We start from the raw sequence: 115,343 nt of genomic DNA on the forward strand, positions 1-115,343 counted from the left end.
TACGAATATAACCATAATCGATATCAATGGGGCTTAAATAAAATGACCCCGGAAGAATTCCGGGGCCATTTAATAGCCGTATAGGCGCTTTTTTTAAACTGTCCGTAAACGGGGTTACAGTTCAATCATCAGATGATGGTCTTTTATTTTTTGGGTGTTGGAATATTAAATTTGGGCAAACCGCTATTGATGGTATATACCTTAACACGAAAAAGGATTTAGTAAAGGTCCTGGTAAGATAAAAGTATTTGATTTAAATGGCAATGAAGCGAATGTACAATAAGAGTGGAGAATAGGAGTTGAGTAATTGAAAATTAACGAAGCAGGTAGAAGCAGGCAGGCTAGTTCATATATTATGCAGTCTTTTAAAATAATGTTATTAGGAATTCTGTCATGATTTTGAGGCTATATTTGGAAGAAAACTCATATATTGTACCTGGCGATGGTGAATTTTTCATTATGGTTATAGGTGTGTTTAATAACTATTTTGGGATTTTTTAAAAAAGTTAAATCTGAGTAACTATTTTTTCCAAGAAATATGTTAAGGTTTTTATTGTGTGAATATTCTTTATTTTAATAAAACTGTCGTTAATTGGAGGGATGAAATTGAAAAGGTTAGATTTTTTAGGGGCTCTTTTTTTTATATCAGGCATACTATTATATGGGATTGTACATCTTGCCATAGCTAATTATGTTCCTAATATGGGGGGATGGAGCACCCCACCAGGTAAATTTGCTATTGCTCGTGATGACACCATGTTAAACGTGCCATACTTTTTAAGTATTATTCTTATTATAGTTGGTTCCATTATTCTTTTTCTAAAAGAATTAAAAGCTTTTATCAACAAGTTTGACAACTAACATGGGCCTTAGTACATATATGATAAACATTTGTAAAAAGCACCGCATAATGCGGTGCAATTAGAGAGAGTATTATATACGTGTATATGTGATGATTGCGCAACCTGTTAGCTTTATAGAATGTTTATCCTTGTTAATGAGTCTAAACAGAAGGGAATTGAAAATAACACTAGTTAACAATTGTATAGATACATCATTATTGTTGCTTAGGCATACCGGGAGGATAGTAATAAGGTGGTACTTTAGCCCATCCTCTTTCCCTCATTTTCTGTCTTAAAGAATTTCCAAACTTTATTTTTTCCATCATACAATGGGTAAACAATGCTCCCAGATCTGTTCTTATTGATTGACTAGCACCTGTTGCACAATGTATGACAGCTGTAACTGTCTTCATACTTAAACCATTCATAATCTCTTCGTCTGTAAGTTTTGCTCCTAATGGTACTTGATTTGGTTCAGATTCGGGACGATCTTCGCTTGTATTCGCTAAAGGGATTCCCTCAGACACCATAAGCTTTTTGAAGCGTTTGACCTGTGTATCGCACTGCTTCAAACTTTCATTTAAAAATTCTTTTACTTCATCATCACTTGTTGTGTTCAAACCAATTTGAATAAAGATTGTTGCCTCATCCATTAAAGTCAAAAACATCCAACAACTCATCACTTCTCCTACATGAAGTGGGTTTTTAGGTTCCGTATCTAAATTCATTTGTAAGTAATCCTTCATCGATTCGAATATATTTGTCATAATCAATCCTCCAAACACTATTTAACAGTTGTTTTTTCCAAATTTAAGGAAAAAATACATAAAAAGTTAGATAATAAAAGAAAGAGGTCATATAAACTCGACAAATTTTGCGTTTTCTATCTATACAGTTACCTGTCGATTATTGTATACTTAACCATATTCATACTTTCGTACTAGATAAAGGCAAACTTGCTGAAAAGTAAGGACGCAAAGCCATGGGTCTAAAGTCATGCTGACTAAGATTGCCAGGTTGCCAATGGAGTAAGAGCTAACCTCATATTGGCTATGAGGTTTTTTGTTTTTTTAAATACAATGCAAGAACGATCGAAAGTAGAAAAGTTTATCGACTAGGGGGAGTAACACATATGGCTAACATTCATGAAGGAGAAAATCAATTAAAAGCACAAGCAAACAAATCTTTAACTCTAGCAATTTTCTTTTTAGCATTTCCAGCTATTTATTTCTTAGTTTTTTCACAAGGTTTTCATTTTGACGGATTCTTTCATTTGGTACCGATATTACTTGGAGGAATTGGCGTTCATTTTTTACATAGATTTCAAGCGTTAAGATCTGGTATTAAAGGAGAATCTCGAACAGCTAATGTGTTAAGAGGGTTACCAGATGGATATGAAGTGTTTAGTTCTGTCAGCCTCTCGACAAAGGAAGGCACAGCTGAGTATGACCATATTATTGCAGGAGAAAACGGTCTTTTCGTTGTAGAAGTAAAAAACCATAACGGTACGATTAAAGGTTCAGAGGAAGAACATTCGTGGACCCAACATAAAGTAGGACAAAAGGGTGGACAGTATTCAAAACAAATGAGAAACCCTGTTAAGCAAGTGAGGAGGCAGGTATATATTTTGTCAAATCACTTGAAAGAAAATGGGGTAAATGTATGGATTGAGGGTGTGGTGTTTTTCTCCAACCCGAAAACCAAAGTCCATGTTCGGACAGAAAAGACTCCCGTATTTCACTCGCCTGAACAACTGAGTCATTATTTGAATACGTATGTACCGAAACGAAAAGCAGACAACGTAGTCTTGGAAAAAGTGAAAAGCCTTTTATTGAAATAAGGAATAGGTGCCTGGTGCTTTGGAGATTGTGTACCAGACACCTATTTATCATTTACTATCTAATTGCCTTCAGCGCATTGCTCCAAGATATCACTTGGTTAAATAAGGAGTCAACAGCATCTTTGTGGTGGTCTCCTGGTTTAAACTCACTAAAGTTTTCAAAATCAGTAAATAGAGAAAAACCGACTTGTGAACGAACATCCGCAAGCTGAAGTTCAGCTGCAATCATTCTTAAATTTTCAACAGCACGTGCTCCTCCCAAGCTACCATAGCCGACAAAACCACACGCTTTGTTATTCCACTCATTATATAAGTAATCAATAGCGTTTTTTAGCGCTCCGCTTGTCGCATGATTGTATTCTGGAGTTACAAATATATATCCATCAAAACTTGCAATTTTTTCAGACCATTTTTTCGTGTGCTCATGTTGATATTGACCCATGGATGGAGGGACCGGTTCATCTAATAGTGGTAAATTATAATCTGCAATATCGACTAGTTCAAAGTCAGAATCAGTTCTATTTTGTGCCGCCTCGTAAATCCATTTTGCAACAGCCTCCCCATTGCGACCAGGGCGTGTACTACCTAGAATAATTCCTATTTTAATCATTATTTTGCCTCCTAGCATTTATCTTCCTTACTATTCATTCCCTATATTTTTATTCTAAAACGATAGGAAAAAGCTTATTCTTTGACCCAGTAAGTCAAAAAACTTAACTCTTGACACTATGTACTGTAACCATTACTATTACATTTAATATTAACGGACGCGTAATATTAGGAGGAAAAAAATGACTAGTGACTTTACACTTGCTGTACACAGCTTAACTCTACTTTCACTACTACCTGATCGAATGTCAACTAGTGATGCGATAGCCGAAAGTGCTTGTGTTCATCCAGTTCGGATTAGAAGGGTGCTAAGTTTGTTAAGAAACAACGGTTTGATACAGACAAAAGAAGGAACTGGTGGTGGATTTATCTTTACAGCAGATCCTAAAGAAGTTACCTTGAGGGCTATATTTAAAATTACTTCTGAAGGTGCGATTCAACCAAAGTGTCCAAATCAAAATGATCAATGTGTTGTCGGTTCTAATATGAAAAATGTCTTATTTTCTATTTTTTCAGACGCTGAAAATCATTTAGGTCAATTTCTTCATCAGTACACGATTGAGGATGTTGCATCGTTAGTCCATATGAGACATGAAGCCCTTTAATTGACGGGGATATATGATGGATGTTATACAAGACACTATATAAAAGAAATGAGTTTGCTACTTTGTCACATAAATGTAAAGAAAAAAATTACAGTTGAAAGGAGAGATTCCCGTGGGAGCAATTTCCTTGAAGCATAAAAGGATGAATGAAAAAAAGAAAGAGGAAAAGCTAAACACTTTTGGAAATAAAACAAAAATAGACCAAAATGAAATTATTTTTAGTCCAGAGAAAAAAATGAATGAAGCTTTCTATTTATTAGATGGCTTTATCGAGGTCATTAATCGAGAAACATGTGTGTCACGACTTGTTGGTCCTGGAGAATTTTTTGGCGATCGATCTATTTTTGAATCAGATGTTATTTATGCGGAAGCATTAACACCTGTTCATCTGATTCGTATAGATGGGGAGAATTTTAACCGATTACTATATAGTGATGCAAACCTTGCAATGGATATTACAGCCAGTCTGTCGAAGCATCATTTATTTTTAACGAATAAACAAAATGTCCTATCACAAGTAAAAGAACTTTTCTCACATATGAAAAAGAGGTATCCCATTAAGTTTTTATTAAAGAGTCAAAAGAAAAAAGGGAGAAATGGTTCTGTGTGTTGTAGTAACTAAACGGAGTTAACGAATGTAAATTCCTATCTGGTATAAAAGGTGGTGACGTTCATGGAAAACATAAATCAAATTTTAAGAGAAGGCGATTGGGTAAAAGGCGTAGGTAAACACGGCGAACTCATACATGGATTTGTGGTGAAATTTGATATACACACTTCTAAGCTGACCATTAAAGTTGTTCAGAGTGACAATGAATTAATTATCGGGAAAGTAGTTCGGCTTGACCAAAGAGAAATTAAGAAAATCGAGCCTTTATGGAGTTATTCAGAGAAGGAGCTAGAAGCTTTAATTGATTTAGCACTATCTAGTAGGGACGAAGCTTGGTTTATTAAATTGACCGATCAATTAATGAAACAAAGAAGCAATGATCTGAATAGTAAAGGCAATCCAATGAAAAACAGTAGGTATCAAACAGCTAGAGAATAGTTTCTTCTAGTTAGAATTAGAGGTGAAATCATGTGTCTGATAAGCTTTGCGTATGGAATAGACTCAACTTATAAATTAATTGTTGGAGCAAATCGCGACGAATTTTTCACAAGACCGACAGCACCTGCTCATTATTGGGACGATGACAATAATATATTGGCAGGAAGAGACTTAGAAAAAATGGGCACATGGATGGGGGTCTCAAAGCAAGGGCGTTTTGCTGCTCTAACGAACTATAGAGACCCAAATGAAAATTCAATAAACAAGCGTTCTCGTGGGGAATTGGTGAGTAACTTCCTAATGAGTGAAGAGGAGCCTTTACATTACGTACAAACAGTCCAGGAACATCATGATCAGTACCCGGGATTTAACCTTCTCGCCGGTGATATACATTCCTTATTTTATTACTCCAATAAGGAAAACAAAATCCGACTACTCGAGCCTGGTATTTATGGCCTTAGTAATCATTTATTAGATACTCCTTGGCCCAAAGTTGACAAAGGGAAAGAAGGATTAACAAATTGTTTAAATGACGGTATTAATAGTATCGAACGTTTTAAGAGCTGTGTCTTTTCAAGTTTACAAAACGCAGAGCCAGCTAAAGATGAAGTGTTACCGAAGACAGATATTGGATTAGAATGGGAAAGAAAACTTTCACCTATGTTTATTCAAACCCCAGACTATGGGACAAGATCCTCTACAGTGTTATTGATGAATCAAGAAGAAGTTCATTTTGAAGAGCGAGTTTTTTCAAAAGAAGGCAATCATAATAACGTATTTACGTTCAAAATTTAGTTAGATTCTTAATAGGTCGTAGAGAAAGATATAAATAAACTGTAAGATCAATAGCATTTTATATACATCAAATGGTCTTCTAAATCCTCACTAATTAATAAATAATATAGGAAAGCTGCTGGAAAAAATTCAGTAGCTTTTTTTTCATTAACAAGATTATATCTTTGAGAAAAAGGACGAAAGATGTCGATGTTGTGTTAGGGTAACTGGAAGTTTCATGGTATAATTTATTATATTTTTACTAATTGTGGAAATATACTGAAAATGCTAGCTACCGTAACAGGTCAACACAGGGGTGATACAATGCATCGGAAAAGAGGATTAATTATAGCTTTTGTTGCCATAGCTCTCGTGTTTTTTATTGTTATTCAAAATAAAACATACGAAGATTCTATGAAACTGGTAGCTGATAATGGTGTGATAGATTTAGAGGATTGGTCCTTTACAGAACAAGGTTCCTTGAATTTATATGGAGAATGGGAATTTTATTGGGACAAAATACTATCACCAGACGAACTTAAGCAGATAGAAGAAAAACAATATTTTACTGTTCCGAATGAGTGGACATCTTATGAGGAAATGGGAGCTGAAAATAAAGGTGTTGCTACATACAGGCTAATACTTCAAAATGTACCTTCGACTCAAAACTTAGGGATAAAAGTTTCTAAAATACCATCTGCTTATACCATATATGTCAATGGTGAATTAGTGGGACAAGACGGTAAAATCGGATTTTCCAAAGATGAGGAAACACCTGTTTATGTTCCGAAACTACATACATTTTCCGTGCAAGAAGATCAAATAGAATTGGTGATTCATGCGTCTAATTTTCATTATCGTTCTGGTGCGATTCGAGGGGATATTAAGATAGGCGAAGTAAGTCAGCTTATTCAGGATAGAGAGCAGAAAATTGCTTTTCAAATGTTTATTTTCGGTGGCTTATTATTGCTAGGGTTATATCATATTGCCTTATTCATTTATCGCAAAAAAGATTATATTTCGTTAAACTTCGGCCTAATGTGTCTATTAATTGGATTGAGAACTAGTCTGCTAGGGGAAGTGTATTTTGCTGAACTTTTTCCTAACATTCCGTTAATTATCCAAACAAAACTTACATTCTTAGCTTATTACATGAGCATTCCATTTTTTGCATGGTTCCTTTTTTATCTATTTAGAGAAGAATCCTCAAAAATGATGACCTATGCTATAACCGTCATTTCGGGTGTTTTTAGTCTAATTGTTATCTTCACACCAATTACCATATTTACATCAACCATAACCTTATTTTATCCATATACAGTTGCACTAGCTTTTTACGTTTTATTTATCTTTTTGAAGGCTTATTTTAAAGAGAAACCAGGATCCTTTACGCTTACCCTTTGCGCAATGTTTTTAGCAAGCACTGCTTTTTACGATTTATACTTGTATCGTTTAGATTTAAACACAGGTGACTATGTTTCATTTGGGTTGTTTGTTTTTGTTATTGGTCTTGGGTTAGTAAACTCACAATTACTTGCAAATTCGTATATGAAAATAGAATCGATGCATTCGTTTTTGCAGCAATGGAACAATGAATTAGAAAAAACGATTGAAGAACGAACGGAAGAGCTAAAAAATGCGAATAAAAGATTAGAGCAGCTGTCCTTTAAGGACGGATTAACAGACATTCCAAATCGCCGTTATTTTGATGAAGTTTTACACAAAGAGTGGGAAAAAGGAATTAAAAGTAATCAAGCATTGTCACTATTATTAATCGATATTGACTTCTTTAAGCTATTCAACGATAACTACGGTCATTTGACAGGGGATGAATGCTTAAAGCTTGTTGCAAAAATGCTAGATGAATCAATGACTGAGAGAGCGACTGTTGCTAGATACGGTGGGGAAGAATTTGCTGTAATCTTACAGGACACAGAATACGAGGATGCAATAGTAGTCGCAGAAAAACTAAGAAAATCTGTATTTGACAAAAGATTAGAACATGATCAGTCACCTTACCTTTATATCACGTTAAGTATTGGGGTTGCGACAATCTACCCTTCGGGTGATGTGGAAGTCAATACGATTATTGCATGTGCAGATGATGCACTTTATGAAGCAAAAGAGAAAGGCAAAAATAGAGTAGAGGGTTTTTTCTCCAAAGGAAAAGGAATGAATACCCATCAATCGATAACTAAACATTAATATGCTGACTGTACATCCCAGAAAACACCTACCTTTAACTTAATTGTTACAATTGTGTAACAAAAGTGTGAGCTTACCGTCTAATCTAAAAAGAGCTTAAAGAAACGGGGTGTTAGAAACATGAAAAAAGCCTTATGGTTGCTGTGTATAATGAGCATTATTGGGATTACAGTCATAAGCACTAACTTAGTTTCTGACGATGTGGAGGCGAAAATACCTTCTGCTTCTAGCTACGCACCAACCTTTAAAGACTGGTCTATTTATTTTTCAGAATCTATGAATCCTGATACGTTTACAAATGATACGGTGGCAGTGTTAGATAAACACCAAAATGCTGTTGCTGTTACTTTTGAGTGGAACGAGGATAATACGATCCTTACAGTAAAGTCCCCTGAAAATGGATACATCCTTGGAGGTAACTATCAAATAACACTATCGGATAAAGTGGAAACTATGGATGGGAAAAACTTATCTACGTATTACACGCATTCCTTTCAAGCAGTAGAAGAATTGCCAAAAATTAAGAATAAAGAGCAATTACTGGCATTATTAAAGGAACGAATGGAATTGCGTCCACAGCAGCTTTATAGTGTGGATGAAACCGCTGAGGCTGCTGATAGCGGAGAGGAGAAACCTGCGAGCAACGATAGCTCCACCTCCGAAACCAATGTCCAAGTTGCTGGAATTGACGAAGGGGATTCGGTTAAAACAGATGGCAATTACCTTTATTTTGCTAGAGACAATGACATTGTGATTGCTTCAACCAACGGAAACGACAGTAAAGTGATTAGCACGATTCACGAAGAAGCTTACCACATGCCAGAATTATTTCTTCATGAAAACTTATTAATTAGTATAGGTAGAACGCACGAACCGATAAGGGAGTTACATGAAACAGCAAGTGCGAATGAAAAAATGACAGACTCTTTTATGCCATATTCTTCTCAAACGTCGGTTTACATTTATGATGTTTCTGACAAAGCGAACCCTAAACGAATTCGAGAATTTACAATGGAAGGTTCCTTGACTTCATCAAGAAAGATGGATGGTTTCTTATATTTCGTCGTTAATAATCACCCACCCTATCATTATTTCCGAGAAGAAGGGGATTTAGAGGATGTAGATATCCGACCTTTCGTGAAGGATACTGCTGTTAGTAACCAGGGGCAACCAGTTGATTTCGATAGTATGTATTTCTTTCCGGAAAGTACAGAAGATCAATTTATGTTACTCAGTTCCATTGATCTAAACAATATGGAAAAAGAAGCAAATGTGGAAACGTATTTAGGTGCTTCTAATCAATTATATATGTCTGAAAATCACCTCTATACAGCTGTTAACAAGTATGTAACATCAGGCACAGATGATAAGAAAGACATAATGATTGCACAGCCAGCGGATACTGAAATCGTACAGTTTAAGATTGATAATGGTTTGATTAAGTACAATGCTTCCACTGTTGTGAATGGAACGTTAATCAACCAATTTGCGATGGATGAGCGCAATGATACATTCCGAGTAGCAACTACTAAAGGTGATATGTGGAGAGAAGAGGCTCCATCTACGAATAATTTATATACGTTTGATATTCACTTAAACCCACTTGGAAAAGTAGAAGGGCTTGCAGAAGGAGAACGTATTTATAGTGTTCGATTTATGGAGAATGTAGCATACATGGTTACATTCAAACAAGTTGATCCATTGTTCGTGATTGATCTGCAAGATGCTGCAAACCCGAAAGTGCTAGGGGAATTAAAAATCCCTGGTTTCAGTAATTATTTACATCCATTAGATGATGATCATGTTATTGGATTTGGTCAACATACGGAATTAGTAGATGTAGAATGGAGTAAAGAACCTCAAGTTCGGCAACGAGGTTTGAAAATTTCTGTATTTGATGTCACTGATCCAGCAAACCCAAAAGAAAAGTTTACCGAAATTCTTGGAGAAGAAGGCTATTCTGAAGTGAACCATAATCACCGGGCATTGTATAAACACCCAGACAAAAATTTGTTTGGTTTTCCTGCTCAATTATTTGAACTGAAAACCGTTCAAAAGGGTGATGCGGTATACGAGGAACATTCTTTTGTTTATGAAGGTGCCTTTTTATACAATATTTCTCCAGAAACAGGCCTAACATTAAAAGATACTATTACTCATCAGACCCAAACAGAAGATATGCGACACCCCGAATGGGAAAGTCAAATGAAACGAATGGTATCAGTAGGAGAGACACTCTATACCTTGTCCTTTGATCAAATGAAGGTTTATGACATGAATGAAGAACGAATTGTTAAAACCATACCATTTCCTCAAAACGAGAAAAGTTACTACAGATAATGTAAAAGGGTAGCAAAAGCTGTATAAGAGCTTTTGCTACCCTTTTTATTTTGAAAATACTTATCCTAGTAAACAGTTACAATGTTTAATTGTGTATCTACATCATAAATATAATCGTCTTTATCGGTAATTTCATAACCGATGATTTTGTAAGACTCTAAAGGAGAGGCTGGTTCTGGGTATACAGTAGCATTAGATTCTCCTACGGAATCCCCATTCATTAGTGTATCATATACGGAAATGTCCTCCACTAAGGTTACACCATTTTCAAATGTCATTTTAACATCAAAGCTAATTTGTTTTGCTGGAATTGGAGAATTGTTTTCAATGTTGTATGAATACTCCACTCCACCTGCACTATCGATGTTCCCATTTGGCGTAATTTCTAACGTGAAATCTTCAATATTAAACGCAACGTCGTCTATTACATTTTCAAAACCGTACTCATAAATATCGGCAGTTTCTAATTGTAGATCCACTTCATAATAAGTGCCCTCTGCATCTAAAACGTTGTAAGCGATGACTTCATAAGATTTAATGAGTGAAGCAGGTTCTGGATACACTGTATTATTAGAATCCCCAATTGATTCCCCAGCTAAAATAGTTGTATACATATCGATATCTTCTGTCATTGTTTGTCCATCTTCAAATTCTAATTTAACTGTTGCAGAAAACTCTTGCACTGGAATGTCAGAATTGTTTTGAATGTTGTAAGAATATTCGACACCACCAGCACTATCAATATTTCCATTCGGAATAATTTCTACTACAAAATCATCAGCGTAAAACGGAACTTCTGATTGTTGCTCTTCGGTAGGTTTCTCCATTTGCTCTTGTTCCTCTACTTCATTTTCAGGTGCGCTTTCCGTAACACCTTCTTCATTATTTTCATCTTGCTCAGTCTGTTCAGGAGATTCTCCACAACCTCCAATAAACAGGATAAAAACAAAAGATAAGAGAACGATGCTGACTTTTTTCATAATGTATCATCTCCTTAAAAAAATTATATTACTATATTTAATACACCAGTGTAATTAAAACATATAAGAACAGTGCCTGTCACTACCCGATAAATATTGTTTCACAAAATGTTTCACGGCTATTTTAGTATTTCCTTAACTGAATATCTTATAAAAAAGTGGGAATTTTTATTATTCGGAAGCGTTCTTTTTTGTTATATGAGTATTAATCAGTTAGGATATTAATATGAATTCATACATACATAGCAAAAACCCTATAAAATTACTGTGGGAGGATTATATATGGAGATAGGAATAAGCACTTTTGTCGAAACGACACCAGATACAAAAACGGGTAAAGTTATTAGTCATTCGGAACGATTACGAAATGTAGTAGAAGAAATAGTTCTAGCAGATGAGGTTGGACTGGATGTTTTTGGGGTAGGGGAACATCATCGTGAGGATTTCGCAGCATCATCTCCGGCTGTTGTTTTAGCGGCAGCAGCATCTCGTACGAAACGGATTCGTTTAACAAGTGCAGTTACCGTACTTTCCTCTGATGATCCAGTACGAGTTTTTCAAGACTTTGCAACAGTTGATGCCATTTCAAATGGAAGAGCTGAAATTATGGCTGGACGAGGTTCTTTTATCGAATCGTTTCCGTTGTTTGGTTATGATTTAAAGGACTACAATGAGTTGTTTGAAGAAAAGTTAGAATTGTTGTTAAAAATCCGCGAGTCTGAAAAAGTAACTTGGAAAGGCGGACACCGCCCTGCCATTAACAATTTAGGGGTGTATCCAAGACCAGTCCAAGATCCGTTGCCAGTATGGATTGGTAGTGGGGGTAATCAAGAATCTGTCGTACGTGCTGGTTTACTTGGACTTCCATTGGTGTTAGCAATTATTGGTGGACGACCGCTTCAGTTTGAACCACTCGTTCAACTTTATAAAAAGGCACTTGCACATGCTGGATATGACCCAGCTAAATTCCCTGTCGCCTCTCACTCTCATGGATTCGTTGCAGATAGCATGGATGAGGCAGCAGATAAATTTTTCCCTTCTACACAACACGTGATGAATAAATTAGGACGTGAACGTGGGTGGGGGCCTTATGATAGAACAAGCTTTGACGCTGCTAGAAGTTTTGAAGGAGCACTTTATGTAGGTGATACTGAATATGTAGCAGAAAAAATCATTCATCTTCGGAAAAACGTTGGCATCACACGTTTCATGCTTCATACACCGGTAGGATCTATGCCACATGATGAAGTGATGAGATCGATTGAACTGTTGGGGAAAGAAGTTGCACCGAGAGTTCGTGAAGAAATTGCAAAATGGGAAGCGGAAAAAGAAAGGTAATACGTAAAAGTATGTAGAAGTTTAAATGATAAAAACTGTTTAATTGCGTTTCCCTAAAGAGGTGAATGAATGGTCATACAATCAAATATGTCTCCAAAAGCAATTGTAGGTGTTTGGAGAGAAACAGAAATAATACTCAACCAACATAAGGTTCCCCTTATTGATTTAGCATTGAGAGAACTGGTTGAAAACGAACTTCTACCTTCCCTACTTCAACACCTAAATGAAGTAGTTGGAAGTTCTTCCGAAACCTGCATAGAAGGTGGCTGACAAGTGCCAACTAAAAAGGAGTAGGTTACTTCTTATTATAAAGCTTTATATTGAAATAGAAAGAAAAGAACCTATGCTGGACAAATGAGATTGAGGTTTTCATCTGTCCAGTATTTTTGTTACTCACTAAATTTTATTTGCATACGATCTTAGTAAGCGCTTCCCCTTTTTAGTTAAATATACATTTTTATCTGTTAATAGTTTCCTGGCCAGACTAGGAGTCATTTCGTAACTTTTGTTTTTGGCCATATTGATTCCCTCCTTCCTATTAACACTATTAGTATATTCAACTTTAGTAGAAAGGAGTGGACAAGAAACTCAACACATTAACATAATTTTATAGGACTAGTGATAGTGATCTAACCCAGATTCTCATTCTGCATGTGTATTGCTTTTCTAGCTAATTGATCAGCGTTTTTATTGTTTTTCTCTGGAATCCATTTAATAAAAAAATGGGGGAAAGAAGCCGATAATTCTCGTATTTTGTCTAGGTAAGGAAGAAAGCTCTTATTTTTCGTGTAATCATTATCTACCACATTTACAACTATTTGAGAGTCGGAACGTAAGGAAAGTATTTCTTCAGGAAAGGATTCCTTGCAGACTTCCAGCGCTTTTATTACTGCCATAAATTCTGCCTCGTGATTCGAAAGGGTTCCTAATGGAAAGATGTGCTCAAAATTTTCTTCTTTAGCTTTTATATAAACGCCAGCTCCACTTGTACCTGGATTTCCTTTTGATGCTCCATCGGTATAGACTTCTATCAACCTATATTCTCTCCTTCTTTGTTTTGGAAATTTGTATTTCGATTATAACAGTATGATCCAGCTATTTCATCTTAAGAAAATAAGTAGAGGTGTATATAGTGGTTTTGCTTCGTTTTAAACACAAAAAGATATCTGACTAATAATGATAAAATAAAAAAGGTTTGTGAAATGGTTACTTCAAATAAAAACTTATTTTTGTTTCATAAAGTAATGAATATAAATATTTAATAAAGGGGTTCTTCAAATGAAAACAGAGAAAGAAAAAATGTTAGCGGGAGAAATGTACAATCCATCTGATTCAGTATTAATAAAGGAACGGGAGGAGGCAAGGCGAAAAGTTAGAATCTATAATCAAACTTTAGAAGCTGAAGGAGAAGAACGATTAAAAATATTACTGGAATTACTTGGTTCAACTGGAGAAAACGTTTATATGGAGCCGAATATTCGTTTTGATTATGGTTATAACACACACGTTGGAAAAAACTTTTTTGCAAATTTCGACTGTACTATTTTAGATGTTTGTGAAGTGCGATTTGGGGACAATTGTATGCTAGGACCTGGCGTACAAGTCTATACGGCTACACATCCACTAAATCCAACTGAACGCAATTCCGGTAAAGAATTCGCAAAGCCGATTACTATCGGAAATAATGTATGGATTGGTGGACGTGCAATAATAAACCCAGGTATAAATATAGGAAATAACGTTGTAATCGCATCAGGTGCAGTAGTAACTAAAGATGTTAGCGATAATTTAGTAGTTGGTGGTAATCCTGCCAAAGTAATTAAACAGATTGAACTTGAACTCTAAGTCAATTTCTCATTTATAAGAGTGAATCAACTCATGTGTGGTAAGCGAATAATTTCTATTACTAAAATTCTACATATTAGGATTTGAGCACAAAGTTCATATTAAGAACACTATTGGTGTAGCTATTTGAATATAAAATTAATTCTACCTAGGGTTCGTTTTTTAGATAATTATCTCTCTAGAATAACTTTCTTTCTTTTTTTATTTTGTTTAACGGCTTTGAAAATTTTGTAATGTTGATTCTTTCCGAAGGTGATTTCTATTCATAAAAACCTCTAAATGAAATATAAAGGATATATTCAAATAGTATTGTTAAAAATGAAAAGGATACTAGGTCACAAAAAAATGGATGGATGAATAGTCAAAATGGACATTAAGATAAAAAACGCGCTTCATTCAAGGGAATTACAAGATATACTTAGTCGAACAGACATTCAATATTGGTTAAAATATGAGCTGCTTTCTTGGAATTGGTGGATTCTTGTTTTATTTGCCATATTGCCTTGGGTAATTTGGATTAGAATTTTTGACAGAAAACGAACGATGGAATTAATTCTATTTGGTGCATTAGTTGTCATTCCTACTACATATTTAGATGCTATAGGAAATGATTTGCGATTTTGGATGTACCCAACAGAACTTATACCAGTAACACCTAGGGCTATTGCATTTGATATGTCTTTAGTCGTTGTACCTTATATGTTAATTTACCAATATTTTAGTTTTTGGAAATCTTTCATTATTGCCTTGGTCTCTATGGCTTTCATTTTTGCATTTATTGGTGAACCTATAAGCCATTTATTACATTTGGTATATTATTTTAAATGGAAATATATTTATTCTTTTGTGTATTACATAGTTCTTGGGTTGGTAGGTAAAGCAATTTTAGAAAAGGTAAAAAAGATGTATTCTTTAAATAACTTGGGAAAAAGATAAACAGGATAATCAATGAATTAGTCATTATGCATGCGGGTATTATATAGTAAAATGAAGGGGTCTCAGTTCTGTGTATGATACTTTATCCATCTAAGGTAAGAACTTAAAGGTTGTTTGGGATTTTTAGCTTTCCATTTAATCATCAGTGTATGAAATTATATTTTCATACCTTAAAAACTTCTAGTAAAGCTTATTCCTGTTGAACTAATGCATAGTAGTTAAATAGAAAAAAAGTAGAAGTAATAAAGCAAAAACAATTATCAAATATAATATTTAAAGGAGAATAACAATGGATTTTAAAAAAATTATGGTTGCTGGTAGTGGTGTCTTAGGTTCCCAAATCGCCTTTCAATCTGCCTTTTTTGGCTATAATGTAAGCGTTTATGATATTAATGACGATGCAATTCAAGCAGGAAAAGAGCGTATTACAAAATTAAAAACTGTTTATGCCAACTTTTTTAAAAATGAAGAAAAAGCTGAGGTTGCATTAGGACGTTTGTCATTCAGTTCGGATATAGCTGTTGCATCGAATGACGTTGATTTAGTAATTGAAGCTGTACCTGAACGTGTAGATATTAAACAAGACTTTTACCAAAAGCTTGCAGCTGTTGCATCTGAGCAAACAGTATTTGTTTCAAATTCTTCCACTATGTTACCAAGTCAATTTGCAGAGTTTACCGGCCGCCCAGAGAAATTCTTGGCGCTACACTTTGCGAATTCTATCTGGCAAAATAATACTGCTGAGATTATGGGTCATCCTGGTACTGATAGCAAATATGTGGAAAAAGTAACAGATTTCGCACGTTCAATCGGAATGGTTCCATTTGTACTGAAAAAAGAACAACCAGGTTACATCTTAAACACATTATTAGTACCGTTCTTAAATGCAGGATTAACTTTATGGGCAAATGACATTGCAGAGCCACATACCATTGATAAAAACTGGATGATTTCAACTGGTTCTCCCAGAGGTCCATTTGCTATCTTAGATGTCATAGGTATGGAAACGCCATACAACTTGAACAGAGCACGTGCTGAATTAGACCCAGCTTACGGTGAAATTGCAGATAAACTGAAGTCAGAAATGATTGATAAAGGAAAAATGGGAATAGCTACTGGGGAAGGCTTTTACAAATATCCAAATCCCGAATACGCTGATCCAAATTTTTTAAAACAAAACTAAACTATAAATAGATTGTATTATCAAACACCCCTTTTATTTTTAAAGAGGTGTTTGTCTGTTTTGAAGTCATATTTTTTATTTGTTTTATACGCGATATATATTTTGTTTTTATAAGAAAGAAACTTGTGCTGATAAAGCATTTGGTTTAATAAGGGAATATGATATACTATCGATTAGTACCTGGTATTAAATTTAGATAAACATATTAAACTTAGGAGGACCAAATGGAAGATTTACTTAAACTAAAGGGTAAGAATATTGTAATTATGGGAGTTGCAAATGAACGTAGCCTTGCTTGGGGTGTAGCTAATTCACTTTATAAAGCGGGCGCTAATCTTATTTTTACCTATCGATTAGAGCGTTCACTAAAAAAGATAAATAAGTTATTAATGGAATATAATCATTCTGATCAATTAATCGTTCAATGCGATGTGAACGATGATGACAGTATTAAAGATGCATTTCAAGAAATTGGTGGAAAGGTAGGAACTATCCACGGAATTGTACACTCAGTAGCATTTGCCCATTCTGAAGATTTAAAAGGGGAGTTTATCAATACTTCAAGATCTGGATATGCTTTTGCTCAAGATACTAGCTCTTACTCACTAATTGCTGTTGCAAGAGAAGCAAAACCTTTTATGACTGAAGGTGGTTCTATCATAACAATGAGTTACCTTGGAGCTGAAAAAGTTGTACCTGGCTATAACGTTATGGGGGTAGCTAAAGCAGCCCTTGAGTCATCAGTAAAATATTTGGCATTAGATTTAGGACAAGAAAATATTCGTGTCAATGCTATTTCTGCCGGGGCGATTCGCACACTTGCTGCTAAAGGAGTAGGTTCTTTTAACGAAATACTTCATAAAATTGAAGAGACTGCACCTTTAAAAAGAAATGTTACAAAAGAAGAGGTTGGCGATATGACTCTCGCCATGCTTAGTAATCTATCTAGAGGAGTTACAGGTGAAATTATTTATGTAGATTCAGGCTATAATATAATTGGATAGGCTCTTTTAATAGGTTATGTGAACAAAGGTCGCTGAGGCGACTTTTTTTCTTGCTCACCACCGGTAAGCAATCACATGTAAAGAAGGTATTGAAATGGATTTGAAATTAGAAACCAATCGCTTAACTCTACAACCATTTATAAAAGAGGATGCAACTAGGATAAGAGACCTGGCTAACGATAAAGAATTGTCAGCTATCCTTGGCCTTCCACACCCATACGAACTGCAATATGCAGAGGATTGGATTGAAATGCAACCTAAACAGATTAAAGATGGAGTTGAATACCCGTTAACAATATTAGGTAAAGAGATTATGGAAGTAATAGGAACTATTACGTTACGAATCGATAAAGGTAATAATAAAGGTGAACTAGGTTATTGGATAGGAAGAAATTATTGGGGTAACGGGTTTGCAACAGAAGCAGTAAATAGGGTAGTAGAACTTGGATTTAACGAATTGAATTTAAACAAAATTTGGGCATCAGCCGTTACCAAAAATAAAGCCTCCAAAATAGTTTTGGAGAAAGTTGGTTTAAAAAAAGAAGGAACATTAAGACAAAATAGACTTCTTCATAACAAATATGAAGACATTGATATTTATGGTATTTTACGAAACGAGTATTTGAACGAATCATAAAAGAAGATAATCATCTAAGTGATTGCCTTCTTTGTTTTCTTATGATTTTAAAAATAACCTTTCATTACCTATATGGTATAATGCGAATGTATGTTCGTTATGGGTGTTTTGTAGAACAAATTGCTAGTGAAAGGATAGTGTAAAGATGAGTAGTTTAAAAGGGAAGATTGCAGTTGTAGCAGGTGGAACACGAGGAGCTGGTCGAGGTATTGCGGTTAAATTAGGTGAAGCAGGAGCTACTGTGTATGTAACGGGAAGAACCACCACAAATAAACAGTCTCCGATGGGCCGAAAAGAAACTATTGAAGAAACAGCAGAATTAGTAACGAATGCTGGTGGAATAGGGATACCTGTAAGAGTAGATCACACTATTGAATCTGACGTTATTAGTTTATTTGATCGCATAAAACAGGAACAAGGCAGACTAGATATACTAGTGAATGATATTTGGGGTGGGGATCCCCTGACGGAATGGGGAAAACCAATAGGAGAACACGATTTAGATAAAGGTCTTAAAATACAAAAACAGGCTGTTCAATCCCATATTATTACTGCTCATTATAGTATTCCTTTGTTAATAGAAAATAAAAGTGGCCTTATCATAGAAATTACAGATGGAGTGGACTATTCGCCTCGTGGAAATTTTTATTACAGTCTAGCTAAAATTTCTAATATACATATGGCCCAGGTTCTTAACTCTGGTAAAATAAGGAATAAAAAATTAGAATTCAGGGAGAAATGTGATGAAGTTTAAAAATATTATTATTCTACTTTCAGTATGTTTAAATATTTTATTTGGATGCCTATTTTTTAATGAGAGTATAAAAAAAGATCCTCTTGATGTTGGATTATCCTTTAAAGAAGCAGTTCGTGTTGAAAATTATGCACTTGCCAAAACATTTATAGCTAAAGGCAGGGACGAATATATATCTGATGAAAAGCTTAAGAAAGTAAACGAAGTGATGGGTACTGGTACAAGTTTTACAACCTATGAATTATTAGAATTTGATAACGGAGAAATGGTTTTACTTAACTTAACTACAAATAATAACTATGAAATACAAGATATTATAATAATTCCTGAAGATTTAAAGTTTATTTTTAAATAACATTTACCCTAATAAGGGGGAGAACGATGGACGAACTAGTAGAAAGTATAGCTAAATTGATAAACCAACAAGATGAACAAATAATTATCGGTATTTCAGGGCATGGCGCTTCAGGAAAAACAACGTTTGCGCATAAACTTGTAAACCTTCTGGGCCAAAGTAATATTAATTATATTAATACGGATCCGTATATTATAGGTTCCAATATTCGAAAGTTCACATTGATAGATTATGAATATAATAAGGAAAACCACCAGTATAAAATGACAGCTTGTCATCCATCAGCTCACCATTTACCGGCTTTAGAAAGAGACATAAAAATGATTAGAGATGGTGTAGACTTTTATTCCATAGGTACGCCTTATTCGAAAAGTGCCTTAATTTCTTCTCGGAGCAAAGTAAACATTGTGGAAGGTATGACAGTAGCATTTATAAATCCGGATTTATTTGATTTAAAAATTTACTTATATACTGATGGAGAAACTGAGTTAATTAGAAGAGGTATTCGAGATGTATCAGAAAGAGGAACGAATTTAAATTTTTTAAACCAATCTCATAGTGAACGTAGAATTCAATATGATTTATTTATGCACCACTATCTCCATAATTTTGACATTGTTATAAAAAATTCAAACGAAGATTTTAGCTTAGAAAAATGGGACCTTCACTATTAATTGAATCGACTATCATTTTATATGACATAGTTTACTGGAACGAATAAAAAATTTAATTGACTTTTTTTAAGTCGCAATATAAGATTACGTTATAAGTTAATAGTTAGCTCCTAAAGGGGAGTAGCTTTTACAACAAGGTCGTCATTTCAGAGTTTAACACTCTCGGCTTTGTTGGCAACTGATGATGTTGTTAGCAAGACCTTTATCTGTTGGTAAAGGTCTTTTTTGCTGTTTTAAAAACCTTTGCCAATCTATGGTAAAGGTTTTTTTGCTTTTATGTATGAAAAATAAAAATTTGGAGGAGAAAGCGATGTTCTTTAGAAAAACGATGTCCTTGTTAGGAATTGGCTCCACAAAAATTGATTTAGTATTGGAAAAGAGAAATTATTTTCCTGGAGATAAGGTTACTGGCTATTTTTTATTTAAAGGGGGAAATCTTGACCAATATATTAAACGTATAGACTGTGATCTGATAAAAGAAGATACCGAAAAGGATCAAGAGACCGTTATTGAAACAACAACAATATTGTCTTCAAGGGTAATCCAAGCAAATAAGGATGATAAATTATCTTTTACCTTTTCCATCCCGGAAGATGTGGAACCGTCTAGTAAAAATGTAATGTATTACTTTAAGTCAAAACTTTTCTTTCATGAGGGTGTTGAGAGCAAAGATCGTGACATCATTTATATAAAATCAAAAGTAGATAACTAACATTCGAACTAAGGGGGTTTATAAATGGAGCTATCCATTATATTAGAATACGCATGGGTCTTACTATTATTAATTGCTATTGAAGGATTACTAGCAGCAGACAATGCACTAGTGTTAGCTATTATGGTAAAGCATTTACCGGAAGAACAAAGAAAACGTGCATTGTTTTATGGTCTAGCAGGTGCTTTTGTTTTCCGTTTCGGATCACTGTTCGTCATATCTTTCCTCGTTAATGTATGGCAAGTACAAGCAATTGGAGCTCTATACTTGTTATTCATTGCATTCAATCATATATTTAGAAAATTAGTTGTTAAGAAAGCAAAAGATAAAGATAAAGCAGAAAAAAAGAAATCTGGTTTTTGGGGTACTGTTTTTAAAGTAGAATTAGCGGATATAGCTTTTGCTGTTGATTCAATTTTAGCTGCAGTTGCACTTGCTGTAACGCTTCCAAACACTAACCTTCCTAATATCGGAGGTCTGGATGGAGGGAAATTTCTTGTCATCTTTGCAGGAGGTTTAATTGGATTAATTATCATGCGTTTTGCTGCAAATTTCTTTGTGAAATTACTTCATACACGACCAGGATTAGAAATAACTGCCTTCCTAATCGTGGGGTGGGTAGGAGTAAAACTAGCTGTATATACGTTATCTCATCCTGATTTATCAATATTACCTGAAGGATTTGCTAAATCACCTGAATGGAAAATCACATTCTATGTTGTTCTCCTATTAATTGCGGCTGGTGGCTGGTTTTTATCCAAGGAAAAAAAGACGGAAGACTCATGACAATAAAAGAAAAGTGTTTCAGTTAAAAGCTGAAACACTTCTTTTGCATATCATTCAAAGAACTAAATCTAGCTATAGTGACGTCCCAAAATTAATTAACTGTAATACAAATAACAACTATCTTTACGTATAGAGCGAAACAAACATCTAGCAAGTACAGGCCATTAATACATTTCCGTCTGGATGTTCAAAGGTAAACCAAGCAAAGTGTTTTCACCAATGCGTTCAATTTTACGGACAATTGTCATACCCGATTGTTTGATGAAGGTATAGGAAGCGTCAATATCATCAACTAGTAAATTAATAATTGGATTAGCGCTTGTATCATGATAGAACTTTTCATCAAAATGATGACCATCTAAAGTCAATCCTGTTGTCGCTTGTATGGATACATCAAACACTGGTGATTTTATTTCATTTAAATCGACAGGAAAACCTAACAATTTACTGTACCACTCCACTGATTTTCGTAAATTTTTGACTTGAACAAATACAGTTCCCATTTCACATTAGAAGGAAGTTTGTTTTAACCCATTCATTCCTACACATCCTTCTGTAACTACTTCTATACATTTACTTCTACAATCTAGAAAGAAATCCTATTTCATTTGCTAGTTGGAGGAAAAAATGACTTGTTGGCGAATTTAGAAAGTGATTAACAGAATAGATTACTAAGTGGAGGAGAACAGATGAAGAGTTTTGATTTAATGATTAAGCTTGATGATGTAGAAAAAGATGCAGCAGAAATTTTAGTAGATGGAGTAATAGATGGTACTACATATCGCTTCCTTTTTGATACTGGTGCATCGACTACAAGAGTTAGAAATGACGATACTATAGCAAAGTTTGAATCTTTGGGAAGTAAAGACACATATGGTGTATTTTCTAAAATGAAAAATGAATTGATAGAGGTTTCAAGTTTATCACTAGGGCCGATTGTAAAAGAAAATTTTCAGATGGCAAGATATGAACAAGATTCAACTGCTCACAATATTATTGGTATGGATTTTTTGCATGATCACATTTATCACTTTGACTTTATACATAATAAAGTTTTCGTTGATGGGGTAGTAGACCAGCCTACAACTTACTTTACTTTACAAGTTGGTGATAAGGTTAAGCCATATGTTGAAGCATACATAGGCGATAGAAAAATGAATGCCATTTGGGATACTGGTGCAGGCATAACGGTGGTGGATAGTAATCTTATCCAACAATATTCTTCTTATTTTGAAGAGCTGGCAGCAGTGGAAGGAATAGACTCCACTGGAGCAGCTACAGAAACACCGCTATATATGATGCAGTCAATGGTAATTGGAAACGAGGTATTTCCTCCTCTAAAAGTAATTGCTATCGATTTATCACCATTAAATGCTAAATTAGAGAAGCCAATGGAAATAATTTTAGGTTATAATGCGTTAAATAAAGCGAACTGGTTATTAGATTTTCCAAATAAGAAGTGGGCTATTTTAAACATGAATAAGTAAAGAGTTGTGGGGCGGCTATAGTAGCTGCCCCCTTTATTTAATCAAAACGAGTGTGTGACAATTATCACAACGTTGTTCGTTGATTTCGCTAACATGGATGTATAGAAAACTTTAAAGGAGGACAATTAATGTGAGTGAGATTCGACTAGATATACTTTATGATCATATAGGTGATGATAGGATTGCAAAATTAGTGGAAGCCTTTTATCCGAAAGTATATGCTGATCCATATTTAAGTCCATTGTTTGAAGGTGACATTCAAGAAATCATGCGGAAGCAGCGTATGTTTTTGACACAGTTTCTCGGTGGACCACCATTATATAGTCAAGAGTTTGGACCTCCAGCAATGAAAGAACGACATCTGCCATTTGAAATTACGCCAAAACGTGCTGAATGTTGGCTCCTATGTATGGGCGAAGCATTTAAGGAAACAGGTTTAAATAAACTTCCTGCTGGAGAAGCATTTTTTATCCGTCTAAGAAAAGTAGCGGGAATTATGGTTAATTCCTAAAAAGTAACACGGGTGCACAGTTTTTATTCATAGAAGAAGGGAGAAGTGTATGACATGAGTAGTCAATTTGTTACTGGAACAGATAGGGAGAACATGAAGGAGAGAAAACACACCTTAATGATGGATATAAAAGCATTATGTAAAGGGAATGTTCTCCTCGCAAATTCCTTTCCTGTTTTTGTTGGATTTTGGCTAGCCCTTCATTTTAGTGAAGCGGATTTTAAAGCGCATGTCGATACATTTTTCTTCACGATGATCGGCAGTCTTTTGGTTATGGCTGGGGCACTTGTCATGAATAATTGGTATGACACAGACATTGATACGATAATGAAAAGAACCCAGCATCGCCCAACTGTAACAGGCAATATTTCTTTGCCTGTTGTGTTAACAATCGGTATGATGTTGAGTGCACTTGGTATTGTTTTTCTTCTGTTTACCACGTGGGAAACAGTGTTGTTTGCTATTGTTGGTTGGTTTACTTATGTCGTTTTATATACGATGTGGTCAAAACGTCGGTATACACTTAATACAGTAATTGGTAGTATTTCTGGTGCTGTTTCGCCACTAATTGGTTGGTCTGCAGTAGAATCGTCAATGCAAACTGTACCACTTATTCTTGCACTAATCATTTTTATTTGGCAGATGCCCCATTCCCTTGCAATTGCTATACGAAAGCATGATGATTATCAACAGGCTGGTGTTGCAATGCTTCCAGTCGTTCATGGAATGGCGATAACGAAGAGACAGATGGTTGTCTATACAGCTTGTCTATTTCCACTACCATTATATTTAATAGATTTAGGATTAGCTTTTGTCGTAGTAGCTTGTCTGCTTAGCCTTGGATATTTAGTCATAGCAATTTACGGTTTCTTTGCCAAAGACGATATACAATGGGCCCGTATCATGTTTCTTGTTTCCGTTAATTATTTAATGTTTATTTTTGTTATGGCTGCTATATTTACCTTCATATAAGTGGTGATGGAAGTACTTCTTTGTAGAGAAGTGCTTTTTGTTTTGAACTTTAAAGGAAAAATGTACCATATTATAAAAAAGTAATATATGATAAATACAGTCGAAAGATGTAGAATGTTTAAGGAGAAAAAATACATGAAATACGACGTGATTGTAATTGGGGCAGGACAAGCAGGTTTGTCAATTGGGTACTATTTAAAACAAACGGAGTTGAATTTCGTTATTTTAGATAAAGGTTGTAACGTTGGTGAAAGCTGGAAAGAGAGATACGATTCTTTAACACTATTTACACCTCGGTCCTTTAGCTCTTTGCCTGGATTTTTAATGCCAGGTGATGAAAAAGTATATCCCGTTAAAGATGAAGTGGCCAATTATTTAGATACATATGCCAAAAAATTTTCCATTCCTATACAACACCATACGGAAGTAACTAATATTGAAAAAGTGGATGATGATTTTATACTAAGTACGACAAAAGGAGAGTGCATTTCCAAAAATGTTGTTGTGGCAACAGGACCATTCCATCATCCATTTATCCCTTCATTTTCAGCAGGTTTATCTACAGATATATTGCAGATTCACTCATCAGAATACAAAAATCCAGAGCAGCTTCAACCTGGAACTATATTAGTTGTTGGAGGAGGTAATTCAGGATCACAGATTGCCGTTGAATTGGCTGATAATCGTGATGTTTATTTCTCAGTAGGACATAAGTTAAATTTTTTACCTCAGGATATTGGCAAGAAAAGCATTTTTTGGTGGTTTGATAAGCTAGGGATTTTAAAGGCCACTCGAGAAAGTAAGATTGGTTCATTTATCAGGCAGAAACCTGATCCTATTTTTGGTTTTGAACTTAAGCCTTTACTTCATAGACAAGTAGTCAAGTTAAAGCCGAGAGTCGTTTCGGTTAATCAAAATAGCGTGATTTTTAAAGATAATAGTTTATTAGAAGTGTCTAACATCATTTGGTGTACTGGATTTAAACTGGATTTCAAGTGGATTGATATTCCGTCAGTTTTTGACCAAAAAGGGAATCCGATACATAAAAGGGGAGTAACAGCTGTTGATGGATTTTACTTTTTAGGTTTACCTTGGCAATTTCGCAGAGGTTCTGCATTGCTTCAGGGTGTTGGTGTGGATGCTCAATATATAGTTAAACAGGTCATAAAATAGGATAAGGATTAAGTCTAGTAAGTCTTATAAAAAGGTCATAACACAAGATTATTTAAAGAGTAAACTGCATCAATCTCAAAACACTCAAACATGAAAATTGGATTGAACTAAATGATGTTTATAAACATCTATATATATTAAAAGTACAAACTCCTAAATGTGAAATTTTTCAAATGTATACTAAAGTATAATTTACCAACTTTTGCATTTTTAGTAGCCTTAAAAGATAAGAGAAAAATACTAAAGAGGTGTACAGATGAAAAAATTAGGGGTAATTTTTTTGATGGTCTTACTAGCTATGTTAGCAGCATGTAGCGATGATGCTTCAGGGAATGACAACGAGGTGAATGAGCAACCAACAAATGATGATCAAGTAAGTCAAGAAACAGAAGTTAACACACAGAGTGATGACACAAGTGATCAAGACGGAGCTGCTGAAGAGGAAGAAGAGGATAATTCAAATAATCCTGTTATAGCAGGTGATGCAGCAACTATTTTACAAAAATCAGCCGAAGCAATGACTGATGTAAAGAGTTTTAAAGCCGTAAGTAAAAGTTACGATGATAGTACAATTAATGGTCAAAGAAATATAGAGGAAATGGATTTTACAATGGAAATAATTTATACTGATCCAACTGCGATGTACGCTCATGGAGAATCTGTGTCCGAAGGTGGAGAAACAGAAGCTTTTGAAATGTATATGGGTGACGGGAATTTATTTGTGTTTGGGGATGGGAATTGGTATTCGATGTCATCCGATTCTGGTTATGCAAGCATATATGAGCAGTTTAAATTTCTTGAAGAAGAACAAATAGACACTTATGTTGAATTTAGCCAACATTTTGAAGTAAGTGATAATGGAGATCACTATTTGTTAACGTTTGTTGGAGATAATAATCAATATAAAGAAACTGTTTTAGGAGCAAGTATTGCTGGATTAAGCGAACTTTTTCAAGAACACTACGACAACATGGAAGTAAGTAAAGGAGTATATGAAATTGCAATAGATAAAGAGACGTTTTACATGACTTCCTATAAGATGGAATACGAATCACAAACATCTGGCCAACTGGGGGACATAAAGGAAAATTATAAAGGAACATACGAGTTAAGTAATTTCAATGGAATTAACGAACTTACTGTACCAGATGAAGTGGTCGAATCTGCAATGCCAATAGGGGGATAAAAGATAAAAATAAAGGAATAAGCGTTTTTAAGCTTATTCCTTTTCTTTATATTAATAACCAGCTACTTTTTCGGCATCGTAATGAGACAAAATATGGTATAGCGCATCACGCTCTTGATCATTAAGAGGAACAAGTGGTAATCGAACCCCTCCAACAGGAACACCGATTCTGTTTAGTGCTTCTTTCACTGCGGTTGGATTTGGTGCAGAAAATAGAGCCTTGATCAATGGTAACAAATAGCGATGCATAGCGGCAGCATTGGCTACATCTCCATTGCGGTAATATTGAACCATTTGTTGCATTTCATTCCCGATTACATGGGAGGATACAGAAACAATACCAGTTCCACCGACGGCAAGTGTCGGCAGGGTTTGGCTATCCTCTCCACTAAAAACACTAAAACTATCAGGTGTATTGCTAATAATTTCAGTCATTTGATCTAAATCACCGCTAGCTTCTTTAATGGCTACAATATTTTTGATTTGGGCAAGACGAACTACTGTATCAGGCGTCATATTAATAACACTTCGACCAGGAATATTATAGAGCATTATTGGTAATGTTATACTTTCAGCAATCGTGCTAAAATGTTGAAACAATCCTTCTTGTGAAGGTTTGTTGTAAAAAGGCGTAACAAGCATGACTGCATCGACACCAATAGCTTCAGCTTCCTTTGAAAGTTCAATTGATGCTCTTGTGTTGTTAGATCCAGTTCCTGCAATAACTGGGACTCTGCCATTCACTTCTTCCACCACAAAACGGAACAAATGGAGCTTCTCTTCGTGTGTTAGGGTAGGGGATTCTCCAGTCGTTCCTGCGACGACTAAACCATCAGATCCATTAGCGATTAAATAATTGACTAAACCTCTAGTTGCCTCAAAGTCGATGTCTCCACTTTGATTAAACGGAGTGACCATAGCTGTTAATACGTGACCAAAATTCATAACTTCACACACCCTTTATTTTTATTTTTTTCGTAGGTGTGGAGGACCAAAAAAAGCAACAACGAGAGAGAGCTCGCTGTTGCTTTTAGAACATGTCTGATCGTTCTATACAAAAGAATAGCCCTCCATATAGTTTCCTATATGACAGTCCTGCATTTCTTCAATATCAGAACCAGCTTTAGGAGAATGAGTCTCCTTCCACTTCGGCAAATTCCCCTTTCCTTTTGCTTCCTTGGAGCCCATTCTCCTCCACAAAAGTACTAATGGTTTCTGCACCTCTATCCTTACTTTAAAAACATTTTAAAATAAGAAAGTATTAAATTGTTATGTTCACTTTACCAAACATAATATGAAAATACAAGGTGATTTAACCAGTTTTTTTGAATTTGTTCTAGGAGTAAAACGTTTTAAAGCAACATTTAATTATTGAAAAACATTAAGACTAGATGTATGTTGGGACTAGACGCGTAATATAAGAGTAGATACATAATGTAAAAATCAGTGGAGGTTTAGAGAATGAAGAGTGCGAGATTTCATCCCTTTTTGATAGTAGCACTTTTCTCTAGTGCTATATCAATGGGATTATGGGCATTTAGGCATTTTCGTGAAAATCAAATTGGCTATGCAATTGTATTTAGTCTTTTATTTTTGTTTTTTCTTAGCTTACTCTGTTTTGGGATTATTTCGAACAGAAAGTTAAAGCAAAAATAAGCAGTAATATGAGAGAGGAAGATAGTATGGATATAAGAATCGCTTTACTAATAGGAATCTTCTTAATGGGAATTGTATTTATTTTTTTCATCCAACTGTTTAAACGAAAGTCTACAAAACTACTTAAATTCATTCCTGCAATTGTTAGTGCTTTTGGTATGGCTATCTTTTATTTGAAAATGTTGTTTGTTTCACAAGGATATGATGCCATTTATGATGTGCTGGTGATTATCATTTTATCTGTTTTATTAAGCTTATCTCTTATTGGAGCCATTATACTGCAAATAGTTGAGTATAAAAAAGCATAAATAAGCATCCCGCTAAAGGTTAACTAATACGCTGAAGTTGAAAAATAAAGGGCTTATCCTAAAGAGGAGGATTAGCTTATTTGTTGAAGTAAACTAGCAGGTTAGTCCAATAGGCTTTATTAGTTTTTTATTTATGGAAATAATAGGATAATGGAGCTCGTATGTGGAAGCAATGAACTGGTTGAAAAATAGAGGAGGTACATAATGAACAAATTTAGCTTGTTTGGTAAATTCACGGTACAAGAAGGTGAACGTGACACAATGGTAGATATTTTGTTGGAAGCAGCAGAATCAATGCAGAATCTTGATGAGTGTGAGCTATATCTGGTGAATATTTCTGAAAGTGAACCAAATTCTGTTTATATTTATGAAGTTTGGAGTAATGAGAATGCTCATAAAGCATCTTTAACTCATGAAGCTACACAAACACTTATAGGGCGTGCAAAACCAATCATCACTGGAATGGAAAGAATTAGCACCCTAAAAACAAGAGGTGGGAAGGGCATATCATAGAACTCTTGTTTTCTTATTAATCTATAGGGAGCTTAGTTGAACAAGACGATATAAAGAACAAAAGCGCAAGCGCCTTGCTCAGCCTAAGGCAGGCATAAGACAAGACCTGCCGTGGCGTTTTTGCCACAGAAGGGATTGACTTATGTCCCGAGGGGGTAGGTGCTGGAGCTAGACGTGGCTTCCCCGTGCAACTAACTTATCCTCAAGTCCGAAATTTTATAATTTCCTAAGCAAGAACAAAACACTTGGGAATCCCAAGTGTTTTTTATATGCTTTTGTACTGTTATTTATGCTGCTAAAGTGAGTTCGATTTAATGTGATAATTTATCTGTTATTTGACATTTTCTCCATAGTATTGGAACTACTTACGCTATAGATATACTCTTTTTAATTATTTCTTTGAATCTGTAAATATGGCCATTGCTTCACTCATAAACTTCGCTAGTCCTTCACCCATTTTATCAATATTTTTTGTAAATCGCTTATCATCGACATATAGTTTCCCCAATCCCTTAAAGGTTTCTAGATTGTATGATCCGAAATTATTGTTTAATAAATCATACCAGTCTTTAATGGCAGCTTGTGCCTCGTCAGAAGCAGGGGAGTCATAACGAAGTTCCGCCAGCTTTGTGTATATAGCTATCATTTTTTCATTTGCTGTTTCCTTTTCCTTTTTGGACATGCTGCTAATTTTTTTATTCGAGTCATCAACAGCTTTTTCTCCCCAACGTTCTCGTGCTTCTTGTTCATATGGGTTTTGACTAAAATCAAATCCTTCAAACTTTTCTTTATTAGACATATTAATCTCTCCTTTCGTATGTTCAATGGTTTTATCAATAGTCGCAATGATTTTATCTAGGCGGGAACGTTTATCAATTAAATATTTACGATGTAGCTCGAGTGCTTCTGACTTATTAAAGGATGGACTACTGATAATTTCTCTAATTTTTTTTAAAGGAAAGCCTAATTCTTTAAAAAACAAAATTTGCTGTAAACATTCTAAGTCTTCTTCGGAATATAGGCGATAACCGGAAGTGGTAGTAGCTTCTGGCGTTAACAAACCAATCTCATCGTAATGATGTAGTGTGCGCACACTAATCCCAACTAAATCTGCGACTTCTTTCACTTTGATTCCCATCGTTAGTTGGCCTCCTTTACTTTAACTATAAAGTATAACGCAACGTGAGGGTCAATAGGATTATATATAATTTTATGAAAAAATAAAAAAGCAAGTCCTGTAAAAGTAGGACTTGCTTTTATCGCTCGCTCTATATTAAGTATTAGCCGCGTCTGCCGCCTCGACCGCCTCGTTTTGATTCGGTATTACGGTTTAGGCTATAAAGGTTTTCTTCACTAGTTTTTAAAAATTTAGCCATTTTATCTTCAAACGATTCTTTTGCCTTAAAATTGCCTTTTGAACGGAAGTTTTTATTGTTGTCTCTACCACCTTGACGTGGAGGGCGCTTAGTATAAGAAGAAGAAGTTTGTCCTTCCGGTTTATCAATTGCCTTCTTGATAGATAAAGCAATTTTTCCTTCTTTTTCACTAAGTACTTTTACTTCCACTTCATCACCAATTTTAAGATGCTCATTTACATCTTTAACAAAGCTATCCGCTACTTCACTTATGTGAACAAGACCAGTAGATCCACCTGGAAGTTCTACGAATGCTCCAAAATTAGTAATTCCTGCAACTTTACCCTTTACCTTACTGCCAACTTCGATTGCCAAAAGAGTTCCCCCTCAATAATTTTACAACCATGTCATTATAACAAATAATTGACATAATTTCAAATCAGTTTGAATGGCTATTTATTATTTTTGTCGTTTCACATCATATATCCAGTATAATGAACATATCCAGATTTTGCATATAATCTTTCTTTAGCGAGAATTCTATAAGTAAGTCGGAAATTAAAAAAGGCGAGGTTAGTATATGAGTACAAGACATTTTGATCAATATTCATTAAGTGAGGAAATCAAACGGGCACTTCATTTGTTAAAATATGAAACTCCGACTGAGGTTCAAGGGGAAGTAATACCAAAAGCATTAGAAAACCAAGACTTGATTGTAAAATCGCAAACAGGAAGTGGGAAAACAGCCTCTTTTGGAATTCCAATTTGTGAAATGATTAATTGGGAAGAAAAAAAGCCCCAAGCATTAGTGTTGACTCCAACAAGGGAATTGGCAGTCCAAGTAAAAGAAGATATAACTAATATTGGACGGTTCAAACGGATTAATGCAACAGCAGTTTACGGGAAAGAGCCTTTCCAAAAACAAAAAGAAGATCTAAAACAAAAGACGCATATAGTAGTTGGGACACCTGGACGTGTAATGGATCACATCGAAAGAGAAACGCTAGAACTAGACCAAGTAAAGTATTTGATTTTAGATGAGGCAGATGAAATGCTCAACATGGGTTTTATCGATAAAGTGGAGGCTATTATTAAAGAGCTTCCAGCTGATCGAGTGACAATGGTGTTTTCTGCAACAATGCCGAAAGATGTGGAGAATCTTTGTCATCAGTATATGAAAGATCCTACACATATTGAAATTGCCGCAACAGGGATAACTACGAATACAATCGAACATCGATTAGTTGAAACTTCTCAGGAGGATAAACTATCCCTTCTAAAAAACGTGACTGTAGTTGAGAATCCTGATAGTTGTATAGTATTTTGTAATACGAAAGACCAAGTTGATACTGTGTTTAACGAGTTAGAGGAGTCAGGATATGCTTGTGAAAAACTTCATGGTGGATTAGAGCAAGAAGATCGGTTTGCTGTCATGAATGGCTTTAAAATGGGAAATTTTAGATATTTAGTTGCGACAGATGTGGCTGCGAGGGGTATCGACGTAGATAATGTCAGTCTCATCATTAATTATGATGTACCGATGGAAAAGGAAAGCTATGTCCATCGCACAGGTAGAACAGGTCGTGCTGGTAATCAAGGAAGAGCTTTTACATTTGTCACTCGGTACGAAGAAAAGTACGTACGTGCGATAGAAAAATATATTGGTTTTGATATACGTAGAATAGAAGGCCCAACAGCAAAGGACGTTGCGGGTGAAAAGCCGGCATTTGAAGAAAAAATGGGCGGACGTCGGGTTGTGAAAAATAATAAGACAGAACGAATAAACAAAGATATTATGAAACTGCATTTTAGCGGTGGTAAAAAGAAAAAAATTCGTGCCGTTGATTTTGTTGGTACTATATCTAATATTCCTGGAGTTACGGCAGACGATATAGGTATTATTACCATTAAGGACCATATGTCCTATGTGGATATATTAAACGGAAAAGGTTCAGTAGTATTACAAGCAATGGAGAACAAAACGATTAAAGGAAAGAAATTAAAAGTAAGTAAAGCAATTAAATAGTAATTAATGGGACGGTTAGCTGTAGCTGATCGTCTTTTTTATATGCTTAAGGCTCAAATCATGCATTTAGGAGACAGTAGTGACCAGATTCAGTAGAAAAAAGGCTGATGTGGGTTACAATTGCATGTTCAGTCCAAATAATTATTGATTCAACTATCATCAATGCAGCTTCAGACAAGTAGTTATCAATTCAACGGAATAATTGAAACTTTCACCCAATTAATTATTGATTGAAGCAAATAATTTAAATTTCAGCTCATAAACTGTAAAAAAAGTTATCATGACATGCTATAACCTGTTATTAGTACTTGGTATTATTTTTGATTAGTTGTATAATCAAAGTAGTCAGACTTTTAAGAGAAATGGGAGGATTACATGCCTAAGAAAAAAATTGCTTTTGTTACGGACAGTACTGCTTTTTTAACAGAGGAGCTAAGAGCTCATCCAGATGTATACGTAGTGCCAATCGTTGTTATTTCGGAAGGGCGTGAGTATGAAGATTTAGTGGATTTATCTTCTGAAGAACTTTATGACATTATTCGAAATAATAAAGAGGTACCGAAAACCTCACAACCATCCGTTGGTAAATTTGCAGAGCTATATGAAAAACTTAAAGAAGAGTATGATCACGCCCTTGCTATTCACGTCTCTGGTAAACTAAGTGGTACCGTATCTAGTTCAACTTCAGGAAAAGAACATGTTGGTTTTAGTGTAGAAGTAGTAGATTCGTTAAATGTTTCTTATGGAATTACGACACTTATAGAAACAGGGATGGAAATGGCTGAACAAGGGTTAGAGGTAAAGGAAATAGCAAATAAGCTTAGAGAAAAAGTGTCGGGTGTTAAAAGCTTAATATCATTGGGTAGTTTGGAACAGCTTTATAAAGGGGGAAGAATGTCCGGTGCACAGTATTTGCTCGGAAACGTCCTCAAAATTAAGCCGATCTTAACTGTAAATGAAGATGGTGAACTTGTTTTATTTGAACGAGTTCGATCAGAGAAAAAAGCGGCATTAAAAATAATCGAATTAATAAAACAATCTTGTGAAGAAAATAACGTAGAAAAAATCGGCATTATGCATGCAAACTTGCTAGATAAAGCAACGGATTTTAAAAATAAAGTAGAAGAAGTGGTATCTGACGTAAAAATAGTTATCGGTGAAATTAGTTCCTCCGTTGCTGTTCATGCAGGAGAAGGGTCTCTCGCGATCTTTTGGTATGAAGGAAGAGAGTAAGAAATCTAGCAAACTATTAAAAAGATAATATTCTAACAGGGATACAAATGTCTATGAGTTTGTGTCCCTGTATTTTTATGGAAAAATATAGATTATACATTGTTAGGGAGGTACTTCGGATAAATGCTTAGGAAGTATACTATGTTCGTTTTTAGCTTCTTTCCAAAAAAAATCTTTCTCAATCATTTGGGTTATTGTAATGATTTTAGGAGCGATAAACCTATCTTTTTCATTTACTACTAAAGAATTGGCTACTATTTTATGTAGAACTATACTCGTAGCGTTATTACTTGGCACATTCTTCGTATCCTTTCAATGGGTGAGTATGGATCCTACCGTCGGTGAGCTATTTTTGGCTATTTCTTCATTGTTTATATATCGTGATGTGTTTCAATAAAAGGAATTTTAAGATAAAGTGTAGTACTTGAGTGAGGGTAAATCGTTTAATTGATGAGACTAATGAAAAGAGGCGAACTAAAATGAGAATATTTTTATTCCTTTGCCTATTACTCATGGGCTGCACAGTACAAGCCGAAAATCTTTCCCTTTCTGAAAGTGATAGACATATAATGGAAACATATTTAACGAATGATGTGATGAAACCAAACTTTGGAGGCAATGTTTATAGTGCTTATGAGATATTAGATTCAAACAAAGAAAAGGGGGAAGTCTATCTTTGGGCTTTAATTGAAGAATATTATGTAGAAGGTGAGAAGGTAGATCTGGGTTCAGGGATGTCCGTCCCGATGGTTTTACATGTAAAAATTGATCAGGGAACCTTGCAAATTTTAGATCACACATTACCTCAGGATGGAAGTTATTATACGGAAGACGTTAAAAAACTTTTTCCTAAAAATACACATAATAAGATCTTTAATTACTCGATAAAACATATTACAAAATTAAGTGAAAACATACAAAATAAAGTTATGGCAGACTATTAAAAATACATAAAGATATGGGGACTCCGTAATGAATTTATTTGTGATTGGAGACGTACATGGGTGCTATTACACATTTGAAAAGATGATCAATACATATTGGAATAGAGAAGAAGAACTACTAATACAGGTTGGTGATCTAATTGATAGAGGTAACTATTCACCTGAAACTGTTGCATTTGCGAGAACACTACAAGAGAAGTATCCGAACCAGGTAATTTTTCTAAAAGGAAATCACGAATATGAAATAATTTTGCATTTTGTAGATATGTTTAATAAGCATTGGTATAGACAGTGTGGGGAAGTGACCCTAAACCAATACAAAAGGGTAAATCGAAGTCCAGAAAAGGATGTAAACTGGTTTGAAAGTTTACCTTTAATTTGGGAGAACGACAGAGTTTATGTTAGTCATGCTGGTATTGCTAAGAACGCTATTGATCCTTTTAATGAAGAAAATCCATTAGGAGTGTTATGGAATAGAGAACCACTTAAAAACATAAATAAACTCCAAATTCATGGTCATACACCTCTTGATGAACCGACATTTGATGCAGAAAGCAATACGTGGAACATTGACACAGGAGCTGCGTTTTCAGGATATTTAACGGGAGTAAAGATAAATGAGAACGGAGAAGTGAAGGGCTTTTACAACATAAAAACCGATAGTAGGGACAAAAGATAGAGTAATGTAATGGCTTCTCTTTATAAAGTGAAATAGTATGGGGAGAAAAAAATTAAATAATTATCATTTCTCTCTTTTCTAATTCTGCTAATAGAAGCAGGATGAAGTCCTTATTTAGCTCTAATTTTACAGCGTCAAGATAAGAGGTTACAACAAAAAAGAACACACGTTCTAATTTAGGCGTGATATGTGGTATAATTTAGTTAGATAATGTTCTTTTGGTGGAGGTCGGCTAACCCCAGGGAAAGGGGGTGATGCCTATGAGTATGTATGAAAGCTTTATGGTACTAATTGGATTTGGTACCTTCTTGATTGCATTGCTCGCATTGATCGTTTCGCTGATCAATAAAAAATAGACCTCCCTATTTACCCATTAAGTGATTAGGTGAGGTCTATCCCAACAGGATAGCCGATTCCTCGGGGGAACCGCTTATCTTGAGGACCACAGTGCCAGCTGTGGTCTTTTTCATTTTATTCTTTTAATGAGTATATTATACCATAATGACTACGGGTTTGAACAGCAATCAACATGGCTTTAAATGTTACTGCTATTCTATATTATTTTTAGTAAAATAAGGAATAAGAGTGAATCTTATACTAATTAACAATAATCATGTTATGTAAACTAATTGAGTGAGATAGGATGTTAGCGATGAACATTTTACTAGTAGAAGACGATCGTACAATTGCTTCTGGGCTAGAATATTCCTTACAACAGGATCAATTTTCTACCATTCTCTGTTATGACTTTACTTCAGCTAAAAAGGTGATAGAAGGGCAGATACATAATATTTCTTTATGTTTGTTTGATTTATCTTTACCTGATGGTAGTGGATATGAACTTTGTCAACTCGTAAAAAAACGAAGTGATGTACCGGTAATTTTTTTAACAGCAGTTGATGATGAAGTAAATGTGGTCATGGGACTAGATATGGGAGCAGATGACTATATCACAAAACCGTTCCGTATTCGTGAATTGCTTTCTAGAATTAAATCTGTTTTAAGAAGGTATCAAAAGCAAATGCCTTCCCATACAATTATTGAATTGAAGAATGTTCGTATTAATACGTTAGAGGGAAAAGTGTATAAAAACGGAGAAGAGGTACTGGTTACTGCTTTAGAATATCGTCTGTTATTAATCTTTGCGAATCATATTGGACAAGTTCTGTCTAGAAACCAGCTTCTAGAACAAATATGGGATGTTGCTGGAGACTTCGTGAATGATAATACGTTAACCGTGTATATAAAAAGATTACGAGAAAAGCTAGAGGATGATCCTCAACAACCATTAATCATTAAAACAATTCGTGGATTAGGCTATAAGGTTGGTGACTAAATATGCTTCGGAATAAAGAATTTTTACGGCTTTTACTCATCATGTTATTTATTAGTAGCGTTTCCGTTGCTGTCACGTTTTATTATTCTTCAGCTGCAGGTGTAATTATGTTAGCTACAAGTATTTTATTAATTGCATGTACACTCTTTTTTACCTGGTGGAGATACCGTGAAATAGAAAAACTGTCGCACTTTTTACGACGTATTACAAGCGGCGATTATTCTTTAAATGTCCGGGATAACGAAGAGGGCGAGCTTAGTATTTTAAAAAATGATATTTATAAAGTGACGTTAATGCTTTCCGAACAGGGATCCTATTTACAGAAGGATAAAATTATGTTAACAGATGCCATATCTGATATATCTCATCAGTTAAAAACACCTCTTACTTCGATGATGGTGATGTCTGATTTGTTGAGGGCTGACGAACTATCCATAGAAAAAAGGAAGGAGTTCACTAGGAATATTCGTGTACAGCTTGAACGTATCGAATGGCTTGTTTCTTCTTTATTAAAATTATCAAAAATTGATGCAGGGACTGCTTTTTTCAAAAAAGAGGCTGTTTCGGTTAACAAGCTAGTCGAAAAAAGCTTAGAACCGCTCCTGATTCCGATGGATATTAAGGAACAAACAGTGAATATAGTTGGTGAGGAGCATGTGACGTTTCAAGGAGATTTTAATTGGACAGTAGAAGCTGTGCTTAATATATTAAAAAATTGCGTAGAACACACAAATGAATTTGGTAAGATCAATATTTCATTTTCTGAAAATCCTATTTTTACGGAAATTATTATTGCTGACAACGGAAAAGGGATAGGGAAGGAAGACCTACCGTACATTTTTAAACGTTTTTATCGTGGGAAAAATGCGGGAGAAGACAGTGTTGGAATCGGTCTGGCAATGGCTCATAGCATTATTACGAGGCAAAACGGAGCAATTGAGGTGAAAAGCGAAGTCGGAAAAGGAACACAATTTCATATTAAATTTTACAAACAAATCACTTAATAGCTTAAGTGACTAAATTGTCATTTTAAAGTCACTTCAAAGTCATTTTAGGCAGATATACTGAAGACAATTAGAAATTAATGGAGGTTTTATCATGGAAATATTAAAAATTGAGAATCTGTCTAAAATTTATGGTAAAGGGGAAACAGCTGTAAAAGCACTTGATGATGTGTCTTTTTCTGTGCAAAAAGGAGAATTTGTAGCAATAATCGGTCCATCTGGCTCTGGTAAATCAACATTGCTTCACTTGTTAGGTGGTGTCGATCGTCCAACTAGTGGAAAAGTGTTTGTTGATAACACGGATATGTATACGTTGAACGAAACGAAACTAGCGATTTTTAGAAGAAGACAAATTGGCTTGATCTATCAGTTTTATAACTTAATTCCGATTTTAACAGTTGAGGAAAATATTACGCTTCCAATGCTATTAGATCAGCATAAAGTAGATAAAAAGCAATTTGCCGATATTACGAGAATATTAGGTTTAGAAAATCGTTTGAATCATTTACCTAACCAGCTTTCTGGTGGTCAACAACAACGTGTATCTATTGGTAGGGCTTTAATAAGCAATCCAGCGATTATGCTTGCTGATGAACCAACAGGTAACTTAGATAGTAAAAATAGCGGTGATATTATTGATTTATTGAAAATGTTTAATAAAACATACAACCAAACATTAATAGTCATTACACATGATGAACGTATTGCCCTACAGGCTGATCGGGTTATTTCTATTGAAGATGGAAGGATTGCCAAAGACGAGGTGATTCGTCCATGAACATCGTCAACAAACTAACGCTTCGTCATTTGAAGCAAAATAAGAAACGAACACTTGTAACGATTATAGGAACCATTATTTCCGTTGCAATGATTACAGCAGTAGCAACCCTGGCGATTTCGTTTATGGATTTAATGCAAAGACAAACAATTGCTCAGGATGGAGAATGGCATGTGTTGTACTATAATGTCAATTCTGAACAGTTGGAAGCCCTTGAAGACGATAAAGAAACAGATAAAGTTGTCATTTCAAAGGATCGTGGTTACGCCCTTTTAGAAGGTAGTAAAAATGAATATAAACCTTACTTGTTTGTTAAGCAATATAATGCAGCTGGTTTTGAACAATTTCCTGTCACTTTAAAGGAAGGTAGACTTCCACAAGCAGCAAATGAAGTAGTTGTTTCTGAACATATTAAATCCAATGGTGGTGTAGAATTTGCTATTAGGGATACGGTAGAACTTGAAGTAGGTAAAAGATATTTGTTAGATAGCCAAGAAATGCCGAACAGTTTTCAACAATTTGACCCATTACAAGTGGACGAAGGTGAATGGAAAGAAGGTTTATTTCAATTATCACCTGAGACCTACAAAATAGTAGGTGTTGTAGAACGGCCTTCTTGGGAACCGACATGGGCACCAGGCTATACGATTATCTCCTATTTAGATGAAGCGATGATTGGAGCAGATGAAAAGGTTCAAGCATCTGTCGTGTTAAAAGATGTAAATCGTAACCTATACGATCATGCTAAAGAGGTAGCTGAGCATAACAATATTGAAAAATATAGTTTTAATAACCAGCTTTTGCGTTTTTACGGTGTAACCAATAATAACGGTTTACAAACGACTTTATACTCACTATCTGCGATAATTATGACAGTGATTGTCATAGGATCTGTTGCGCTTATTTATAATGCATTTGGTATTTCCGTTTCAGAACGGTCTCGCCATTTAGGTATGCTTTCTAGCGTTGGTGCAACGAAAAAACAAAAACGAAATTCGGTATTTTTTGAAGGTGTTGTCATTGGTGCGATTAGTATTCCTATTGGGATAATAGCGGGAATTGTAGGTATTGGAGTTACGTTTTGGTATATTAATTCCATTATACAGGGTGCATTAGGTATAGAGGAAAAATTGCAAGTTGTTATCACACCATTTTCAATCCTAGTTGCATGTTTAGTATCCATGATAACCATCTTCATTTCGACGTATATACCAGCAAGAAGAGCTTCCAAAATTTCAGCGATTGATGCTATTCGTCAAACTCAGGATATTAAGCTGACAGAAAAAGCAGTAAAAACATCTTCAGTTGTACGTAAAATTTTTGGGATTGAAGCAGAAATCGGTTTGAAAAATTTAAAGCGAAATAAACGACGCTACCGAACAACTGTTTTTTCATTAGTAATAAGTATTATTTTATTTTTAACGGTTTCCTATTTTACCGATAATTTAAAGAAAGTATTAGAGTTATCACAAGATGGGGTTAATTATGATATTCAAGTTCTTCTAGGTTCTGATCAGCAAGAAACGGATTTGATGAAAGAATCTATTTTAAGCTTAGAGAACATTACGGAATATACGTATTTAGAAGAGTCTGACTTAGCAACTTGGATTGAAGAAGAAGCAATCTCGGATATCTTTAAAAAGAACCTTGAACATGACCGAAGTATATTGAAAGATGGAAAGTATCCATATGGTATTCACATCAAAGCTTTGAATTTGGAAAGATTGGAAGCTTATGCCAAAGAAATTGGAGTAGAGATAGAACACTTACAAGATCCAGAGAATATAAGAGCAATCGTTGTAGACACTGTTCCGTACGAGGATTATGAAGCAGGAAAAATCTATGAAACAAAAGTACTTCATACAGAAGTAGGGGAGCATTTGGAACTTTATTCTCAAAACTGGGAAACAGGGGAATATAAATTATTAAAAGAAATAGAAATTGGTGGGTTAACCGATAAATTACCAATGGGTATTACTCCGGGACATATCGGCGGAATTACGATGATTATTTCAGAAGAAGTACTGCAAAGTATTATAGCTGATGTTGAAAAAGTACATGTGAATAAGTACCTTTATTTAAACAGTAAGGACCCAATGAAAACGCAGGAACAAATTGAAGAAATTCAAGAGGGCGACATGCACGTTTACAATGTTTATCAGGCAAGACAACAAGAAGAACAACTTGTACTTTTAATGTCCGTTTTCACCTATGGATTTATCACATTAATCACAATCATTTCCATTGCAAATATTTTTAACACTATCTCAACGAGCATATCGTTAAGAAAAAGAGAATTTGCTATGCTGAAATCAGTTGGAATGACGCCTAAATCTTTCAATAAAATGATTAATTATGAAAGTATTTTTTATGGCATCAAATCTTTACTTTACGGTTTACCACTAAGTTTTGGGATCATGTATTTAATTTATAAAGCGACGAGAAACACGTTTTATTTTGGATTTTTACTCCCATGGACGAGCATAGGCATTGTTATTATTGCTGTCTTCATGATAGTTGGTTCAGCAATGCTTTACTCCATTTCCAAGGTAAAAAAAGAGAACATTATAGAAGCGTTAAAGCAAGAAAATGTTTAAAAATAGAAGGGCGTCCGTTTGTCGACGCCTTTTTTTTGATGATATTTTAAAGAAAAACAAATATCTTTCTACATACCCTTTATTAACTGCTCCATTACGGGAACATCTGCTGGCGACCAATGCAAACACGCTAAATTTTCACGGAGTAACCAGTTTATTTTTTCGTGTACACGTGCAATTGGTACACCTTCTACAATGTTGCATTTAATTGCAATTAACTCGACGTAAAAGTTTTCATACTTATGATTATTCACAAGAAAAACTTCACCTGCTTCGATTGTACAGTATAATTCTTCTTTTATTTCCCGAACAACCGCTGTAAAGATGTCTTCATTTTCCTTTACTTTTCCACCCGGAAATTCCCACATATTTGGATGGGACATAGAGGGTGATCGTAAAGCACATAACACTTCTTTATTATTATTTTCTATAATAGCTGCTACTACTTTTTTCGTTTGTTTCAATTTCATCCTCCTTTTTATCTTATTTTTCCTAATTTTAGCTAGAATAAATGGAAAAATTTTAATGAAAAATAAAAGAAACAATGAATGGCATAGGAGATGATGGTATGAAAGCAACTTTTTTTAAGCGTACGGTGTTATTTTGTGCTTTATTGATGGCTTGCATCCTACTAGGTGGAATAAGCCTATCGGCTCAGCAAGATAATCCTCCTCAGTTAGAAGGTGGGGCTGAAGAGTCGGAGCGAGTGCGATACCCGGTCTCTAACATCATTTTACAACAAAGGTATCCAGAAACAATTGTACTGAGTGGTCCTAGCACGGACAACAATGTTGCACTTACCTTTGATGATGGTCCAGATCCCCGGTTTACACCTCAAATTTTGGATCTTCTAAAAGAATATAATGTAAAGGCAACATTTTTTGTGATGGGGGCACGAGCTGCTGCATACCCAGATTTAGTAAAACGTATAATAGATGAGGGCCATATAGTTGCGAATCATACATATTGGCATCCTAATCTCGTGGAACAAGGCGATATTGCAACTCTTGAAAGGGAAGTAACGAGAACAGAAAATACGCTAAACGACATAATCGGATATCGGACTAAACTTTTTCGTGCTCCATACGGTTTCTTATATAATGAATTGGTAGAAAAGCTTGCGGATATGAATTACACTGTTGTCGGTTGGACAGTCGATTCTCTTGATTGGCAGGAATTAACCCCAGATCGAATTGCATATAACGTATTAAGTCAAATTCATCCAGGGGCGATTATTCTTATGCATGATGGAGCCGAATGGGAAGGGGATCGAACAAATACGATTAAATCTCTACGTGAAATAATCCCAACTCTAAAAGAACAAGGATTTACATTTAAAACTGTTCCTGCGTTATTAAATATTCCATATCAAAAGTAAGAAAAAGCACACAATCTCCTTAATTGGAAAATTGTGTGCTTTTATATTGATAAATTTGGAAATTAGATTATACTAAAAATTAGATTAATCTAATTTTTAAATTAATGGAGGTGATTCGGATGTCAAACGTTGTGAAAATAACAGCACAACAGCAGAAGTTAATTACTTCAGCAATTCGAATTCAAATTTTACACACTCTTATAGATAAACCAATGACCGCTAAACAAGTAGCTGAAAAATTGGGGAAGTCTAATGGTTCCATCCATTATCATATGCAGCTATTATATGAAGGGGATTTACTCAAATTAGTTGATACAAAAAATATACGTGGTACAACAGAAAAGTACTTTTTAGCAATAGGTACTAACTTCACATCAGAAAATGAAACCGATCACATACCAGAAATACATATTAGTTCTAATTTACAACTTAGCTTAGCAGAAAGAAGAGAATTTTTAGATGACCTAAAACAATTATTATTGAAGTGGGAGAAGAAAACAGCAAAACAAGCAGACGATGACTCCGCCTCTTATTTCATTCGAACCAAGATTGAGGAGGAATAAAAAGAAAGATGAAAAATAAAAATTATGGTTTGCTAATTGCAGGGGTAGGAATTTCTTCAACTGGCGATTTTATGTACTTAATTGCGATTAATTTGATCATTTATCATTTAACGGGTTCAGCTACTTTAGTTGCCGCACTTTGGGTATTAGGTCCATTAGCTGGCCTAGTAATTAAGTCGTGGTCCGGAGGTTTTGTTGATCGTCACTCTAAAAAGAAAATCATGATATATACGGACATCTTGCGGGGAATGCTCATGGTTATCTTGCTTTTTTCGAATCACGTATGGCTCATGCTTACAATCATTTTTCTCGTTCATTCTTGTAGTGCTTTCTTTAGACCTGCTTCCCAGTCGTATATTGTGAAGCTTGTTCCAAAAGAAAGACGTAGTATATTTAATGGCATGTTCCAGGCAGCATCAACAGGAGGAATTGTGATAGGCCCAGCAATTGCGGGGGGTGTTTTATTAATTGCTTCACCTTCGACACTAATATTCGTGAATGCTATTACATTCTTCCTATCTGCTATACTCATTTCCTTTCTTCCTTCACTCGATACAAAGCATACGGAAAAAACTAAATTAACTTTCTTCCACCAATTGCGTGATGATCGAAAAGTAGTTTGGAAAATTATTAAAGAGGAAAACAAGTTTGTCAAAATGTATATTGTTTTTCAGCTTATTCTTGTCATTGGCATGTCACTAGATGCGTTGGAGTGGGTTTACTCTAACAAAGTACTTGGTTTAAATGAAAGTCAGTATAGTCTTTTGATGAGTGTATGTGGAATCGGTTATGTTGCGGGCTCGCTTCTCGCATCAAAATTGCCAGATTTTCTATCAAACCGTTCGCTTGTCGTAGGGGGAACTTTTGTGTCAGTTGCCGGCTTTATAGGCTACGCATTTAGTATTTCGTTCTCAATGGTACTCATATCCTTTACAATACTGGGTCTTGGGCAAGCAATTGCGAATGCAAGTATGCTGACACTCTTTCAAAATACTGTTCCACCTGAACTTATTGCGCGCTTTTCGAACTTTTTCGCTGTCATGATTAGTACACTCGTTATTACGTTAACGATAACCCTTGGAATTTTTGGTGACATAAGTGTGTTGCTTGCGGTGCGAATTCCAGTTTTCGCATCTTTATTATTTGGCATATTGTTATTTTTGTGGTCAAAATTTTTGAATGAAACAAAAGAAATCTCACCTCATGGAAAACAAAAAGAGCTGGGTGCCTAATAATTTTAGAAAACGATGAAGAATTGCACTTCCATAATGGATTAAATCCAATTGGAGGTGCAGTTTTTCTATGCTAATATTGGTAATATAAACTAAATTGGTCTACCAATAGGAAAAATTCAATATAAGTCTTATGATTTTTACATTACCATCCAAAGGATATGTAGTAGTAAGGAGTGGTTTATTGAAAAACCTAACTTTATTTGGGAAGATCAACTTTTCACTAGGACTTATCTTTGTTTTTGTTGGTATATATATTTTTATTCAAAAATATCCTATGAAGTTAATCGACCTTTATCTACCAATTTCGTTCATCTTTTTAGGAAACTCATTATTTTTTTCTGCGAATTTGTTTAAAAAGAAAAAGGGATAAAGGGGGGACAACTTAATGGACGTTAACTGTCCGAAATGCCATTCCGTCATGACTAAGGCAAAGCTAGATAATCATCCGATAAGAGTGTATAAAGCTGATGTCCAACCGAGCGCTGAAACAATTAGTGGTGTGAAAAGCTGCAATGTTTGCCCGGATTGTGGTTATATCGAGCTTTATGCTACTAATCCAGAAAAAATAAAAGGGAAAATCCATTAAATAAACAACATACATAGAGGCGAATAAAATGCTAGGGACATTAGCAACAATCGGAAGTTTATTTGAAAAAAAGAATATTATTTGGGGACTAGGAGGGTCACTTCTACTTCACTTTCATGACATAGTCGATAATCCAAATGACATCGATCTTCTTGTCGCGGAAAGGGATTTTCCATATTTACACGACCTTATGTCAAAAAACGCGGTCCAGATAGACACGAAAAGCAAAAAACCTTTTTGTAGCACCTACTTCCAGAAATATCATATGGACACTACAGACGTTGATATGATGGGGACTTTTGCTATTGAACATGAACTTGGTATATACAAATTGGAACTAGACGTCAATTCCATTACAGAATATGTTCAAGTAAAAGGGGTATGCATTCCGTTAACATCACTTGAGGATTGGTTTATTTTATACCAATTAATACCAAACAAAAGGAATAAAGCAGAGCAGTTGGAAGATTATTTTTGTGCAAACGGCGTAAAGTATCCGAAACTTTTAGAAAAAGCACTTCAACAACCTTTACCATTCAGTATTAAGGAAAGAGTAGAAAACTTAATAATCAAATAAATGAATGGTTAATATCTATACGAATAATTACCCTTTTGATGGCGAATAAATACTAAAAAAGCCGTGGGGTGATTTAGTGAAGAAATACATTATGTTTAGTTTAATTGGTTTCCTATTGTATGCAAACCCGTTTGTTATATTCGCTGAAACGAAACCTAGCCTTTCAAATGAATGCTTGAAGGAAATGAAAAATAGGGATGAACAAATGAACCAAAAAGTCGTGGATGATCTTGTAAAGAGTTTCCGTTTACCTGTAAAGGAAGAACATTACTACGCAATGAAGTTTGAAGATATTGATGCAGCATATTTATTGTATGGTGGAAGATTAGGTGACCCTTATTACAAATCCATCGTACATTTATTTGATCAAACTGGTCCAACCATTGGAAAACCTGTTTTATTTATTCAACCACAACTTGCCTATTTCCTTTATAAAAAGCCAGATCACTCTAATGTGATGATGTCACTAAAATTAAATGAAGATCAATGGGAAGTTGTTGAAGAGAAAATAACAGCGGGTAAAGAAATAAAATATATAAAAGTAAAATGCGAAAAAGATTACATCAATCAAAAGAAAAAATATTATAACAAATAGTAAAGACAAAAGAGGTGATGGACATGTAAATCAAATCAGGATCCAGCCTCTTTATTTTTGTCCTTAAACGTATTGGAATTTAATGTTAAAATGAAGAGGGTGAATGATTTGAATGGACAGTCATTAAAGCCTATTAAAAGAAGCGGATTAAGAATTTACCTAGGGACAAAATATTTTCGATTAAAAAGGATTTTGGAATGGTATTTTACGAGAAAAAAATATGCAACTAAAATGGTAGATTTACCTTATCGATACCCGATAGCAGTACATAAAACGATTTTAAGAAGAAAGCTTAAAGATGTAGATATGTGGTACCAAGAAAATAAAATTATAAATTTAAAAATTGCTATTCATAAACTCAATGGGATTGTTATTCAACCAGGAGAAACATTTTCCTATTGGAAATTAATAGGACATCCAACGAGGAGAAAGGGTTATACGTCAGGAATGATTCTACATTATGGGACGTTTAAGCCTGGAATTGGTGGGGGTTTATGCCAGTTATCTAACCTAATTTATTGGATAACTTTGCACACCTCCCTAACCGTTACAGAACGCCATCGTCACAGCTATGATGTGTTTCCAGACGCAAATAGAACTCAACCTTTTGGTAGTGGAGCTACCTGTGCTTACAACTATTTAGATTTACAAGTGAAAAACAACACAAATACTCCATATCAGCTTTGGTTAAACGTGACAGATAATCATTTAGTTGGAGAATGGAGGACAAACATTCCAGAGATGATGTCCTATGAAATATATCAAAAAGATCATAAAATCACCCATGAGACATGGGGAGGATATGTTCGTCATAATACCATCTATCGCAAAGTTTTTAATGGACAAAATGAGTTATTGGATGATGAATATATTACAGAAAATCATGCCTTAATGATGTATAATCCGCTACTTTCACATACCTCCTATGATGATATCGAAAACCATCAGGACTATGAATCAAATCTTAACCAGCTTCACCGTTTACTGGAAGATAATATTATTAGTGAAGAAGAATATCAAAAAAAGAAAGAAGATCTATTAAATGCATAGTGGTAAAAAGTCAAAGTTAAAAAATAAATTATTTAAAAAACTAGTATTCATGTTGTGTGGGTTACTAGTCTTGCTCATTTTAACCGTATTTTATATAGAATACCAAACGGAGAAAGAGCTTGAAAAAGAAGAGTTTAAGTTAATGCACATTCAGTCATTAAACAAACAAATAGTACTTACACACGAAAAAATAGTCAAGTATAGTCACACAAATGCGCCAGAAGAAGAGATAATATTTTATGTTCAATCGTTACAACATATGTTTCAAATCTTTCACCAAAGTGCAGTGAAACAAAATTTTGTTAACACTAGATGGTTTTCTGATGTACATAACAATTATTGGTCCTACAGTGCTTTCGTATTTAGAAATAATTTCTCTGAAATATTTATGGTAAAAGCTGCTAAACATAAAAGCGAACTACTTGATATGGAGGATAGTTTACAAAATAAAGTAAACCAATTAAAAGAAAAAATCGCCAATTATTGGTGGAAATAGCTACCTTTTCTCAGTAGATTCTTATCTGAAATTTCCGGAGGTTACAAAGATGAACAGTCCACGAAAACTAAAATTATTTATTGCTATGAGCTTAGATGGGTATATTGCAACGGAAGATGACTCTTTGGATTGGTTATTTTCAGTAGATGGAGAAGGCGATAATGGTTATTCTGAATTTTATGAAACGGTCGATACTATTTTAATAGGGAAGAGGACTTATGATTGGATAATAGAACATGAAAAGGGACATTTTCCGTATAAAAACAAAGAATGTTATGTTTTTACTAGATCTAAAGCAGTTGATACAGACGACGTTACGTTTATAGGGGATAACATCGTATCCTTTACGACTGCACTCAAAAATCAAAAAGGTGGGACTATTTGGGTTGTGGGTGGGGGAGATTTATTACATTCGTTTTTAAAAGAGAAATTAATAGATGAAATGATGATAACGATTGCTCCTAAACTAATCGGAAGCGGTATTCCTTTATTCAAAAGAGCTGAGTACCAGTTAGATTTTACATTGAAGGGTACAAGGACTTTTAATCAGTTTGTGGAATTGCATTATACGTTAAAGAACGATTAATACCTCTCAAGTAATGTTGGTGATACTTTGAAGAAGATGTTTTTTACTCTTATCTGTTTAGTCTTTATTTCACTATTATATTACCGATGAATTTTCAAAGCATCAAGGTTATTTGTCAACGGAAGAGTTTTGAAACTGAACCCAGACGCGGAATATCTTGAATATAATGATAAGTGTACACAAATGTGAAGTGGACTAACCAAATGAACTTAACGATTAAAGAAGCAATTGGTGAAGTGGTATAAAGTAGGAATAAACAAAACTTATTAATAGATTAGTAGTAATTTCTCAAATGTAAAAAATATCCTTTTCAAGATTGTTGGTAAACGTTATAATTATATTTATAGGAAAAAGATTCCATCAATAAGGTTGTTTGACCTAGTGTTTGGGCAGAGAAAGGAAGGGTTTATGTGGATCCATTCGTTCTTCAATTAATCATAATTCCTTTTTTGGCGTTTGCCATAGGTATTGTACTTACAATAGCAACCAAAAACATAATTGCTGCCCCCATATTGACACTAGCTTTAAACGTTACATATGAATCCATGTACCACTACATTCTCAATTATTCATTTTCCTTATCTTCTTGGAATATCATTTTGCCGCTTATATCACTCTTTACAGCCTATCTTACGTTAACTGTACTAAATCAACCGACTGATGAACTGTAAAAACTTTAACTATTAGTATAGTTGGCTAATGAAGGGGTGTAAGAGTAAATGAGGGATTTTAAACTCGTTGCGATTATTTTAATATTTATTATTTTAATTAATTATGTCTCATCCGTCTTTGCTTTTTCTTATACTACACTTGAGGAAGCAATTAATAAAAGTGGTTATGGTGAACATGGAGAAATAGAAATTTTATATCAAAACGAAAAAGAAAATATAGTAATTTTTCTAGCTAAAAATTTTGTTGATGAATATATGCTCGTTTTGAGCACCTACTCTGAAAATAAAGGAAAATATACATACATAAATAATGGTTCACATATTCAAGGTATAGATTTTACTGAACACAATTATCACTTCGTCAATATAACTTTACTTGATAATCAAGAAATGGAGCCGATACCAGTTGTTTGGGGAGTATATTTCGAACCGAAAGCAAAAAAGGCAAAATACACTTTACTAAATGAATCTGGAGATAGAGTTTTTGAGGACTACGTTGAAATGGAAAAGTCGATGTTTGTAGATATAATACCAATGGAAATTTATGATGATTTTGACACTATTAAGTATCAATTTATTGATCAGAAAAACTTTATCCTATTTGAAAACAATTAGCCAAGTATTATGTTTTCCTCATGTACTTGGTTTTTATTTATTATTTTTCTGGTCTCTTACTAGTACAAAAATTATGTTAATATAAAAACACGTTAAATAGTTGGATAATTGAAAATAGTAAATATGCAAGAAAATAATGTCAGGATGGCGAAGAATTATGTTAGCACAGGGAATTATTTGGTTTGCTGTTATTGCGCTGTTAATGTACTTGTTTGCGAAAATAATTCGAAACATTTTTGGTGTCGAAAACGTAAAGAAGAAAAAGGGTTTCATTAATGACCGTCATAAATTTGGGAGCAGAATAATATTTTTCATTTTTAATTCAATCATTATTATTTATACGTTCTCTGAATTTCAATTAAACATTTTTATATTATTAAATGCACTGGAATATGTTGTTTATTTAGGCTTCACCGCCTATATTCAATGGGAATTTTTCTCGGATTCAAAAGAATATTTGGTTACAAGTCTATCAGCCTTTTATTTATTAATATTACTCGGTGTCAGTATTCCGTATTTAGAACAATTGACCTAAATGGGAAAAGCATCTATTATTCTATTTTCTAACCTTTTTTATGTAGTATGGTTCAATACTATGGGGTTATGGAACAATTCGTAGTTAGAAATATACTGGAGGGGAAAAAGTATGTTGTACGTATTAGGCTATATTATTTCACTAATTATTTTATATCTTGTCATCGAAACTGCCGTGAAAAATGGAATTAACAAATCACATGTCGGTAAATTACTAGAGCGTGATTACGGTATGCAGAAGGAAGAGGCAAAACCTCTATTTAATGATTTGGATGATTAATTACTTGGTGGGTGGTAGTACATGAGAGTGATATTGGAGCTCCTACGTATTATTTTTATATTTATAATACTTGGAACTTTGGCTTGGGAACTGATAAAAAATATTTACACAATAAATGAAGTGACGGAAAGGTACCAAGTGTTTGCTGTAATAGGGATTTTCTTGTTACTCTTTGTCCTATATAGAAATAAGTTGCAATTTTCTGGGTGGTACCAAGGGAACAAGAGAGTAAAACTGACAACATTACATACAAAAATAATTATTTGTTGTTCCGTTTTACTTATCATTTTTCCGTTGTTTTTAAGTATTGTCATGAATTAGGATAATATGTTCATTTCCTAAGGAGGATACTATATTGAAGCAAAATAACCGAAAAGAAAAATGGGAGTATTTATAGTGGTAATTGGAACATCCTTACATTCTCTTTTGCGTATGAATAATATATTGCTCCCAATAATAGATTGGTTACCAGCTTTTATTATCAAGTGCTCGATGCTAATGATGGTCAAGACCTCCAGAAGGACAGTAACAACCAACAGATTTATACATTTATTATTGATAAATTTATGTTTTTTTCTAATAGTACAAACAGGGACAAAAAGTAAGAGTTTGGGAGAATGAAGAAAATCCACACACATTTAAAGAGGCGTATCACTTTGATTTAGGACTGTAGAAATTGTCAAAGAGTAGGAGTAATGGGTTTATATCATGGATGAAGAAAAGTAAGATGAAACATAGGTGAAACAGCAAAGGTAAATCTAAGAAAAGTGGGGCCTAAAATGAAAATAGAAATCCCAATTATAATTTTTTGTGTTTTCGTGATAACGGATATTGGCCATTATTTTTTGGAATCGCTTGGAATGTGGCGTTATGTAATAGAGATTACACTAATGGCTATTATAGTTTTCATTCTTAACAAGACGAAGCTTTTGGAAATAAAACTTCCAGGTCTTATCGTGTTTATGATCTTTTTCCCTCTATTTCTTGTATATATGTTTGTTGAGATAAATATTATCGAGTCAATCAATAGATAGATGTTTGGTAATGTCTACCAGTGAAAAAACCGTCATTTTCTTACATCCTTTTTCGAATGTGTTTAGGGCAAAAAGTAAAACATTAAACATTGCTTACCGAACTGGCAGAATCTTTGAATCAAAGGTGTGAAAGTATGAAAAAATTGATTATATTTAGCTTTCTAGTACTTTTTTTATTAGTAGCATGCGAATATAAAACGGCTCGAACCTTAGACACGTCTAAGTTAACGGAAAAGGAATCCGAAACTACAGGAGAGTTTGAACTACCTTTTGACATTTATACCGCACCATCTTTGGAGGTAGCACTCGATGCTGTTCCTTTTGAGGTTAATTTACCGGAAGAATTGCCTTTTGATGCACAGCCATTAAAAGTACTCTACATTTACGATTTTGAAAAAGACGGCAAAAAAATTGAAGTAGGTTTTTCAACACTTTCTAATAACACTCACACAACTAACTTTAGTAAAAATCACGCCCTATTAATTTCTGCACGAAACTATGAAACACATCACTTGGCAGGAGAGACACCAGGTACTGAGGTGACGATTAAAGATGATATAAAAGGAAAGTATTATGAATCCCAACTAAGTTTTTCAGTAGAAGGTATTTATTATTCACTTCAAATGTTATCTAATGCCGAAGACCTTAAAGATGAACTTCTATCTGTTGCTAAGCAAATGATTTAGTATATAACTTAAAAAGGGAATACCGCTCATCCAATACTTTTTCATTTTATAAGCAAAAAGATTAACCGTGTCGATTTTTAAACGACTCTGGTTAATCTTTTTTTCTTATGCATTTAACTCTTTTAGGTATACTGTTTTTTTACCCTTCATAGATTGGTAGAAGAGAAAGATTCTAATAGCCATTTCACTAACGGATGGGGCGAAAATGTATGAATAAAAGTCCATTCAACGAGAATTTATCATGGAAAGACTATGTACGTACTTATTTAAATGCGTGCCTTTTATTTTTAATTGTTATCATATTTGTTTGTATGATATCTATTCCAAAAATAAACCAAAACTTGTTTGGTTCATTTTCCATGCTATCGTTACCAAACAATGAGGCTGTTACAAATACAGCTTTGCTCATGTTTGGATCGGAAATACCTGGGTTTGAGAAATTTGTTTCGGAGAGAAGAGAAGTACCGGATGTGGGGAATGCCATTATGGAATTGCTAACCGATTTACGAGCAGGTGATTTAATGAGCTTTCTTGAGCAAGAGGTACCTGGACTGAAGTTAGTATCTACTGAAATTTATGTTGCAGGAAAAGGGACAGACTTTTCTACCTTACCTGCGGAATCACCACCTCCTAACTTCGATGAATTATTAGCAGAGGATGTTGATGAACAGGAAGAAGAGGAAGAGAATGAACAAGTTGTCCCATCAGAAAATAGCTCGGTATTTATTTATCATAGTCATAGCTGGGAGGCATTTCGACCTTTATTGGATGGAGGAGAAGATGTTGTGCCTAGCAATGCAAGTAGTGTAGATAATAATAAAAATATTGTCCTTGTTGGTTCCATGTTAAGTGACGCTCTAGATGAGAGCGGTATTAGTAATACACACGATAAAACAAATATGGCGCAATTACTCAAGGAGAATAACTGGACTTACTATGACTCCTACAAAGCGTCTCGAAATGTCATGCAGAATGTTAATGAAAAAGCACGTTATTTTATTGATATTCATAGAGACTCTGCAACGAAAGATATAACCACGATTGATATTAATGGGAAAAATTATGCAAGGCTTTATTTTATTGTTGGTACAGCAAATGAGAATTACGATCAGAATTTGAAATTTGTTGAAGAACTAAATGCAAAAATGGAAGCAGCTTACCCAGGGATAAGTAGAGGTATTTTCAAGAAAAGCAAGGCAGATGGAGATGGTTTATATAATCAGGACCTATCCGAAAGGGCAATTTTAATCGAAGTTGGTGGAATTGATAATAATGAAGAAGAATTAAAAAATACAATAGACGCTTTTTCAACAATATTTACAGAAATGTATTTCAAGGATGCTGTTCAAGTAAATCAATAAAAAATATAACAAGGATAAAAGAGTAATAATCATGATTAAAAACACTTACACATGTAAGTGTTTATTTTTTATCCGCTAAAAAGGAATTGTAAATGAATTAAAAATTGGATGTAACACATATGGTAAGATAAAGAAAACGCTTCTTTAATAAATTAGTTAAAGAGTTGGAGGGGATTTGTTGAATTAAACATTATTCCTATTGCTAACTTTTGTGATGAATTTTGTTCTAGGTTGTTCAAAGGAAGTTTTTAGAAAGTTGAATTTGAATTATTCATTCATCAAACAACTAATTATATTGCTATAACGAGTGAAAGAGTTTTATTTAATGTGCTTGAGAATAGTGACTGTTATTGAGGTTACTAGTTTTGTAGAGGAACTGTCTAAAAAACATATGCAAAAAACTCCATATTAATTCAGCTAAATTGGCGGAGACGAAGGATTCCATAGGAGGGTATAAATGATGGTACCACCAAAACATATCGTATCAGCAGCAACTATTGTCATAAATGAGAAAAACGAAATTTTGTTAATAAAAGGACCTAGAAGAGGATGGGAAATGCCTGGGGGACAAGTGGAGAATGGAGAATCTCTAAAAGATGCTGCTATAAGAGAAACGAAAGAAGAATCAGGAATAGATATTGAAATTACCAAGTTTTGTGGCGTTTTTCAAAATGTAAGTGGGTCTATTGTTAACACGCTATTTTTAGGAAAGCCAATTGGTGGCAAACCATCCACAAGTTGTGAAAGTTTAGAAGTAGGTTTTTATCCAATTGAAAAAGCTTTAAAAATGGTAACTTGGAAAAACTTTCAGCAACGAATAGAGTATTGCTTAAATGAAACGATGCATCCTTTTCTAATCGAATTTTGAGAATGAAAAAGGAAACACATAAGGAGGACAGACTATTGTATTCTCACGATAAAAAATTCAATCATGTTTCGACAACAAACAGATTGATCATAAGACCACTAAAGTTTGAGGATTACAAAAATTGGCTCCATGCGTTTAAAAATCGGTTTCCATCCCAACATCGTTACGATGAAGGAAGAATAGATATGAGTGAATGTACTTATGAATGGTATAGTGCGTTGGTTGCAAAGCATCAATATTTAGCGTTAAATGATGTTGCTTATGTATTTGGTGTTTTTCGGAAAAGAGATGGGGCCCATTTAGGTATGGTTGATTTTTCCACGTTAGCTAGAAGTAACTTTCAGTGGGGAAGAATAGGATATGGCATACATAATCAATACTGGGGAAATGGTTACGGAAAAGAAGCTGTAAAAGAAGCATTGAACATAGGTTTTTCGCACCTTCATTTTCATCGCATTGAAGCTCATATAAATTTAGATAATATCGTTTCCAAAAAACTTGCAGAAAGTGTCGGGATGAAATTTGAGTGTATTCGAGAAGGTTTTATCCATGAATTTGGGGAGTGGACAGATAATCTAGTCTATTATGTCAACGCGAACTGATTATACCTTCTACTTAAAAGGGGGGATTCATTGGTGAACATAAGGAATATTGGAAGATATTGCAAAGTAGATAAAAATGGTTATATTTTGAAAGAAGCAAATTTTAAACACGTAACGAAAGAATTTGCTCCATTAATTGAGGAAGTAACAAAGACTTATCATTCACATATAGGTAATAATTTACATAGTCTTTATATTCGTGGATCTATTCCAAGGGGACTTGGAATAGAAGGGGTAGCCGATTTGGATACGATAGCCATTACTAAGCAAAACCCAGAACATCTATCTTTAGAATGGGTTGAGGATGCTGAGGATCGTATTAATTTTAAATTTGATTACATAAATGGCGTTGAACTAAGCTTTTATCATATAGAAGAAGTGTTAGAAAAAACATCTTTTTCTATCATCCCCTTCATGATCAAAACGCATAGCCTTTGTATATATGGAGAAGACATAGCAAATCAACTTCCTAAATATAAAGCGGATTATACGCTAGCTAATGAACATTTGATTCGTTTAAGTGGTCAGTTGCAGCGTGCTAAGGATGATTTAAAGGATAACGATGACGCGGAAGATATATTGGATTGCTGTGTTTGGATTATGAAAATAATAGTTAGAGCAGGTTTAGCTTTAGTTTTAACGAAAGAAAACCTGTATACTCGCGACTTATATCCAGCTTATTCGTTATTTTCTAAGTATTATCCAGAAAAAGAACCAGACATGAGACAGGCTTTGCAATTTGCAATAGCTCCCACAACAGATACGGAAATATTATTACATTTTTTACAGTTATTTGGAAAATGGCTAAAGAAGGAATCAGATGTATGGCTCCAAAAATATAATCCGAACAAAGAATTTAAATTACGATTGTAAATACAGAAGAAGGACCTTTCTAGGTTCTTCTTTAATATATTTTTAATGGGAAAATATGCTAAAATTAAAGAGTGATGTATTCGTGAAATTCTACATCTTAAAAGGGGCAAACAAAATGAAAAAGATGTTATTTTCCTTACTATTTGTTTTTATTGTACTGTTCATTGCATTCTTTTTGTGGAGAATACAATCACCATTAGACAGTGGAATTTATGTGCAAAAACATGGCGGTTCTATTCCACTAGAAGTGGAGGAACATTTACCTATGGGGACTTTGCAACTACCCATTTTTTGGGTGAAACCACATCCATGGGCCAAGGCGCCTATTGTAGAAGACATCTCTTTACTAGATCAAAATGGGAAAATTATAGCCATTATTGAAGGTGAGTATCATATAGATAGTATTGATGTTAATAATAGTTGGCAGAAAAGAGTAGTAGAAGCAGACGTAGAGGTAGAAATAAATGGCCATAGTTCTATGGAGGATTTTGGTAAAACTACAATTCCAATCAGTGAAAATATGGAAGATTCTTATACATTATCTGCGTTACATTTAACATACAAGGAAGAAAAACTACAATATCCCTTAGAAGATACAATTAAAGTTTTTCCTTATTCTAGTCAAAATGTGGACAATCCTAGTAATTCTGGTGTAGAGGGCTATGTTACTTTACTAGATAACAATAAAGTAAAAGGTTATATTCTGAAACTAGTTGGCTCGCCAAATGAGATACTTAATGGGATTTTATTTTGGCTACCTGGTATGTCAGAGGACTATATGGAGCAGCATGTCTTAGTTTCTTATGAGGATTCTCTTGATTCCTACCTAAATGATAAAAAAGAATTTTCAGGGGAGCCATTAACATTACCTCACAGACTAAAATCTAGTAAACTACTGCTTTATTTTCCGGTTACTGAAGAAATTAAAGAAAATAGTAAAAATTCTATCGTTCACATTATGCCTTATTTTGAGTTTAAAACTGGTGATGGACAGTTGTATGTGAACGGCGGAACCGGAGGAATTGGTCCATTCATAAAGGACAGGAAATGGGAGCAACATGTCATCAAACCGATAGATTAGAATCAAGGAAAGGGATTACACTTAATTAAGCCGTTATGAATTTTAGGGGAAGGAGGAATTGTTTTGAGAGGTTTTCTTTTTATATTAATTGCTTTTTTGTCAGTTATTACTGCTTGTAACCCTAGCGAAAAAGTAGAAACGGAAGAAACGAGTATGGTTAGTACGGAAGAGGAAGGATTAAAAAGACCTCCAGCATTAACGGTTGTCACGGATAACCATTCTGCAAGTGCAGTCTTAGGATCTTACAGTTGGACTTATATACAAGAAAACGGAACCGGTTCGGCGATAGAATCTGATTCTGGCTCGCCAACAGAGTTGGTTGAACATCAAAAATCCCCTATAAATCTAAAATACAATTCTGATTTTCAGCTGCATTTTAAAGTTGAACCGATAGAATACAAGGTTCGTATTTGGGAAAATGGAGAACGAACGGGGACTGTTTCTATTCAAAATAATTCCGTTGCACCTCATACAAATGGATCATTTATTTATGAAGTAAGCGCAAGATGGAAGCAAGGAACAGCAATGTATGCTTTTCTAGTAAATGTAAATTAATTAGAATAGAGGAACTTTATGATTATCCAAATAGTAAAAGCATTCGACTCAGACGCTCCTTCTATTTTTGAAATGCAACAACGCACGTTTAATCCGTTACTGGAGAAGTATCAAGATTATGATATTAATCCTGCAAATGAAAAAATAGATAAGGTAGTAAGACGTATTAATCATCCTAAAGGTGGGGTTTATAAAATATTAGTAGATGATATATTCGCTGGAGCAATATGTATGTATTGGAAACAAGAGCGATTGGCATACTGGATTAGTCCGATGTTTATATCACCTGATTTTCAGGGAAAGGGTATAGCTCAGAAAAGTATCCTATTGTTTGAGGAAATGTTCCCTAATATAAAGACGTGGGAATTAGCAACAATTGTTGAGGAAAAAAGGAACTGTTATTTGTATGAAAAAATGGGTTACAAACAGACAGGTGAATATAGAAAGGTAAACGAAAATACCACTCTCGTATACTATAAAAAAGTGTGTAATAGTTAAAAGGTGATGGTCTAAAAAATCTACCATCACCTTTTAACTTGTTTATTTTTATTTTTTATTACGTTTACTTAATCTACCTAGTAGGAAAGCCCCGACGCCTATTCCAATCATTGTATTCGTCTTTTTATTGAATACTTGCTTGGCAATTAGGTTTAAGTTTTGTGGACGTTCTGCTAAACGGCGCATAAAATACCCGTACCAGTCCGTACCAAAAGGAACATACGTACAGAAGTTATAACCTTCTTTCGCTAGTTCATGCTGTAGTTCTTTTCTAAAACCGTACAGCATTTGGAATTCGAATTTTTCTTTAGAAATATTGTTTTCTGCAACAAAACGTTTTACATGGTTGATAATGTTATGGTCGTGTGTTGCAATAGATGTGAATTTTCCATTAAGTAAGTGATATTCAATAAGTGCAACTAAGTTACTATCGATAACCCGTTTATCTTGATATGCTACTGCTTCGGATTCTTTATATGCACCTTTTACCAAACGAAGACGATAGTCTTTATATTTCTGAATATCTTCTTCAGCACGAAAGAAGTATGCTTGGATAACTGTTCCAATGTTATCGTGCTCTTTGGATAGTTCATCAATTAAATCAAAAGAAGGCTGAAGATGACCATAGTCTTCCATATCGAAATTAATGAAAATGTCATATGAATCTGCCTTAGCGACAATTTCTTGTAAGTTACTTAAGCAGAAATCATAGTCGATATCCAACCCAAGTTGAGTAGGTTTTAAAGAAATATGTGCATCCACATTATTTACTTTAATAGCCTCTATTACATCGAGAATTTGCTTTTTTGCTTTTGTTGCTTCTTCCTTTTCGTAAACAAACTCGCCTAAATTATCAATCGTACAAGAGATTCCATACGTGTTGAGCTCTTTTACACTTTCTATCATTTCTTCAATGTTTGTTCCCGCAACAACAGATTGTGCTCCTAGTTTGAAACCATATTTTTGCGCCAAACTATTCAAGAGCTGATTTTGGGAGAGTCCAATAAAAAAGTTTTTTAATAGCATAGTAGCACCTCTGTAGATTTTTTTTGATTATAACATAGTACATGATTCCTAGTATAAAATTGTATGGTAGCGATTTCAATCTTTTTAATTTTAATTATTGCAACTTTACCTAATATTCGACCATATTAGCAAGAAATATTTCGTACAACCATCTACTTTTTGATAATCTAATAGATAAGTTAAAAAGCGTTTTAATCTTCTGGTACTAGGGTAGTATTATTAAAATGAAGCAAACAAGGTGATGACATGATACGAGTTTTACGCAATAGCTTTAAAGATTTTAAAATTTCCTATAAAAAATATTTATCTTTTGAATTTATATACATGCTTCTTGGGAGTATCCTATTTGTTCCAGTCATTTCTTACGTCTTCAATCGAATGTTGCAAAATATAGGAAGTGGCTCATTATTGAATGCAGATGTGTATAAGATTGGCTTTAGCTATTCGGGAATGGCAGGGATGCTCTTTATTAGTTTTTTGTCAGTTCTTATCCTGTTAGTTGAGTTTGGTGTTATTATCCTCATTGCTCAACAACGTTATTTTCATAAAAATATTCTTATTTCTCAAGCATTTATAACAACCTTAAGAAGGCTCCCAAAACTAATAGGGTTTGGAATCATTCAGTTAATACTGCTTTTGTTACTGATCATTCCTTTTTTTAGTGCTCCTAACCTACCAGCACTATTAGATTTTAATGTACCGATTTTTCTAACAAGCAGGTTTTATGCTTTTTCTTTTTCATTATTGGCTTATATTGTTGTATTTTTAGCAATTGTCTATTTCGTACTACGATTTATTTTTACTCTGCATTATTTATTCATTGATGGATTACCGATTAGAAAGGCGATGAAAAGTAGTTGGAAATTAACAAAGAAAAACAAAGGGAAAACATTAATTCACTTAATCCTGCTTAACATTATTATTTTCCTAACTGGTTTTTTATTCATGACTTTCATTTCCTTTGTCCCTTCCATGATTGAGTATAAGGTGATTGCAAGTGTTGTAGAAAACTATTTTATGACATTTTCAAGTTATATGATGATCATTTTCTCTTTATTGATCGTTCCCATCAATATGATCATTATTACCCGTTTATTTTACTTGTACAAACGGAAAAAAGGAATAGCTGTACAAGATAAACTAACTGTTCATGGAAGTGACCGATTAGGGGCTCTTGAAAACAAATTAGCAACCTTTTTTACTAAACGAAAATACTTATTAATTATCACCATAATGCTTTATATAACAACGACCTTTTTATTAAACTATACAGTAAATAACAAAATTGTTTATTTAAAATGGGATGTTGCTGTTGCTGGGCACAGAGGTGACGTGCAAACCGCTCCAGAAAATTCTATAAGTGGTATTAAAGCTGCTGTCGAAAAAGGGGTAGACGTCGTTGAAATTGATGTGAAGCTTACAAAAGATGGAGTTGTCATTTTAAACCATGATATGAATTTAAAAAGAGTAGCTGGAGTATCCACTAATGTGAAGGACATGACCTATGAAGAACTAGCCAAAATTGATATCGGTGCAAAATTTTCAGAAGCATTTATCGGTGAAAAAATACCGACATTAGATGAAGCAATGGAAGTAATAAAAGAGGAAAATGTTGAAGTTATTATTGACGTTAAATCAGATGTACCAAAAAGAGACATAGAATTTGCTAGAAGAATAGTAGACATCGTTGAGCAACATGAAATGGCTGATATGACATACATTCAATCGTTTAGTAACGAATTCCTTCAAGAGGTCCGCGCAACAAATAGTGAAATAAAAATTGGCCAAATTATGTTTCTTGCCGCGGGTAACTTAGGCGCCTTAGACGTAGATTTTTATACAATTAACCAAAGCATGCTATCTGATCGCTTTATAAAAAATGCCAAGAGACACAATCGGGAAGTGTGGGTATGGACAGTGAATATTGAAAGAAATATGAAGGAAGTTTTGAAATACGATATTGATGGTATTATTACAGACTATCCAGAGAAGGTTCATAACGTACTAGGTATAGAAATATTTAGTGAATGAAGGGGTTAGTGTATGAGCATTTATCAGAACCAACATCATGTTATTGAAAACGTTGTAACTAGGGAATGTTTTTCTGGAGTCGTCGGAATTAAAGAAAAAGATTATAGTCCTTTTGTTACGGCATATGGATTAGCGAATAGAACAGAGAATCGAGCTAATGATATTCAAACTCGTTTTGGCATCGCCTCTGGCTGTAAGCTATTTACTGCTATTGCCATTTCACAATTAGTCGAAAAAAACTTACTTTCCTTTGATACACGATTAAAGGATTGTTTAGACGTTTCCTTTCCGCAGTTTGATAATCATATTACTGTTCATCACTTGTTAACACATCAATCTGGTATACCTGATTATTTTGATGAGGAAATAATGGATGATTACGAAAGTCTGTGGAAGCAGGTCCCTATGTATCTTATTAGAACAGGAGCAGATTTTCTTCCATTATTTCAAAACGAAAAAATGATGTTTAACCCTGGTGAAAAATTTCATTATAATAATGCCGGTTATATATTGTTAGGATTAATGGTAGAAAAAGTGTCAGGGACATCATTCACCGAATATGTTGAACAAAACATATTCAAATTATGTAGCATGGATACCTCTGGATATTTTTCTTTGGATTATCTCCCTTCAAATTCAGCACTAGGTTACATTGATAATCGTGATGGATCGTGGAGAACGAATGTTTATTCGATCCCCATTAAAGGTGGGGCAGACGGAGGAGCATTTGTTACGGCTTTTGATATGATTAGCTTTTGGGAAGCGCTATTTAGCAGGAAATTATTAAGTGAATCGTATACAAATATTTTACTAAGTCCACATGCTAAGGTGAAGGATGGCGTTCATTATGGCTATGGATTGTGGATGAATAGTAAAGAGGATTTCATTTGGAAATATCACGTAATGGGTTATGATCCAGGAGTTTCTTTTCATTCTGCTTATTATCCAGATAGAAAAACCCAAACAGTAATTCTTTCTAATAATAGTACAGGGGCTTTTCCTGTTATGAAGGAAATTGAAGAGTTCTATCATTTATAAAATGAAGCTTAAATTAGTAGCACTGAACCTTCAATTATCCTCACTATCCTTATTATAAAGTTAGTGAGGATATTGTTAGAATTTAAATTTACAGGATATTTATGTAATGATAAACTTAGTTCACGATAATAAAGGAGGGCGCAACATGAGACCCCCTTTATTGAAATTTTAATATAAGGGGAGTAGCTGCCAATAACATATACCTATTTTAAAATTTGTTTTTGTCTAACTAAAAAATGGCTTACAGATTAAGATAGGAGTGTACGAATGATTGAAATTAACACTGAAAGATTAAGACTAATCCCCTTGAAGGCAGAACATCTTAAATTATTAATTGATAGTCCAATGAAAATGGAACAAAGGCTAACATTACTTGAATCAGACAGAATACTTAGTCCAGAACTTAAACAAGCGATGGAAACAAGACTTTCAAAGTTATTAGCTGATGAAGAAAATTATATATGGTACACCAATTGGTTAATCGTGAAGAAAGATAAAAACTGTGCTGTTGGAGGGATAATGGTCAAAGGTCTTCCAAATGAAGATGGTGAAGTAATAATCGGTTATTATACGTTTCCTGAATATCAAGGAAATGGCTACATGACTGAAACTATTCATTATATGAAAAACTGGTTATTGAATCAACCCGGTGTAGTTTACGTGATTGCAGATACTGATAAAGACAATATTCCATCCCATAGGGTATTAGAAAAATCTGGTGCCGAAATGTATAAAGAAACAGAGGCGTTATATTTTTGGAGATTTAGCTGAAATGAGAATCCTATAAAAACCCGAACTGCCTTTCCAATTGTTAGAAAATCGGAGGGCAGTTTTTCTATTGAGTAAACATAAATTTTCATAAAAACGGAAGATAAATACTAGTTAATTTTGGTTTGTTTGTCAAAATATAACGATATTTTCTTATCAACAATCTTCCTTCGTATTATAATAAATTGAATATACACGAATGGAGAATGAGATAAGCATGAAAAGGTATATGGTTGTATCTTCTTGTATTGTTGGTATTTTATATTTATTGACTGTTATGATGATTTTATTTTCTCCACCAGGGGACAATGCAGTCATTGATCATGTGGAACATGGAACTAAATTAATATTAGCGCATTATTTTTTGGGCTTTTTAGGATTCTTTGGGATTGCTGTTGTTATGAAGTCATCTTCTTTTTTAAAGGCAAAATACGAGTTTCTTGATTATACAAAGATACTTGCCATTATTGGGTTTGGACTACTTAGTATTAATAACTTAAGACAAATTGGTGTCGATCATGATTTAGCCCATCAAGCAATTCACCATGGTGCAGGATACTATGATTTCACTGTGTTCTTTTGGAGGGGTTTAGTAGAGTTAAGTCCTCAAGGATGGGTTGATTTTGGATTTGTGGGTTTATGGTTGATTACGTTAAATTATTTGTTTTTGAAAGAAAAGACAATACATTTCGTACATAGTGTGGTAGGAATGGTTTTAGGAGCTTGTTTTGTTATAACTGTTTTAGGTAATGTAATTTCTGTTAGTCTCCTTACTCAACTTGGAATGGGGTTAGGTGGAACTATTTTAGCCCCGATCTACTTCGTTTGGTTGGGATTAGCTTTATTAAAAAGACAAACAGCTATATCGTAAATTTGGTTTAGATTTAATAGAAGACGTCAATGCAATAAAGAATGCAAGGGATAATAAGCAATCCCTTGCATTCTTTTCTTTGCACTTACTATTTGGTAGAAGAAAAATTCAACTCTATATCTTCACCTTGTTTCACTTCGTCTGCTGTTTGGTTAACATATACTTTCTTTTCTGCCCAATTCAATTCTGTCACCTTATCTGTAGCCAGTAACACATACCTAGTAGGTAATACTTTTTGTGTTTCAACTACTATATACTTAATTTCCCAGCTATCTTCACTTACGACAAAGTCATATATATTACCAACTTGTTCATCTGTTGCTTCAACTGTAAATCCAATTGGATCATCTTTTATATCCTTTGCACTTCTTAGATGGTAGTTTGCTTCATATTCATTTGGAGGTTCTTCCTTTAATCCATTACTGTGCACATCCATGAATTCTAGTGGGCTAGCGAATCCACCCCATGGTCCTAACCCACCCCAGTAATTTGGCCAACCATAATAGCTTTCTAATTCTTCTTCTGCCTGTTTAGAAATTGGCTCATCTTCCTTCTGATTAGGGGCGTTTTGGATTGTTTCTTTTGATGCTAGTACATTAAGACTACCATCATCCAAATCTACATAATCAAGAGAAATAGGGGAGAGTAATACCTTTTTACCCGGTAACCACTTTCTAGTATCTACTACAAAATAGCGTATCGTCCAATACTTGTCGTCAAAATAGAGATCCTTTAGTTTTCCTAACTCAGCATCTGTTGCTTTGATATTTAAATTTTCTACTATAGAGGATAAATGAAAAATAGTTAGCCTCCTTTTAATTAGACTATTTTTTCCTCTTATTATTCCATAACCGTTTTGATGAATGTTAAAACATGTCTTATTTTAGAAGTTAGATAAGATTGAGGTGATGTCTTTGTCACCAAGAAAAAAAGGATTTTGTAGAATCGGAGCGAATTATACCTATACACGTTATTTCATAGGATGGAAGCGGGAAAATTCTTTTGAGCCATCCTGAAGGTGTTAGTCGTTTGTCGATTAAACATAGATTGTACTATCTTTCTAGTTAATCAGAATGTATGTCGACTGCGATTAAGGTTAGCTGAATTGTGAGAGTTTTAATTTCATTGAAACGATTGATAGAGGATTGAAATGGAATATAGAATTACTTATATGGAGAGACATCGATATAGAAAGTTTTCTCAGTTAATTTTATAACAAAGGTGGAAAACAACATGTTAATCAAACCAAAAAAATTGCAGCCAGGTGATCGAGTGGCAACGGTTAGCCCTTCGTGGGGTGGTGCTGGTGATCCAGAAATTCGTTGGCGCTATGAACAGGGAATAAAAAGATTAGAAGAAGTGTTTGGTTTAGAAGTTGTACCTATGCCAAATAGCTTAAAGGGAACTGTGTTTACTTATGAAAATCCTAAGGCGCGTGCAGAGGATCTAATGAATGCCTTTCAAGATAAAACGATTAAAGGCATTTTTGCCAATATTGGTGGAGAAGATAGTATTCGCCTACTTCCATATATTAATTTTGACGTTATTCGAAACAATCCAAAAATATTTATGGGATATTCTGATGTAACGGTTACACATCTGTTTTGTCATTATGCAGGTGTTTCTTCCTTTTACGGACCAGCAATATTAACTGATTTTGCTGAAAATGTAGAAATGGATCCTTATACCATTGATGCAGTAAAACGGACTCTATTTTCTGATGCGCCAGTTGGTCAAATATTTCCCGCGAAGCGATGGACAAGTGAACGTTTGGAATGGATAGAGGAGAATAAAAACACTAGGCGTACAATGCGAGAAAACAAAGGATATGAATTGCTACAAGGTGAGGGTAAGGTACAAGGCCGATTAATAGGTGGGTGTATAGAAGTACTAGAATTCGCGAAAAGTACCATGCTTTGGCCTGAAAATAAACATTGGGAAGACAGTATTCTATTCTTTGAAACATCTGAAGATAAACCAGACCCAAGCTATATTCGTTATTGGCTACGCAACTATGCTACTCAAGGTATTCTTCAAAAAGCAATGGGAATCATTTTTGGTAAGCCACAAGATGAGATGTATTATGAGGAATATAAAGAAGAAATATTAAAGGTTATGAGGGAGTATGGGTTAAATGAATTACCTATCCTATATAATTTGAGTTTTGGGCATACAGAGCCAATGATAATCCTACCATATGGTGCCAAAGCAGAAATTGATTGTGATAACGTTTCTTTTTCTATTATAGAAAGCGGAGTTGTATAAATGATCAAAAACTTGGCAGGTAGCCAAGTTTTTTTTCGTTATGTCAGGATTTGAATATAGCATTTTATATACAATTAAACTATAAAGAATTAATGGAGATGATGTTATTGAGCCCAACATGGAAGGTTTTTGTTTATGGGACTTTACGAAAGAATGAAAGTAATGCTCATTACGTAGAAGATGCCCTTTGTATTGCGAAGCAGGCATGGACGTATGGGAAACTATTTGATACAGACCTTGGTTATCCTGCAATGATTACATCTAATAAAGAAAAAGTGTATGGCGAAGTGTACGAGGTGGACGCGAATCAACTCGAAAAGCTAGATTGGCTAGAAGGTTACAAAGGTGATGGAGAAAGAAATGATTATGAACGTATTACGCAGACAATTTATACCGATAACGACAACTATGAGGCACTTGTTTATATTTATGAACCGAAAAAAGTAAGAACAAAGGTTGAAATATCTTTTGGCGATTGGAAATGTTACCGTTTGTTGAACCAAGATACCCATTTATATTTTGCATATGGCTCTTGTATGGATACGGAACGATTCAAAATAGCTGGGGTAGATCACCTATTTCATAACCTAAAAGGCTGCGGTATTCTTAAGGGTTACGCATTGGAATATAGACGAAAATCCCATGATGGGGGAAGAGCAGACATCGTGGAGTCGATTAATAAGGTAGAAGGAAAGGTATATGAAGTTGATTCGAAAGCTGTCCGTTATTTATTCCGAAGAGAAGGCGTTGACGCAGGTATTTATCGCCCAGCTTTTATCGAAGTAGAAATGGATGGTAAAGTTTACGAGGATGTTCTTACTTTTATCGTAATAAATAAAGACGAAGAAGTAGCTCCACCAGAACACTACGCAACGGAAATACTCCGCGGAGCAAAAGGAATCGTTAGTGAAGCTTATTACGATTCACTGAAAAGTAATTTACGTGATAAATTTAGGATGGATCCTGCTGCAAGGCTTGAGGAATGATTCATACAATTATATATTTAGTACTTTAGTACAATATTATCGGAGGAAACAATAATGGAGTCACTTTATCAATTACATACATTAATCTGGTTGTTCCCAGTTATGTTTATATTTCATGATTTTGAAGAGATAATTTTAGTAGAAGGATGGATCAAGAAAAACAAGAGCAAGATTAAAGACAAATTACCAAATAGTATTGCAGATAAGATTATAAAGCAACTGTCGATGTCAACGGCACAATTTTCTGTCTCTGTACTTATCATCTTTTTATTTGTTAGTAGTTCAACATACATGGCCAGTCAATATATACAGAGCGGTTCTTTTGCTAATATCCATTTTTTTATTGTTTGTAATCTTATTTTCTTCCTTCATGCTTTTACACATATTGGTCAGTCCATATTTTTTCGAGGATTAACTCCAGGTGCATTAACCTCCATGGTGGTGATTATACCATATAGTATTTTTCTTTTTGATAGCCTTATAGAGAACAATATTCTATCTTGGAATATGATATGGAGTAGCATACCTTTTGTATTTCTTGTTATTCCAGTACTGTTGGTAGCACATGGGATAGGAAAACGGGTAATTTCATAATTTGAGTGGTATTATTTTAAGAAATGGCTACATATTTGGGCTCTCCTAGAGAATGATACCTGTCACAGGTCAACCTCTCAAAAAATATGTTAATAGAGAATTTAGCTATTACAGGGGGAATATGTAGTGCAAACACCTTATTATTATGTACCATTTAAGTATGATTATGGATTTGACCCTTATCAGGCATATGCGAATGTTCCATATCCTTATTATCATACAAACTATTCTTACTATGTTGAGAATCGTCAACAACCTATTCGTGGGCAGGCTACTTGGACAGAGGGAGGACAAGTAACCCAATGCAATATACCATGGTCGAAGAACGAATTTATGACAGTAGCAGTTGGTCAAAATGCCCCTTATCAATGTGGGCAAACACTAAGAATTAAATACCCAGCTACACAAAGAGAAGTAGTTGTAACAATTGTTGATAAAGTAGCGGGATTCCCATCAAATAGGGTCAACCTACATCGTACAGCATTTTTAGCGCTAGGAGCAGATGCAGCTCAAGGTGTTATCAATGTGGAAATCTATCCATCACCAGAGTTAGAAGAGGAAAAATGGGGTAAATATTTATTAGAAGTTACGCAAACAGCTTACCCTAATTACAACGTAACAGATTATGATTTCGTTACAAAAACAAACCCTGCTCCTAATCAGGTAAAAGAAGAATATGATTTTATCTTGATTCAACCCAAGAAAAAATAAGAGTTCGAGGAAGAGTGATTTATAATCCTACAACTAATCGAGTTATATCATTTGATATAAAAGAAATTTAATAAAGAGTTAAGGCATATGAGCAACATGTTCTCATGTGCTTTTTTTTGTGAAAATAAACCAAAAAATAATTGTGTTCAATTCGACAAAAATCTCTTATAATAAATCAGCAATATACTATTTAATGAGATGAGGACTAGAAAGAAATGAACAAGAAAATATTGTATGCAGTAGGTAGCATTATTCCTTTATTGATAGGTGGTTATTTCTTATTTCAGAATCTTTCAGGAAATTCTGATGCTATGCTTAAATATGTCGAGGATACAAATGTTTTTACCGATAAATTTAACGCTCTAATTGATCAAGAGGCAACTGTAGCGGATGAAGAACTTCTAGATTTTACAGAGAATACATTAATTCCTGGTCTTGAGGCATTATTGATTGAAACAAAAGCTTACGGGAATGACATTAAAGAAGAAAAATTAAAAGAAATCCACGATATAGATAATGAATCATTACAAAAATATATTGAAGCAGAAAAGGCTTGGTTAGCAGGAAATGATGAACAATCTAATGCCTTATATGCGGAATCTGACGAACTAGCTATGCAATACGAGGAAGAACTAAATGCCCTTGCTACAAAATGGGCGGTTGATATTGAATGGGAATAATAGAAAGCTAATATTTTAAACCTTCACCTAGACGGTGGAGGTTTTTTGTTTTTATGTAAGTATTTTTAAGTGTAAAGAGGAATATTTTTCATAATAAAGAAACATATATGGAGGTAGAAGAAGATTATATTTATTTTTAAGACCTTATGTGAAGCTGTTATACAACCGCTTCATCAGAATAGCGTATTTCCGCGGATGAAATTCATACTCATGAAGTTCATTCCCAGACGAAGTAAAATGAAACAATCTTTTAGAAAACTGTCAAAAGAAAAGAGGGTGTTACATGAATTTTAACTTACAAGAAGCGATTGAAGTGTTGGAGCGAACTCCAGGGACATTGGAGCAATTTTTATTCGGTTTATCTATTGATTGGTTACAATGCGATGAGGGAGAAGGTACGTGGAATCCAATGGAAGTAATGGCACATCTTATTGAAGGGGAAAAGTATAATTGGATCCCTCGCCTAGAACACGTTTTGGAAGTAGGTGAAAGTAGTCCTTTTCCTGAATTTGATCGATTTTCTCACTTGCATAAAGAAACAGAGACATCATTGGAAAAAATGTTTGCACAATTTAAAATGCTTCGAACAGAAAACCTCCAAAGACTAAAAAAACTTGTGCAACCTTCACATCTAGATTTAACCGGTTCACATCCGGCATTCGGTGTCGTTAGAATAAGAGAACTAATTTCCACATGGGTCGTTCATGATTTAACCCACATTTCTCAAATTGTCCGAGTTATGGCGGAGCGCTACAGAAATGATGTTGGGCCATGGCAAGCTTATTTAGGAATATTAAAATAAAACCTTTCCATACTAATCGTTTACATAAACTTTTTGTGAAAAGTTGACTTATTATCCCTATTAATTAATATAGATTGGTTATCCTATTAGTGGGTGATTAAAATGAAAGCAACAGAATTAGAAAGTAAACGTTTTGATAAGGCATTAGATGAATTTATTGATTTGTTTAACAATCTAGAAACAGATGAACCAGTTATTGGCTTTGGTGACGATGTTTTGGAAAATATTAAGCGTGCGAAGAAGAAATACGGAAATGATATGGTGGATGAAAAGATAAATACGGTAGTGCGCGAAATGTTGTCCTGGCTCGAGTTAGATGATGTCGAGCTAGAGGAAGAAGAGAATGAAGAGGAATCCTAAAGGTATTAACCAGTCTATTGTTGACTGGTTTTTTATTTAGCAGGATTTGTTTTTATATAATTCGTATCAAATTGGATATTCTATGTTTAATAAAGGGGGTCCATTTTGTATGAAATCGAACGTCATTGTAAAATTAGGGATTGTATTTGGGATCTTATCCTTTCCTACATTATTTAGAAAACCTTCAGGAAAACTATGGGTACCATTTTTCCTGCTAAATGGTGCAATCAATCACGTGTTTGACAAAATCTTAGTGACAAGGAAAAAAGTGAAATATCCCGTTCGGTTCTTACCTAACATCTTTAAAATCAATGTTGTCTATGATTATTTAGTTTGTCCTTATTTATCCGTTTGGTTTTGTCAATCCACCTACCATTCAAAACTACCAGGTATTATAACAAAACTGATTCTATTCGGTTTACCACAAGGTGCTTATGAAATTTGGCTGGAAAGAAAAACGAAAACACTTCAGTTTCGAAAGAATTGGCGTTGGATGTATTCGTTATTTCTCGTTTTTATCGTGAAAATACTTTCCCGAGGCCTTTTGGAATTGTTTAAGATATCCAAATTGGACAAAGAGAATTTAAAAAATGAATAGCAATTAACAGAGCTAAAATATCCTCATTTAGCTCTTTTCTTTTTTAATCGGAGTGATATAATATTATTCCAAGTTTATCCTGTAACATGAAAAGGGGCTAATATAGTGAAAGATCAACAGCACTTTCTAAAAACAGTTCGTCATTATTTTAAAGAAGAAGGAGAGAAATGGCTGCAACAATTACCTGAGCTGATTCGATATTGTGAAACAAAATGGTCCTTGAAAATGCACGCCCCTTATAAACTCTCTACCAACTATGTTGCCCCCGCAACAATGTCGAGTGGTGATGAAATTGTTGTTAAACTTTGCATTCCATCTGATGGAGTAAGGGATGAAATACTAGCGTTACAAACATTTGATGGAAAAGGGATTGTTAGATTACTAGATTGTGACATCCAAAAGGGAATTATACTATTGGAAAAAGTAACTCCAGGTCGAATGCTAGCACATATTACCGATGCAGATGAGGCTTGTCGAATAGGGGCAGATGTCGTAAGAGAACTCACACGCCCCGCTCCTAAAAGATTCCAGATTGCTTCCACGATAGGAAGAGAAGAAAAATTAAGAGTAATTGTAAACGAAAACCCTCACGGACTAGGGCCAATAAAAGCAAAGATTCTTCAAAAAGCACTTCATATGTTCACTTACCTCAATGAAACTATTGACAAATGGTTCCTTCTTCATGGTGATTTTCATCCTTACAATATCCTCTTAGATGAAAATGGTCAATGGAAAGCTATAGACCCGAAAGGATTAATGGGGGAGCTAGAATATGACCTCATACAGTTTATACTGAATATACTTCCTGATGAGGGAGTAGAGAAGGTTATCCAACAAAGAATCGATATTTTTACAACGGAGTTAAATATAAATAAACAAAGACTACTTTTATGGGGATATTGTCATACTGTCTTAGCAACAGCTTGGACGGTTAATGAAGACGGTACATTTGATGAGAAATTTTTTCAGTGTATTGCTATTTTTGAAAAGCTCTGTAGTAAATATTTAGAAGAGTTGGAGGAGATAAGATGATTAAAGCAGTAGTATTTGATTTTGATGGACTAATAGTAGATACAGAGTCTATTTGGTATGAGGCTTATCGCGATGTCTTAGTTGATTATGGGATTGATTTACAGCTTGAACAATTTGCAAAAGTAATTGGCACCAATGATACTGTTCTATATGACTACATAAGAAAAAATAGCAAAAAGGAAGTTGATCGAAATGTAATAGAAGGGGCAGCTCATAAGGTGTTTCATGAAAAAATGGGACAGCCTGCTTTGCGTGAAGGCGTGCGAGAATACTTAAATTCAGCAAAGCGTTTAGGGTTAAAAATTGGGTTGGCTTCTAGTTCTAGTAGAAAATGGGTAACCGACTACTTAAAAATATTCGAAATAGATCACTATTTTGAAACCATTCATACGCGTGATGACGTGCAGTTTGTCAAACCAGACCCAGCTCTTTATCTTCTTGCAGTAGACAAACTCCATGTAAAACCAAATGAAGCCCTAGCATTTGAGGATTCTTTAAATGGGATGACTGCAGCTTTAAATGCAGGGCTATACTGCGTTATTGTTCCTAATCCTGTTACAAGCGATTTACCTTTTCAAGATTTTCATTATCGTTTACAATCTATGTCCGAGTGTTCTCTAGAGAAACTGTTAAATAAAATTAATACTTGAGGTGAATTGTTTGAAACGAATTATGGTAATGGGAGTTTCTGCAGGTGTAGGAAAATCAACCTTTTCGAAACAGTTAGGGGAAATTTTAAATCTTAATGTTCACCATCTTGATACTTTGTATTGGAAGCCCGGGTGGGTAGAAGCTTCTTTAGAGGAGTTTTCTCAAAAGCAGAACGAAATAGTAAAAGAGGACGAATGGATTATTGAAGGTAATTACAGTAATACATATGATATTAGAATGAAGAGAGCAGACACGATTATTTATTTAGAATTGCCTTTACGCGTCTGCTTATATCGAGTAATAACTAGATTCTTAAAAAACTTAGGGAAAAACCGTTCTGATATGGGAGAAGGTTGTACAGAAAAATTAGACTATCCATTTCTTAAATTTATTATCACGACATATAAGTCTAGAAAGAAAAAGATGCGGGATAGATTTCAAGTTTTTCTGAAAAACGGAAAAGATAAAAAAGTGTATGAACTGAAAAGTAAAAAAGAAATACGTGAATTCTTACATAATTTAGCACACGATATACAAAAAGGTTAGCTATTACTTTTTTCCTCATTTCTATTCATTTGTACTATAAATGAAATCTTCTTCTATATATAGTAATGGATTCCATTTAGTTGGGCATCTAAAATTGATAGGAAAAGGGGAGAGGTAATGCTAAGAAAAAGTTTATTTGCGTTTCTAATCTTTTTTCTCATTCTGCCGGGCAATAGTTTTGCTGGATCTTTCGGAAAAGATGATCCTTCCGGTGTACCAGGTCAGTGGTATGTTGGAGATGAGCCATCTTATATCTCTACAGACAAGCATCCAATTTTATTTGTTCATGGCCTAAACAGCTCGTCTAACACATGGTGGAACGAAAATGACATGTATGCAACAGCCTATAATAATGGTTATGAAACGTCTTTTATTGATCTTTATCCTACAAAAAACATGTGGGATAATGGATATTTATTAGCCGAAAAGTTGCGCGACATCTACAACCATTTTGGTGAAAAGGTAGTCGTTGTTGCTCATAGTAAAGGTGGAATAGATACACAATCAGCACTTGTGCATTATGGAGCACATCCTTATGTAGAAAGAGTCATTACATTATCAACCCCACATCACGGATCCCAACTAGCTGACCTCGCATACAGTAGTTGGGCTGGTTGGTTGAGTGGTATTTTAGGAAGTAAAAATGACGCGACGTACTCACTTCAGACAGGCTATATGAGTTATTTTAGAAATCTAACAGATAGACATGCAGATGTTTATCAAAATCCAATTTATACATTCGGTGGAACAAAATGGGGCAGCTTCGGAAGTTCTCTTTATTGGGGAGGTTTATACTTAAGGGCATACGGCCAAAATGATGGAGCTGTTACCGTAAGTAGTTCAAGATTGCCTTACGCAACAGAAATTGCCGTTGATAAGTGGAATCATTCCACGATTAAAGAAGGTTCATCTACGTTTTATCACTTTGATAACTATTTAAAAGAAAACGTCTACTCCATGGCTAGCTTTAAGACTACATCGATTCCTCAGCAAACAAAGCCAAGAGAAAATGCTGGCGCCTACATTACGGGTGGAGAATTTAAAGGGAACAACAAGATAGATATTTCCGTTGAAGAAGATGCGGAAGAAATTACAGTGGATTTTGTTAGTGACAAACAAATGGAAGAACTCGTCTTAACAGACCCGAATGGCCAAACTTTTGCGAATTATGAGCTTCAAAATGATACGGAGTTTTTCAATGGAGCATACCACCATACATTAACGATTGCTAATCCATCAGCTGGAAAATGGAAACTTACTACTAACTCCAACAACAAGGCAAGTTACTTACTACAAGTTTCTTTCACAAGTAAATTGAATGACATGTTTACGGTTAGTCTAGATGGAAAAAAGAATGTAAAGACTACTGTTAAGGATAAACAACTAAAAGTAAAAACTGATATGACATTAGAATATTATAAAAATGGAAAATTAAAAATGCATAAAATTAATGTGAAGAAAAATAGTAGTGGAACCTATAAAATTCCTCATTTTGATGATGGAATGTATAATATAACCATAAACCTAAAAGGTAAATATGGAAAAGAAGATTTCCAACGCACCATTATCAAATCCATTTATATTGATGAAGACGGGATTGTATATGAATAAGTAATAGATAGATCCTCCTGCAGATAGTAAAACAGGGGGATCTTTTTCTGTTTAAACAAACTACTTGAAAGTCAAAGAAGGTCAAAGTATAATAAAATCAAACGAAGGTCAAAGAAGGTCAAACAAATAAATCGAGGAGGTAATTTGTATGTTGTGTCAAGTTTGTCAAAAAAAACAGGCAACAATAAACGTGTATACACAAGTAAATCAGGAGAAAACAGAAATGAAAATGTGTCATTCCTGTTTTGAAAAGCAGCATGCTAAACATAGTATGCCTTCTGGATTTACTGGCGGATACCCTTTTGATGAGTTATTTAAAGGATTTGGTTCTGTTAATGGATCTTCCCATGCAATGAAGCAACCAACTTCTCCATCTACACAAGGTGGAAAGGGCGGAAACGGTATGTTGGATCAGTTTGGTCGTAATGTGACAAACCAAGCAAGAAATGGACAAGTTGATCCGGTTATAGGTAGAGACAAAGAAGTTGAGAGAGTTATCGAAATTTTAAATAGAAGAAATAAGAACAATCCAGTCCTCATTGGGGAGCCTGGAGTCGGGAAAACAGCAATAGCAGAAGGGTTAGCTTTAAAAATAATAGCTGGAGAAGTCCCAGCTAAAATTTTAAATAAAGAATTATATGTAATGGATGTTGCTTCTTTAACAGCAGGAACAGGAATTCGTGGTTCCTTTGAGGAGCGTATTAAAGCTATTATTAATGAGCTGCAAACACGTCAAAATGTTATCTTATTTATTGATGAAATTCATCAGTTAGTAGGTGCAGGTGCTGCTGAAGGTTCCATGGATGCAGGAAATATTTTAAAGCCAGCATTGGCTAGAGGCGAGTTGCAAGTTATTGGAGCAACAACGTTAAAAGAGTATCGTCAGATTGAAAAAGATGCCGCATTAGAAAGACGATTCCAACCGATTATAGTAAAAGAACCAACAATCGTTGAAGCGATGGAAATCTTAAAAGGTTTACAAGCAAGATATGAAGAATATCATCAGGTTCAGTTTACAGAAGAAGCGATTAAAGCCTGTGTAACATTGTCAGACCGATACATTCAAGATCGTTTTCTACCAGATAAAGCAATTGACTTACTTGATGAAGCAGGTTCAAAAGTAAATCTTTTATCTGAAGGAAAAGAATCAGCTACTATAAAAAATCAACTAAATGAAATACGTCATAAAAAACAAGAAGCAACAGTAGCAGAACGATATGAAGAAGCTGCTAAACTGCGTGATGAAGAGTTAGAGTTGGAAAATCAACTGCAAGAAGGGCACACACCAAACAAAGGAATTGTAGATGAAGATTTTATTCTGAGTCTAATCGAAAGTAAGACAAGCATTCCTGTCGGTAAGCTACAAGAAAACGAAAAAGAAAAAGTGAAGAATTTAGAAGGTAATCTTGCTAGTAAAGTTATTGGACAAGGTGAAGCAGTTAAAAAGGTGGCAAAAGCAATACGTCGTAGTCGCGCTGGCTTGAAATCAAAATATAGGCCTATTGGATCCTTCTTATTTGTTGGTCCAACTGGGGTTGGTAAAACCGAATTATCAAAATCACTAGCAGAAGAACTTTTTGGTTCAAAAGAAACGATGATTAGACTAGACATGAGTGAATATATGGAGAGACACGCGGTTTCCAAGTTAATTGGCTCACCACCAGGATATGTGGGGCATGAAGAAGCAGGACAGTTAACGGAAAAAGTAAGACGTAATCCTTATAGTCTTATTTTGTTGGATGAAATAGAAAAAGCTCATCCTGATGTTCAACATATGTTCCTACAAATTTTAGAGGATGGTAGACTAACAGATAGTCAAGGTAGAACCGTAAGCTTCAAGGATACCGTTGTCATCATGACTAGTAATGCAGGAGTAAGCCATAAGAAAATTACAGTTGGCTTTAACTCAGTCGGGGAAGATATGGTGAAAGAATCCAGCATATTAGAGGCGCTAGGTTCGTACTTTAAACCAGAATTCCTAAACCGTTTTGATTCTATTATTGAATTTAACAAGTTAGAAAAAGATAATTTACTTCATATCTTAGACTTAATGCTAGCAGATTTAGAAAAGCAACTAGAAGAACAAGGAGTTAAACTGGAAGTAAATGTAGATGCAAAAAATAAACTAATTGAACTAGGCTATCACCCAACGTTTGGTGCACGCCCACTACGTCGTGTTATCCAAGAACAATTAGAAGATAAAATTGCGGACGTATTGTTAGAAGAAGAAGGAAAAGAACAGTTAATCGTATCTGTGGAAGAGAATGAAATCGTTATTAGATGAGGACCCAATCCGGGTCCTTTTTTTACATTTTATAAGTGAAATTCAAAATAGTTCTCCTTTGCAGTAGTATGTATCGTTATAAAGGCCGTACAACTGGTTAGAATGGTGGATAATATTGCATATAGTTAAGGAGACCTATAAATTGGCAACTAATAATGTCGTTAAAAAATATACCTCTCGTATTATTTGGTCGGGAATATTATTTGGAATAGGAATTGCTGCTTTTATAGATGAGACTGTATTTCACCAATTACTTCATTGGCATCATTTTTATGATAAATCAACCAAAGAAATAGGATTAGTTTCAGATGGTTTTTTCCATGCGTTTAGTTGGTTTGCCACCATTGGGGGGTTATTTTTGTTTGCGGATTTACGTAGACGACAAATACTACAATTCAAACCGTGGTTTGGTGGGATATTTCTTGGGATTGGTATGTTTCAATTGTATGATGGAACGATTCAGCATAAGCTAATGCGAATCCACCAAATTCGTTACGTCGAAAACATCCTGATGTATGACTTAATCTGGAACATTATTGCGGTTGTCCTAATTATCCTCGGTCTTTTTTTAACAGTTCGTTCTCGAAACAAAGCAGGTGGATAATATGGAGAATCATCATCACATACCAGCAGTTAGCCTATTCAACCAGCTTATTTTAGCACTTCCATTTATTTTAGGTGTAGTTTTATATGTAATTTGTGTAGTTTATTCGAACCGAACATATAAAAAATGGCCAATATCACGTTTACTTTTCTGGTTTGGAGGTTGTTTTTTAGCCATTATAACTGTTTTAGGACCACTAGCAGTCCGTGCTCATGTCCATTTTCCAACCCATATGATTGGGCACTTGTTTCTCGGCATGCTTGCACCCCTTTTAATGGTAGTAGCAATGCCCATGACATTGCTTCTCCGTACACTTCCAGTACGTTATGCTCGTCTGATAACAAAAGTACTTCGTAGTAAAATCATAGGACACTTGACTAATCCAATCATAACTGGGATCCTAAATGTTGGTGGACTTTGGATTATTTACACGACAAATCTATACATTTTGATGCACGAAAACATATTATTTCATGTGGTCGTGCACTTACATGTTTTTCTAGCAGGCTACTTCTTTACCATTTCTATTATTTATCTAGATCCAACTATTCACCGTTACAGCTTTGCATTTCGGACAATTGTTTTTATCCTGGCATTGGCTGGACACGGAATTTTATCAAAATACATATATGCAAATCCACCGAATGGTGTTAACGGTTACGAAGCTGAAGTTGGTGCTATGATTATGTATTATGGAGGTGATTTAGTCGATGTCATCCTCATTGTAATTCTTTTTTACCAGTGGTATAAAGCTACTGCACCAAAACCAAATGCAATATAAAATTCAACGTGAAAACAGGCCTTACTAGGTCTGTTTTTTTTTATGATTATTTTTCTTCCCTTTACAGAAAATAACGATAGTTATCAGAAAGGAAGGTGAAATGATGTGATGCATAGTGCAAAATTTGGTGTTCATGAAATATCTGATGTACGAGAGCTTTTAGCCTTTAAAACAACATGCTTAAGCCTTGATAAGGAAAGAGTAGAAAAAGTACAAAACCCTGAGCTGAGACTATTAATTGAACAAAGTATGGATCATGGAAAAAAATCGGTTATAGGTATGAAGGATTTACTAAGCTCTGCTAAAAAGACATTACATTAAAGGAGGAAGGAATGTGGAAACTAATCCATTAAGCACTACTGATCAGACCATTGCAACAGATATGTTGTTCGAAGCAAAGGCAGCAATAAAAGATATCGCAACTGCAATAACTGAAACAACTTCAAAAGAAGTACGAGATTTTTTAACGAAGGAATTAAAAGATGCTATTAACCAACAGGAAAGAATATTTAACTTCTTACAGAACAAAGGCATTTATCATGCGAAAAATGTGAAAGATCAGTTGGACTTAGATATTGAATTTGCAAATAGAGCTTTAGGCGAATAATACATGAAAGTAGGGAAACAAATGAATGATGAATTATATCAACATGAAACATTAGAAATGCACGAACTTATTACTTTTAAGAGTTTGTGTTTAACGAAGGCTACTATTATGCAAGCACTTGTTACAGATGAGAAACTGAAAAGCCTCATGCAACAAGATGCAAGTATGCACGATAAGCATATTAACGTATTAAAAAGTCATTTGTCCTAAGGAGGGAAAACAATGAACCCATTAATTGAGAAGCTTATTGGAGTGGCGGATCTGTCAGATCAAGTAATTGCAACAGACATTTTAATGGCAGCAAAAGCAGAAATAAGAAATTATGCTGTAGCCATTACAGAATCTGCATCACCTGAAGTAAGACAAAGCTTAACACAACAAATAGAAGAAGTTATACATTTTCACGAACAGATTTCAAATTATATGATTGAAAAAGGTTTTTATCATCCTCATGACGTACCAAAACAGCTTGATCAAGATATGCATATAGCTCAGACAGCATTGAATTTAGGAAATAACTAAAATGTACATAAGAGAGGGAGTTGCCAAAAAGGCAACTTCCTCTTTTTTCATACAAATAAAAAGTTATAAAAAGACAGTAGTTTTTTATTATCATGTTCGTTTTATAAAACAATTTAGTTCTTTAAAAATAACAAAAAAGTAAGATAAAAAGAGTAAGACGAAGAAAACTTTAGGTTTTATGTTCTTTATAACGAAAAATAAGCAATTATAACGTTTTTCTTTTCTTATTACATATCTTATACTTTCAGTAATTCTATATAACGAACATAAATAACTCTGAAAAGAACAATTTTAGACATTCTTTGTGCGCGTTTGTTTTTGTTCTTTAAAAAGAATTAATAATATTGCTCCTACAGAGCAGAAATTGTTCCGTTATGTAAGATAAGTTATTTCGACTTTAACTAATGGAAAGGAGGATGAAAGACTTGAAGAAAATCATGATACCTATGTTAAGTGGATTGGTTGTGATGTTTGGAACCATTTTTGGAACAAGTCTACTTGTGTTTGCTGATAAAGAAGAATGGAATCAAACATCCTATACTGTTACAGACGAGAACGAAGATAATACATTGAGTTGTGATGAGCCTATTGTTTTAATGGTGCAAGTTGATAAACCCGATAGAGCAAAGGGTATTACACCTACTTATAAAGTTTACTTTGTAGCAGGTGGTGAAGAAGCTGGTCCAGCACCAAATCATAATCAAGTAGAAGGTATTGAGCCGTACGAAAAAGATTTAGATGCTGATAGAGCTTTTGATTCAGATGGAATTACGTATATAACTTATTATCCAACTGAAAAGGGACATTATCGGATTATGGTGGATCGTCCAGAAGGTCATCCTGGCGGTGATAATGGAATGCAATCGGAATCTTATTTCTATGACTGTGGAGACTCGGAAGAAATCATTTACGACTCCATTTCTCCAGTTCTTGAATGTATTCAGTTAGTAGAAGAGGGAGTTTACCGAGCATGGTTTGGATACAGCAACAAGAATGATGAACCAATTTCTGCAGAGTTAGTACAGTCAAAATTTACTGGCAATACAATTGGTGAACCCAATTTCCCAGAGACCTATGAAGTTGGTCGCCAGAACAAAGTATTTTACCAAGACTTTAGTGGTGGTAATTTAGTTTGGACTTTAACTGGTCCAGATGGTTCCACTCGAACTTCAACAGCATCTTCTACTTCAACCCTTTGTGTTGAACCTGAAGAACCTGAACAACCAGAAGAGCCTGAAACTCCAGAAGAACCCGAAACTCCAGAACAACCAGAAGAACCTGAAACTCCAATTAATCCAGAGGATCCTAAAGACACTGAAGATCCAACCGACGATTCTGACGAGGAACCAGTAGTTGGAGATGTAGATGACCCTAAAGATGATGATGACAAAGAGCTTCCGAAAACTGGTGATTATTCAAAATTACCTTTCTACTTGTCTGGCTTAGCGTCCATTCTTCTAGGTGCATTCCTATATAGAAGAAAAAGTTTAATGGAAGAATAATAGAAGATTTGGTGACTCGATTTTGGAATAGATCAACCCCTCTAGTTCTATATTTTGTTCTATTCCAAATGGCTGGGACTATGTAACCGCATAGCTTATTTCCCTCCGAGTTACCATTTCTTTTTTTGTTGGAGGTATCTGTACATGAAATGGCTATCCTATTTATTTATTTTATTTGGAATCATTTTAATAAGTTATCCTATTTCTGCTCAAATATATTCAAACCACATAGAAAAGAAACTGTTGGAAGAAGCAATGAACATTGAATTTGAGCCTGTTATACAAGAGGTGGGAGAAGAAGAGTTTTTACAATTACAAGATGTTTTTCTGGAAGAAGATTGGGACGTTTTCTTAGAGAAAAAGTTGAAACAAGATGAGCGATATGATGATCCCATTTTAGATACTCCAGTGAAAAAATCCACTACGAACCAACCAATTGGTCACATCGAAATCCCCACCATACAAGTTCAACTTCCTCTATTAGATGGTGCCACAGAAAAAAATATGCGTTATGCAGCTGGTCGGTTAAAGGAAACAGCTAAACCTGGTGAAATCGGAAATTCAGCTATTGCTGCCCACAGGTCGTATACATATGGGCGTTTTTTTAATCGTTTAGATGAAGTGAAGATCGGTGACGAAATTCATGTGAACTATATGGGTAAACGTTACACATATACGGTTTTTGAAACAAAAGTAGTTGTGCCAACTGATTTATCTGTTTTATACCAACCTAGTTCGGATAAAATTTTAACGTTAATCACTTGTACCCCTATAGATACAGCAACACATCGTTTAATTGTCCATGCAAAAATGTAATTCATTTTTTAGACAGTCTATAATTGATCCGTCTTTTTTTGAAACTAGTTTTAAGTTACAAACAAATGTGACATATTTATGAAAGTTGTCCATTTTCATGTAATAAACTCCTGTAAAATCCGCAATTTTTGTAATGTTTTGTTTATAATTACAGATAAAACTATCTTTATGTTGGAAACAGTAACATTATAATTTGCGATATTGGGGGATTCATAATTGAAAATATTTAACTTAACTAGCTCTAAAAAACAGGGAAAAGGGCAAAGTCTTTTAGAAAATGCAGCACAACAAAAAGCAATATTGAAAATTTCAAGTGAAAGTGATTTAGCGAGACAGATTGAAATTATAAAATTGTCGGAAGATGATTTAAAGGTTATTAAAGTATTAAAGCCTATAATAGAAAATAATATTGACTCCATTACGGAACAATTTTATGGAAATATTACAAGACAGCCTAACCTTTTAAGTATTATTGAAGAACATAGTAGTGTACAACGGCTAAAACAAACGCTAAAAATACATATCCAAGAATTATTTAACGGCTCAATAGATCAAACATTTATTGATAAGCGTTTAAGAATAGCTCATGCTCATGTTAGAATTGGTCTTCAAACAAAATGGTATATGTCCGCATTTCAGGATTTGTTTAATTCATTAAGCAAAATACTAGAAGAAAACATTCAAATACCTAGCGAATTACTTCAGTCCATAACAGTTGTAAGTAAATTGCTAAATTTAGAGCAACAAATTGTACTAGAAGCATATGAGGATGAAAATGAACGTATTCGAATGGAAAATCAAAGGCTTAAATATGAGTTAGGCCAAAAGGTAAATTATACAGCAGAAGGTCTTGCCGCAATTTCAGAGGAAACTAGTGCTTCCATAAAAGAATTAGTCGGACAATCCGAAAATATTGTTAATCTATCTAAACAGGGAACTGAATTGGCAAACCACTCCGAGTCACTATCACAAAATGGAAAAAAACAATTAGAGCTTCAAAATGAAAACTTGACTGTTATGAAGAATAGTATAAATCGCATTGCTAAAGACTCACAGGGACTAAGCGAAATAGCTAAAAAGATAACAGAAGTAATTGAAATAGTTTCTGATATTGCGGAGAAAACGAATGTTTTAGCACTTAATGCTTCAATTGAATCTGCAAGAGCTGGAGAACACGGAAGAGGTTTTTCTGTTGTTGCAACAGAAATAAGAAAGCTTTCCCAACAAACAAAGGAATCAACAGAAACAGTAGAAGAACTAATTACGAAAACAAATGAACAGATTGTTAATGTTTCTGATTCAGTAAAAAATGTGATTGAACTAGTTGATGTTGGTATGGAAAGCATGGAAAAGACCGATAAATATTTTGTGGATATTTTAGAAGCTATGACGAAAACAAAGCTACAAAATGAAAAAATCGAGGTAGATTTAGATAGTTTACTGGCAGTTGTTGAACAAATAGATCAAGCCTCAAGTGAAGTAGCATCAGCAGCTGATAGTCTTAATCAAATCACCCAAGAATTTTAATCAAACTATACTTAAGTTGGTGAATGACAGATGGATTTATTTGATTCAGATATTCCTCTCGATAATTTAACTGCTGAAAATATCGAGCTATTGAAAAATTTAAAAGTTGCTTTAGATACCTCCTCTATAATTGCTGTAACAAACAATAGAGGGGAGATTACTTATGCTAATGATAGGTTTTGCCATATTTCCAAGTTTTTAAGAACTGAACTGATAGGAAGTAATCATCGCATTTTAAACTCTAATTTTCATAGTAAAAACTTTTTCAAAGAAATGTGGCGTACTATAGGAACAGGGAATGTATGGAAAGGGGAAATTAGAAATAGGGCAAAAGACGGTTCAATTTATTGGGTAGACACCATCATTGTTCCATTTTTAAATGAAAACAACAAACCGTATCAATATATTTCTTTTCGTAACGATATTACAGAAAAAAAGCGGATGGAAGAATCTTTACATTTACAAGAAGAACGGATAAAAGCCCTTATACAACATTCAAATGAAGGAATAGCTATATTAGATCAAGATTTTACCATTACGTACATGAGTCCTACTTACGAAAAGATTACGAATAGAAAAGCAAACTCTGTTATTGATAAAGATGTACTAGAGCTGATTCATCCAGATGATAAGGAAAAATGTAAATGTTATCTAATCAAAGCCGTAAAAGATCCACAAACCCCATATAAAATTCATATTCGTGCCATTCACGACGATGGACTTTATTATATTCATGAGCTAGTCCTTACAAATTTTATCGATTATCCTGGAATCAATGGTATTGTCGTCAATTTCCGAAATATTACAGAAGAAAAGAGATTAGAAACGCAAATTCAACACAATACGTTTTTTGATCCCAACACAAATTTACCAACAAGACTTTACTTAGATTCAAGACTTAAGTCCATGGTAAACAAAGGGTTAAAGTCGAATGAAAGATTTGTTTTAGGTATTTTTGATATTGATGATTTCAAACACATAAACGATATGTTTGGACATGATATAGGTGATATGTTTTTGAAGGAAATCGCGAAAAGATTAACGGAATGTCTAAGCAAAGAATCTTTCATAGCCCGGCTCGGGGGCGATGAGTTTGCGATAATAATTCCAGACCTTTATTCGTCAAGTCAATTAGAGGAAACTGGAAAACGAATTATGGAATTATTTACAAAACCGATTTTAATTAATGAATATGAATTTTTCTGTTCGATAAGCTTAGGTTTTTGTAAATTTCCTGAAGATGGAAATGGTAGTCAGACTCTTCTCGCACATGCAAATAATGCAATGACTTTTGCGAAAAAAAATGGTAAGAATCACTTTTCTATTTATGATGGTTCCATTCAATCCTTTAACTATCGTTCCTTTACTATAAAAAATAGTATGAGAAAAGCGATTGAAGAAGAGCAGTTTCTTTTACACTTTCAGCCAAGAATCAACGTGAAAACATTAAAAATTGAAGGCTTCGAATCGCTCATTCGTTGGGATCATCCTGAGTTAGGTTTAATATCTCCCTTTGAATTTATCCCTATTGCGGAGCAAACTGGACTGATGGGAGAAATAGGTGATTGGGTATTCAAGAAGTCTTGTGAATACCTTACAGAAATAAACAGTAAAAGCAATATTACCTATAAAATGTCAATAAATTTTTCACCGAACCAATTTTTGAATAAAGATATTGTTGATCGGTATTTACAGATATTAAGAGAATCACATATTTCGCCATCACTAATCGAAATTGAAATAACAGAATCATTGTTCATTCATAACAAAAAAAGAGTTGCGTATGTTTTGAATGCGTTTCGAACTGCTGGATTTTCACTCGCTTTAGATGATTTTGGGACAGGCTATTCGTCACTAAGTTATTTAAAAGAGTTCAAAACAGATGTTATCAAAATAGACAAGAGTTTCGTTGAAAAAATAACTGTTGATCAAGATATTAAAGCGATTGCTGAAATGATTATTCGATTAGCTCACCAATTTAATATGCGAGTAGTGGGAGAGGGCGTAGAAACAACCGAGCAACTATCCATCTTAAAAGATTTGCATTGTGATGAAATACAGGGTTATTATTTTAGCAAGCCTCTACCGTATGGCCAAAACCTATTAGACTTCATAGAAAGTTACCATAAGTAAAAAAATAGCAAGAGCCTATTTGCTTAAAGGCTCTTGCTATTTTTTTTATCTGTAGAACTCATCATTATTTGTATAAACCATTCGTATACACTTCTGTAATATTATGTGCAATTACCCCTTGGGGTGTCACTGTTTGATCCAAAATGATTTTCCAAAGATTATTTTCAACTGTATAAAATAACACCCCAGCCACTATTTCTTCATCAAAGTCATTCCGATGAGCTATATTTTTCTCCATTGCCTGCACAACGTTTTGAGCAATTCGTTGAATAAACCGGTCGCTAATATCTTGCCACATTTCCTTCGTAGCAGCGGAAATACCAATTGATTCATAAAAAACCGCCAGCATTTTTTTGTGTTGTACCGATAGTTCAATTAACCGTGTAATGTTTCGATGAATAAAAGTAAAAGCTTCTTCCTTTGAATTAACTGTATACTCCGTATTAGCTACCACATAGAAATCAGCGATCACTTCTTCAATAATCGTTAAAAATATTTCATCTTTTCCCTTAGGGAAGTGGGTATAGGCCGTACCGTAACCAACATCCGCATGCTTCGCAATCATGGAAATGGTTGTATCTTTAAATCCATGTTGAATGAAGAGGGCTTTTGCTGCTTCTAAAACCTTTTTAATTGAATTCTCAGCCCTCATTGAACGGCGATCTACTTTTTCTTTTTTCATCTTTATCAGCCCTTAAGTTTTCATTTCTTTCATTTTACCGTAAAGTAAATCTATTATAACGTTAATTGTCAATATATTCTAATTATTTATTGACTAGACAGATAGGAAAGTATATATTGATTGTAATGAAATTGACATCATATCAAGTTCTGAAAATTTTTATTTAAATTTGAAAACGCTTACTAAGTTAATGAAGGGAGGATTTTACGTGAACTTTGATGTGATTGTGGTAGGAGCTGGAATTGCTGGTCTTGTTGCAACGGCAGAAATCGCAGATGGTGGGAAAAAAGTGCTGCTATTAGACCAAGAACCTGAGGGATCCTTAGGTGGACAGGCATGGTGGTCATTTGGCGGGCTGTTTTTAGTAGACTCACCAGAACAACGGCGAATGGGAATTAAAGACTCCAAAGAACTAGCTTGGCAAGACTGGCTTGGTACTGCCGGATTCGATCGTCATGATGATGAAGATTACTGGGCAAAAAAATGGGCAGAAGCGTATGTTGAATTTGCTGCTGGAGAAAAGCGTTCCTGGTTAAAAGGAATGGGAGTTAAGTTCTTCCCAGTTGTTGGTTGGGCAGAACGAGGTGGTTATCTTGCAGAAGGGCATGGAAATTCTGTTCCTCGTTTTCACATCGTTTGGGGAACAGGACCAGGAATCGTAGAACCTTTCGAACGTCGAGTAAGGGATCATATGAAAAATGGATTGGTAGAATACCGACCTCGCCATCGTGTAGATGAGCTTCTGACGAATAACGGTTCCATAACTGGTGTAAAGGGATCTATTCTAGCACCAAGTAACGTGGAAAGAGGACAGGAAAGCTCTAGAGAGGTAGTCGATCATTTTACATTCCAAGCAAAAGTAGTAGTCGTTTCAAGCGGGGGAATTGGTGCTAATTTTGATTTAATACGAAAAAATTGGCCAAGTCGATTGGGAGAACCACCTAAGAATATGATTTCAGGCGTACCAGCTCATGTAGATGGGCGAATGCTTGAAATTACAGAGAACGTAGGTGGTAGGATTGTCAATCGAGATAGAATGTGGCATTACACAGAAGGAATCAAAAACTGGAACTCCATTTGGAAAGATCATGGTATTCGCATTTTACCTGGACCGTCTTCTATTTGGTTAGATGCAGAAGGCAGAAGATTTCCGACACCTAATTTTCCTGGTTTTGACACGCTAGGCACTTTAGAAGCAATACAAAAGACAGGTTACGATTATTCATGGTTTATATTGACACAAAAAATAATAGAAAAAGAATTCGCCTTATCCGGTTCGGAACAAAATCCTGATTTAACAGGGAAAAGCATTAAGAAGGTATTAGCACGTGCGTTACCTGGTGCAACCGAACCAGTTCAAGCATTTATGGATAAAGGGGAGGACTTTGTTGTTGCCAATAATTTGGGTGATTTAGTAGAAGGAATGAACAAGTTAACTGATGAAAACCTTCTAAATTTGGACGATATCGAAAGACAAATTAAAGCACGTGATATGGCACTCAATAATAAATTCTCTAAGGATTTACAAGTAACTGCGATACGCGGTGCTAGAAAATATCTTGGGGACAAACTTATACGTGTGGCACCACCTCACAAGATATTAGATCCTAAGAATGGCCCACTTATTGCGGTACGAATTAATATTTTAAGTCGAAAAACGTTAGGTGGTTTACAAACTGATTTAAATGGGCGAGTTTTAAATGAGTCTGGTGAGCCTGTTCCAGGTCTTTATGCTGCAGGTGAGGTTTCCGGTTTTGGTGGTGGCGGATTACATGGCTATCGAGCACTAGAAGGAACATTTGTAGGTGGCTGTTTGTTTTCGGGAAGGGTCGCAGGACGTGCAATTGTCGAAGAGCTAGGATAATAGTCATGAGCTTTATCGCTTAAATTATGACCTTTTCGAACGATTTTTATTATTTGTTTCACAGTTGATGGAAAATGCGACGTAACTTATATGTATGAATCACAGCCGCTACGGATCTTTAATGTACTGATGAATTGGGCAAAAGCAAGTTAAAAATATAGCCTTAGTAGGAAGTATTCTAACATGCTATATGGTTTACCACTTTTCTTGAATCAGAAAATCAATCTTAGCGAAGTATTCTGCTGAAGCAGCGGTGTAGCACTCAACAATCATAGCTATAGTTAATCGTAGTTTAAGTAAATAAAGTAAGAATATTTCATAATTTACCTAATTTATCAAAGGGGAGATATAATGAGTTTTGGAAATCTAGTACAGGCTAAAGTGTATCAGCATATGGAGGAAAACATTATTCCTTCGTCGTTTGAACAGTTAGAGGCAAAAGCAAAAGAAAAATTAGATGCAAAGCCTTATGACTATGTTGCTGCATCTGCAGGAGCTGAGGTAACGGTTAAAAGCAACAATAAGTCTTTTGAAAAATGGCAAATCGTTCCGAGAATGCTATGCGATACATCCGTGAGAGATTTAAGCATTGAGCTTTTCGGAAAGAAATATGCGTATCCAATTTTGTGTGCACCTGTAGGAGTCCAATCTATTGTTCATCCAGAGGGTGAATTAGCTAGTGCTCGTGGTGCGGCAGCAATGGATGTCCCATTTATAGCAAGTACCGCCTCTACATACAGCATAGAAAAAACAGCAGAAGCAATGGGGGACAAAGAGAGATGGTTCCAGTTATATTGGAGTAGTGATAAGGAAATTGCTGCTAGCATGGTAAAGCGAGCTGAGGCTGCAGGGTATGGTGCCATTGTTATTACATTAGACACACCAATGATGGGGTGGAGAGAAAAAGATATTGAACACGCCTATTTGCCATTTTTACAGGCAGAAGGTATTGGGAATTATTTAAGTGATCCAGTTTTTTGCTCTAGATTGGAAAAATCACCTCAAGAAGATATCCGTTCAGCAATTATGCTATGGTCACAAATTTTTGGAAATCCAACATTAACATGGAAGGACTTAGAATTCATTAAATCACAAACATCCCTTCCAATACTGTTAAAAGGAATTCTACACCCAGATGATGCTCATCTTGCTGTTGAGCATGGTGCCGATGGAATAATTGTAAGTAACCACGGGGGCAGACAAGTTGATGGTGCAGTTCCAGCTATTGACGCTTTACCAGAAATCGTTGATGTGGTGAAAGGTCAAATTCCAGTGTTAATGGACAGTGGAATCCGAAGGGGCTCAGATATCGTAAAGGCATTGGCACTAGGAGCAAAAGCTGTACTTGTAGGACGTCCATATATGTATGGTTTGGCCTTAGCTGGAGAAGAAGGTGTAAAGCAAGTGCTCCGAAACTTAATTGCTGATTTCGATTTAACGTTAGCTTTATCTGGAAAGCGAAATGTAAGTGAATTGAATAGAGACATGTTAAAAAAGGCATAAAACACCAAAGTACTTGGAATTCAGTTTCCAAGTGCTTTTTATTTACTTTCATAAATTTGCCAGACTTACACAAGATAAATATAGCATAACCACTTATAGAAGGTAGATTTTGATGAAGGAGATAAATATGTTAGAGCGAATGAAGGAGTTACAAGATGAGGTGAGTATTTTAAGAGTAAATTATTGGATTGAAGAAGTACTTTTTTCCTTTCAATGGTGGTTTTTAGTTATTAGTATGTTTATCTTCGTTTACATATGGATTAAAATTGTTGATCAAACAAAACTTGTAAAAATTCTTTTGTATGGATCCATTTCCTTTAGTATTATTAACTTTCTTGATGTATTAGGTTCGGAATTTATCTTGTGGGATTACCCTGCAATGATAATCCCAGGGGGTAGCCGAATTATATGTATAAATATCATTATCACAATTATCTTTATGACCCTTTATCAATACTTTAACAGTTGGAAGACTTACTTAATAGCATCTACCGTTACATCGCTCACTTTCTCCTTTGTTTTAGAACCCTTAGCTATATTCATGGACATCTACCAACCTTATACTTGGGAGCACATCTATTCATTTCCGATATATATTTTAATAATGGTTTCGGTAAAGTGGTTTGTTGATAAATTAGTTTTCGTTCAAGCAAAACATAAACAATGAGTGACAAAGAGAACCAATTGGAGGTTCTCTTTTTATGTTTAAAAAAATAAACATATTTATCTCGGACGTTTTGGAGGGAAATAAATACGTAAACGAGAATGTAATATAGGAAAGTTTTTTGGTGCTTTTTAATCTAGGAGGATGCTAATTATGTTGAATACAGTGTGCGTTGTAACAATTAAAGTAAAAAACATGATAGAAGCTGTTCATTTTTATACAAATATTTTAGACTTCCACATATCCAAGAAATACAGTGAAAAACTTGTAAGCTTAGTACATGAACATGTACCAATTATATTAGAAGAAGTAGATGAGGAAAAACAGATAGGAAACAATATCTTATTAGGATTACAATCAAAGGATATAGAAGAGGATGTAAAAAGATTAAAAGGATATGGTGTACATGTCCTATTTGATGAAGCAATGCCTTGTCCACCAGGGAAATATAATGTTTTTTTAGATCCTAGTGGTAATCAAATTGAACTACTACAATTTCTTAAGGAAGATTAATTACGAATAAAGTAAGGTGAAAATAAATGATTTATGAAATGACTGTTCAGGTACGAGTGTCTAACATAGAAGAAGGTCAAAGATGGTATGAAGTGTTGTTGAATCGAGGACCAGATTTTGTTCCACATCATGGTTTTGCGGAGTGGGAGCTATTACCTGGATGCTGGTTACAACTTGCAGAAGGAGAACCAACTGTTGGAAGTGGACCTATACGTTTAGGGGTCAAAAATATCGAAATAGAACGGGATAAACTAATAAATATTTTAGATGTAGAGCCTTTTGAAATTTTCAACAGAGAAGAAGTCCCTGTTAAGTGGGCTACTTTTCAAGATCCTTGGGGAAATCGTCTCGGATTTTTTGAATATCGTGATAAAAAGGAAATGGCAAATAGAATAGAGGAAGTTTTAGGACAACCAGACCGATTAGTGTAAATCCTGGTTACCAATTTTTTTGCTTCACTTGTTTATTTGAATGAATTATGTCTATTTTTTCCATCAATTCATAGATTGATCGAAGTATTGAAAAACGAAAGGAATAACAAATTGTTAAAAACCGAAGAAGACATTATACGTGCAGTTGAACAAGATAAATGGATGATTAAACTTTTACAAGCCGCTAAATCTCTAAACTTACCAGATTGGTGGATATGTGCTGGCTTCGTTCGCTCAAAAATTTGGGATACCATTCATGACTTTTCAGAACGAACAGCTATTCCTGATGTAGATGTCATTTATTTTGATAAGGAAAATATGGATGAATTTGAGGAAAAAAAGCTTGAAGAAATACTTAGGAGAATAGTTCCACATGTTCCTTGGTCGGTTAAAAATGAGGTAAGAATGCATGTTGTTAATGGGTTGGATCCATATATTAATTCAGTTGATGCTATTTCAAAATTCCCTGAAACTGCTACCGCATTAGGGTTACGATTAAACCAGAAAAACAACGTCGTTTTAACTGCACCACATGGGGTAGAGGATGTCTTAAACTTACACCTAAGGCCGACACCGTTTTTTATGGAAAATCCCAATCTTGTTCAAATTTTTGAGAATAGGATTGCCAAAAAGAACTGGAAAGGAATTTGGCCCAAAATAAAGGTTAGACATATAAACAGGGAAGACAAAGAAAAATGGCATGAAGGAGAATAAAATGAAAATAAACTTACTTATTTTTATTTCATCCATAAAAGTACAAAAAGAAGAGCAATTAACTTTTGTAATGATGAAGACATTTGAGTCCAATATTCGTCCAATTAAAGGAGATATACTAGATGATCCAGGTTTCGATCCACGATTTCATAACGGATATGAGGTCGTAAAAGTAACAATTAATTATGCTTCTAACCAATGCTTGTTTCCCTACATCCTCTAGTGTTGGATAAGGAAGAAATAGAGGTAGAAACGTATATAAAAAAGCTTGAAACCAATGGCTGGGAAATAATGTCTAAACAAGAGGTAGAAAGTATGTAGTGAACTTGTCCAATAGGAGTATTGCCTAACCAATAAAAACGTTTGGATGTATATGTCCAAACGTTTTTACAGCTAAGTTATGAACGAGAATAGCTTCTTAATGCAAGGCTTTTTCTTTTATATTTTTCATCACAAACCCACTTTCAGGCAAACTAGGCATCCGAACCAAGCTGTAGCTCAAGTCCTGTTCAGGTACATCAAAATCAACCTTATTAACAAGAAAATCAACCGTTGCTTTCATAATTTCTACTGTAATTCCTTCTCCAGGACATCTATGTGTTTGTGAAGGATCTCCCCCACCTTGTGGAATAAAATTATATAAGTTCCCATCCCAATCTTGAAAACGGTCTGGTCGGAATTCGTTTGGTTTATTCCAAATTCGCCCGTCGTGATGTAATCCGTAAACATCAAGTAATACGAGCATACCTTTTTTGAAATCACAGTTCTTCCACGTAAAATCCTTCTTTACTCTAGCACCTAGAAATGGTCCAAACGGGTAATAGCGTCGTACTTCCTGTGCAAATCGCTCCAATGTCGCTTCATCACCATTTCTTATGTTTTCCTTCGCGTTTGGATGTTCGTACAAAGCTAATGCTGAAAAGGTAATAAAAGTAGCAATAGCAACAATTGGACGAATCACATTAATAAGTTCTACAGCGGCCATTTGTGCATCTAGTGTTGTTCCATCTAGCTTTTTATGAAAGGCAATTTCATACATTGCTGTCCCTTTGTTCGCTTCTATTTTACCGGCACGAACATCTTCAATTATTCCTCTAATCCAATCTTCTGTTCGAGGCCTCGCGCGTCTTCCTTTCCAGTGTCGGGGGCCAACTGCTCCAAAAGCATCAACCATATTACTGAAATCTTCAGCACGTTCCTTTACCTCAGATTCACTTAAAGGAACGCCAGTCCAATGACAAGCAATTCTACATAATATAACCTTCGCTTCATCAAAAAGTTTTATATGATCCGCATGTTTCCATAATTTAATTGAAGCTTTCCATTCGTTCTTTGCAAGTTCAGCTAGCCTTTTTTGATGTTCTGAAGTCATAAGCGATAAAAAAAGTAGTTTTCGATGAATATGTTCTTCCCCGTCCAACGTTTGGATTGCATTAACTCCAAATAGTGTTTTTTGAATACGTTTTGGGGCGGCTCCTTTACGTTGAAACCTGTCTGAATCGTAAAAGAGTTTAGCTGCTTCCTCACCATGCATACAAATAACTCTTTGTCCCATTAATCGCGCTTCAAACAAATCTGATTCATACCGATTTACTCTATTGCTAATAAATTGATAGCCTTCTTGCATTAAGGCAAGACTATTGTCGAGGCTTTTATCATGGGGAAGTTGTTCGTTTAATGCCACTTTCATCAACTCCTTAGTCCGTTATGTACATCGTTTAGCATTTACTTTAATTAATAATTTATGTTGATTAAATGATACATACTAAAAATATTAGGAGGTATGATCATGCCAAGTTGGATACAAGCAATTATTTATATCGTTGCAGCTATTTTACTATTAAGAATCGGCGGAAAAAGAACTATTTCACAGGCGACTCCTAGTGAAGTGGCCATTATGATAGGAATAGGTACAGTACTCGTTCATCCATTAAAATCTGAAGACCCATGGATAAGTGTGTATCATGGGTCATTAATCATATTAGGATTAATCATTTTATCTTTGACACAGATTTACTTTACGAAAACCAAAAAGTGGATCCAAGGAGAGCCATTATTACTAATTAAAGACGGAAACATATTAACTAGAAACCTAAAAAAGGCAAGAATAACAGAAGATGAATTAAAAATGAAACTTAGAATTAAAAAGGTAAGTGATATTTCCACCTTAAAATCAGTAACACTTGAAATAAGTGGCGACATTGGTGTAGAGAAAAACAATAATGAAATTGCTGCTACAAAAAAAGATATAGAAGATATGAAAAATGCGATGGAAATGATGGCAAAGCAACTAAATATGACGATTCCATTTAATAAACCATTACCAAAAGAAGAAGAGAATAATTTATTTAATCAAGTTAAACAAATTCAGGAGAAGGATCCACTACAATAGCATCTCAGAATTTTCAAAATTAATTCAATAGTTTTATAGACTTCTGCCTATTCCGTGTTAAAATTAGATTATATGGCTTATGAATAGGGAGATAACTTTATGAAGCTTTGGTTTAGAAAAGTATCCGTAATCCTTATTACAATTTTAACGTTGGGTTTGTACATACCCCCAACATACTTAAGTGCAGATCCCGCTGAAAACGAAGAAGTTGCTTCACCAAAAGAAGAACCTACTTTATTAGACGATTCTCCGTTTGAAACCGATACGGATGATCATCAACCAAATAATGATTATCTTAGCCAAATTACGGTGATTGCTAAAAATGCAACGATTTCCAAACTAGGACCGAGAATTTTTGATCAAGTAGAAGAAGATGTCTTCACAAACATCCTACCTACAATGGAAGAAATTATTTCATCCATTTTAGAAGAGGGAAGTGAGGATGTGATTCCATACTATGGGATATCTGAACAAACTACGCGTGGTTACGGTGAGAAAATTTTTAATCTTTATGATGGAAGAACAAATGAAGACATAGCAAGATTTCACGTCAGACGAGACAACAGACCAGGAGAAGGATACTGGTTTAATTTCCATTATCATTTAAATACTGATAATTTTGAAAAACATCACGTCATTGGTGAAATTTTCTGGGATAAAAACACGCCACCAAAATGGATGTCTTAAAAGTAAAACAACTAATAAGCGCTTTATGGTTTTCTATTTAGAAGCCTTAAAGCGTTTTTCATGTATTGGGGGTTACTATCTGAAAGTCTATTTGCCTTTAACATAACACTTTAAAAAATATTCATAAATTTAATTGTTGTAAGAAATAATATATGTAGATTTCAATAGTAATGGAGGACGTCTACATGGAACAAAATTTACATGAACAATTACAATTGGTTAGTCATCAAATTCAAGACGCTCAGCAAACGGTCATTGACTCACAAGGATCAAACGCACAACAGTTGGAAAATGCACTCGATCAATTACAACAAGTAGAGAAACAATTACAACTTGCTAAGGATCAAGCAGGAACAGAAGCAACAGAGAACCCTCAGTTTCAACAAGCTTATGAACAACTTCACAATATACGTCAACAAATTGCAGAAATGAAACAAGACGACAATGAGTTTTAAATAAAAAAATGTCGCTAACAGAAGGGATACTTAGGTATCCCTTTTTTATTGCTTAGGAAATTATAAAATTTCGGACTTGTGGATAAGTTAGTTGCACTGGGAAGCCACGTCTAGCTCCAGCACCTACCCCCTCGGGACATAAGTCAATCCCTTCTGTGGCAAAAACCTCCACGGCAGGTCTTGCCTTATGCCTGTCGGGGGTTAGCAAGGCGCTTGCGCTTTGGTTCATTATGCGGGAAATTAGGAAATCTTATTATTATAGTAGTGGTTTAAAGAAACTTGTTTTATAATAACTAATAGAAAAAAGACGTATAGATATAAAGGGGGTGGGTTTATGGTAACAGGAAGTACGTTACCTAATAACGCAGCGTCTCATGCAAAGCCTGGTTTTAGAATGGCGATTCTTTGCATGAGGTAGAATTGACATATATATCGCCTTAAATAGCTTTCTATTTCTAATACTTGGCTTTGCACCTTATTTCATTATTTTTAAAATAAGGAGCTGGCAGAAATGAAATATGTGAAAGCAAATACCGTCTTACCACAAAGTCTCCTAAGTGAAATACAGAAATACATACAAGGGGAGACTATCTATATCCCGAAAGTAGCTAGTAATTATCGGAAATGGGGTACAAAATCTGGTGGGAGAAAACGATTAGATGACCGTAATCACTCCATTAAACACGCATTTCAACAAGGGGTTACGTTAGAAGAATTGGCATCTTCACACTATCTCTCTATCGAATCGGTTAAAAAAATTGTTTATTCAAAATAATGTTAGTAAGCTAGCACTGATGATTATGAATCAGTGCTTTTTTATGTAAAAATTGTTTTTTACTCATTTTTTACATAGGAATGGGAAGCAAAGTCATATACAATGGTATTGTTTAAAAGTACGTAAAGGGTGAGTAAATAGCAATGGAACCATTCATAAAAAGTTATCAATTTAACTATATTAGAAACCAAACTTTTGTCCTAATTAATGCGAAAGCAACTGTTAATGATAAAGGTGTACTAGACGCACTTCAATCTTTAACAGTTGAAAAGGTCTTCCATTTATTTGAGGATATTAATCTAGAACAGAAACAGATCATCACAAATGTACTTGAAATAGAGGACAAAGGGAAAGCAGAAACAGAATTAGCGGCCCTAAAATCATACGTTGTTCCGTTTGTTGAGCTTTCAGACTCCCAAATAAAAAAACTATTTCCGAAAGTGAAAAAATTGAAAACACCTGATATTGGCGATATAGATCTCAAGGAAATTTCATACCTAGGATGGGATGATCACGGAACGAACCGAAAGTACATCGTGACAAAATATGAGGGTGAAATTATTGGAATAGAAGGGACTTTTCACCCTATTAGCCAGAAAGGTATTTGTACTTTGTGTAATAATCATGACCATGTAGGCTTATTCACTTCAAAAACAAAAGGATCCCAAAAAGATACGTTCGTCAAAAGGGGCAACTATATTTGTCAGGATAGTCAGACTTGTAACCAGCATTTATATTCATTAGAAAAGCTTCATGATTTTATAGGCAGATTAATAAAATAGGAAAAGGCGATGCTAATCAAAAATGGCATCGCTTTTTCTTATTGCTTAGGAAATTATAAAATTTCGGACTTGCGGATAAGTTAGTTGCACGGGGGAGCCACGTCTAGCTCCAGCACCTACCCCCTCGGGACATAAGTCAATTCCTTCTGTGGCAAAAACCTCCACGGCAGGTCTTGTCTTATGCCTGCCTTAGGCTGAGCAAGGCGCTTGCGCTTTTGTTCTTATGCACCTGAGGCATAGGTTTGATCTGCATATACAAGTTGTTTATACATCATTGAACTCTCTAATAGTTCGTCATGGGTGCCTTTGGCAGTTATTTGTCCTTTATCCATTACGAAGATAACATCAGCATTGCGGACTGTTGAAAGTCTATGGGCAATAACAATCGTTGTTTTTCCTCTTCGTATATGATCAAAATGACCTTGGACTTTTCTTTCTGTTTCCAAGTCAAGTGCAGAAGTTGCTTCGTCTAATATTAATACTTCGGGATTATTAACAATAACTCTAGCCAAAGCAAGCCTTTGCCGTTGACCACCCGATAACGTAATTCCTCTTTCACCAATTTTTGTTTCTAGACCATGGGGGAGCAATTTTATATAATCATTCATTTCCGTTAATGTAATAGCTAAATCGATTTGTTCATCTGAAATATTCTTTCTCCCCATTGTAATGTTATTTCTGATTGTATCAGGGAAAAGATAAGGCTCCTGTGAAACAATTCCCACTTTTTTCATCCAGTCACTATATTTCACTTGATGAAACGGTATCCCATTTACATACATTTCACCTTCTGTTTGATGATAAAATCGAATTAGCAACTGTGCAATAGTCGATTTTCCACCACCACTCGTTCCAACAAAAGCTACTTTTTTACCGGTAGGTATGGTGAGTGTCAAATCATTTAATACCTGCTTTTCTTCATCGTGCTGATAAGAAAAGGAAACTTTTTCGAACCGAATTTCCTTCACATTCTCTTTTAATGGTATGGAACCTTGTTTTTCTATTGGGCCATCCATGACAGAACGTATTCGATCTATTAATGCATACTTACTTGAAAGGTTCATACTATATTCAAATAATCGTTGTAGTGCATCCATGAGTTGTGAAGTGAATTGGTACACGACAAGGAAAAGACCGATGGAAATAGTTCCTTGAATCACACCATAGCCACCATAACCTAACACAATAATATTAGCTCCCCACTTAATCGGTTCACTAGCTAGAAGCTGGCGATTCGTAATCTTAGCCTCTGTCATCACTGCATCGAAATACTTTCGAAAATATTTGTTGTACATTTTAGTTTCCCAATTTAATCTGTTGAAGGCCATCACTTCTCGAGTAGATGCGATACCTTCTTCCATATGAATAAGAAGGTCAGTTTTTTTGTTTTGAACATCTTTAGTAGCTTGACGAATACGAGAAACAAAATATTTACCAGTTAAAACATACAAAATACCGAACAGAAAAATAGATAACAACAGTAGGGGACTAGAAAGTAAAATAATAATAGAAAGTAGAACAATTGTGACTACTGTTTGAAAAAACCTTGGTAAAAATCCACCAATAGTCCCTGCAATCTGTTCTACATCATATGATAGAAAATGGACATATTTTGTAACTCGATTATTATGATAGGTTTGAACAGGTATTTTTTGCATGTACCCCATAAATTCATGAGTTAATAAGGATCGTATTTTTGCTTGTATACGATGAAAAGTATGTGGAGCAATTGTGAACAATACAGCATAGGCAATAAAAGAAACGGCAAACAGGAGTAAAATTCCTCCCAATTTCTCATAATGCCCTTGTAAAAAAACATCATCAATAATATGCTTTTGTAACCATGTTGTTGCCGTAACAGCTAAAGTTTCAAAACATAACAAAAGAAGAGATAAAAGAAACATCCATTTTACTTGTTTCATGTATTTGAGTAACCATTTTATATTTTCCAAAGAATAGTCTCCTTTCAACCAATTCTTTTTTGTTCCCCTTCAGCAAGTTCAAAAAAGAGACCTTTTTGATGCATTAACTCTTCGTATGTTCCTTGTTCTGCAACAGTCCCATTGTGTAAAACAATAATCTGATCATAGTCTTGGATTGTAGAGAGACGGTGTGCAACGGTAAATGTCGTTCTGCCTTGTAATAAATCATCAAGTGCCTTTTGTACAGCTAATTCACTTACATTATCTAGGGCAGCTGTTGCTTCATCCAGCAATATAATTTGTGGGTTTTTCAAAAACATCCGAGCAATGGCAATTCGTTGTTTTTGTCCACCAGATAATTTAATTCCTCTTTCTCCAATTAGGGTATCATAGCCATTTTCTAACTCAATAATGAAATCATGAGCATAAGCTGCTTTTGCTGCCGCTTCAATTTGTTCATCAGAAGCAGATGGATCACCGAATTTTATATTTTCCCGTACCGAAGACCCAAATAAATAGGTCTCTTGAAATACAAAGCCAATTGCTTCACGTAACTGACTTATACTCAATTCTGTCAAAGGAACCCCGTCTAGCAATATTTTCCCTTCATTCGGATCATAAAATCTACCGAGTAGTTTTAACATGGTAGACTTTCCATTACCACTTGTACCCACTATCGCAACACGCTTTCCTGCATCTACATGTAAATGAAATTTTTTTAGAACGTCACCAGAACCAGGATAACGGAAAGACACATTTTGAAATGACACCTGACCCTTTATATGACGAATATGCCTTGGTTGTTCTGCTTCGACAATATCGGGTTTCACTTTCATAAATTGATAGATTTTGTCTATTTGATACATGAGAACTCTTTGCTCTGTTAAGGAAGTGATGACAGATGTTAAGCGGTGCATTGCTGCGAAATAATAGAGCAAAAAGGTCGAAAATTCTCCTACTGATAGGGAACCATCTTGTACGAGAAATGATCCATAGATTAGGATAGCTATTGCACCACCATAGTAGGATAAACGACGTACGGTTCCACGCAAGTACGCGTATAAGTATGCTTTAACCATCGTCTTGTTGTATGTATCAACTTTTTCATTCAGTCGCTCCATTTCCCAGTTTTCAGCGGAATAGGACCTGACTTCTATTAATGCTGATAGTGATTCATATATTTTTTGGTTTAAGCTAATTCGATTCGTGCTCAAATCTCTACTCAATTCAGAAGCTTTTTTTTCAAATCGTGGACCAATAGCGTAATAGAGTAAAAACGAAGGGATGATAATTAGGGCTAGTTGAACGTTTACCGTAAACATCAGTATGACGGCAATGGTTGAAAAAACAGCTTCTCTTATCATGAATGGTAAAAACCGGCGGTATAAGTCTTGAAATGCCGTTACTTCCGTATTCATTAATGATAGCGTTTCTCCAACAGGATGTTTCTCAAAATAGGAAAAGCCTAATCGTCGTAAGTGTTGAAAAATAGAAAAATGAATGTCTCTTGCTGCTCTTTCCTGTACATGCCGTTGAAGGTTATTTTCTACTGTACGGAAATAGATCATGACAAGAACTAACACAACCATACCGCTTAGTAAGAAGAAGAACAGAGAAGAATTTCGTTCTGGTACAATTACATCGATAAAATACTGAATAAATTTCGGTATGAGAAGTTCAATACCCGTAACAAAAATACTGATCATAACGATTAGGAAAAACAATTTACGATAAGGCTTCAAAAAAGATATTGCCCACAAGTAAATCTTAAATAGGTGGGAGGGTTTTAAAGTAGATGATGAAGGGTCCATTTTTCCTCTCCTAACATTATTTTCTATCGAAGAAATATTATTTTACATCACATAACATTCTGTTTCCATATTAATTACATGAAAGTAATGAAAAAAACAAAAAAAGAGTTACTAGAAGCATAAATAACAGGAAGCGCTTACATTAAATGTGTTGATACATTAACGATTTTTCTTTTTTAAAAAAAGGTTAAAAATAATTGAAATATTCAGAAATAACCTTTATAGTAGTTTGAAAAGATGGGGAGGCATATACATAATGAAAAAAGACTTGCGGATAAAAAGTAAAGTTTTTGATGATCAAAAACGAGCACCAAACCGTGCCATGCTTCGTGCAGTTGGTGTAACAGACGAGGATTTTAAGAAGCCAATGATTGGTGTTGCTAGTACGTGGAGCGAGGTAACACCTTGTAATATCCATATAGATAAGCTAGCATTGAGTGCCAAAGAAGGTGCAAGGGAAGCAGGAGGAGTTCCTCTCATTTTTAATACGATTACCGTCTCTGACGGAATTTCAATGGGTACAAGCGGGATGCGCTATTCCTTACCAAGTCGTGATGTCATAGCTGATTCCATCGAAACAGTAGTTGGCGCAGAAAATTTAGACGGGCTAGTTGCAATCGGAGGGTGTGATAAAAATATTCCTGGCTGTATGATCGCCATCGGACACTCTGAAGTACCAGCAGTTTTCGTTTATGGTGGTACCATTGCACCTGGTTTTCGAAACGGGGAAAAGCTAGATATCGTTTCCGTATTTGAAGGAGTAGGTAAGCATAATAACGGTGATATTAACGACGACGAGCTTCATGGTATAGAATGCCACGCATGTCCTGGAGCAGGATCTTGTGGAGGAATGTACACGGCTAATACGATGGCGACTGCTGTAGAGGCACTTGGAATGAGTTTACCTGGAAGCTCCTCTAACCCCGCAGAGTCTACATATAAGTTGGAAGATTGTCGACAGGCAGGGGAAGCTGTTTATCATTTACTTGAAAAAGAAATCTATCCAAAAGACATTATGACAAAAGAAGCGTTTGAAAATGCGATAACACTCGTCATGGCTTTAGGCGGATCCACTAATGCTGTATTGCACTTGTTAGCTATCGCTCATTCCATCAATGTTGATTTAACAATGGATGATTTTGATCGTATGCAAAAGAAAGTTCCTCACATTGCAGACTTAAAACCGAGCGGGAAATACGTCATGCAGGACTTACATAATGTTGGCGGAGTTCCGGCTGTTATGAAGGTATTATTAGATGCAGGCTATTTGCATGGGGACTGCTTAACTGTTACAGGAAAAACGTTAGCAGAAAACCTTGCAGATGCACCACAACTTCAAGAGGGACAAAAGATTATCTTGCCATTTGAGAAGCCTTATCGTGAAACAGGACCTCTTGTCATTTTAAAAGGAAATTTAGCTCCAAACGGGGCAGTAGCTAAGGTTTCCGGTGTAAAAGTGAAACGTCATACCGGGCCTGCTCGAGTCTATAATACAGAGGAAGAAGCGACTAATGCCGTCATCAACAATGAAATAAACGAAGGTGATGTGCTGGTCATTCGTTATGAAGGGCCTAAGGGTGGACCTGGAATGCCAGAAATGCTTTCTATTTCTGCTATTTTAGTTGGAAAAGGACTTGGTGAAAAAGTAGCTCTGTTAACGGATGGTAGATTTTCCGGGGGCACACATGGATTAGTAGTTGGACATATCGCACCAGAAGCCCAGGTTGGAGGACCTATTGCACTGTTACAAGAAGGAGACCTCGTCACCATAGATTCAGAACTTCAAGAAATTACGATGGAGGTAGCAGCAGAAGAGTTAAAAAGACGTCAAGAAAAGTGGGTTCAGCCTCCACTATACAAAAAAGGGGTGTTAGGGAAATACGCCCACAATGTATCTTGTTCCTCTAAAGGAGCCGTAACGGATTACGTTAAGTAAAAAAATAGGTAGCTCTCTGAAATCCATTTTTCAGAGAGCATTTTTTATGTTCATCATGCTATAATGATGAACATAAAAACAAAGGTGGGATAAACTAGAAAATGAGGAAATACAGTGTTGTTCTTTTCGATTTAGATGGAACACTTTCAGACCCCAAAATAGGAATAACAAAATCAGTTCAGTACGCTTTATCCAAAATGGGAATAGAGGAGAAAAGTTTAGAAAAACTTGAATCCTTCATTGGCCCACCTTTGCACGAGTCATTCGCATCCATTTATGGTTTCCGTTCTACTGAGGTTGACAGGGCAATTAAATACTATCGGGAGCGTTTTAAAGAGAAGGGAATGTATGAAAATACATTATATGCTGGGATTGAAAATCTATTAAAATCCTTAAAAGAAATGGACTATACACTTGCAGTAGCTACGTCAAAACCTACTATATTTTCAGAACAAATACTAGAGTATTTTAAGATCAAATCCCATTTTGATCTTATAGTCGGTAGTAACCTTGATGGAACGCATTCTGCCAAAACGGAAATCATTCAATACCTTCTAGAACACTTCCAGATAATCCCTCCATCAGAATTTATTATGATTGGGGATCGCAAGCACGATATTATTGGTGCCACTAATACTAACATTCATTCCATAGGGGTCACATATGGGTATGGTTCCACTGAAGAATTGACAGAGGCTCATCCAACATACCTAGTTCATGCAGTTCACGATATTCTACCATTTTTCAGGAGGTAATTATGAAGCTTAAAATATTACATACAAACGATGTTCATAGTAACTTTGAAAATTTTTCAAAAGCCGCTTCTCTTATTAAGGAATTAAAGGATGATCATACAATCCTTTTAGATGGTGGTGACTTTGCCGACTTTAAGAGCATTGAGCTCCGAGGAACCAAAGGTATAGCGGCTATTGAGTTATTACAAGCAGTCGGTTATGAAGCAATAACAATCGGAAATAATGAAACGTTCAATGGGGTAGATGTATTAGAGCATATGGCAAGTACAAGCTCTATACCTTTTATTAGTAACAATTTATTGAAAAAGGATCTAACTAAAATTAACGGTGTCGTCACAAGCACCATTATCGAAAAAAACGGCGTACGAATATTAATTACTGGATCCTCACCTGATATAGGAGATTTTAATGATGGATTAGGTGTACATATTAACGATTATGAAGAGGCGGTAGTACGAGAGTTAGAAAAAAATAGTGATCAATATGATATTTCCATTTTGTTAAGTCATATTGGCACAGACGCTGACCAAGTGTTAGCAGAGAAAATAAACGATATTAATATCATTTTATCTGCTCACGATCACCAGCTTTACACAGAAGCTAAAATAATTAATGGAACGATTTTGAATAGTGCTGGAAATTATGCAGAGCACGTTGGCGTACTTGAGGTGGAAGTAGAGAAAAATAGAGTAACTCTGTTACATTCCGTAACAATGCCGACAAAAGATGCACCAATAGATGAAACAATCTTATCAATTTTAAGAAAAAATAAGGAAATTGCTGTCGAAAATTTAAGCCGTCCACTTTATTCTTTAGCCAAGCCTTTATGGCATGATGTTATAGAAGAAAACCCAATTTCTAATTTAATTGCCGACGGTTTAAAGGATATGCTTCAAACTGATATAGGATTAATTAATAGTGGGATCGTAAATTCGGGTATTTTTCATTTTATGTCGAATAAAAAATTAATCGAAATATGTCCATCTCCTCTTAATCCGACATACTTTGAAGTACAAGGGAAGGATTTATTTGAAGCACTAGTACAATCCCTTGACGCGCAAATTTGTTTAAGTGATGGAAGAGGACCAGGATTTAGAGGTAAGTTTGTAGGTAGTCTACACATCTCTGGAGCAGAAATTGTTCACGATGGAAAAAACATATTGGAGATTAAAATAGGAAACGAACCACTAATCGAAGAAAAATGGTATTCAGTTGGAAGCTCAGACTATTTGCAACGAGGATCTGGTTATCCTTCACTAGCTAATAATCGAAACGTTAGCTATCGACCAGAAGAAATTCGTGACGTCATCAACCTTTACGCAAACAAAACAGAATACATGGATATGACGAAGCACAATAGATGGAAAGTAGCTGTACATAGTCGTTAATCTATAATCAAGGTACTGTTTAATAGCAGTACTTTTTTTTATGCAATTTTTCAAATGCCACTTTGAAAAAAGGAGGAATAACGATAAAAGCAGAGGAAAAAAATAATAATTGAACCTCACTCTATTTGAAATAACGCTTACATTAAATTCAATTTAGGCTATTTTCGTAAAGATTGTTGTCATTTATATCACAGTTGATGGAAACTGCGACGTAACTTATGTAGGGTTTGCTCTTTGAAGCAGCTAGGTGCTAAACGGCCGCTCCGGCAGAATACTTCGCTTTCCACGGGTTCCCACTGAGCCTCCTCGACTTCGTCTCAGGGGTCTCACTTAGGTCACAGGTCCCGTAGGAGTCTACGTATTCTGCCTCCGCTATGATAAATGTTTTGATTTATGAGTAGTAATACCACTCCATTTATCTTTTGGGGAGTCTTCTCGCTCTTACAGCCCACCATTCTAAGCAGCGGAAACATGCGAGACTCCTCGAAAATAAAACGCAATTTTCTTCGTGCGATGTAAAGCTGCCGAAGCGTTCCTTGTCCTATGGGAGAGCAAGAGTCTGAAGACCCCCGAGACGAGCGCTCTTTGCTCGCGAGCAGGCTGAGGCCCTGCCCATGGAAAGCGAGTATTTTTCCGCGGCTACGGACTACCACTCATCTTGTACAGAGTGGGCTTCGCACACGTAAAGTTACTTCGTAGTTTAAGGATATTGTGAAAATAACAATCTATAGAAAACAGCCTAAATATAACAATATGACATTTGTCATATTGTTTTGCTGACATGTATGACTTCTTTAATTCGTTGGTTTTTTTTACTATTAAATAACAAACAATAAGAAAAAAGCTAAAGGTTTTTGTTAAAGGAGGAAATTCCTATGAGTAAAGAAAAACAAGCACAATTAAAAAAAGAAGTAGCACCATTTGAAAAATCAGATACAAAAGCAAGTATTATCCAAATACTTAATACGATTCCACCATTTTTTATCGTGTGGTTCCTAGCTTATCAAAGTTTATCCATATCGATATGGTTGACATTTGGACTTGCCGTGGTAGCAGCAGGATTTATGGTGAGAATGTTCATTATTTTTCATGACTGCGCACATTTGTCATTTTTTAAAAGTAACAAGGCAAACAGAGTTTTAGGAACAATCACAGGGATATTTACTCACTTTGCTTATGAAAAATGGAAACGTAGCCACTCTATTCACCATGCTACTAGCGGAAACTTAGATAAACGTGGTACAGGTGATATGTGGGTTATGACGGTTGATGAATATGTTGAAGCTGGTTTCTGGCTTAAGCTTTGGTACCGTCTCTATCGTAACCCGATTGTCATGTTTGGATTTGGTCCTATTTATCTTTTTATCATAGAGAACCGTTTTAACAGAAAAGGTGCGAGACGTAGAGAAAGACTTAACACTTACTTGATAAACGTTTCTATTGCTAGTATTTATGCTGTATTGATTTGGACATTGGGCTGGCAAGCAGTTCTGACTGTTCAGTTACCAATGTTATTCGTAGCAGGAACGCTCGGTATTTGGTTGTTTTATGTACAACACCAGTTCGAAGACTCTTACTTTGAAAATGAAGATGAGTGGGATTACGTAAAAGCAGCAGTGGATGGTAGCTCCTATTATAAACTACCAAAAGTTTTACAATGGGTAACTGGTAACATTGGCTTCCATCACGTTCACCACTTAAGCCCTAAAGTACCAAACTATTATTTAGAACAAGCTCACGAATCAACACCTCCATTACAAAAAGCAACAACAATTACGTTGCTATCTAGTTTAGTTTCGATTCGCTTCCGATTATACGATGAGAAAAATAAAACATTCGTAGGCTTTAAGGAAGCAAAGAGACTTGTGGAAAAATCAAAACTAGGCCTGTCTTTGAAAAGTAGCGAACCTATTCATAATAAGTAAAAATGTGAGAAACCCTTCAACGATGAAGGGTTTCTTTCCTATATGAGATAACTGTTATATAGTTAATATAAAGAGTAGAGAGTAGAAGGAGTCAAACATGAAAAAATGGTATCATATCGTTCCGAAAAATACAGGATTTAGCATCTACATTTGGATTATTTTTTGCATCCTGCCATTTTATTTTATTTTTAAATCGTCGTCCCCAACTGAAATCATCTTTGGTATATTCATGTTTTTACTGTTTTTCACTTCTTATCGACTATCATATCTTTCAAAAGGTGGTACTGTTTACGTCTGGGTAAGTATTCAAATTGTCATTAGTATCGTGATGACCTATCTATTTGGTTATGTTTATTTTTCTTTGTTTCTTGCCTTTTTTATTGGTAACATCCAAAATTTCGCCGGCTTTATCACCTTATATATTGTCCATTTATTAAGTACGGTTGCTGTTGTCACAGTAGGTTTTATCTATCAAAGTCAATTATTTTTCCCGCAGCTACCTTTTGTCATTATTAGTGTGATTGGTGTTATTTTAATGCCTTTTAGTATGTATAATCGAATTAAGCGAGAAAAATTAGAGGGACAATTGGAAGATGCAAATGAAAAAATTGCTCAACTTATGGTCGCGGAGGAAAGGCAACGTATAGCACGTGATCTACATGATACATTAGGACACAAGCTTTCTTTAATCGGGTTGAAAAGTGACCTAGCAAGTAAGTTAATGAACGTTAATCCTGAATCGGCTAAAATGGAAATACACGATATTCAACAAACTGCGAGAACTGCTTTGAAAGAAGTTCGAGAATTAGTATCCGACATGCGGGGAGTACGATTGGAAGACGAAATTATACATGTTGAACAATTGTTAAAGGCTGCCGAAATATCTTTTACTAAAGAAGGAAATTGGCAACTTTCGAATACACCCTTATTTTTAGAAACTGTTCTGAGTATGTGTTTAAAGGAAGCTGTTACAAATGTAGTGAAGCATAGTGAAGCAACCTTCTGTCACATAGCTATCAACCAACTTTCCAATGAGTCCATTATTACGATAGAAGATAATGGGATCGGTATACCTAAAGATGCCATTACAACAGATGGGCATGGGCTACTAGGAATGAGGGAAAGATTAGAATTTGTTAATGGAAGCTTAGAACTAGATGCAGAGGGTGGAACGAAACTGACGATACGGGTACCAAATGTAATCCAACAATCAAAGGGGGGCGTTATATGATTCGGATCGTAATAGCCGAGGACCAACGGATGTTACTCGGTGCACTTGGATCTTTACTTGATCTAGAAGAGGATATGGAGGTAGTGGGGAAGGCAGCAAACGGGGAAGAAGTGATATCCCTCGTTAAGCAACAAAATCCTGATATACTTATTATGGATATTGAAATGCCTGTAAAAAGTGGATTAGATGCAGCGGAAGAGCTAAAAGAACACCCATGTAAGGTCATTATTCTAACGACATTCGCTAGACCAGGATATTTTGAACGGGCACGAAATGCAAAAGTGAGTGGATATTTGTTAAAGGATAGTCCAAGCGAGGATTTAGCTAATTCGATACGGACAATCATGAATGGTGGTAGAATTTATGCTCCCGAATTAGTTGATATGATTTACAGCAATGAAAATCCTTTAACGGAACGAGAAGAACAGGTGATCAAATTAATTGCTAGTGGAAAAAACACGAAAGAAATATCTGATGAACTTTTTCTTGCACAAGGAACAGTACGAAATTATGTATCCATTATATTAGATAAATTAAATGTAAGTAATCGTATTGAAGCGATTTCCCGTTTTAAAGAAAAAGGATGGTTTAAATAGAATTCTAACCATTGCAGCATAGAGGATGAGAAAATGAAGACATTAGTCATTATCGCACACCCTACAATGAAAGAATCAACTATAAATTCCCGATTAAAGGAAAATCAAAGGTGAAAAAGGAATTATTGTCCATGAATTATATGAAGAATTCCTATTGAAGCTTTACATGTGTCACGAGAACAGGAATTTATAGAACAACATGATCGGATATTTTTTCAATTTCCAAAATACTGGTACAGCTATCCACCTTTATAAAAAACGGTTTGACCTTGTTCTGGAAAGGCTCTGGACTTTCAAAGGTAACTATGCCCTAAAAGGAAAAGAGTTTTGAGTTGCCATCAGTTCAGGATTTTCCCCTTAGAATTATCGGTTTGACGGGATACATAGACACTCTATTGAACAAATTACAGCTCCTTATTATGCAACGTGCAATTTTATTCGAGTTCATTCCATACCTCTATTTACATCCTTTGAAGATCTGCTAGAGACAGAAGACGATTACAACCAATTAGAGAAACGTTACGTGAAATTTTTAAATAAAGACTATCCCTTTCATTACAATGCGTTTTCTTAAGAAGAAGCTCTTCTCCGCTAAAGAAGAGCTTCTTTTCTTATTTGTTGTCTTTATTTCTATCCTTTTTACCCGTCCCAAAATAAGTATCCTTAACTACTTTAGGCATTTTATTATCGGTTTGAGCATATCCACCTTTTTCTCTCACGCTCTCATTTACATTTGTCTTGTCCACTATTCATCCTCCTTTCTTAAGTATATTGTTCGATAAACACAAGAAATAATGAGAAAAACTCAGACTTTTTCGCAGACAAAATGTAACATATTTTTCATATTAAAAGGATTTTCTTATTCTAATAGGGAATGTAAACATTAACACATGAATGGGGGAATAAAGGTGAAAAAGATAAAAAAAGTAGCGCTAATCTTCGGGGCCATATTTTTATTATTTCTTATTGTAACCGTTTACAACGCTTTTGCGGTAAAATCAAAACAACCGGAGCCAGTTACAACCACTATACAAATAAATGAAGAAGAAGCAGTGGCACGTTTTTCAGAGGCAATTACCTATCAAACAATATCCTATCAAGACAGAACAAAATTCGATCTTCCCGAATTTGACCGTTTTATCGCTTTTTTGGAGGGAAGTTATCCGTTAGTACACGAACAATTAGAGCTTGAAAAAATAAATGGCTACTCTCTAATATATAAATGGAGTGGAAAAGATTCCTCAAAAAACCCAATTGGTTTAACTAGTCACTATGATGTTGTTCCTGTATTAGAGGGAACGGAAGATAACTGGGAGCAAGATCCTTTTAGTGGTATCGTAGCTGATGGGATAATATGGGGAAGAGGAACTCTTGATGACAAAATAGGAGTCATCAGTATTTTAGAGGCCGTTGAACATTTGCTTTCACAAGGATACACACCAGAACAAGACATGTATTTTATGTTTGGCCATGATGAAGAAATAGGTGGAGATGAAGGCGCAAGAGTAATTGCAGAAACGTTAAAGGAACGTGGCATCACGTTTGAATTCGTCATGGATGAAGGCGGAGCTATTGTGGAGAATATGGTTCCAGGCGTTAGTCAGCCGGTCGGAGTAGTTGGTATATCGGAAAAGGGTTCAGCAACAGCCGAGTTAAGTATAGAAGGTAGTGGCGGCCATTCATCCCAACCGAAATCAAGCACAAACATAGGAAGAATAGCGAGCGCCATTGCTGAATTAGAAGCTACCCAATTTAAACATGATTTAAAAGGGCCAGGAAAAGATTTATTTGAATTTCTAGCACCAGAAATGAGCTTTGGAATGAAGTATATTTTCGCCAACCAGTTTATTTTTGAACCAGTTATTGAAAATATCTTATTAAAGCAGCCTGCGACAGCAGCATTAATTAGAACGACTATCGCTCCAACTATTTTCCATGCCGGAGAGCAATATAACGCACTTCCAGAAAAAGCTTCCGCTATTATTAACTTACGACTAATGCCTGGAGATTCATTAGAAGAGGTAAAGGAATTTATCGAAGAAACAATTGATGATGAAGCCATTACAGTTAAACTTGATGGGAGCGAAGCAACAAATGTATCCTCTCCTCATAGTAAATCGTTTCAAACTATTCAACAGGCAGCAAGAAACGTTTATGAAGAGGTAGTTATTGCTCCTTATTTAATGTTTGCTGGGTCTGATGCTAAACATTATGAGAGTGTTTCCATGAACACATATCGCTTTTTACCAGTACAAATAACGTCAGACGATCTTCAGCGAATGCACGGTACAAATGAACAAATTAGTGTAGAAAATTATATCAATGCCATAAAGTTTTTTACCGAACTCATCATGGCTTCTGATAAACTTGAAGCTACTGACTAGTTAAAAAGCCAGTACGATTAGCTATCGTACTGGCTTTTGTGATCCTTTTACTGGAATTGCTTCAAAACCTTTTCGATTCGGGGGTAAAAAACATGTATTAGTGGCCCTATGGAAAAAGTCACAATAATGGTACCAATTCCAATCGGTCCTCTAAACAGAAAGGCAAATGTTAGTGCAACTACCTCTGCAATTGTTTTAGATGTGCTAAGTCCAAATCCAAAGCGTGTATGAATGGCAATCATTAAGTTATCAATTGGAACCGGGGCAAATTTGGCTTGTAAATATACCGAGACGCCGAATGCTAATAAAGAAGCACCACATACAAATAAAAGTACTTTTACCCATAACAACTCTGGAGCATTAGGGTTTAAAAGGTATAGCCAAAAGTCTATACAAAAACCTACGATAAAAATGGTGATAATTGCATATAAATCAGGCCTTTTTTTCATAAGAATCGCATTAACAATAATTAGTATGATCCCTACGAGAATGACCCACGTACCAACTGTAAATTTAATTTTCGATAACCCCACATTTAAGGCATCCCATGCTCCTGTACCTAACCCTGCTTTTATCGTCAACGTAATGCCAAACGACAGGATAATCAAACCAATTACGTAAGTAGAAAATCGAATGATGTGTTCCCGCATATGTATCACCTTTTATCTTTATATATAATTTATAAGCTTTCTCATTGCTATCGATACTATACCATTAGTATCACATAAAGTAATCTTTTAACACTTTTATAAAAATTTCCTTATGAATGTAATAGAATTTTTTTTTGTGGGAATAATAATTGGGCAAAGGAAATTGCAATTAGTTACATGCTAGGAGGAAAAAAATTGGAACACGGTAAAGTAAAATGGTTTAACAGTGAAAAAGGATTTGGATTTATTGAAAGAGATGGAGCAGATGATGTATTCGTTCATTATTCTGCAATTCAAGGAGAAGGTTTTAAAACTCTAGACGAAGGTCAAGAGGTTACTTTCGAAATTGAAGACGGACAACGTGGTCCTCAAGCTACAAACGTTCAAAAAGCATAAAACATTAAACAGATCCTAGATAAGGATCTGTTTTTATTTTTCCCTAGGTCTAAGCATATTTCACTTAAACTATTTTTATGGAAGTATTTCCCGGGCAAGCGCACGTTTCTACGAAATATCACAAAATATTACATATAAAGGAGATAATGAGGAGATAAAGAATTGTATAAAAGAGGGTGAAACTTTTATCAAGGGGGAGCGATCATGAGAAAAACAGCAATTGTGACAGGCGCTTCAAGTGGGTTCGGTTTACTAACAACTATTGAATTAGCTAAGACTGGCTTCCATGTAATTGCTACTGTGCGTAACCTGGAGAAAGCGGCTATCATTGAGGATCACATTTCTGATCGGAATATCATGAGTAGAATCGAACCATTTCTTTTAGATGTGACAGATGATGGGTCCATAGCTAAACTATCAGAAAAGGTGGAGGAACTTAATCGAATTGATGTATTGGTTAATAATGCCGGTTTTGCTATGGGAGGATTTTGTGAGGATGTTCGTATAGAAAGTTATCGAAAACAATTTGAGACAAATGTTTTCGGTGTTATGGCGGTAACACAAACCGTTCTTTCTAAAATGAGGGCACAAGGGGAAGGAACTATTATTAATGTAAGTAGCATTAGTGGGATTATTGCTTTTCCCGGTCTATCCCCATATGTATCTTCTAAATTTGCTCTGGAAGGTTATACCGAAAGCCTTCGTTTAGAGGTTAAGCCTTATGGAATTCAAGTTGCATTAGTGGAACCTGGTTCGTTTCAAACAAATATTTGGTCAAGTGGAATGGAAGTGGAAGAAAAGTCACTTTCAGACAATTCTCCATACTATGACTACATGAAAGGTATTACAACTGCTCTAGAAAAAGGAAAGAAAAATCACGGAAATCCTCAGAAGGTAGCTATTTTAATACGCAACCTAGCTCTACAGCAGGAATTGAAAAAATTACGGTATCCAATTGGACAAGGCGTGAAAATGTCGCTACGATTAAAGAAAATTCTTTCATGGAAAAAATGGGAAAATATGTTTTTCAAACAACTGTTTAATAGAACCAAATAGAAGGATGGGGACAATGTACGAATTAAAAACAAAAGAGAATGATAACGATGTGATGGCGCTTATTGAAAGTGTAGACAGTTCAAAAAAAAGGGAGGATGCCTACAAATTATTAGATATCTTCAAGGAAACAACTGGATTACCAGCAAAAATGTGGGGACCGAGCATGATTGGCTTTGGGTCCTATCATTACAAATATGCTTCCGGGCACGAGGGGGACGCTTTTCTCGTTGGCTTTTCTCCAAGGAAAGCAAAAATTAGCTTATACTTTGCAACTGGTGATGAAAACCGTGAGAAATTACTTAAAAAGTTCGGTAAACATACATCCGGAAAAGCGTGTGTATACATAAATAAAGTCGACGATATTGATGTAGAAGTTCTGCGAGCATTGATTTCACAGTCCGTTCAATTTTTACAAGAGACATACCCGAGCTAAAGAAGAAAGACTTTCCAATAGTTAGGAAAGTCTTTTTATTCGTAAGAAATGGCTCTTTTCTCCAATGCTTTCCATGACTCGATAAATGTGGTTTTGCCAACTTTCTGATCTTTCACACCAGACAGAGGATCGTTAATATAGACATAATCTTGTTCGTATCCAACTAACACAACCGCATGTAAATCTAACGGCGTTTCAATTGTTTGTTCACCATGTCTCCACGATTCCCAGCGATCTGGTGTTTTGTAGTCACCAGTTGTCCAGACAACGACAGGCTTTTCTTTGTCGATTTGTCTTAACAGGTTATCAAAGGATTGTCCAGTTAAGTTTACTGTTTTTTCTCCCATATAATTTTCCATTAACCTTATCATTGGATGATTACGAGCTGGGGAAATCCAGATGAAGGTTTTGTTGGGGATATAACAGGAAAAAAAGCAGGTTATGCTGTATTTGTCAGTTCGTTGCAATTGATCATCATCTTTTATTAATTTTTCAGCTAATTCCAATTTACTAACCTTATGCCCTGCATATTGAAGTACCATGGCTAAACTTGTTACTTCACAACCGTACTTTAACTCTGGATTTTGATTGATAATGGGAACGTCTAACATAACTTTGTCTTGGATATTCTGGTTTTGGTTTTGTAGAGCTATGTTGTCCTGTTGATTTGTGTTTAACTTATTGGTTGAATAATTGTTAGGCAAAGAAACGTTTGAGCGACTGTTATTTTCAAAATGTCCTTGCTTTTCTGGGGTTATTTCTAATTCCTCTTGTGGAGGAGAACAAGCTATCGTAAATACTAAAAGACAAAACAAATTTCGATACTTCATCACTCTTTCCACCTCGAAAGTACTTTTGGTTTATTTTCAACTACTTTCAAGAAATGATGTAATCAAGGAAGTACTAATTATACGTAGATAGAGTATGTTCCTCGATTAATCGAGCAGGGCGTTTTTGCTTCACATATTCTAAAATGTGCTGTTTGATATTTGGATATAGAACTATTTCATTCAACTGAGACAGCGGAATCCATTTCACATCCGTTTGATTAGCATCAGGAGTAGCAGACAAAGATGGGACCCCGTGTAAGATTGATGCTTCAAACATCATTCCTAGGGAAGGGGTTTGGCCGTAACGGCTGTTCGATAAATGTGGAGCATACTCATATACGAATGCCAATTCTCCTACTTCAACATCTACGGAAGCTTCTTCTTTTGCCTCTCGTTTTGCCGCTTCTTTTACCGATTCACCTGGCTCTACACCACCAGCAGGTAAATTATAATGAGCACCATTTTGGTCATTGAATTCAACTAAAAGAATACAATCATTTTGTAAAATAAATGATCCAGCTCTTACTCGAATATGATAAGTCAATTACGATTCCTCCCATCTAATATAAGAATATTATTTTAATAATAGCTTTCGATATAATCAAGGAAAAAATTTCTTCCTCTAATAGACAATAAGTTGTTTAATAGGGGTAGACAGTAATTTTTTCTAGAAGGAGACAAGCAAATGCTAAACGATCGACAAAAGGAATTTGTTGCGGTTGAGAAAATGGTTTTCCGTGACCTCTTAAAGTGGAGATGGGAGCGATTCAACAATAAGAAGGACCTCTCTTTTTCTGTGCCTCGTGTGGCGGAAGTGAAATATGATTTCCTTTTAAAAAATAGACAAGTAAATTCAATTTCATGGAATGGTCATGCTACCTTTTTCCTTCAGGTGAACGGCTTAAATATTGTAACCGATCCAGTGTGGGCTAAGAGAATGGGGGGAGAAAGAAGATTGTCTGATCCTGGCTTATCTATTGATAAACTTCCAGAAATAGATATTGTCCTTATTTCTCACAGTCATTATGATCATCTGCATTTTCGTTCCATTCAACAATTAAAAGGAAACCCTATTTACCTAGTTCCGAAAGGGCTCAAAAAGAAGTTTGAAAAGAAAGGTCTGTTACCTGTTAAGGAACTAGATTGGTGGGAGAGCTATGAGCATGAAGGTGTAATTTTAACCTTCTTACCGTCTTTACATTGGACAAGAAGAACGTTATTGGATACAAATAAATCATTATGGGGCGGGTGGATGATGGAATCAGTTGAGACC

At 35.0% G+C, this 115,343-nt stretch carries 129 protein-coding genes, 1 pseudogene and 2 riboswitches (1 of these 132 running past the window's edge); of the genes and pseudogenes, 109 read left to right on the forward strand and 21 right to left on the reverse strand.

The window, feature by feature from the left end:
* Positions 1-606: 606 nt before the first annotated feature.
* Positions 607-861: a hypothetical protein gene (locus HNQ94_RS05115; protein WP_174495174.1), complete on the forward strand. Its 255-nt coding sequence runs from the start codon at positions 607-609 to the stop codon at positions 859-861.
* Positions 862-1,057: 196 nt separating this feature from the next.
* Here HNQ94_RS05115 and HNQ94_RS05120 read toward each other — a convergent pair whose 3' ends face one another.
* Complete coding sequence (locus HNQ94_RS05120) at positions 1,058-1,609, reverse strand: DUF3231 family protein (protein WP_174495175.1); 552 nt, start codon at positions 1,607-1,609, stop codon at positions 1,058-1,060.
* 172 nt (positions 1,610-1,781) lie between these two features.
* A riboswitch (cyclic di-GMP riboswitch) is annotated at positions 1,782-1,867 on the forward strand.
* Between the two features lie 107 nt (positions 1,868-1,974).
* Between HNQ94_RS05120 and HNQ94_RS05125 the strand changes: the two genes are divergently transcribed.
* Positions 1,975-2,682 carry a nuclease-related domain-containing protein gene (locus HNQ94_RS05125; protein WP_174495176.1) on the forward strand — a complete coding sequence of 236 codons (708 nt, stop codon included), beginning with the start codon at positions 1,975-1,977 and terminating at the stop codon, positions 2,680-2,682.
* A 55-nt stretch (positions 2,683-2,737) separates the two neighbouring features.
* Here HNQ94_RS05125 and HNQ94_RS05130 read toward each other — a convergent pair whose 3' ends face one another.
* The gene (locus tag HNQ94_RS05130; RefSeq protein ID WP_174495177.1) at positions 2,738-3,292 is read right to left on the reverse strand and encodes an NADPH-dependent FMN reductase; all 555 of its coding nucleotides are present in this window, start codon (positions 3,290-3,292) and stop codon (positions 2,738-2,740) included.
* A gap of 181 nt (positions 3,293-3,473) precedes the next feature.
* Here HNQ94_RS05130 and HNQ94_RS05135 point away from each other — a divergent pair, with 181 nt between their 5' ends.
* The 6 genes from HNQ94_RS05135 to HNQ94_RS05160 all read left to right on the forward strand — a co-directional run bounded on the left by HNQ94_RS05135 (position 3,474) and on the right by HNQ94_RS05160 (position 10,263).
* Complete coding sequence (locus HNQ94_RS05135) at positions 3,474-3,896, forward strand: RrF2 family transcriptional regulator (protein ID WP_174495178.1); 423 nt, start codon at positions 3,474-3,476, stop codon at positions 3,894-3,896.
* A gap of 127 nt (positions 3,897-4,023) precedes the next feature.
* Positions 4,024-4,518, forward strand: a complete 495-nt coding sequence (locus HNQ94_RS05140) for a Crp/Fnr family transcriptional regulator (RefSeq protein WP_174495179.1) — start codon at positions 4,024-4,026, stop codon at positions 4,516-4,518.
* A 51-nt stretch (positions 4,519-4,569) separates the two neighbouring features.
* Complete coding sequence (locus HNQ94_RS05145; RefSeq protein ID WP_174495180.1) at positions 4,570-4,944, forward strand: IDEAL domain-containing protein; 375 nt, start codon at positions 4,570-4,572, stop codon at positions 4,942-4,944.
* A gap of 30 nt (positions 4,945-4,974) precedes the next feature.
* The gene (locus HNQ94_RS05150; RefSeq protein ID WP_174495181.1) at positions 4,975-5,739 is read left to right on the forward strand and encodes an NRDE family protein; all 765 of its coding nucleotides are present in this window, start codon (positions 4,975-4,977) and stop codon (positions 5,737-5,739) included.
* Positions 5,740-6,042: 303 nt separating this feature from the next.
* Positions 6,043-7,923 (forward strand): sensor domain-containing diguanylate cyclase, encoded by a 1,881-nt coding sequence (locus HNQ94_RS05155; RefSeq protein WP_174495182.1) that lies wholly within the window; start codon positions 6,043-6,045, stop codon positions 7,921-7,923.
* A gap of 120 nt (positions 7,924-8,043) precedes the next feature.
* The gene (locus tag HNQ94_RS05160) at positions 8,044-10,263 is read left to right on the forward strand and encodes a beta-propeller domain-containing protein (RefSeq protein WP_174495183.1); all 2,220 of its coding nucleotides are present in this window, start codon (positions 8,044-8,046) and stop codon (positions 10,261-10,263) included.
* Positions 10,264-10,328: 65 nt separating this feature from the next.
* Here HNQ94_RS05160 and HNQ94_RS05165 read toward each other — a convergent pair whose 3' ends face one another.
* Positions 10,329-11,243: a hypothetical protein gene (locus HNQ94_RS05165; protein WP_174495184.1), complete on the reverse strand. Its 915-nt coding sequence runs from the start codon at positions 11,241-11,243 to the stop codon at positions 10,329-10,331.
* Positions 11,244-11,525: 282 nt separating this feature from the next.
* On the opposite strand from HNQ94_RS05165, the gene HNQ94_RS05170 reads away from it, so the two are divergent.
* Both HNQ94_RS05170 and HNQ94_RS05175 read left to right on the forward strand, forming a co-directional pair.
* Entirely contained in the window at positions 11,526-12,581 is a 1,056-nt protein-coding gene (locus HNQ94_RS05170) for an LLM class flavin-dependent oxidoreductase (protein ID WP_174495185.1), read from the forward strand.
* Positions 12,582-12,650: 69 nt separating this feature from the next.
* Positions 12,651-12,851 carry a hypothetical protein gene (locus HNQ94_RS05175; protein ID WP_174495186.1) on the forward strand — a complete coding sequence of 67 codons (201 nt, stop codon included), beginning with the start codon at positions 12,651-12,653 and terminating at the stop codon, positions 12,849-12,851.
* Positions 12,852-13,210: 359 nt separating this feature from the next.
* On the opposite strand, the gene HNQ94_RS05180 is transcribed toward HNQ94_RS05175, so the two are convergent.
* Positions 13,211-13,615: a ribonuclease HI family protein gene (locus HNQ94_RS05180; RefSeq protein WP_174495187.1), complete on the reverse strand. Its 405-nt coding sequence runs from the start codon at positions 13,613-13,615 to the stop codon at positions 13,211-13,213.
* A 244-nt stretch (positions 13,616-13,859) separates the two neighbouring features.
* On the opposite strand from HNQ94_RS05180, the gene HNQ94_RS05185 reads away from it, so the two are divergent.
* The 10 genes and pseudogenes from HNQ94_RS05185 (at position 13,860) to HNQ94_RS05230 (ending at position 21,467) form a co-directional block, all read left to right on the forward strand.
* On the forward strand, positions 13,860-14,426 hold the full coding sequence (locus HNQ94_RS05185; protein WP_174495188.1) for a sugar O-acetyltransferase: 567 nt from the start codon (positions 13,860-13,862) through the stop codon (positions 14,424-14,426).
* Between the two features lie 366 nt (positions 14,427-14,792).
* The gene (locus tag HNQ94_RS05190; RefSeq protein ID WP_174495189.1) at positions 14,793-15,362 is read left to right on the forward strand and encodes a CBO0543 family protein; all 570 of its coding nucleotides are present in this window, start codon (positions 14,793-14,795) and stop codon (positions 15,360-15,362) included.
* Positions 15,363-15,651: 289 nt separating this feature from the next.
* Entirely contained in the window at positions 15,652-16,545 is an 894-nt protein-coding gene (locus HNQ94_RS05195; protein ID WP_174495190.1) for a 3-hydroxyacyl-CoA dehydrogenase, read from the forward strand.
* A 224-nt stretch (positions 16,546-16,769) separates the two neighbouring features.
* On the forward strand, positions 16,770-17,549 hold the full coding sequence (gene fabI / locus HNQ94_RS05200; RefSeq protein ID WP_174495191.1) for an enoyl-ACP reductase FabI: 780 nt from the start codon (positions 16,770-16,772) through the stop codon (positions 17,547-17,549).
* Between the two features lie 94 nt (positions 17,550-17,643).
* Complete coding sequence (locus tag HNQ94_RS05205) at positions 17,644-18,186, forward strand: GNAT family N-acetyltransferase (RefSeq protein WP_174495192.1); 543 nt, start codon at positions 17,644-17,646, stop codon at positions 18,184-18,186.
* 145 nt (positions 18,187-18,331) lie between these two features.
* A pseudogene (locus tag HNQ94_RS05210) lies at positions 18,332-18,880 on the forward strand (SDR family NAD(P)-dependent oxidoreductase); the annotation flags it as partial.
* Between the two features lie 49 nt (positions 18,881-18,929).
* Entirely contained in the window at positions 18,930-19,295 is a 366-nt protein-coding gene (locus HNQ94_RS05215) for a hypothetical protein (protein WP_174495194.1), read from the forward strand.
* 26 nt (positions 19,296-19,321) lie between these two features.
* Positions 19,322-19,969, forward strand: coding sequence for a uridine kinase family protein (locus HNQ94_RS05220; protein ID WP_174495195.1), 648 nt, complete (start codon positions 19,322-19,324; stop codon positions 19,967-19,969).
* A 310-nt stretch (positions 19,970-20,279) separates the two neighbouring features.
* Complete coding sequence (locus tag HNQ94_RS05225) at positions 20,280-20,681, forward strand: sporulation protein (protein WP_174495196.1); 402 nt, start codon at positions 20,280-20,282, stop codon at positions 20,679-20,681.
* A gap of 24 nt (positions 20,682-20,705) precedes the next feature.
* Entirely contained in the window at positions 20,706-21,467 is a 762-nt protein-coding gene (locus HNQ94_RS05230) for a MeeY/MeeF family manganese export membrane protein (RefSeq protein WP_174495197.1), read from the forward strand.
* Between the two features lie 164 nt (positions 21,468-21,631).
* On the opposite strand, the gene HNQ94_RS05235 is transcribed toward HNQ94_RS05230, so the two are convergent.
* On the reverse strand, positions 21,632-21,910 hold the full coding sequence (locus HNQ94_RS05235; RefSeq protein ID WP_174495198.1) for a VOC family protein: 279 nt from the start codon (positions 21,908-21,910) through the stop codon (positions 21,632-21,634).
* 246 nt (positions 21,911-22,156) lie between these two features.
* Here HNQ94_RS05235 and HNQ94_RS05240 point away from each other — a divergent pair, with 246 nt between their 5' ends.
* The 5 genes from HNQ94_RS05240 (at position 22,157) to HNQ94_RS05260 (ending at position 26,796) form a co-directional block, all read left to right on the forward strand.
* Entirely contained in the window at positions 22,157-22,954 is a 798-nt protein-coding gene (locus tag HNQ94_RS05240; protein WP_174495199.1) for an aspartyl protease family protein, read from the forward strand.
* Positions 22,955-23,093: 139 nt separating this feature from the next.
* Entirely contained in the window at positions 23,094-23,465 is a 372-nt protein-coding gene (locus HNQ94_RS05245; protein WP_376697732.1) for a globin domain-containing protein, read from the forward strand.
* A gap of 54 nt (positions 23,466-23,519) precedes the next feature.
* The gene (cyoE, locus tag HNQ94_RS05250) at positions 23,520-24,437 is read left to right on the forward strand and encodes a heme o synthase (RefSeq protein ID WP_174495201.1); all 918 of its coding nucleotides are present in this window, start codon (positions 23,520-23,522) and stop codon (positions 24,435-24,437) included.
* Between the two features lie 114 nt (positions 24,438-24,551).
* Positions 24,552-25,610, forward strand: a complete 1,059-nt coding sequence (locus tag HNQ94_RS05255) for a flavin-containing monooxygenase (RefSeq protein WP_260400906.1) — start codon at positions 24,552-24,554, stop codon at positions 25,608-25,610.
* 256 nt (positions 25,611-25,866) lie between these two features.
* Positions 25,867-26,796, forward strand: a complete 930-nt coding sequence (locus tag HNQ94_RS05260) for a DUF6612 family protein (protein ID WP_174495203.1) — start codon at positions 25,867-25,869, stop codon at positions 26,794-26,796.
* Between the two features lie 51 nt (positions 26,797-26,847).
* Here the strand turns inward: HNQ94_RS05260 and dapA are convergent, their stop codons facing one another.
* The gene (gene dapA / locus HNQ94_RS05265) at positions 26,848-27,741 is read right to left on the reverse strand and encodes a 4-hydroxy-tetrahydrodipicolinate synthase (protein ID WP_174495204.1); all 894 of its coding nucleotides are present in this window, start codon (positions 27,739-27,741) and stop codon (positions 26,848-26,850) included.
* A 110-nt stretch (positions 27,742-27,851) separates the two neighbouring features.
* Positions 27,852-28,030: riboswitch (Lysine riboswitch) on the reverse strand.
* A 227-nt stretch (positions 28,031-28,257) separates the two neighbouring features.
* Between dapA and HNQ94_RS05270 the strand changes: the two genes are divergently transcribed.
* From HNQ94_RS05270 to HNQ94_RS05280, 3 genes are all read left to right on the forward strand, one after another.
* Positions 28,258-28,452, forward strand: coding sequence for a hypothetical protein (locus HNQ94_RS05270; RefSeq protein WP_174495205.1), 195 nt, complete (start codon positions 28,258-28,260; stop codon positions 28,450-28,452).
* 26 nt (positions 28,453-28,478) lie between these two features.
* Positions 28,479-28,760: a hypothetical protein gene (locus HNQ94_RS05275; RefSeq protein WP_174495206.1), complete on the forward strand. Its 282-nt coding sequence runs from the start codon at positions 28,479-28,481 to the stop codon at positions 28,758-28,760.
* A 204-nt stretch (positions 28,761-28,964) separates the two neighbouring features.
* Entirely contained in the window at positions 28,965-29,273 is a 309-nt protein-coding gene (locus tag HNQ94_RS05280) for a putative quinol monooxygenase (RefSeq protein WP_174495207.1), read from the forward strand.
* 391 nt (positions 29,274-29,664) lie between these two features.
* Here the strand turns inward: HNQ94_RS05280 and HNQ94_RS05285 are convergent, their stop codons facing one another.
* Together HNQ94_RS05285 and HNQ94_RS05290 are read right to left on the reverse strand one after the other, a co-directional pair.
* Positions 29,665-30,411, reverse strand: a complete 747-nt coding sequence (locus HNQ94_RS05285; protein ID WP_174495208.1) for a MerR family transcriptional regulator — start codon at positions 30,409-30,411, stop codon at positions 29,665-29,667.
* A 142-nt stretch (positions 30,412-30,553) separates the two neighbouring features.
* Positions 30,554-31,003 carry a S1 domain-containing RNA-binding protein gene (locus tag HNQ94_RS05290; RefSeq protein WP_174495209.1) on the reverse strand — a complete coding sequence of 150 codons (450 nt, stop codon included), beginning with the start codon at positions 31,001-31,003 and terminating at the stop codon, positions 30,554-30,556.
* A gap of 205 nt (positions 31,004-31,208) precedes the next feature.
* Here HNQ94_RS05290 and HNQ94_RS05295 point away from each other — a divergent pair, with 205 nt between their 5' ends.
* Positions 31,209-32,654: a DEAD/DEAH box helicase gene (locus tag HNQ94_RS05295; protein WP_174495210.1), complete on the forward strand. Its 1,446-nt coding sequence runs from the start codon at positions 31,209-31,211 to the stop codon at positions 32,652-32,654.
* A 375-nt stretch (positions 32,655-33,029) separates the two neighbouring features.
* Complete coding sequence (locus HNQ94_RS05300; RefSeq protein WP_174495211.1) at positions 33,030-33,887, forward strand: fatty acid kinase binding subunit FakB; 858 nt, start codon at positions 33,030-33,032, stop codon at positions 33,885-33,887.
* Between the two features lie 102 nt (positions 33,888-33,989).
* On the opposite strand, the gene HNQ94_RS05305 is transcribed toward HNQ94_RS05300, so the two are convergent.
* Positions 33,990-34,184, reverse strand: coding sequence for a hypothetical protein (locus HNQ94_RS05305; RefSeq protein WP_174495212.1), 195 nt, complete (start codon positions 34,182-34,184; stop codon positions 33,990-33,992).
* A 182-nt stretch (positions 34,185-34,366) separates the two neighbouring features.
* Here HNQ94_RS05305 and HNQ94_RS05310 point away from each other — a divergent pair, with 182 nt between their 5' ends.
* Positions 34,367-34,831, forward strand: a complete 465-nt coding sequence (locus HNQ94_RS05310; protein ID WP_174495213.1) for a hypothetical protein — start codon at positions 34,367-34,369, stop codon at positions 34,829-34,831.
* Between the two features lie 28 nt (positions 34,832-34,859).
* Entirely contained in the window at positions 34,860-35,510 is a 651-nt protein-coding gene (locus tag HNQ94_RS05315; protein WP_174495214.1) for a metallophosphoesterase family protein, read from the forward strand.
* 52 nt (positions 35,511-35,562) lie between these two features.
* On the opposite strand, the gene sda is transcribed toward HNQ94_RS05315, so the two are convergent.
* Positions 35,563-35,676 (reverse strand): sporulation histidine kinase inhibitor Sda, encoded by a 114-nt coding sequence (gene sda, locus HNQ94_RS05320; RefSeq protein WP_174495215.1) that lies wholly within the window; start codon positions 35,674-35,676, stop codon positions 35,563-35,565.
* A 94-nt stretch (positions 35,677-35,770) separates the two neighbouring features.
* Between sda and HNQ94_RS05325 the strand changes: the two genes are divergently transcribed.
* The 5 genes from HNQ94_RS05325 to HNQ94_RS05345 all read left to right on the forward strand — a co-directional run bounded on the left by HNQ94_RS05325 (position 35,771) and on the right by HNQ94_RS05345 (position 41,225).
* Positions 35,771-35,866 (forward strand): putative holin-like toxin, encoded by a 96-nt coding sequence (locus HNQ94_RS05325; RefSeq protein ID WP_093211338.1) that lies wholly within the window; start codon positions 35,771-35,773, stop codon positions 35,864-35,866.
* 296 nt (positions 35,867-36,162) lie between these two features.
* Positions 36,163-36,846 carry a response regulator transcription factor gene (locus tag HNQ94_RS05330; RefSeq protein ID WP_174495216.1) on the forward strand — a complete coding sequence of 228 codons (684 nt, stop codon included), beginning with the start codon at positions 36,163-36,165 and terminating at the stop codon, positions 36,844-36,846.
* A 2-nt stretch (positions 36,847-36,848) separates the two neighbouring features.
* On the forward strand, positions 36,849-37,850 hold the full coding sequence (locus tag HNQ94_RS05335) for a sensor histidine kinase (RefSeq protein WP_174495217.1): 1,002 nt from the start codon (positions 36,849-36,851) through the stop codon (positions 37,848-37,850).
* A gap of 94 nt (positions 37,851-37,944) precedes the next feature.
* A complete protein-coding gene (locus HNQ94_RS05340) occupies positions 37,945-38,628 on the forward strand; it encodes an ABC transporter ATP-binding protein (protein WP_174495218.1) in 684 nt (227 codons plus the stop codon).
* Positions 38,625-41,225 carry an ABC transporter permease gene (locus HNQ94_RS05345; protein ID WP_174495219.1) on the forward strand — a complete coding sequence of 867 codons (2,601 nt, stop codon included), beginning with the start codon at positions 38,625-38,627 and terminating at the stop codon, positions 41,223-41,225. The genes HNQ94_RS05340 and HNQ94_RS05345 overlap by 4 nt, the downstream gene beginning before the upstream one ends.
* 68 nt (positions 41,226-41,293) lie before the next feature.
* On the opposite strand, the gene HNQ94_RS05350 is transcribed toward HNQ94_RS05345, so the two are convergent.
* On the reverse strand, positions 41,294-41,689 hold the full coding sequence (locus HNQ94_RS05350; RefSeq protein ID WP_174495220.1) for a (deoxy)nucleoside triphosphate pyrophosphohydrolase: 396 nt from the start codon (positions 41,687-41,689) through the stop codon (positions 41,294-41,296).
* Positions 41,690-41,793: 104 nt separating this feature from the next.
* Between HNQ94_RS05350 and HNQ94_RS05355 the strand changes: the two genes are divergently transcribed.
* From HNQ94_RS05355 to HNQ94_RS05455, 21 genes are all read left to right on the forward strand, one after another.
* Complete coding sequence (locus HNQ94_RS05355; protein ID WP_174495221.1) at positions 41,794-42,603, forward strand: polysaccharide deacetylase family protein; 810 nt, start codon at positions 41,794-41,796, stop codon at positions 42,601-42,603.
* A gap of 119 nt (positions 42,604-42,722) precedes the next feature.
* On the forward strand, positions 42,723-43,166 hold the full coding sequence (locus HNQ94_RS05360; RefSeq protein ID WP_174495222.1) for an ArsR/SmtB family transcription factor: 444 nt from the start codon (positions 42,723-42,725) through the stop codon (positions 43,164-43,166).
* 8 nt (positions 43,167-43,174) lie between these two features.
* Positions 43,175-44,398, forward strand: a complete 1,224-nt coding sequence (locus HNQ94_RS05365) for an MFS transporter (RefSeq protein ID WP_174495223.1) — start codon at positions 43,175-43,177, stop codon at positions 44,396-44,398.
* A gap of 388 nt (positions 44,399-44,786) precedes the next feature.
* Complete coding sequence (locus HNQ94_RS05370; RefSeq protein WP_174495224.1) at positions 44,787-44,987, forward strand: hypothetical protein; 201 nt, start codon at positions 44,787-44,789, stop codon at positions 44,985-44,987.
* A gap of 28 nt (positions 44,988-45,015) precedes the next feature.
* Positions 45,016-45,564: a nucleotidyltransferase family protein gene (locus HNQ94_RS05375; RefSeq protein WP_174495225.1), complete on the forward strand. Its 549-nt coding sequence runs from the start codon at positions 45,016-45,018 to the stop codon at positions 45,562-45,564.
* A 76-nt stretch (positions 45,565-45,640) separates the two neighbouring features.
* The gene (locus HNQ94_RS05380; RefSeq protein ID WP_174495226.1) at positions 45,641-46,159 is read left to right on the forward strand and encodes a hypothetical protein; all 519 of its coding nucleotides are present in this window, start codon (positions 45,641-45,643) and stop codon (positions 46,157-46,159) included.
* A 108-nt stretch (positions 46,160-46,267) separates the two neighbouring features.
* On the forward strand, positions 46,268-47,209 hold the full coding sequence (locus HNQ94_RS05385; RefSeq protein WP_174495227.1) for a VanW family protein: 942 nt from the start codon (positions 46,268-46,270) through the stop codon (positions 47,207-47,209).
* Positions 47,202-47,705, forward strand: a complete 504-nt coding sequence (locus HNQ94_RS05390) for a hypothetical protein (RefSeq protein ID WP_174495228.1) — start codon at positions 47,202-47,204, stop codon at positions 47,703-47,705. The genes HNQ94_RS05385 and HNQ94_RS05390 overlap by 8 nt, the downstream gene beginning before the upstream one ends.
* A 49-nt stretch (positions 47,706-47,754) precedes the next feature.
* Complete coding sequence (locus HNQ94_RS05395) at positions 47,755-48,291, forward strand: dihydrofolate reductase family protein (RefSeq protein WP_174495229.1); 537 nt, start codon at positions 47,755-47,757, stop codon at positions 48,289-48,291.
* A 410-nt stretch (positions 48,292-48,701) separates the two neighbouring features.
* On the forward strand, positions 48,702-48,962 hold the full coding sequence (locus HNQ94_RS05400) for a DUF2651 family protein (RefSeq protein ID WP_174495230.1): 261 nt from the start codon (positions 48,702-48,704) through the stop codon (positions 48,960-48,962).
* Between the two features lie 48 nt (positions 48,963-49,010).
* On the forward strand, positions 49,011-49,577 hold the full coding sequence (locus HNQ94_RS05405) for a hypothetical protein (RefSeq protein ID WP_174495231.1): 567 nt from the start codon (positions 49,011-49,013) through the stop codon (positions 49,575-49,577).
* 157 nt (positions 49,578-49,734) lie between these two features.
* The gene (locus HNQ94_RS05410; RefSeq protein ID WP_174495232.1) at positions 49,735-50,112 is read left to right on the forward strand and encodes a DUF4181 domain-containing protein; all 378 of its coding nucleotides are present in this window, start codon (positions 49,735-49,737) and stop codon (positions 50,110-50,112) included.
* Between the two features lie 111 nt (positions 50,113-50,223).
* Entirely contained in the window at positions 50,224-50,391 is a 168-nt protein-coding gene (locus HNQ94_RS05415; protein WP_174495233.1) for a hypothetical protein, read from the forward strand.
* Positions 50,392-51,559: 1,168 nt separating this feature from the next.
* Positions 51,560-52,111 carry a hypothetical protein gene (locus HNQ94_RS05420; protein WP_174495234.1) on the forward strand — a complete coding sequence of 184 codons (552 nt, stop codon included), beginning with the start codon at positions 51,560-51,562 and terminating at the stop codon, positions 52,109-52,111.
* 209 nt (positions 52,112-52,320) lie between these two features.
* Positions 52,321-53,472: a stage II sporulation protein P gene (gene spoIIP, locus HNQ94_RS05425; RefSeq protein ID WP_174495235.1), complete on the forward strand. Its 1,152-nt coding sequence runs from the start codon at positions 52,321-52,323 to the stop codon at positions 53,470-53,472.
* 460 nt (positions 53,473-53,932) lie between these two features.
* Entirely contained in the window at positions 53,933-54,340 is a 408-nt protein-coding gene (locus tag HNQ94_RS05430) for an NUDIX hydrolase (protein ID WP_174495524.1), read from the forward strand.
* A 35-nt stretch (positions 54,341-54,375) separates the two neighbouring features.
* Positions 54,376-54,942: a GNAT family N-acetyltransferase gene (locus HNQ94_RS05435; RefSeq protein WP_246199933.1), complete on the forward strand. Its 567-nt coding sequence runs from the start codon at positions 54,376-54,378 to the stop codon at positions 54,940-54,942.
* Positions 54,943-54,972: 30 nt separating this feature from the next.
* Positions 54,973-55,815 carry a nucleotidyltransferase gene (locus tag HNQ94_RS05440; RefSeq protein ID WP_174495237.1) on the forward strand — a complete coding sequence of 281 codons (843 nt, stop codon included), beginning with the start codon at positions 54,973-54,975 and terminating at the stop codon, positions 55,813-55,815.
* Positions 55,816-55,930: 115 nt separating this feature from the next.
* A complete protein-coding gene (locus HNQ94_RS05445) occupies positions 55,931-56,896 on the forward strand; it encodes a hypothetical protein (RefSeq protein ID WP_174495238.1) in 966 nt (321 codons plus the stop codon).
* 63 nt (positions 56,897-56,959) lie between these two features.
* The gene (locus tag HNQ94_RS05450) at positions 56,960-57,451 is read left to right on the forward strand and encodes a hypothetical protein (protein ID WP_174495239.1); all 492 of its coding nucleotides are present in this window, start codon (positions 56,960-56,962) and stop codon (positions 57,449-57,451) included.
* A gap of 18 nt (positions 57,452-57,469) precedes the next feature.
* Positions 57,470-57,949, forward strand: a complete 480-nt coding sequence (locus tag HNQ94_RS05455; RefSeq protein WP_174495240.1) for a GNAT family N-acetyltransferase — start codon at positions 57,470-57,472, stop codon at positions 57,947-57,949.
* Between the two features lie 48 nt (positions 57,950-57,997).
* On the opposite strand, the gene HNQ94_RS05460 is transcribed toward HNQ94_RS05455, so the two are convergent.
* The gene (locus HNQ94_RS05460; RefSeq protein WP_174495241.1) at positions 57,998-58,975 is read right to left on the reverse strand and encodes a proline dehydrogenase family protein; all 978 of its coding nucleotides are present in this window, start codon (positions 58,973-58,975) and stop codon (positions 57,998-58,000) included.
* A gap of 246 nt (positions 58,976-59,221) precedes the next feature.
* On the opposite strand from HNQ94_RS05460, the gene HNQ94_RS05465 reads away from it, so the two are divergent.
* The 4 genes from HNQ94_RS05465 to HNQ94_RS05480 all read left to right on the forward strand — a co-directional run bounded on the left by HNQ94_RS05465 (position 59,222) and on the right by HNQ94_RS05480 (position 63,683).
* The gene (locus HNQ94_RS05465; RefSeq protein WP_174495242.1) at positions 59,222-61,006 is read left to right on the forward strand and encodes a glycerophosphodiester phosphodiesterase family protein; all 1,785 of its coding nucleotides are present in this window, start codon (positions 59,222-59,224) and stop codon (positions 61,004-61,006) included.
* A gap of 12 nt (positions 61,007-61,018) precedes the next feature.
* Entirely contained in the window at positions 61,019-62,044 is a 1,026-nt protein-coding gene (locus HNQ94_RS05470) for a serine hydrolase domain-containing protein (protein WP_174495243.1), read from the forward strand.
* A gap of 267 nt (positions 62,045-62,311) precedes the next feature.
* Complete coding sequence (locus HNQ94_RS05475; protein WP_174495244.1) at positions 62,312-62,815, forward strand: GNAT family N-acetyltransferase; 504 nt, start codon at positions 62,312-62,314, stop codon at positions 62,813-62,815.
* Positions 62,816-63,029: 214 nt separating this feature from the next.
* Entirely contained in the window at positions 63,030-63,683 is a 654-nt protein-coding gene (locus HNQ94_RS05480; RefSeq protein WP_174495245.1) for a hypothetical protein, read from the forward strand.
* 88 nt (positions 63,684-63,771) lie between these two features.
* Here the strand turns inward: HNQ94_RS05480 and HNQ94_RS05485 are convergent, their stop codons facing one another.
* Positions 63,772-64,548, reverse strand: coding sequence for a PRC-barrel domain-containing protein (locus HNQ94_RS05485; RefSeq protein WP_346266316.1), 777 nt, complete (start codon positions 64,546-64,548; stop codon positions 63,772-63,774).
* A 368-nt stretch (positions 64,549-64,916) separates the two neighbouring features.
* Here HNQ94_RS05485 and HNQ94_RS05490 point away from each other — a divergent pair, with 368 nt between their 5' ends.
* The 23 genes from HNQ94_RS05490 to HNQ94_RS05600 all read left to right on the forward strand — a co-directional run bounded on the left by HNQ94_RS05490 (position 64,917) and on the right by HNQ94_RS05600 (position 85,295).
* Complete coding sequence (locus tag HNQ94_RS05490) at positions 64,917-65,948, forward strand: S66 family peptidase (protein ID WP_174495247.1); 1,032 nt, start codon at positions 64,917-64,919, stop codon at positions 65,946-65,948.
* 107 nt (positions 65,949-66,055) lie between these two features.
* Positions 66,056-66,934, forward strand: a complete 879-nt coding sequence (locus HNQ94_RS05495) for a gamma-glutamylcyclotransferase family protein (RefSeq protein ID WP_246199934.1) — start codon at positions 66,056-66,058, stop codon at positions 66,932-66,934.
* Between the two features lie 54 nt (positions 66,935-66,988).
* Positions 66,989-67,528: an HXXEE domain-containing protein gene (locus HNQ94_RS05500; protein ID WP_174495248.1), complete on the forward strand. Its 540-nt coding sequence runs from the start codon at positions 66,989-66,991 to the stop codon at positions 67,526-67,528.
* A gap of 126 nt (positions 67,529-67,654) precedes the next feature.
* Positions 67,655-68,239 (forward strand): RlpA-like double-psi beta-barrel domain-containing protein, encoded by a 585-nt coding sequence (locus HNQ94_RS05505; protein ID WP_221452496.1) that lies wholly within the window; start codon positions 67,655-67,657, stop codon positions 68,237-68,239.
* Between the two features lie 215 nt (positions 68,240-68,454).
* Positions 68,455-68,919 carry a hypothetical protein gene (locus tag HNQ94_RS05510; RefSeq protein WP_174495249.1) on the forward strand — a complete coding sequence of 155 codons (465 nt, stop codon included), beginning with the start codon at positions 68,455-68,457 and terminating at the stop codon, positions 68,917-68,919.
* A gap of 283 nt (positions 68,920-69,202) precedes the next feature.
* Positions 69,203-69,721 carry a DinB family protein gene (locus HNQ94_RS05515; RefSeq protein ID WP_174495250.1) on the forward strand — a complete coding sequence of 173 codons (519 nt, stop codon included), beginning with the start codon at positions 69,203-69,205 and terminating at the stop codon, positions 69,719-69,721.
* A 102-nt stretch (positions 69,722-69,823) separates the two neighbouring features.
* A complete protein-coding gene (locus tag HNQ94_RS05520; RefSeq protein ID WP_174495251.1) occupies positions 69,824-70,081 on the forward strand; it encodes a hypothetical protein in 258 nt (85 codons plus the stop codon).
* Between the two features lie 109 nt (positions 70,082-70,190).
* On the forward strand, positions 70,191-70,679 hold the full coding sequence (locus HNQ94_RS05525; protein ID WP_174495252.1) for a CBO0543 family protein: 489 nt from the start codon (positions 70,191-70,193) through the stop codon (positions 70,677-70,679).
* 105 nt (positions 70,680-70,784) lie between these two features.
* Positions 70,785-71,711: an aminoglycoside phosphotransferase family protein gene (locus tag HNQ94_RS05530; RefSeq protein WP_174495253.1), complete on the forward strand. Its 927-nt coding sequence runs from the start codon at positions 70,785-70,787 to the stop codon at positions 71,709-71,711.
* Positions 71,708-72,361 carry an HAD family hydrolase gene (locus HNQ94_RS05535; RefSeq protein WP_174495254.1) on the forward strand — a complete coding sequence of 218 codons (654 nt, stop codon included), beginning with the start codon at positions 71,708-71,710 and terminating at the stop codon, positions 72,359-72,361. The genes HNQ94_RS05530 and HNQ94_RS05535 overlap by 4 nt, the downstream gene beginning before the upstream one ends.
* Positions 72,362-72,371: 10 nt before the next feature.
* The gene (locus HNQ94_RS05540; RefSeq protein ID WP_174495255.1) at positions 72,372-72,908 is read left to right on the forward strand and encodes a P-loop NTPase family protein; all 537 of its coding nucleotides are present in this window, start codon (positions 72,372-72,374) and stop codon (positions 72,906-72,908) included.
* Positions 72,909-73,025: 117 nt separating this feature from the next.
* Positions 73,026-74,519: an esterase/lipase family protein gene (locus HNQ94_RS05545; RefSeq protein ID WP_174495256.1), complete on the forward strand. Its 1,494-nt coding sequence runs from the start codon at positions 73,026-73,028 to the stop codon at positions 74,517-74,519.
* A 148-nt stretch (positions 74,520-74,667) separates the two neighbouring features.
* On the forward strand, positions 74,668-76,803 hold the full coding sequence (locus HNQ94_RS05550; protein ID WP_174495257.1) for an ATP-dependent Clp protease ATP-binding subunit: 2,136 nt from the start codon (positions 74,668-74,670) through the stop codon (positions 76,801-76,803).
* 142 nt (positions 76,804-76,945) lie between these two features.
* Positions 76,946-77,407: a DUF2243 domain-containing protein gene (locus HNQ94_RS05555; RefSeq protein ID WP_174495258.1), complete on the forward strand. Its 462-nt coding sequence runs from the start codon at positions 76,946-76,948 to the stop codon at positions 77,405-77,407.
* A 1-nt stretch (position 77,408) separates the two neighbouring features.
* The gene (locus tag HNQ94_RS05560) at positions 77,409-78,188 is read left to right on the forward strand and encodes a cytochrome c oxidase assembly protein (protein ID WP_174495259.1); all 780 of its coding nucleotides are present in this window, start codon (positions 77,409-77,411) and stop codon (positions 78,186-78,188) included.
* Positions 78,189-78,296: 108 nt separating this feature from the next.
* Positions 78,297-78,509, forward strand: coding sequence for a hypothetical protein (locus HNQ94_RS05565; RefSeq protein ID WP_174495260.1), 213 nt, complete (start codon positions 78,297-78,299; stop codon positions 78,507-78,509).
* A 13-nt stretch (positions 78,510-78,522) separates the two neighbouring features.
* On the forward strand, positions 78,523-78,795 hold the full coding sequence (locus HNQ94_RS05570; protein WP_246199935.1) for a spore coat protein: 273 nt from the start codon (positions 78,523-78,525) through the stop codon (positions 78,793-78,795).
* A gap of 21 nt (positions 78,796-78,816) precedes the next feature.
* Positions 78,817-79,005, forward strand: coding sequence for a hypothetical protein (locus HNQ94_RS05575; protein WP_174495261.1), 189 nt, complete (start codon positions 78,817-78,819; stop codon positions 79,003-79,005).
* A 12-nt stretch (positions 79,006-79,017) separates the two neighbouring features.
* The gene (locus tag HNQ94_RS05580) at positions 79,018-79,317 is read left to right on the forward strand and encodes a spore coat protein (protein WP_174495262.1); all 300 of its coding nucleotides are present in this window, start codon (positions 79,018-79,020) and stop codon (positions 79,315-79,317) included.
* 425 nt (positions 79,318-79,742) lie between these two features.
* On the forward strand, positions 79,743-80,819 hold the full coding sequence (locus tag HNQ94_RS05585; protein ID WP_174495263.1) for an LPXTG cell wall anchor domain-containing protein: 1,077 nt from the start codon (positions 79,743-79,745) through the stop codon (positions 80,817-80,819).
* Positions 80,820-80,963: 144 nt separating this feature from the next.
* Positions 80,964-81,635 carry a class D sortase gene (locus tag HNQ94_RS05590; protein WP_246199936.1) on the forward strand — a complete coding sequence of 224 codons (672 nt, stop codon included), beginning with the start codon at positions 80,964-80,966 and terminating at the stop codon, positions 81,633-81,635.
* Between the two features lie 216 nt (positions 81,636-81,851).
* Positions 81,852-83,162 (forward strand): globin-coupled sensor protein, encoded by a 1,311-nt coding sequence (locus tag HNQ94_RS05595; protein ID WP_174495264.1) that lies wholly within the window; start codon positions 81,852-81,854, stop codon positions 83,160-83,162.
* A 30-nt stretch (positions 83,163-83,192) separates the two neighbouring features.
* Complete coding sequence (locus HNQ94_RS05600) at positions 83,193-85,295, forward strand: sensor domain-containing protein (protein ID WP_174495265.1); 2,103 nt, start codon at positions 83,193-83,195, stop codon at positions 85,293-85,295.
* A gap of 64 nt (positions 85,296-85,359) precedes the next feature.
* Here HNQ94_RS05600 and HNQ94_RS05605 read toward each other — a convergent pair whose 3' ends face one another.
* Positions 85,360-85,977 (reverse strand): TetR/AcrR family transcriptional regulator, encoded by a 618-nt coding sequence (locus HNQ94_RS05605; RefSeq protein WP_174495266.1) that lies wholly within the window; start codon positions 85,975-85,977, stop codon positions 85,360-85,362.
* Between the two features lie 208 nt (positions 85,978-86,185).
* Here HNQ94_RS05605 and HNQ94_RS05610 point away from each other — a divergent pair, with 208 nt between their 5' ends.
* The 7 genes from HNQ94_RS05610 (at position 86,186) to HNQ94_RS05640 (ending at position 91,889) form a co-directional block, all read left to right on the forward strand.
* Entirely contained in the window at positions 86,186-87,841 is a 1,656-nt protein-coding gene (locus HNQ94_RS05610) for an FAD-binding dehydrogenase (RefSeq protein WP_174495267.1), read from the forward strand.
* A gap of 351 nt (positions 87,842-88,192) precedes the next feature.
* A complete protein-coding gene (locus HNQ94_RS05615) occupies positions 88,193-89,344 on the forward strand; it encodes a lactate 2-monooxygenase (RefSeq protein WP_174495268.1) in 1,152 nt (383 codons plus the stop codon).
* A gap of 112 nt (positions 89,345-89,456) precedes the next feature.
* Positions 89,457-90,011: a hypothetical protein gene (locus tag HNQ94_RS05620; protein WP_174495269.1), complete on the forward strand. Its 555-nt coding sequence runs from the start codon at positions 89,457-89,459 to the stop codon at positions 90,009-90,011.
* Positions 90,012-90,161: 150 nt separating this feature from the next.
* Positions 90,162-90,521 (forward strand): VOC family protein, encoded by a 360-nt coding sequence (locus tag HNQ94_RS05625; protein ID WP_174495270.1) that lies wholly within the window; start codon positions 90,162-90,164, stop codon positions 90,519-90,521.
* A gap of 26 nt (positions 90,522-90,547) precedes the next feature.
* Positions 90,548-90,952 carry a VOC family protein gene (locus HNQ94_RS05630; protein WP_174495271.1) on the forward strand — a complete coding sequence of 135 codons (405 nt, stop codon included), beginning with the start codon at positions 90,548-90,550 and terminating at the stop codon, positions 90,950-90,952.
* A 162-nt stretch (positions 90,953-91,114) separates the two neighbouring features.
* Positions 91,115-91,666: a nucleotidyltransferase family protein gene (locus HNQ94_RS05635; protein WP_174495528.1), complete on the forward strand. Its 552-nt coding sequence runs from the start codon at positions 91,115-91,117 to the stop codon at positions 91,664-91,666.
* A 1-nt stretch (position 91,667) separates the two neighbouring features.
* Positions 91,668-91,889, forward strand: a complete 222-nt coding sequence (locus HNQ94_RS05640; RefSeq protein ID WP_246199937.1) for a hypothetical protein — start codon at positions 91,668-91,670, stop codon at positions 91,887-91,889.
* Positions 91,890-92,084: 195 nt separating this feature from the next.
* Here HNQ94_RS05640 and cypC read toward each other — a convergent pair whose 3' ends face one another.
* A complete protein-coding gene (cypC, locus tag HNQ94_RS05645; protein ID WP_174495272.1) occupies positions 92,085-93,356 on the reverse strand; it encodes a CYP152 family fatty-acid peroxygenase CypC in 1,272 nt (423 codons plus the stop codon).
* Positions 93,357-93,455: 99 nt separating this feature from the next.
* On the opposite strand from cypC, the gene HNQ94_RS05650 reads away from it, so the two are divergent.
* From HNQ94_RS05650 to HNQ94_RS05670, 5 genes are all read left to right on the forward strand, one after another.
* Entirely contained in the window at positions 93,456-94,058 is a 603-nt protein-coding gene (locus HNQ94_RS05650; RefSeq protein ID WP_174495273.1) for a DUF421 domain-containing protein, read from the forward strand.
* A gap of 99 nt (positions 94,059-94,157) precedes the next feature.
* Positions 94,158-94,745, forward strand: coding sequence for a YpjP family protein (locus HNQ94_RS05655; RefSeq protein ID WP_174495274.1), 588 nt, complete (start codon positions 94,158-94,160; stop codon positions 94,743-94,745).
* A 185-nt stretch (positions 94,746-94,930) separates the two neighbouring features.
* Positions 94,931-95,200, forward strand: coding sequence for a hypothetical protein (locus HNQ94_RS05660; protein ID WP_174495275.1), 270 nt, complete (start codon positions 94,931-94,933; stop codon positions 95,198-95,200).
* Between the two features lie 511 nt (positions 95,201-95,711).
* Positions 95,712-95,975 carry a CD3324 family protein gene (locus tag HNQ94_RS05665; protein WP_174495276.1) on the forward strand — a complete coding sequence of 88 codons (264 nt, stop codon included), beginning with the start codon at positions 95,712-95,714 and terminating at the stop codon, positions 95,973-95,975.
* A 143-nt stretch (positions 95,976-96,118) separates the two neighbouring features.
* On the forward strand, positions 96,119-96,757 hold the full coding sequence (locus HNQ94_RS05670; protein WP_174495277.1) for a FusB/FusC family EF-G-binding protein: 639 nt from the start codon (positions 96,119-96,121) through the stop codon (positions 96,755-96,757).
* Between the two features lie 221 nt (positions 96,758-96,978).
* Here the strand turns inward: HNQ94_RS05670 and HNQ94_RS05675 are convergent, their stop codons facing one another.
* Entirely contained in the window at positions 96,979-98,709 is a 1,731-nt protein-coding gene (locus tag HNQ94_RS05675) for an ABC transporter ATP-binding protein (protein ID WP_174495278.1), read from the reverse strand.
* Positions 98,710-98,723: 14 nt separating this feature from the next.
* The gene (locus HNQ94_RS05680) at positions 98,724-100,490 is read right to left on the reverse strand and encodes an ABC transporter ATP-binding protein (protein ID WP_174495279.1); all 1,767 of its coding nucleotides are present in this window, start codon (positions 100,488-100,490) and stop codon (positions 98,724-98,726) included.
* Between the two features lie 256 nt (positions 100,491-100,746).
* On the opposite strand from HNQ94_RS05680, the gene ilvD reads away from it, so the two are divergent.
* The 7 genes from ilvD (at position 100,747) to HNQ94_RS19805 (ending at position 108,576) form a co-directional block, all read left to right on the forward strand.
* Entirely contained in the window at positions 100,747-102,426 is a 1,680-nt protein-coding gene (ilvD, locus tag HNQ94_RS05685) for a dihydroxy-acid dehydratase (RefSeq protein ID WP_174495280.1), read from the forward strand.
* A gap of 101 nt (positions 102,427-102,527) precedes the next feature.
* Positions 102,528-103,181, forward strand: a complete 654-nt coding sequence (locus tag HNQ94_RS05690; RefSeq protein WP_174495281.1) for an HAD family hydrolase — start codon at positions 102,528-102,530, stop codon at positions 103,179-103,181.
* A 2-nt stretch (positions 103,182-103,183) separates the two neighbouring features.
* Positions 103,184-104,569 (forward strand): bifunctional metallophosphatase/5'-nucleotidase, encoded by a 1,386-nt coding sequence (locus tag HNQ94_RS05695; protein ID WP_174495282.1) that lies wholly within the window; start codon positions 103,184-103,186, stop codon positions 104,567-104,569.
* A gap of 875 nt (positions 104,570-105,444) precedes the next feature.
* Complete coding sequence (desA, locus tag HNQ94_RS05700; RefSeq protein ID WP_174495283.1) at positions 105,445-106,494, forward strand: Delta(5) desaturase DesA; 1,050 nt, start codon at positions 105,445-105,447, stop codon at positions 106,492-106,494.
* Positions 106,495-106,591: 97 nt separating this feature from the next.
* Positions 106,592-107,725: a sensor histidine kinase gene (locus tag HNQ94_RS05705; protein WP_174495284.1), complete on the forward strand. Its 1,134-nt coding sequence runs from the start codon at positions 106,592-106,594 to the stop codon at positions 107,723-107,725.
* Positions 107,722-108,321 (forward strand): response regulator transcription factor, encoded by a 600-nt coding sequence (locus tag HNQ94_RS05710; protein ID WP_174495285.1) that lies wholly within the window; start codon positions 107,722-107,724, stop codon positions 108,319-108,321. The genes HNQ94_RS05705 and HNQ94_RS05710 overlap by 4 nt, the downstream gene beginning before the upstream one ends.
* Before the next feature lie 168 nt (positions 108,322-108,489).
* Positions 108,490-108,576: an NAD(P)H-dependent oxidoreductase gene (locus HNQ94_RS19805; protein ID WP_376697733.1), complete on the forward strand. Its 87-nt coding sequence runs from the start codon at positions 108,490-108,492 to the stop codon at positions 108,574-108,576.
* A 356-nt stretch (positions 108,577-108,932) separates the two neighbouring features.
* Here the strand turns inward: HNQ94_RS19805 and HNQ94_RS19590 are convergent, their stop codons facing one another.
* Complete coding sequence (locus HNQ94_RS19590; protein WP_260400907.1) at positions 108,933-109,067, reverse strand: hypothetical protein; 135 nt, start codon at positions 109,065-109,067, stop codon at positions 108,933-108,935.
* Between the two features lie 162 nt (positions 109,068-109,229).
* Between HNQ94_RS19590 and HNQ94_RS05720 the strand changes: the two genes are divergently transcribed.
* On the forward strand, positions 109,230-110,705 hold the full coding sequence (locus HNQ94_RS05720) for a M20 family peptidase (RefSeq protein WP_174495286.1): 1,476 nt from the start codon (positions 109,230-109,232) through the stop codon (positions 110,703-110,705).
* Between the two features lie 47 nt (positions 110,706-110,752).
* Here the strand turns inward: HNQ94_RS05720 and HNQ94_RS05725 are convergent, their stop codons facing one another.
* Positions 110,753-111,355 (reverse strand): YczE/YyaS/YitT family protein, encoded by a 603-nt coding sequence (locus tag HNQ94_RS05725; protein ID WP_174495287.1) that lies wholly within the window; start codon positions 111,353-111,355, stop codon positions 110,753-110,755.
* Between the two features lie 195 nt (positions 111,356-111,550).
* On the opposite strand from HNQ94_RS05725, the gene HNQ94_RS05730 reads away from it, so the two are divergent.
* The 3 genes from HNQ94_RS05730 to HNQ94_RS05740 all read left to right on the forward strand — a co-directional run bounded on the left by HNQ94_RS05730 (position 111,551) and on the right by HNQ94_RS05740 (position 113,240).
* A complete protein-coding gene (locus HNQ94_RS05730; RefSeq protein ID WP_174495288.1) occupies positions 111,551-111,751 on the forward strand; it encodes a cold-shock protein in 201 nt (66 codons plus the stop codon).
* 204 nt (positions 111,752-111,955) lie between these two features.
* Entirely contained in the window at positions 111,956-112,807 is an 852-nt protein-coding gene (locus tag HNQ94_RS05735; RefSeq protein ID WP_221452498.1) for an SDR family oxidoreductase, read from the forward strand.
* A 13-nt stretch (positions 112,808-112,820) separates the two neighbouring features.
* Positions 112,821-113,240 (forward strand): DUF1801 domain-containing protein, encoded by a 420-nt coding sequence (locus HNQ94_RS05740; protein ID WP_174495289.1) that lies wholly within the window; start codon positions 112,821-112,823, stop codon positions 113,238-113,240.
* A gap of 35 nt (positions 113,241-113,275) precedes the next feature.
* On the opposite strand, the gene HNQ94_RS05745 is transcribed toward HNQ94_RS05740, so the two are convergent.
* Both HNQ94_RS05745 and HNQ94_RS05750 read right to left on the reverse strand, forming a co-directional pair.
* Positions 113,276-114,070: a C39 family peptidase gene (locus HNQ94_RS05745; protein WP_174495290.1), complete on the reverse strand. Its 795-nt coding sequence runs from the start codon at positions 114,068-114,070 to the stop codon at positions 113,276-113,278.
* A 73-nt stretch (positions 114,071-114,143) separates the two neighbouring features.
* Positions 114,144-114,614, reverse strand: a complete 471-nt coding sequence (locus HNQ94_RS05750; protein ID WP_174495291.1) for an NUDIX domain-containing protein — start codon at positions 114,612-114,614, stop codon at positions 114,144-114,146.
* Positions 114,615-114,755: 141 nt separating this feature from the next.
* Here HNQ94_RS05750 and HNQ94_RS05755 point away from each other — a divergent pair, with 141 nt between their 5' ends.
* Positions 114,756-115,343 carry the 5' portion of an MBL fold metallo-hydrolase gene (locus tag HNQ94_RS05755; RefSeq protein ID WP_246199938.1) on the forward strand. 354 nt of this gene lie beyond the right edge of the window, so only the first 588 of its 942 coding nucleotides appear in the window; it begins with the start codon at positions 114,756-114,758; the stop codon falls past the right edge of the window.

This window comes from Salirhabdus euzebyi (assembly GCF_014207435.1).
GTDB lineage: Bacteria > Bacillota > Bacilli > Bacillales > Alkalibacillaceae > Salirhabdus > Salirhabdus euzebyi.

Coding starts and splice junctions, on each gene's coding strand:
- HNQ94_RS05120 (WP_174495175.1), bottom strand. CDS start 1,609: ATGACAAATATATTCGAATCGATGAAGGATTACTTACAAATGAATTTA.
- HNQ94_RS05125 (WP_174495176.1), top strand. CDS start 1,975: ATGGCTAACATTCATGAAGGAGAAAATCAATTAAAAGCACAAGCAAAC.
- HNQ94_RS05130 (WP_174495177.1), bottom strand. CDS start 3,292: ATGATTAAAATAGGAATTATTCTAGGTAGTACACGCCCTGGTCGCAAT.
- HNQ94_RS05135 (WP_174495178.1), top strand. CDS start 3,474: ATGACTAGTGACTTTACACTTGCTGTACACAGCTTAACTCTACTTTCA.
- HNQ94_RS05145 (WP_174495180.1), top strand. CDS start 4,570: ATGGAAAACATAAATCAAATTTTAAGAGAAGGCGATTGGGTAAAAGGC.
- HNQ94_RS05150 (WP_174495181.1), top strand. CDS start 4,975: ATGTGTCTGATAAGCTTTGCGTATGGAATAGACTCAACTTATAAATTA.
- HNQ94_RS05155 (WP_174495182.1), top strand. CDS start 6,043: ATGCATCGGAAAAGAGGATTAATTATAGCTTTTGTTGCCATAGCTCTC.
- HNQ94_RS05160 (WP_174495183.1), top strand. CDS start 8,044: ATGAAAAAAGCCTTATGGTTGCTGTGTATAATGAGCATTATTGGGATT.
- HNQ94_RS05165 (WP_174495184.1), bottom strand. CDS start 11,243: ATGAAAAAAGTCAGCATCGTTCTCTTATCTTTTGTTTTTATCCTGTTT.
- HNQ94_RS05170 (WP_174495185.1), top strand. CDS start 11,526: ATGGAGATAGGAATAAGCACTTTTGTCGAAACGACACCAGATACAAAA.
- HNQ94_RS05175 (WP_174495186.1), top strand. CDS start 12,651: ATGGTCATACAATCAAATATGTCTCCAAAAGCAATTGTAGGTGTTTGG.
- HNQ94_RS05185 (WP_174495188.1), top strand. CDS start 13,860: ATGAAAACAGAGAAAGAAAAAATGTTAGCGGGAGAAATGTACAATCCA.
- HNQ94_RS05190 (WP_174495189.1), top strand. CDS start 14,793: ATGGACATTAAGATAAAAAACGCGCTTCATTCAAGGGAATTACAAGAT.
- HNQ94_RS05195 (WP_174495190.1), top strand. CDS start 15,652: ATGGATTTTAAAAAAATTATGGTTGCTGGTAGTGGTGTCTTAGGTTCC.
- fabI (WP_174495191.1), top strand. CDS start 16,770: ATGGAAGATTTACTTAAACTAAAGGGTAAGAATATTGTAATTATGGGA.
- HNQ94_RS05205 (WP_174495192.1), top strand. CDS start 17,644: ATGGATTTGAAATTAGAAACCAATCGCTTAACTCTACAACCATTTATA.
- HNQ94_RS05215 (WP_174495194.1), top strand. CDS start 18,930: ATGAAGTTTAAAAATATTATTATTCTACTTTCAGTATGTTTAAATATT.
- HNQ94_RS05220 (WP_174495195.1), top strand. CDS start 19,322: ATGGACGAACTAGTAGAAAGTATAGCTAAATTGATAAACCAACAAGAT.
- HNQ94_RS05225 (WP_174495196.1), top strand. CDS start 20,280: ATGTTCTTTAGAAAAACGATGTCCTTGTTAGGAATTGGCTCCACAAAA.
- HNQ94_RS05230 (WP_174495197.1), top strand. CDS start 20,706: ATGGAGCTATCCATTATATTAGAATACGCATGGGTCTTACTATTATTA.
- HNQ94_RS05240 (WP_174495199.1), top strand. CDS start 22,157: ATGAAGAGTTTTGATTTAATGATTAAGCTTGATGATGTAGAAAAAGAT.
- cyoE (WP_174495201.1), top strand. CDS start 23,520: ATGAGTAGTCAATTTGTTACTGGAACAGATAGGGAGAACATGAAGGAG.
- HNQ94_RS05255 (WP_260400906.1), top strand. CDS start 24,552: ATGTTTAAGGAGAAAAAATACATGAAATACGACGTGATTGTAATTGGG.
- HNQ94_RS05260 (WP_174495203.1), top strand. CDS start 25,867: ATGAAAAAATTAGGGGTAATTTTTTTGATGGTCTTACTAGCTATGTTA.
- dapA (WP_174495204.1), bottom strand. CDS start 27,741: ATGAATTTTGGTCACGTATTAACAGCTATGGTCACTCCGTTTAATCAA.
- HNQ94_RS05270 (WP_174495205.1), top strand. CDS start 28,258: ATGAAGAGTGCGAGATTTCATCCCTTTTTGATAGTAGCACTTTTCTCT.
- HNQ94_RS05275 (WP_174495206.1), top strand. CDS start 28,479: ATGGATATAAGAATCGCTTTACTAATAGGAATCTTCTTAATGGGAATT.
- HNQ94_RS05280 (WP_174495207.1), top strand. CDS start 28,965: ATGAACAAATTTAGCTTGTTTGGTAAATTCACGGTACAAGAAGGTGAA.
- HNQ94_RS05285 (WP_174495208.1), bottom strand. CDS start 30,411: ATGGGAATCAAAGTGAAAGAAGTCGCAGATTTAGTTGGGATTAGTGTG.
- HNQ94_RS05295 (WP_174495210.1), top strand. CDS start 31,209: ATGAGTACAAGACATTTTGATCAATATTCATTAAGTGAGGAAATCAAA.
- HNQ94_RS05300 (WP_174495211.1), top strand. CDS start 33,030: ATGCCTAAGAAAAAAATTGCTTTTGTTACGGACAGTACTGCTTTTTTA.
- HNQ94_RS05310 (WP_174495213.1), top strand. CDS start 34,367: ATGAGAATATTTTTATTCCTTTGCCTATTACTCATGGGCTGCACAGTA.
- HNQ94_RS05315 (WP_174495214.1), top strand. CDS start 34,860: ATGAATTTATTTGTGATTGGAGACGTACATGGGTGCTATTACACATTT.
- HNQ94_RS05325 (WP_093211338.1), top strand. CDS start 35,771: ATGAGTATGTATGAAAGCTTTATGGTACTAATTGGATTTGGTACCTTC.
- HNQ94_RS05330 (WP_174495216.1), top strand. CDS start 36,163: ATGAACATTTTACTAGTAGAAGACGATCGTACAATTGCTTCTGGGCTA.
- HNQ94_RS05335 (WP_174495217.1), top strand. CDS start 36,849: ATGCTTCGGAATAAAGAATTTTTACGGCTTTTACTCATCATGTTATTT.
- HNQ94_RS05340 (WP_174495218.1), top strand. CDS start 37,945: ATGGAAATATTAAAAATTGAGAATCTGTCTAAAATTTATGGTAAAGGG.
- HNQ94_RS05345 (WP_174495219.1), top strand. CDS start 38,625: ATGAACATCGTCAACAAACTAACGCTTCGTCATTTGAAGCAAAATAAG.
- HNQ94_RS05355 (WP_174495221.1), top strand. CDS start 41,794: ATGAAAGCAACTTTTTTTAAGCGTACGGTGTTATTTTGTGCTTTATTG.
- HNQ94_RS05360 (WP_174495222.1), top strand. CDS start 42,723: ATGTCAAACGTTGTGAAAATAACAGCACAACAGCAGAAGTTAATTACT.
- HNQ94_RS05365 (WP_174495223.1), top strand. CDS start 43,175: ATGAAAAATAAAAATTATGGTTTGCTAATTGCAGGGGTAGGAATTTCT.
- HNQ94_RS05370 (WP_174495224.1), top strand. CDS start 44,787: ATGGACGTTAACTGTCCGAAATGCCATTCCGTCATGACTAAGGCAAAG.
- HNQ94_RS05375 (WP_174495225.1), top strand. CDS start 45,016: ATGCTAGGGACATTAGCAACAATCGGAAGTTTATTTGAAAAAAAGAAT.
- HNQ94_RS05390 (WP_174495228.1), top strand. CDS start 47,202: ATGCATAGTGGTAAAAAGTCAAAGTTAAAAAATAAATTATTTAAAAAA.
- HNQ94_RS05395 (WP_174495229.1), top strand. CDS start 47,755: ATGAACAGTCCACGAAAACTAAAATTATTTATTGCTATGAGCTTAGAT.
- HNQ94_RS05405 (WP_174495231.1), top strand. CDS start 49,011: ATGAGGGATTTTAAACTCGTTGCGATTATTTTAATATTTATTATTTTA.
- HNQ94_RS05410 (WP_174495232.1), top strand. CDS start 49,735: ATGTTAGCACAGGGAATTATTTGGTTTGCTGTTATTGCGCTGTTAATG.
- HNQ94_RS05415 (WP_174495233.1), top strand. CDS start 50,224: ATGTTGTACGTATTAGGCTATATTATTTCACTAATTATTTTATATCTT.
- HNQ94_RS05420 (WP_174495234.1), top strand. CDS start 51,560: ATGAAAAAATTGATTATATTTAGCTTTCTAGTACTTTTTTTATTAGTA.
- spoIIP (WP_174495235.1), top strand. CDS start 52,321: ATGAATAAAAGTCCATTCAACGAGAATTTATCATGGAAAGACTATGTA.
- HNQ94_RS05430 (WP_174495524.1), top strand. CDS start 53,933: ATGGTACCACCAAAACATATCGTATCAGCAGCAACTATTGTCATAAAT.
- HNQ94_RS05445 (WP_174495238.1), top strand. CDS start 55,931: ATGAAAAAGATGTTATTTTCCTTACTATTTGTTTTTATTGTACTGTTC.
- HNQ94_RS05455 (WP_174495240.1), top strand. CDS start 57,470: ATGATTATCCAAATAGTAAAAGCATTCGACTCAGACGCTCCTTCTATT.
- HNQ94_RS05460 (WP_174495241.1), bottom strand. CDS start 58,975: ATGCTATTAAAAAACTTTTTTATTGGACTCTCCCAAAATCAGCTCTTG.
- HNQ94_RS05465 (WP_174495242.1), top strand. CDS start 59,222: ATGATACGAGTTTTACGCAATAGCTTTAAAGATTTTAAAATTTCCTAT.
- HNQ94_RS05470 (WP_174495243.1), top strand. CDS start 61,019: ATGAGCATTTATCAGAACCAACATCATGTTATTGAAAACGTTGTAACT.
- HNQ94_RS05475 (WP_174495244.1), top strand. CDS start 62,312: ATGATTGAAATTAACACTGAAAGATTAAGACTAATCCCCTTGAAGGCA.
- HNQ94_RS05480 (WP_174495245.1), top strand. CDS start 63,030: ATGAAAAGGTATATGGTTGTATCTTCTTGTATTGTTGGTATTTTATAT.
- HNQ94_RS05490 (WP_174495247.1), top strand. CDS start 64,917: ATGTTAATCAAACCAAAAAAATTGCAGCCAGGTGATCGAGTGGCAACG.
- HNQ94_RS05500 (WP_174495248.1), top strand. CDS start 66,989: ATGGAGTCACTTTATCAATTACATACATTAATCTGGTTGTTCCCAGTT.
- HNQ94_RS05510 (WP_174495249.1), top strand. CDS start 68,455: ATGAACAAGAAAATATTGTATGCAGTAGGTAGCATTATTCCTTTATTG.
- HNQ94_RS05515 (WP_174495250.1), top strand. CDS start 69,203: ATGAATTTTAACTTACAAGAAGCGATTGAAGTGTTGGAGCGAACTCCA.
- HNQ94_RS05520 (WP_174495251.1), top strand. CDS start 69,824: ATGAAAGCAACAGAATTAGAAAGTAAACGTTTTGATAAGGCATTAGAT.
- HNQ94_RS05525 (WP_174495252.1), top strand. CDS start 70,191: ATGAAATCGAACGTCATTGTAAAATTAGGGATTGTATTTGGGATCTTA.
- HNQ94_RS05535 (WP_174495254.1), top strand. CDS start 71,708: ATGATTAAAGCAGTAGTATTTGATTTTGATGGACTAATAGTAGATACA.
- HNQ94_RS05545 (WP_174495256.1), top strand. CDS start 73,026: ATGCTAAGAAAAAGTTTATTTGCGTTTCTAATCTTTTTTCTCATTCTG.
- HNQ94_RS05550 (WP_174495257.1), top strand. CDS start 74,668: ATGTTGTGTCAAGTTTGTCAAAAAAAACAGGCAACAATAAACGTGTAT.
- HNQ94_RS05560 (WP_174495259.1), top strand. CDS start 77,409: ATGGAGAATCATCATCACATACCAGCAGTTAGCCTATTCAACCAGCTT.
- HNQ94_RS05565 (WP_174495260.1), top strand. CDS start 78,297: ATGCATAGTGCAAAATTTGGTGTTCATGAAATATCTGATGTACGAGAG.
- HNQ94_RS05575 (WP_174495261.1), top strand. CDS start 78,817: ATGAATGATGAATTATATCAACATGAAACATTAGAAATGCACGAACTT.
- HNQ94_RS05580 (WP_174495262.1), top strand. CDS start 79,018: ATGAACCCATTAATTGAGAAGCTTATTGGAGTGGCGGATCTGTCAGAT.
- HNQ94_RS05590 (WP_246199936.1), top strand. CDS start 80,964: ATGAAATGGCTATCCTATTTATTTATTTTATTTGGAATCATTTTAATA.
- HNQ94_RS05600 (WP_174495265.1), top strand. CDS start 83,193: ATGGATTTATTTGATTCAGATATTCCTCTCGATAATTTAACTGCTGAA.
- HNQ94_RS05605 (WP_174495266.1), bottom strand. CDS start 85,977: ATGAAAAAAGAAAAAGTAGATCGCCGTTCAATGAGGGCTGAGAATTCA.
- HNQ94_RS05615 (WP_174495268.1), top strand. CDS start 88,193: ATGAGTTTTGGAAATCTAGTACAGGCTAAAGTGTATCAGCATATGGAG.
- HNQ94_RS05620 (WP_174495269.1), top strand. CDS start 89,457: ATGAAGGAGATAAATATGTTAGAGCGAATGAAGGAGTTACAAGATGAG.
- HNQ94_RS05625 (WP_174495270.1), top strand. CDS start 90,162: ATGTTGAATACAGTGTGCGTTGTAACAATTAAAGTAAAAAACATGATA.
- HNQ94_RS05630 (WP_174495271.1), top strand. CDS start 90,548: ATGATTTATGAAATGACTGTTCAGGTACGAGTGTCTAACATAGAAGAA.
- HNQ94_RS05635 (WP_174495528.1), top strand. CDS start 91,115: ATGATTAAACTTTTACAAGCCGCTAAATCTCTAAACTTACCAGATTGG.
- HNQ94_RS05640 (WP_246199937.1), top strand. CDS start 91,668: ATGAAAATAAACTTACTTATTTTTATTTCATCCATAAAAGTACAAAAA.
- cypC (WP_174495272.1), bottom strand. CDS start 93,356: ATGAAAGTGGCATTAAACGAACAACTTCCCCATGATAAAAGCCTCGAC.
- HNQ94_RS05650 (WP_174495273.1), top strand. CDS start 93,456: ATGCCAAGTTGGATACAAGCAATTATTTATATCGTTGCAGCTATTTTA.
- HNQ94_RS05655 (WP_174495274.1), top strand. CDS start 94,158: ATGAAGCTTTGGTTTAGAAAAGTATCCGTAATCCTTATTACAATTTTA.
- HNQ94_RS05660 (WP_174495275.1), top strand. CDS start 94,931: ATGGAACAAAATTTACATGAACAATTACAATTGGTTAGTCATCAAATT.
- HNQ94_RS05665 (WP_174495276.1), top strand. CDS start 95,712: ATGAAATATGTGAAAGCAAATACCGTCTTACCACAAAGTCTCCTAAGT.
- HNQ94_RS05670 (WP_174495277.1), top strand. CDS start 96,119: ATGGAACCATTCATAAAAAGTTATCAATTTAACTATATTAGAAACCAA.
- HNQ94_RS05680 (WP_174495279.1), bottom strand. CDS start 100,490: ATGGACCCTTCATCATCTACTTTAAAACCCTCCCACCTATTTAAGATT.
- ilvD (WP_174495280.1), top strand. CDS start 100,747: ATGAAAAAAGACTTGCGGATAAAAAGTAAAGTTTTTGATGATCAAAAA.
- HNQ94_RS05690 (WP_174495281.1), top strand. CDS start 102,528: ATGAGGAAATACAGTGTTGTTCTTTTCGATTTAGATGGAACACTTTCA.
- HNQ94_RS05695 (WP_174495282.1), top strand. CDS start 103,184: ATGAAGCTTAAAATATTACATACAAACGATGTTCATAGTAACTTTGAA.
- desA (WP_174495283.1), top strand. CDS start 105,445: ATGAGTAAAGAAAAACAAGCACAATTAAAAAAAGAAGTAGCACCATTT.
- HNQ94_RS05705 (WP_174495284.1), top strand. CDS start 106,592: ATGAAAAAATGGTATCATATCGTTCCGAAAAATACAGGATTTAGCATC.
- HNQ94_RS05710 (WP_174495285.1), top strand. CDS start 107,722: ATGATTCGGATCGTAATAGCCGAGGACCAACGGATGTTACTCGGTGCA.
- HNQ94_RS05725 (WP_174495287.1), bottom strand. CDS start 111,355: ATGCGGGAACACATCATTCGATTTTCTACTTACGTAATTGGTTTGATT.
- HNQ94_RS05735 (WP_221452498.1), top strand. CDS start 111,956: ATGAGAAAAACAGCAATTGTGACAGGCGCTTCAAGTGGGTTCGGTTTA.
- HNQ94_RS05740 (WP_174495289.1), top strand. CDS start 112,821: ATGTACGAATTAAAAACAAAAGAGAATGATAACGATGTGATGGCGCTT.
- HNQ94_RS05745 (WP_174495290.1), bottom strand. CDS start 114,070: ATGAAGTATCGAAATTTGTTTTGTCTTTTAGTATTTACGATAGCTTGT.